Origin of the sequence: Mesorhizobium sp. M0058, assembly GCF_040323095.1 — a bacterium.
In the GTDB taxonomy this organism is placed as follows: Bacteria; Pseudomonadota; Alphaproteobacteria; order Rhizobiales; family Rhizobiaceae; genus Mesorhizobium.
Map to the genome: position 1 here is coordinate 54,581 of NZ_JAMYUQ010000008.1, position 112,467 is coordinate 167,047.

General features: G+C 63.2%; 109 protein-coding genes, 1 pseudogene and 1 riboswitch (1 of these 111 running past the window's edge). Of the genes and pseudogenes, 51 read left to right on the forward strand and 59 right to left on the reverse strand.

What is annotated here, in order from left to right; all coding sequences use genetic code 11:
* Positions 1-110 precede the first annotated feature (110 nt).
* The 3 genes from NKJ75_RS15150 to NKJ75_RS15160 are packed head-to-tail and all read left to right on the forward strand — an operon-like array spanning position 111 to position 3,969.
* Positions 111-602 carry a (2Fe-2S)-binding protein gene (locus tag NKJ75_RS15150; protein ID WP_023730815.1) on the forward strand — a complete coding sequence of 164 codons (492 nt, stop codon included), beginning with the start codon at positions 111-113 and terminating at the stop codon, positions 600-602.
* On the forward strand, positions 599-1,591 hold the full coding sequence (locus NKJ75_RS15155; RefSeq protein ID WP_352499886.1) for an FAD binding domain-containing protein: 993 nt from the start codon (positions 599-601) through the stop codon (positions 1,589-1,591). Before NKJ75_RS15150 ends, NKJ75_RS15155 begins: the two co-directional genes overlap by 4 nt.
* On the forward strand, positions 1,588-3,969 hold the full coding sequence (locus tag NKJ75_RS15160; RefSeq protein WP_352499887.1) for a xanthine dehydrogenase family protein molybdopterin-binding subunit: 2,382 nt from the start codon (positions 1,588-1,590) through the stop codon (positions 3,967-3,969). Before NKJ75_RS15155 ends, NKJ75_RS15160 begins: the two co-directional genes overlap by 4 nt.
* A 165-nt stretch (positions 3,970-4,134) precedes the next feature.
* Here the strand turns inward: NKJ75_RS15160 and NKJ75_RS15165 are convergent, their stop codons facing one another.
* The 4 genes from NKJ75_RS15165 to NKJ75_RS15180 form a co-directional block, all read right to left on the reverse strand.
* On the reverse strand, positions 4,135-5,235 hold the full coding sequence (locus NKJ75_RS15165; protein ID WP_352499888.1) for an ABC transporter ATP-binding protein: 1,101 nt from the start codon (positions 5,233-5,235) through the stop codon (positions 4,135-4,137).
* A 14-nt stretch (positions 5,236-5,249) separates the two neighbouring features.
* Complete coding sequence (locus NKJ75_RS15170; RefSeq protein ID WP_352499889.1) at positions 5,250-7,454, reverse strand: ABC transporter permease; 2,205 nt, start codon at positions 7,452-7,454, stop codon at positions 5,250-5,252.
* Positions 7,455-7,545: 91 nt separating this feature from the next.
* Positions 7,546-8,571 carry an ABC transporter substrate-binding protein gene (locus tag NKJ75_RS15175; protein ID WP_023806516.1) on the reverse strand — a complete coding sequence of 342 codons (1,026 nt, stop codon included), beginning with the start codon at positions 8,569-8,571 and terminating at the stop codon, positions 7,546-7,548.
* A 61-nt stretch (positions 8,572-8,632) separates the two neighbouring features.
* Positions 8,633-9,466 (reverse strand): inositol monophosphatase family protein, encoded by an 834-nt coding sequence (locus NKJ75_RS15180; RefSeq protein WP_023806515.1) that lies wholly within the window; start codon positions 9,464-9,466, stop codon positions 8,633-8,635.
* A 218-nt stretch (positions 9,467-9,684) separates the two neighbouring features.
* On the opposite strand from NKJ75_RS15180, the gene NKJ75_RS15185 reads away from it, so the two are divergent.
* The 3 genes from NKJ75_RS15185 to NKJ75_RS15195 all read left to right on the forward strand — a co-directional run bounded on the left by NKJ75_RS15185 (position 9,685) and on the right by NKJ75_RS15195 (position 13,352).
* Entirely contained in the window at positions 9,685-10,704 is a 1,020-nt protein-coding gene (locus tag NKJ75_RS15185; RefSeq protein ID WP_031195645.1) for a LacI family DNA-binding transcriptional regulator, read from the forward strand.
* A gap of 37 nt (positions 10,705-10,741) precedes the next feature.
* Positions 10,742-10,927 carry a hypothetical protein gene (locus tag NKJ75_RS15190; RefSeq protein WP_023684018.1) on the forward strand — a complete coding sequence of 62 codons (186 nt, stop codon included), beginning with the start codon at positions 10,742-10,744 and terminating at the stop codon, positions 10,925-10,927.
* An 85-nt stretch (positions 10,928-11,012) separates the two neighbouring features.
* A complete protein-coding gene (locus tag NKJ75_RS15195; protein WP_352499890.1) occupies positions 11,013-13,352 on the forward strand; it encodes a response regulator in 2,340 nt (779 codons plus the stop codon).
* Here NKJ75_RS15195 and NKJ75_RS15200 read toward each other — a convergent pair whose 3' ends face one another.
* From NKJ75_RS15200 to NKJ75_RS15225, 6 genes are all read right to left on the reverse strand, one after another.
* Positions 13,353-14,105 carry a Stf0 family sulfotransferase gene (locus NKJ75_RS15200; RefSeq protein ID WP_023834973.1) on the reverse strand — a complete coding sequence of 251 codons (753 nt, stop codon included), beginning with the start codon at positions 14,103-14,105 and terminating at the stop codon, positions 13,353-13,355.
* Between the two features lie 80 nt (positions 14,106-14,185).
* Complete coding sequence (locus NKJ75_RS15205; protein WP_502903875.1) at positions 14,186-15,322, reverse strand: sterol desaturase family protein; 1,137 nt, start codon at positions 15,320-15,322, stop codon at positions 14,186-14,188.
* A 165-nt stretch (positions 15,323-15,487) separates the two neighbouring features.
* On the reverse strand, positions 15,488-16,039 hold the full coding sequence (locus tag NKJ75_RS15210; protein ID WP_023690061.1) for a chloramphenicol phosphotransferase CPT family protein: 552 nt from the start codon (positions 16,037-16,039) through the stop codon (positions 15,488-15,490).
* 8 nt (positions 16,040-16,047) lie between these two features.
* Complete coding sequence (locus tag NKJ75_RS15215) at positions 16,048-16,905, reverse strand: lytic transglycosylase domain-containing protein (protein ID WP_023742771.1); 858 nt, start codon at positions 16,903-16,905, stop codon at positions 16,048-16,050.
* Between the two features lie 4 nt (positions 16,906-16,909).
* The gene (gene ispG, locus NKJ75_RS15220; RefSeq protein WP_023684023.1) at positions 16,910-18,163 is read right to left on the reverse strand and encodes a flavodoxin-dependent (E)-4-hydroxy-3-methylbut-2-enyl-diphosphate synthase; all 1,254 of its coding nucleotides are present in this window, start codon (positions 18,161-18,163) and stop codon (positions 16,910-16,912) included.
* Between the two features lie 288 nt (positions 18,164-18,451).
* On the reverse strand, positions 18,452-18,631 hold the full coding sequence (locus NKJ75_RS15225; RefSeq protein ID WP_023684024.1) for a YdcH family protein: 180 nt from the start codon (positions 18,629-18,631) through the stop codon (positions 18,452-18,454).
* A gap of 239 nt (positions 18,632-18,870) precedes the next feature.
* Here NKJ75_RS15225 and NKJ75_RS15230 point away from each other — a divergent pair, with 239 nt between their 5' ends.
* Entirely contained in the window at positions 18,871-19,074 is a 204-nt protein-coding gene (locus tag NKJ75_RS15230) for a YdcH family protein (RefSeq protein ID WP_023673103.1), read from the forward strand.
* Between the two features lie 24 nt (positions 19,075-19,098).
* Here the strand turns inward: NKJ75_RS15230 and NKJ75_RS15235 are convergent, their stop codons facing one another.
* Positions 19,099-19,914, reverse strand: a complete 816-nt coding sequence (locus NKJ75_RS15235; RefSeq protein ID WP_023684025.1) for an IclR family transcriptional regulator — start codon at positions 19,912-19,914, stop codon at positions 19,099-19,101.
* A gap of 156 nt (positions 19,915-20,070) precedes the next feature.
* Here NKJ75_RS15235 and NKJ75_RS15240 point away from each other — a divergent pair, with 156 nt between their 5' ends.
* The 8 genes from NKJ75_RS15240 (at position 20,071) to NKJ75_RS15275 (ending at position 26,538) form a co-directional block, all read left to right on the forward strand.
* Complete coding sequence (locus NKJ75_RS15240) at positions 20,071-20,901, forward strand: transporter substrate-binding protein (protein WP_023673105.1); 831 nt, start codon at positions 20,071-20,073, stop codon at positions 20,899-20,901.
* Positions 20,902-20,970: 69 nt separating this feature from the next.
* The gene (locus NKJ75_RS15245) at positions 20,971-21,636 is read left to right on the forward strand and encodes an amino acid ABC transporter permease (RefSeq protein ID WP_023693641.1); all 666 of its coding nucleotides are present in this window, start codon (positions 20,971-20,973) and stop codon (positions 21,634-21,636) included.
* Position 21,637: 1 nt separating this feature from the next.
* Positions 21,638-22,288 (forward strand): amino acid ABC transporter permease, encoded by a 651-nt coding sequence (locus NKJ75_RS15250; RefSeq protein WP_023684027.1) that lies wholly within the window; start codon positions 21,638-21,640, stop codon positions 22,286-22,288.
* A gap of 4 nt (positions 22,289-22,292) precedes the next feature.
* On the forward strand, positions 22,293-23,087 hold the full coding sequence (locus tag NKJ75_RS15255) for an amino acid ABC transporter ATP-binding protein (protein ID WP_352499892.1): 795 nt from the start codon (positions 22,293-22,295) through the stop codon (positions 23,085-23,087).
* Between the two features lie 117 nt (positions 23,088-23,204).
* Complete coding sequence (locus tag NKJ75_RS15260; protein ID WP_023673109.1) at positions 23,205-23,666, forward strand: RidA family protein; 462 nt, start codon at positions 23,205-23,207, stop codon at positions 23,664-23,666.
* 21 nt (positions 23,667-23,687) lie between these two features.
* Complete coding sequence (locus NKJ75_RS15265; protein WP_352499893.1) at positions 23,688-24,893, forward strand: aminotransferase class V-fold PLP-dependent enzyme; 1,206 nt, start codon at positions 23,688-23,690, stop codon at positions 24,891-24,893.
* Positions 24,894-24,967: 74 nt separating this feature from the next.
* Positions 24,968-25,465, forward strand: a complete 498-nt coding sequence (gene purE / locus NKJ75_RS15270) for a 5-(carboxyamino)imidazole ribonucleotide mutase (RefSeq protein WP_352499894.1) — start codon at positions 24,968-24,970, stop codon at positions 25,463-25,465.
* Complete coding sequence (locus NKJ75_RS15275) at positions 25,462-26,538, forward strand: 5-(carboxyamino)imidazole ribonucleotide synthase (RefSeq protein ID WP_352499895.1); 1,077 nt, start codon at positions 25,462-25,464, stop codon at positions 26,536-26,538. The genes purE and NKJ75_RS15275 overlap by 4 nt, the downstream gene beginning before the upstream one ends.
* Before the next feature lie 38 nt (positions 26,539-26,576).
* On the opposite strand, the gene NKJ75_RS15280 is transcribed toward NKJ75_RS15275, so the two are convergent.
* Positions 26,577-27,005 carry a lysozyme inhibitor LprI family protein gene (locus NKJ75_RS15280; protein ID WP_023834967.1) on the reverse strand — a complete coding sequence of 143 codons (429 nt, stop codon included), beginning with the start codon at positions 27,003-27,005 and terminating at the stop codon, positions 26,577-26,579.
* Positions 27,006-27,247: 242 nt separating this feature from the next.
* Here NKJ75_RS15280 and ykgO point away from each other — a divergent pair, with 242 nt between their 5' ends.
* The 4 genes from ykgO to NKJ75_RS15300 all read left to right on the forward strand — a co-directional run bounded on the left by ykgO (position 27,248) and on the right by NKJ75_RS15300 (position 29,782).
* Positions 27,248-27,373 carry a type B 50S ribosomal protein L36 gene (ykgO, locus tag NKJ75_RS15285; protein WP_006327841.1) on the forward strand — a complete coding sequence of 42 codons (126 nt, stop codon included), beginning with the start codon at positions 27,248-27,250 and terminating at the stop codon, positions 27,371-27,373.
* 113 nt (positions 27,374-27,486) lie between these two features.
* Entirely contained in the window at positions 27,487-28,068 is a 582-nt protein-coding gene (locus NKJ75_RS15290; RefSeq protein ID WP_352499896.1) for a tetratricopeptide repeat protein, read from the forward strand.
* Positions 28,069-28,247: 179 nt separating this feature from the next.
* Positions 28,248-29,312 (forward strand): alpha/beta fold hydrolase, encoded by a 1,065-nt coding sequence (locus NKJ75_RS15295; RefSeq protein WP_023834966.1) that lies wholly within the window; start codon positions 28,248-28,250, stop codon positions 29,310-29,312.
* Between the two features lie 5 nt (positions 29,313-29,317).
* Entirely contained in the window at positions 29,318-29,782 is a 465-nt protein-coding gene (locus tag NKJ75_RS15300) for a hypothetical protein (RefSeq protein WP_023834965.1), read from the forward strand.
* Positions 29,783-29,790: 8 nt separating this feature from the next.
* Here the strand turns inward: NKJ75_RS15300 and pyk are convergent, their stop codons facing one another.
* Positions 29,791-31,236 (reverse strand): pyruvate kinase, encoded by a 1,446-nt coding sequence (gene pyk, locus NKJ75_RS15305; protein WP_023673117.1) that lies wholly within the window; start codon positions 31,234-31,236, stop codon positions 29,791-29,793.
* The gene (locus NKJ75_RS15310) at positions 31,233-31,721 is read right to left on the reverse strand and encodes a DUF1036 domain-containing protein (RefSeq protein WP_023673118.1); all 489 of its coding nucleotides are present in this window, start codon (positions 31,719-31,721) and stop codon (positions 31,233-31,235) included. Before NKJ75_RS15310 ends, pyk begins: the two co-directional genes overlap by 4 nt.
* A 246-nt stretch (positions 31,722-31,967) precedes the next feature.
* On the opposite strand from NKJ75_RS15310, the gene NKJ75_RS15315 reads away from it, so the two are divergent.
* From NKJ75_RS15315 to NKJ75_RS15325, 3 genes are all read left to right on the forward strand, one after another.
* A complete protein-coding gene (locus tag NKJ75_RS15315) occupies positions 31,968-32,765 on the forward strand; it encodes an N-formylglutamate amidohydrolase (protein WP_023806504.1) in 798 nt (265 codons plus the stop codon).
* Between the two features lie 12 nt (positions 32,766-32,777).
* A complete protein-coding gene (locus NKJ75_RS15320) occupies positions 32,778-33,086 on the forward strand; it encodes a DUF1244 domain-containing protein (protein ID WP_352499897.1) in 309 nt (102 codons plus the stop codon).
* Positions 33,087-33,243: 157 nt separating this feature from the next.
* Positions 33,244-34,419: an MFS transporter gene (locus NKJ75_RS15325; protein ID WP_352499898.1), complete on the forward strand. Its 1,176-nt coding sequence runs from the start codon at positions 33,244-33,246 to the stop codon at positions 34,417-34,419.
* On the opposite strand, the gene NKJ75_RS15330 is transcribed toward NKJ75_RS15325, so the two are convergent.
* Positions 34,383-35,291 (reverse strand): LysR family transcriptional regulator, encoded by a 909-nt coding sequence (locus tag NKJ75_RS15330; RefSeq protein ID WP_352499899.1) that lies wholly within the window; start codon positions 35,289-35,291, stop codon positions 34,383-34,385. The two genes, NKJ75_RS15325 and NKJ75_RS15330, sit on opposite strands and share 37 nt — an antisense overlap.
* Positions 35,292-35,385: 94 nt before the next feature.
* On the opposite strand from NKJ75_RS15330, the gene NKJ75_RS15335 reads away from it, so the two are divergent.
* The 5 genes from NKJ75_RS15335 (at position 35,386) to NKJ75_RS15355 (ending at position 40,418) form a co-directional block, all read left to right on the forward strand.
* Positions 35,386-36,342 (forward strand): SDR family oxidoreductase, encoded by a 957-nt coding sequence (locus NKJ75_RS15335; protein WP_352499900.1) that lies wholly within the window; start codon positions 35,386-35,388, stop codon positions 36,340-36,342.
* A gap of 178 nt (positions 36,343-36,520) precedes the next feature.
* Complete coding sequence (locus tag NKJ75_RS15340) at positions 36,521-37,381, forward strand: FAD binding domain-containing protein (protein ID WP_352499901.1); 861 nt, start codon at positions 36,521-36,523, stop codon at positions 37,379-37,381.
* Entirely contained in the window at positions 37,381-37,863 is a 483-nt protein-coding gene (locus NKJ75_RS15345) for a (2Fe-2S)-binding protein (RefSeq protein WP_023684040.1), read from the forward strand. Before NKJ75_RS15340 ends, NKJ75_RS15345 begins: the two co-directional genes overlap by 1 nt.
* On the forward strand, positions 37,860-40,124 hold the full coding sequence (locus NKJ75_RS15350; protein WP_352499902.1) for a xanthine dehydrogenase family protein molybdopterin-binding subunit: 2,265 nt from the start codon (positions 37,860-37,862) through the stop codon (positions 40,122-40,124). The genes NKJ75_RS15345 and NKJ75_RS15350 overlap by 4 nt, the downstream gene beginning before the upstream one ends.
* Before the next feature lie 48 nt (positions 40,125-40,172).
* A complete protein-coding gene (locus tag NKJ75_RS15355; protein WP_023684042.1) occupies positions 40,173-40,418 on the forward strand; it encodes a MoaD/ThiS family protein in 246 nt (81 codons plus the stop codon).
* Positions 40,419-40,484: 66 nt separating this feature from the next.
* On the opposite strand, the gene NKJ75_RS15360 is transcribed toward NKJ75_RS15355, so the two are convergent.
* Positions 40,485-41,498, reverse strand: a complete 1,014-nt coding sequence (locus tag NKJ75_RS15360; protein WP_352499903.1) for an RES family NAD+ phosphorylase — start codon at positions 41,496-41,498, stop codon at positions 40,485-40,487.
* 293 nt (positions 41,499-41,791) lie between these two features.
* Between NKJ75_RS15360 and NKJ75_RS15365 the strand changes: the two genes are divergently transcribed.
* Together NKJ75_RS15365 and NKJ75_RS15370 are read left to right on the forward strand one after the other, a co-directional pair.
* Positions 41,792-42,817, forward strand: coding sequence for an ion channel (locus NKJ75_RS15365; protein WP_352499904.1), 1,026 nt, complete (start codon positions 41,792-41,794; stop codon positions 42,815-42,817).
* A gap of 10 nt (positions 42,818-42,827) precedes the next feature.
* On the forward strand, positions 42,828-43,688 hold the full coding sequence (locus NKJ75_RS15370) for a hypothetical protein (protein ID WP_352499905.1): 861 nt from the start codon (positions 42,828-42,830) through the stop codon (positions 43,686-43,688).
* Positions 43,689-43,861: 173 nt separating this feature from the next.
* Here the strand turns inward: NKJ75_RS15370 and NKJ75_RS15375 are convergent, their stop codons facing one another.
* The 6 genes from NKJ75_RS15375 to NKJ75_RS15400 form a co-directional block, all read right to left on the reverse strand.
* Positions 43,862-44,278, reverse strand: coding sequence for a DOPA 4,5-dioxygenase family protein (locus NKJ75_RS15375; protein ID WP_352499906.1), 417 nt, complete (start codon positions 44,276-44,278; stop codon positions 43,862-43,864).
* 348 nt (positions 44,279-44,626) lie between these two features.
* Positions 44,627-44,785 carry a DUF3309 family protein gene (locus tag NKJ75_RS15380; RefSeq protein WP_023685825.1) on the reverse strand — a complete coding sequence of 53 codons (159 nt, stop codon included), beginning with the start codon at positions 44,783-44,785 and terminating at the stop codon, positions 44,627-44,629.
* A 96-nt stretch (positions 44,786-44,881) separates the two neighbouring features.
* The gene (locus NKJ75_RS15385) at positions 44,882-48,046 is read right to left on the reverse strand and encodes an efflux RND transporter permease subunit (protein WP_352499907.1); all 3,165 of its coding nucleotides are present in this window, start codon (positions 48,044-48,046) and stop codon (positions 44,882-44,884) included.
* Between the two features lie 65 nt (positions 48,047-48,111).
* A complete protein-coding gene (locus NKJ75_RS15390; RefSeq protein WP_023708563.1) occupies positions 48,112-49,290 on the reverse strand; it encodes an efflux RND transporter periplasmic adaptor subunit in 1,179 nt (392 codons plus the stop codon).
* Positions 49,291-49,809: 519 nt separating this feature from the next.
* On the reverse strand, positions 49,810-50,937 hold the full coding sequence (locus tag NKJ75_RS15395; protein WP_352499908.1) for a patatin-like phospholipase family protein: 1,128 nt from the start codon (positions 50,935-50,937) through the stop codon (positions 49,810-49,812).
* 201 nt (positions 50,938-51,138) lie between these two features.
* The gene (locus NKJ75_RS15400; RefSeq protein ID WP_352499909.1) at positions 51,139-52,227 is read right to left on the reverse strand and encodes a citrate synthase/methylcitrate synthase; all 1,089 of its coding nucleotides are present in this window, start codon (positions 52,225-52,227) and stop codon (positions 51,139-51,141) included.
* Positions 52,228-52,320: 93 nt separating this feature from the next.
* On the opposite strand from NKJ75_RS15400, the gene NKJ75_RS15405 reads away from it, so the two are divergent.
* Positions 52,321-53,460 (forward strand): citrate/2-methylcitrate synthase, encoded by a 1,140-nt coding sequence (locus NKJ75_RS15405; RefSeq protein ID WP_352499910.1) that lies wholly within the window; start codon positions 52,321-52,323, stop codon positions 53,458-53,460.
* On the opposite strand, the gene ftrA is transcribed toward NKJ75_RS15405, so the two are convergent.
* Positions 53,457-54,449, reverse strand: coding sequence for a transcriptional regulator FtrA (gene ftrA / locus NKJ75_RS15410; protein ID WP_031262537.1), 993 nt, complete (start codon positions 54,447-54,449; stop codon positions 53,457-53,459). The two genes, NKJ75_RS15405 and ftrA, sit on opposite strands and share 4 nt — an antisense overlap.
* 89 nt (positions 54,450-54,538) lie before the next feature.
* Here ftrA and NKJ75_RS15415 point away from each other — a divergent pair, with 89 nt between their 5' ends.
* Together NKJ75_RS15415 and NKJ75_RS15420 are read left to right on the forward strand one after the other, a co-directional pair.
* On the forward strand, positions 54,539-54,958 hold the full coding sequence (locus NKJ75_RS15415) for a rhodanese-like domain-containing protein (protein WP_023702797.1): 420 nt from the start codon (positions 54,539-54,541) through the stop codon (positions 54,956-54,958).
* A gap of 50 nt (positions 54,959-55,008) precedes the next feature.
* Positions 55,009-55,464, forward strand: a complete 456-nt coding sequence (locus NKJ75_RS15420) for a GNAT family N-acetyltransferase (RefSeq protein ID WP_031194243.1) — start codon at positions 55,009-55,011, stop codon at positions 55,462-55,464.
* A 45-nt stretch (positions 55,465-55,509) separates the two neighbouring features.
* On the opposite strand, the gene phaR is transcribed toward NKJ75_RS15420, so the two are convergent.
* Positions 55,510-56,124 (reverse strand): polyhydroxyalkanoate synthesis repressor PhaR, encoded by a 615-nt coding sequence (gene phaR, locus NKJ75_RS15425; protein WP_023685813.1) that lies wholly within the window; start codon positions 56,122-56,124, stop codon positions 55,510-55,512.
* A gap of 302 nt (positions 56,125-56,426) precedes the next feature.
* On the opposite strand from phaR, the gene NKJ75_RS15430 reads away from it, so the two are divergent.
* The 6 genes from NKJ75_RS15430 to NKJ75_RS15455 all read left to right on the forward strand — a co-directional run bounded on the left by NKJ75_RS15430 (position 56,427) and on the right by NKJ75_RS15455 (position 64,731).
* Positions 56,427-57,611, forward strand: a complete 1,185-nt coding sequence (locus NKJ75_RS15430; RefSeq protein ID WP_023673832.1) for an acetyl-CoA C-acetyltransferase — start codon at positions 56,427-56,429, stop codon at positions 57,609-57,611.
* Positions 57,612-57,740: 129 nt separating this feature from the next.
* Positions 57,741-58,466, forward strand: a complete 726-nt coding sequence (gene phbB / locus NKJ75_RS15435; protein ID WP_023707257.1) for an acetoacetyl-CoA reductase — start codon at positions 57,741-57,743, stop codon at positions 58,464-58,466.
* 695 nt (positions 58,467-59,161) lie between these two features.
* Positions 59,162-62,668, forward strand: a complete 3,507-nt coding sequence (locus NKJ75_RS15440; protein ID WP_023737026.1) for a helicase-related protein — start codon at positions 59,162-59,164, stop codon at positions 62,666-62,668.
* A gap of 75 nt (positions 62,669-62,743) precedes the next feature.
* Entirely contained in the window at positions 62,744-63,130 is a 387-nt protein-coding gene (locus NKJ75_RS15445) for an RNA-binding S4 domain-containing protein (protein ID WP_023699303.1), read from the forward strand.
* Positions 63,131-63,383: 253 nt separating this feature from the next.
* Positions 63,384-63,722, forward strand: coding sequence for a ferredoxin FdxA (gene fdxA / locus NKJ75_RS15450; RefSeq protein ID WP_013529180.1), 339 nt, complete (start codon positions 63,384-63,386; stop codon positions 63,720-63,722).
* A 427-nt stretch (positions 63,723-64,149) separates the two neighbouring features.
* A complete protein-coding gene (locus NKJ75_RS15455) occupies positions 64,150-64,731 on the forward strand; it encodes a CarD family transcriptional regulator (protein WP_023673664.1) in 582 nt (193 codons plus the stop codon).
* Positions 64,732-64,914: 183 nt separating this feature from the next.
* Here the strand turns inward: NKJ75_RS15455 and NKJ75_RS15460 are convergent, their stop codons facing one another.
* The 3 genes from NKJ75_RS15460 to NKJ75_RS15470 form a co-directional block, all read right to left on the reverse strand.
* Entirely contained in the window at positions 64,915-65,682 is a 768-nt protein-coding gene (locus tag NKJ75_RS15460; RefSeq protein ID WP_023743355.1) for an amino acid ABC transporter ATP-binding protein, read from the reverse strand.
* Entirely contained in the window at positions 65,679-66,359 is a 681-nt protein-coding gene (locus NKJ75_RS15465; RefSeq protein ID WP_023693608.1) for an amino acid ABC transporter permease, read from the reverse strand. The genes NKJ75_RS15460 and NKJ75_RS15465 overlap by 4 nt, the downstream gene beginning before the upstream one ends.
* Before the next feature lie 137 nt (positions 66,360-66,496).
* On the reverse strand, positions 66,497-67,270 hold the full coding sequence (locus NKJ75_RS15470; RefSeq protein ID WP_023707253.1) for an amino acid ABC transporter substrate-binding protein: 774 nt from the start codon (positions 67,268-67,270) through the stop codon (positions 66,497-66,499).
* A gap of 397 nt (positions 67,271-67,667) precedes the next feature.
* Here NKJ75_RS15470 and NKJ75_RS15475 point away from each other — a divergent pair, with 397 nt between their 5' ends.
* Positions 67,668-68,525 carry an RNA polymerase factor sigma-32 gene (locus NKJ75_RS15475; protein WP_023693606.1) on the forward strand — a complete coding sequence of 286 codons (858 nt, stop codon included), beginning with the start codon at positions 67,668-67,670 and terminating at the stop codon, positions 68,523-68,525.
* Between the two features lie 96 nt (positions 68,526-68,621).
* Here the strand turns inward: NKJ75_RS15475 and NKJ75_RS15480 are convergent, their stop codons facing one another.
* The 4 genes from NKJ75_RS15480 to thiB all read right to left on the reverse strand — a co-directional run bounded on the left by NKJ75_RS15480 (position 68,622) and on the right by thiB (position 73,947).
* Complete coding sequence (locus tag NKJ75_RS15480) at positions 68,622-70,028, reverse strand: M48 family metalloprotease (protein WP_245260366.1); 1,407 nt, start codon at positions 70,026-70,028, stop codon at positions 68,622-68,624.
* Positions 70,029-70,359: 331 nt separating this feature from the next.
* Positions 70,360-71,124: a thiamine ABC transporter ATP-binding protein gene (gene thiQ, locus NKJ75_RS15485; protein ID WP_023835385.1), complete on the reverse strand. Its 765-nt coding sequence runs from the start codon at positions 71,122-71,124 to the stop codon at positions 70,360-70,362.
* Entirely contained in the window at positions 71,121-72,719 is a 1,599-nt protein-coding gene (gene thiP, locus NKJ75_RS15490; protein ID WP_023737346.1) for a thiamine/thiamine pyrophosphate ABC transporter permease, read from the reverse strand. Before thiP ends, thiQ begins: the two co-directional genes overlap by 4 nt.
* Before the next feature lie 220 nt (positions 72,720-72,939).
* Positions 72,940-73,947: a thiamine ABC transporter substrate binding subunit gene (thiB, locus tag NKJ75_RS15495; protein ID WP_023737345.1), complete on the reverse strand. Its 1,008-nt coding sequence runs from the start codon at positions 73,945-73,947 to the stop codon at positions 72,940-72,942.
* 43 nt (positions 73,948-73,990) lie between these two features.
* Positions 73,991-74,105, reverse strand: a riboswitch (TPP riboswitch).
* Positions 74,106-74,267: 162 nt separating this feature from the next.
* Here thiB and NKJ75_RS15500 point away from each other — a divergent pair.
* Genes NKJ75_RS15500 through NKJ75_RS15515 form a run of 4 tightly spaced genes read left to right on the forward strand, consistent with a single transcriptional unit; the run spans position 74,268 to position 77,346 of the window.
* Positions 74,268-74,927, forward strand: a complete 660-nt coding sequence (locus NKJ75_RS15500; RefSeq protein WP_023690494.1) for a thiamine diphosphokinase — start codon at positions 74,268-74,270, stop codon at positions 74,925-74,927.
* A 1-nt stretch (position 74,928) separates the two neighbouring features.
* Entirely contained in the window at positions 74,929-76,749 is a 1,821-nt protein-coding gene (locus NKJ75_RS15505; RefSeq protein WP_023690493.1) for an ABC-F family ATP-binding cassette domain-containing protein, read from the forward strand.
* 55 nt (positions 76,750-76,804) lie between these two features.
* Positions 76,805-77,047 carry a type II toxin-antitoxin system CcdA family antitoxin gene (locus tag NKJ75_RS15510; protein ID WP_023693600.1) on the forward strand — a complete coding sequence of 81 codons (243 nt, stop codon included), beginning with the start codon at positions 76,805-76,807 and terminating at the stop codon, positions 77,045-77,047.
* Positions 77,047-77,346, forward strand: a complete 300-nt coding sequence (locus tag NKJ75_RS15515) for a CcdB family protein (protein ID WP_023673676.1) — start codon at positions 77,047-77,049, stop codon at positions 77,344-77,346. Before NKJ75_RS15510 ends, NKJ75_RS15515 begins: the two co-directional genes overlap by 1 nt.
* Positions 77,347-77,372: 26 nt before the next feature.
* Here the strand turns inward: NKJ75_RS15515 and NKJ75_RS15520 are convergent, their stop codons facing one another.
* Positions 77,373-79,013: a hypothetical protein gene (locus NKJ75_RS15520; RefSeq protein ID WP_286440138.1), complete on the reverse strand. Its 1,641-nt coding sequence runs from the start codon at positions 79,011-79,013 to the stop codon at positions 77,373-77,375.
* A gap of 75 nt (positions 79,014-79,088) precedes the next feature.
* On the reverse strand, positions 79,089-80,387 hold the full coding sequence (locus tag NKJ75_RS15525) for an adenylosuccinate synthase (protein ID WP_023684197.1): 1,299 nt from the start codon (positions 80,385-80,387) through the stop codon (positions 79,089-79,091).
* A gap of 208 nt (positions 80,388-80,595) precedes the next feature.
* Here NKJ75_RS15525 and NKJ75_RS15530 point away from each other — a divergent pair, with 208 nt between their 5' ends.
* Both NKJ75_RS15530 and NKJ75_RS15535 read left to right on the forward strand, forming a co-directional pair.
* Positions 80,596-81,501 carry a DMT family transporter gene (locus NKJ75_RS15530; protein ID WP_352499911.1) on the forward strand — a complete coding sequence of 302 codons (906 nt, stop codon included), beginning with the start codon at positions 80,596-80,598 and terminating at the stop codon, positions 81,499-81,501.
* Between the two features lie 105 nt (positions 81,502-81,606).
* Positions 81,607-82,071, forward strand: coding sequence for a DUF2231 domain-containing protein (locus NKJ75_RS15535; protein ID WP_023747277.1), 465 nt, complete (start codon positions 81,607-81,609; stop codon positions 82,069-82,071).
* Positions 82,072-82,135: 64 nt separating this feature from the next.
* On the opposite strand, the gene serA is transcribed toward NKJ75_RS15535, so the two are convergent.
* The 5 genes from serA to glmM all read right to left on the reverse strand — a co-directional run bounded on the left by serA (position 82,136) and on the right by glmM (position 88,592).
* Positions 82,136-83,737 carry a phosphoglycerate dehydrogenase gene (gene serA / locus NKJ75_RS15540; protein ID WP_352499912.1) on the reverse strand — a complete coding sequence of 534 codons (1,602 nt, stop codon included), beginning with the start codon at positions 83,735-83,737 and terminating at the stop codon, positions 82,136-82,138.
* Between the two features lie 58 nt (positions 83,738-83,795).
* Positions 83,796-84,971 (reverse strand): phosphoserine transaminase, encoded by a 1,176-nt coding sequence (locus NKJ75_RS15545; protein WP_023737853.1) that lies wholly within the window; start codon positions 84,969-84,971, stop codon positions 83,796-83,798.
* A 201-nt stretch (positions 84,972-85,172) separates the two neighbouring features.
* Entirely contained in the window at positions 85,173-85,943 is a 771-nt protein-coding gene (locus NKJ75_RS15550; RefSeq protein ID WP_352499913.1) for an outer membrane protein, read from the reverse strand.
* A 229-nt stretch (positions 85,944-86,172) separates the two neighbouring features.
* Positions 86,173-86,988: an outer membrane protein gene (locus NKJ75_RS15555; RefSeq protein ID WP_023684191.1), complete on the reverse strand. Its 816-nt coding sequence runs from the start codon at positions 86,986-86,988 to the stop codon at positions 86,173-86,175.
* 251 nt (positions 86,989-87,239) lie between these two features.
* The gene (gene glmM, locus NKJ75_RS15560) at positions 87,240-88,592 is read right to left on the reverse strand and encodes a phosphoglucosamine mutase (RefSeq protein ID WP_023704880.1); all 1,353 of its coding nucleotides are present in this window, start codon (positions 88,590-88,592) and stop codon (positions 87,240-87,242) included.
* A gap of 343 nt (positions 88,593-88,935) precedes the next feature.
* Here glmM and NKJ75_RS15565 point away from each other — a divergent pair, with 343 nt between their 5' ends.
* Complete coding sequence (locus NKJ75_RS15565; RefSeq protein WP_352499914.1) at positions 88,936-89,937, forward strand: hypothetical protein; 1,002 nt, start codon at positions 88,936-88,938, stop codon at positions 89,935-89,937.
* 241 nt (positions 89,938-90,178) lie between these two features.
* Positions 90,179-90,631: a hypothetical protein gene (locus NKJ75_RS15570; protein ID WP_023834647.1), complete on the forward strand. Its 453-nt coding sequence runs from the start codon at positions 90,179-90,181 to the stop codon at positions 90,629-90,631.
* A 73-nt stretch (positions 90,632-90,704) separates the two neighbouring features.
* Here the strand turns inward: NKJ75_RS15570 and NKJ75_RS15575 are convergent, their stop codons facing one another.
* Complete coding sequence (locus NKJ75_RS15575; RefSeq protein WP_023834646.1) at positions 90,705-91,580, reverse strand: NAD(P)-dependent oxidoreductase; 876 nt, start codon at positions 91,578-91,580, stop codon at positions 90,705-90,707.
* Between the two features lie 27 nt (positions 91,581-91,607).
* Positions 91,608-92,372: an SDR family oxidoreductase gene (locus NKJ75_RS15580; protein ID WP_023834645.1), complete on the reverse strand. Its 765-nt coding sequence runs from the start codon at positions 92,370-92,372 to the stop codon at positions 91,608-91,610.
* A gap of 215 nt (positions 92,373-92,587) precedes the next feature.
* Between NKJ75_RS15580 and NKJ75_RS15585 the strand changes: the two genes are divergently transcribed.
* Positions 92,588-92,926, forward strand: coding sequence for a winged helix-turn-helix transcriptional regulator (locus tag NKJ75_RS15585; RefSeq protein ID WP_023673597.1), 339 nt, complete (start codon positions 92,588-92,590; stop codon positions 92,924-92,926).
* Positions 92,927-92,992: 66 nt separating this feature from the next.
* On the opposite strand, the gene ftsH is transcribed toward NKJ75_RS15585, so the two are convergent.
* The 9 genes from ftsH to ybgC form a co-directional block, all read right to left on the reverse strand.
* Positions 92,993-94,918 carry an ATP-dependent zinc metalloprotease FtsH gene (gene ftsH, locus NKJ75_RS15590; RefSeq protein ID WP_023673598.1) on the reverse strand — a complete coding sequence of 642 codons (1,926 nt, stop codon included), beginning with the start codon at positions 94,916-94,918 and terminating at the stop codon, positions 92,993-92,995.
* 103 nt (positions 94,919-95,021) lie between these two features.
* Positions 95,022-96,428: a tRNA lysidine(34) synthetase TilS gene (gene tilS / locus NKJ75_RS15595; protein WP_023834644.1), complete on the reverse strand. Its 1,407-nt coding sequence runs from the start codon at positions 96,426-96,428 to the stop codon at positions 95,022-95,024.
* A 51-nt stretch (positions 96,429-96,479) separates the two neighbouring features.
* Positions 96,480-97,562, reverse strand: a complete 1,083-nt coding sequence (gene ybgF / locus NKJ75_RS15600) for a tol-pal system protein YbgF (RefSeq protein WP_023694601.1) — start codon at positions 97,560-97,562, stop codon at positions 96,480-96,482.
* A gap of 213 nt (positions 97,563-97,775) precedes the next feature.
* Positions 97,776-98,282, reverse strand: a complete 507-nt coding sequence (gene pal, locus NKJ75_RS15605; protein ID WP_023684182.1) for a peptidoglycan-associated lipoprotein Pal — start codon at positions 98,280-98,282, stop codon at positions 97,776-97,778.
* 259 nt (positions 98,283-98,541) lie between these two features.
* Complete coding sequence (gene tolB, locus NKJ75_RS15610; protein ID WP_023673841.1) at positions 98,542-99,846, reverse strand: Tol-Pal system beta propeller repeat protein TolB; 1,305 nt, start codon at positions 99,844-99,846, stop codon at positions 98,542-98,544.
* Between the two features lie 38 nt (positions 99,847-99,884).
* Entirely contained in the window at positions 99,885-101,042 is a 1,158-nt protein-coding gene (tolA, locus tag NKJ75_RS15615) for a cell envelope integrity protein TolA (RefSeq protein WP_023700291.1), read from the reverse strand.
* Positions 101,043-101,049: 7 nt separating this feature from the next.
* Positions 101,050-101,502, reverse strand: a complete 453-nt coding sequence (tolR, locus tag NKJ75_RS15620; protein WP_023673843.1) for a protein TolR — start codon at positions 101,500-101,502, stop codon at positions 101,050-101,052.
* Between the two features lie 9 nt (positions 101,503-101,511).
* On the reverse strand, positions 101,512-102,222 hold the full coding sequence (gene tolQ, locus NKJ75_RS15625) for a protein TolQ (RefSeq protein WP_023673844.1): 711 nt from the start codon (positions 102,220-102,222) through the stop codon (positions 101,512-101,514).
* Positions 102,223-102,534: 312 nt separating this feature from the next.
* Entirely contained in the window at positions 102,535-103,005 is a 471-nt protein-coding gene (ybgC, locus tag NKJ75_RS15630) for a tol-pal system-associated acyl-CoA thioesterase (RefSeq protein ID WP_352462227.1), read from the reverse strand.
* Positions 103,006-103,070: 65 nt separating this feature from the next.
* Between ybgC and NKJ75_RS15635 the strand changes: the two genes are divergently transcribed.
* Positions 103,071-104,327 (forward strand): glycoside hydrolase family 5 protein, encoded by a 1,257-nt coding sequence (locus tag NKJ75_RS15635; RefSeq protein WP_023834643.1) that lies wholly within the window; start codon positions 103,071-103,073, stop codon positions 104,325-104,327.
* A gap of 117 nt (positions 104,328-104,444) precedes the next feature.
* On the opposite strand, the gene NKJ75_RS15640 is transcribed toward NKJ75_RS15635, so the two are convergent.
* The 8 genes from NKJ75_RS15640 to NKJ75_RS15675 form a co-directional block, all read right to left on the reverse strand.
* Positions 104,445-105,368, reverse strand: a complete 924-nt coding sequence (locus NKJ75_RS15640; protein WP_023834642.1) for a metallophosphoesterase — start codon at positions 105,366-105,368, stop codon at positions 104,445-104,447.
* Positions 105,369-105,501: 133 nt separating this feature from the next.
* Complete coding sequence (gene ruvB / locus NKJ75_RS15645) at positions 105,502-106,539, reverse strand: Holliday junction branch migration DNA helicase RuvB (protein ID WP_023700287.1); 1,038 nt, start codon at positions 106,537-106,539, stop codon at positions 105,502-105,504.
* A gap of 43 nt (positions 106,540-106,582) precedes the next feature.
* On the reverse strand, positions 106,583-107,203 hold the full coding sequence (ruvA, locus tag NKJ75_RS15650) for a Holliday junction branch migration protein RuvA (RefSeq protein WP_023684176.1): 621 nt from the start codon (positions 107,201-107,203) through the stop codon (positions 106,583-106,585).
* A 27-nt stretch (positions 107,204-107,230) separates the two neighbouring features.
* Positions 107,231-107,650 (reverse strand): type II toxin-antitoxin system VapC family toxin, encoded by a 420-nt coding sequence (locus NKJ75_RS15655; protein ID WP_023834640.1) that lies wholly within the window; start codon positions 107,648-107,650, stop codon positions 107,231-107,233.
* On the reverse strand, positions 107,628-107,897 hold the full coding sequence (locus NKJ75_RS15660; protein WP_023737866.1) for an AbrB/MazE/SpoVT family DNA-binding domain-containing protein: 270 nt from the start codon (positions 107,895-107,897) through the stop codon (positions 107,628-107,630). The genes NKJ75_RS15655 and NKJ75_RS15660 overlap by 23 nt, the downstream gene beginning before the upstream one ends.
* 56 nt (positions 107,898-107,953) lie before the next feature.
* Complete coding sequence (ruvC, locus tag NKJ75_RS15665) at positions 107,954-108,463, reverse strand: crossover junction endodeoxyribonuclease RuvC (RefSeq protein ID WP_352499915.1); 510 nt, start codon at positions 108,461-108,463, stop codon at positions 107,954-107,956.
* A 67-nt stretch (positions 108,464-108,530) separates the two neighbouring features.
* Positions 108,531-109,061, reverse strand: coding sequence for a protease adaptor protein RcdA (gene rcdA, locus NKJ75_RS15670; RefSeq protein ID WP_023688956.1), 531 nt, complete (start codon positions 109,059-109,061; stop codon positions 108,531-108,533).
* A 386-nt stretch (positions 109,062-109,447) separates the two neighbouring features.
* A complete protein-coding gene (locus NKJ75_RS15675) occupies positions 109,448-109,828 on the reverse strand; it encodes a hypothetical protein (protein ID WP_023668767.1) in 381 nt (126 codons plus the stop codon).
* 311 nt (positions 109,829-110,139) lie between these two features.
* On the opposite strand from NKJ75_RS15675, the gene NKJ75_RS15680 reads away from it, so the two are divergent.
* The gene (locus tag NKJ75_RS15680) at positions 110,140-110,691 is read left to right on the forward strand and encodes a DUF2269 family protein (RefSeq protein ID WP_023694595.1); all 552 of its coding nucleotides are present in this window, start codon (positions 110,140-110,142) and stop codon (positions 110,689-110,691) included.
* A 7-nt stretch (positions 110,692-110,698) separates the two neighbouring features.
* Here NKJ75_RS15680 and NKJ75_RS15685 read toward each other — a convergent pair whose 3' ends face one another.
* On the reverse strand, positions 110,699-111,469 hold the full coding sequence (locus NKJ75_RS15685; protein WP_352499916.1) for a sulfite exporter TauE/SafE family protein: 771 nt from the start codon (positions 111,467-111,469) through the stop codon (positions 110,699-110,701).
* 265 nt (positions 111,470-111,734) lie between these two features.
* Here NKJ75_RS15685 and NKJ75_RS15690 point away from each other — a divergent pair.
* Positions 111,735-112,174, forward strand: a pseudogene (locus NKJ75_RS15690) (GNAT family N-acetyltransferase).
* On the opposite strand, the gene NKJ75_RS15695 reads toward NKJ75_RS15690, so the two are convergent.
* Positions 112,131-112,467, reverse strand: the 3' portion of a protein-coding gene (locus tag NKJ75_RS15695; RefSeq protein WP_352499917.1) for an Lrp/AsnC family transcriptional regulator. The gene runs 101 nt beyond the window's last position; 337 of the gene's 438 nt are visible here — the last part of the coding sequence; its start codon lies beyond the right edge, outside the window; the stop codon is at positions 112,131-112,133. The pseudogene NKJ75_RS15690 and the gene NKJ75_RS15695 overlap by 44 nt on opposite strands.

Sequence of the window (112,467 nt, forward strand, 5' to 3'; positions counted from 1 at the left end):
CCAATGACAGGCCTTCGAATAGACGTCCCTTTCCGACCGATGCCGTAGGCTTCGTCGGTCCGATCGATTTCGCGAGAAGTCCCAATCCCGCCCGCCACCGAGGAGACGACATGCCAGAGCCCCGACAGCTAGCCTTGGACATCAACAGCCGGCGCCACCAGTTCAATCTTGATGTACGCGTGACTCTGCTGGACGCACTACGCGAGCATGCCAACCTGCCCGGCACGAAAAAAGGCTGTGATCATGGGCAGTGCGGCGCCTGTACCGTCCACGTCGACGGCGAGCGGGTATTGAGCTGCCTGACACTGGCGGCCCAGGTCGAAGGCCGTCAGGTCACGACGATCGAGGGCCTCCAGGCTGCCGACGGCGTGATGCACGCAGTCCAGACCGCGTTCATCGAGCACGATGCATTCCAGTGCGGCTATTGCACCCCCGGTCAGATCATGTCGGCCGTTGCATGCATTCGTGAGGGCCACGCCGATACGGACGAGGACATCCGCGAATACATGAGCGGCAACATCTGCCGGTGCGGCGCTTACCCCCATATCGTCGCCGCGGTGCGCGATGCCGCCAGCCGCCTGAAGAAGGAGGCAGCACTATGAGACCTTTCGAGTATCTCCGCGCCAAAGATGCCGCGAGGGCGCTTGCCGAGGCTACCAAGCCAGAGACAAGATTTCTCGCCGGTGGGACCACGCTTCTTGACCTCATGAAGCTGAATGTCGAGCGTCCTGCGCGGGTGGTCGACATCACGCGCCTTCCCGGCCTGGACACGATCGAGGTATCGGCGGATGCCATTCGCATCGGTGCGCTCGCCAAGATGAGCAAGGTCGCCGACCACGCCGATATCAAGCAGGCTGCGCCGGTGCTTTCCGAAAGCCTGTGGCGCGCTGCCTCGGCACAGCTGCGCAACATGGCGTCCATCGGTGGAAACTTGATGCAGCGAACCCGTTGCACCTACTTCCGGGACGCGGGCGCTTATTCGAACTGCAACAAGCGCAATCCTGGTTCCGGATGCGCTGCCCTTGAGGGCGTCAACCGCAACCACGCGGTGCTCGGCACGAGCGACGCGTGCATAGCAATCTACCCCGGAGATTTTGCGGTTTCCCTGGTGGCATTCGACGCCACGGTCATCATCCGGGGAGCTTCCGAACGCAAAATTCCCGTCGACGAATTCTTCCTTCTCCCTGGCGATACCCCGCACCTTGAGCATGAGCTGTCGGCCGGCGAGATGGTCGTCGGGATCGAGATCCCGCGTTCGGCAGCCCTGGAACGCTCGCACTATCTCAAGGTCCGGGATCGCGCGTCGTACGAGTTCGCCGCGGCCAGCGCCGCTGTCGGGATCGAATTGGAAGCCGATGGCAAGACAATTCGCGAAGTACGCATTGCGGTCGGCGGCCTCGCCACCAAGCCCTGGCGCCTGCGCGCCGTCGAAAATTTGCTCAAGGGAAAGACGCTCGACGAGGCGACGCTTCGTAGCGCCTCGTCAGCCGCCGGCGACGGCGCGAAGTCGAGCGGACACAACGCATTCAAGATTGAACTGGCACCGAAGGTCGTGGCCCGCGCCCTGATGACGGTAGGAGGTATCGCATGACACATGGTAACGCGTTCGAACTCAACCGCCGCACCGTCTTGAAGCTCGGCGCCGGCGTAGCCGCTGTCGCTGGCGCCGCTGTCGATCTCTCGTCAAAAGCCGCTGCGGCTGAGACCGTCCCCGCCAAGGCGCCAGCTCTCGGTGCCAGGCTTTCCCGCGCCGAAGGCCCGTTGAAAGTCACCGGGCAGGCTCGCTATGCGATCGAGCAGAAGCTGAAGAACCTGGCCTATGGCGTAACTGTCCAATCGACGCGGCCGGCAGGGCGTATCGTCAGTATCGATACGTCCGCCGCCAAGGCTCTACCGGGTGTCCTGGATGTCTACACCGCGCAGAATTCCCTGAAGCTCAACAAGCCGACCGTCTACAGCAAGGGCGGCGGAGCGACCGAGGAATTTACCCCAATTCAAGACGATGTGGTCCGTTTCAACGGCATGCATATCGCGCTCGTGGTCGCAGAAACCTTTGAACAGGCAACGGAAGCGGCAAGCCTTCTCAAGGTCGAATACGAGGACGGCGACCCTATTCTCGACATCAACGATCCCAAGGCAAAAGCGCAGCCCATCGATGAGATGGGTGCCGCGTGGGGCGATGCGGCGACAGCGTTGGCCAATGCCGAGGTCAAGGTAGACGTCACTTACACGACGTCACGCGAATACAATGTGCCGATGGAGCCGCATGCGTGCATCGCTTCCTGGGACAACGGGAAAATCACCGTCTGGGAGCCCAGCCAGTGGGTTGGCGGGGCACGGAGCGTCGTGTCGGAATGGCTCGGCATCGACATCGAGAATGTGCGGGTGATCTCGCCCTATGTCGGCGGTGGGTTCGGGTCCAAGATCGGGGCACATCCGCATGTGGGGCTGGCTTGCGCGGCCTCGCGGAAACTGGGCAGGCCGATCAAGGTTTCTCTCACGCGGCCGCAGACCTTTACCGGCCTTGGCGGCCGACCGGCGACACGGCAGACACTCTCAATCGGAGCCTCGAAGGACGGAAAGATAAGCTCGATCGTCCATGAGAGCTGGAACGAGACGGCGATTGACGAAGTCCATATCGAGGCTTGCAACAATGTGACGAAGATCATGTATGCGACGCCGAACTTTTCTTCACGTCTCAACGTCGTCCCGGTCAATACGGTCCAGCCCGGCTGGAAACGGGGCCCCGGCGAAAACCCCAGTGCCTATGCTGTGGAAAGCGCGATCGACGAGCTGGCGTACGCGCTCAGCATGGATCCGGTCACGCTGCGCCTTGCCAACTGGGCGGAGACGGATCCCAGCAATGGGATGAAGTGGAGCACTCGACAGTTACGCGAAGCCTATGCCGTGGGCGCGGAAGCCTTCGGCTGGTGGAACCGGAACCCGGCCCCTCGCTCGATGCGCGAAGGCCGCGAGTTGATCGGTTATGGAATGGCCGCCGGGTCATACCCCATGATCCGTACCGCGAGCGAAGCCAAGATCGTACTCCATGCCAGTGGACAGATCGAAGTCCTCAGCGCGGGCACCGACATGGGAACGGGGACCTATACCATTCTCGCCCAGACAGCGGCTGACGCATTGGGCGTTCCTGTTGAGACAGTCGCGGTGCGGCTGGGCGATACCCTCCTCCCCAGATCGGCGCTCGCAGGCGGTTCCCAGCAGGCCAACAACCTGACGGGAGCGGTGGACAAGGCGGCCAGGAATGCACGGGACGCCTTGCTGGCGCTTGCCGCATCCGATCCGAAGTCGCCGCTGGCAGCCTCGAAGGCGACTGACCTCACGTTCGAAAACGGCTCGGTGCAACCGACCCGACGGCCGAACGGCGGTATCGGCATCGCGGAACTCTTGAAGGCAGTGGGCAAAGACAAACTGGAAATCGAGGGTAACACCTTTGCTCCCGGCGCCACCGAGGAGATGAAGAACGGAGCTGACCGCAGTTTTGCACAGTTGAAGGGCGCTGTGGAAGGAGGCGTCTCGGCCCATAGCTGGTGTGCGCATTTCGTGGAAGTTCGGATCGATGAGGATTTTGGCACGATCCGCGTCAAGCGCATGGTCTCGGCATTCGATAGCGGCAGGATCTTCAATCCGAAGCTTGCGGAAAGCCAGTGGATCGGCGGTATGGTCATGGGTCTCGGGCAGGCTCTCCTGGAAGAAGGTTACGTCGACCAGCGAGACGGGCGCACCATCAACGCGAATTTTGCCGACTATGCCGTCCCGGTTAACGCCGATGTGCCCGACATCCAGGTGATTTCGGTTGGAATTCCGGACATGCAGGCAACCGCTCTTGGCGGCAAAGGCGTCGGCGAGATCGGTGTCGTAGGGGTCGCACCTGCGATCGGTAATGCCGTCTTCCACGCGACCGGCAAACGCATTCGAAGCCTTCCGATCACGCTGGAAAAGCTCGTTTGAGTTCGGTCGATGCGCCCTGGTGACCCTCAGGCTCGCAAATAGGCGAGCATGCAAAAACAACGATTCTAAACCCAAGGCAAAACTGGGTCGCTAATCCCTGGTCGCCGCCTGTTGTAACGTCACCAAGCAACGCCGGGAAAGTGTGCAACGGTTTTCCCGGCGCGTTCAATTGTCTTTGATCAGCACGATCTTCGCCGGATCGAAATCGATCCCGACCATCGTCCCTTCCGCCACGGCGGGTGTGACATCAGGCGATGTCGCGAACAGTTCGACCGCCGGATCGCTGATCGCGATCCGGTATTCCATGTGGTCGCCGAGATACGAGCTCTTGACCACCTGGCCCTTCATGGTGCCCGCTGGCTGGCCGGGCAAGATTCGCACGGCATTCGGGCGCACAGCGAGCATCGCCGGTCCCGGAGCGTTACCGCGACCCGGCATGTCGAGCAGCAAGGGTCCGACCTTGACCCTTGCACTGGTCGCATTGCTGGAAAGCACCTCGACGTCGAGCAGATTGGCGTCGCCCATAAAGTCGGCGATGAAACGGTTGGTCGGCTCGTTGTAGAGGTCGCGCGGCGTGCCGTCCTGGGCGACGCGAGCGGCGTTCATGACGATGATGCGGTCGGAGACGGCGAGCGCCTCTTCCTGGTCATGCGTGACATAGACCATGGTCAGCGCCAGATCTTGCTGCAGGCCGCGGATTTCGTCGCGCACCCGCCGGCGCAGCTTGGCGTCGAGATTGGACAGCGGCTCGTCGAACAGCAGCACCTTCGGCTCCAGTACGATGGCGCGCGCCACCGCGACGCGCTGCTGCTGGCCGCCGGACAATTCGCTCGGCTGGCGCTTCTCGTAGCCGGACAGGCCGACAAGCGACAGCTTTTCGGCGGCGCGCTCGGCTGCCTGCGCCTTGCCAAGCCCCATCGCCCGCAGGCCGTAGCTAACATTCTCCATCACGTTCATATGCGGAAACAGCGCATAGGACTGGAACACCATGGAGACATCGCGCTCGGCGGCGGACAGCAAGGTGACGTCCTTGTCGTCGATCAGGATGCGCCCGGTGCTGGTCTGTTCCAGCCCGGCGATCAGCCTGAGCGTCGTGGTCTTGCCGCAACCCGAGGGCCCGAGCAGCGTCACCAGGCTGGCCGGCGCGATGTCGAAGCTGACGTTGTCGACGGCGATCACCGCGCCATATTTCTTGGTGACGCCCTCGAACCGCACCGCTGGCCTGTCCGTCGCAACCGGGGCAGCAGTCTTCGCCGTCTGATCCACGCCGCTTCTCCCCATCAGATTGCTGCCACAACGGCTTCCGGACCAGGCCGGCGCCGGCCGAGCCGGCGTTCGCCGACCAGCAGCTGGATGCCGATCAGGATGACCATCATGACGACGATCATCACCGCCGAATAGACAATCGCGATGCCGTATTCGCCGACATCTGCGCGCCCGACAATGTACACCGTGGCAAGGTTGAACCGGCCGCTCGCCAGGAAGATGACGGCGCTGACCGCCGTCACCGCGCGCACGAAACTGTAGATCATCGCGGTCACGATCGCCGGCTTCAGGATCGGCAGGATCACCCGCCGCAAGGTAGCAAAAGACCGCGCCCCAAGCGTCAGCGATGCCTCGTCCAGGCTCTTGTCGATCTGGCCCAGATTGGCGAGCCCGGCACGGATCGCCACTGGCATGTTACGGAAGATGAAGGAGATGACGATGATCAACCCGGTACCGGTCAACTGCACCGGCGGCACGTTGAAGGCAAGGATATAGCTGACGCCGATCACCGTGCCGGGAATGGCGAAACTCATCATGGCCAGGAACTCGAACATGGTACGCCCGGCGAAACGCTGCCGGTCGAGCAGATAGGCCGTCAGGATGCCGAGCGCCGCGGTGAACGGCATCGCCACCAGCGCAAGGCCGATGGTCATCAGCAGCGACGGCCAGGCCGAGCCGCTGAAAAACCAGCCATTGACGCCTTTCTCGATCGAAAAGGCGGTGAGGAAATATTGGAGCGTCGGCGTGTTGTCGCGCCCGATCGATTGCACGAAACCGCCGCCCAGGATGATGCCGTAGACCACGATGGTCAGAACCAGCCACGGAACGACGGCGGCGTAGCAGCCGATCCGCAAGGCCTTGGGCAGCGTCGCCGGTACGCCGCCATCGCCCTTGCCTGCGACGGTGACGTAGCTGCGGCTGCCGATCCAGCGGCGCTGGATGACGAAGGCTGCCAGCGTGAACATCAACAGCACGATCGCCAGCACCGCCGCGCGACCCTGGTCGTGCGCCGCGCCAACCACCGCGAAGAATATATCGGTCGACAGCACGTTGAAATTGCCTCCCAGCACCAGCGGATTGGCGAAATCGGCCATGCTCTCGATGAACGAGATCAGGAAGGCGCTGGCCAGGCCCGGCCGGATCAACGGCCAGGTGACGGTGCGAAACGTCCGCCAGCGGCTGGCGCGCAAGGTCTGCGACGCCTCCTCCATGCTCGGGCTGACCCCTTGCAGCACGCCGACCAAAACCAGGAAGGCGATCGGCGTGAAGGCCAGCACCTGCGCGATGGTGATGCCGGCCATGCCATAGATCCAGCGGCTGCGCGGAATGCCGAGATGCACCGACATGAGGTTGGTGACGATGCCGGCGCGGCCGAACAGCAGGATCAGCGCCAGGCCGATGACGAAGGGCGGCGTGATGATCGGCAGGATGGACAGGCCGCGCAGCAACCATTTGGCCGGCAGCTTGGTGCGTAGCGCGATCAGCGCCAGCGCTAGGCCGAGCGCCGTGCAGAAAAAGCCGACGAGGACTGCGATCGCCACCGTGTTCCACGCCACGCCGCAGGAGCCCTCGCCATAGAGGCAGCGCAGGCTCCATATGTTGGCGCTAAAGATCTTATCGAAGAACAGCGCCGGCACGACATTGCCGTCATTGTCCTTGATGGCCGAGGTGAGGATCGACAGCAGCGGATAGGCGACGAACAGGATCAGCGAAGCAATCACGATTGAGAGCGAGCCGACGACGAAACGGTCGCCCTTGCACCATCCCCGCGCAGCGAGCGCCTCGGCGATGAACATCAGCATCGCCACGGCATAGAGCGCCGCACCCCAGCCGAGCCCCGGCTGTATCGGTCCCGGCGTGCCGGCGACCTGGGTAAGCAAGCCAAATCCCCAGCCCGAATGGATGATGGAAAAGCCTTCGATGGCCAGCCACAGCAGGCCCGCCGCGCCTGCAACCGCCAGGCTCTTGGGGTTGTTGCGCGCCACCAGCCAGCTCGCCAGCAGAAGCGGCAGGATAAGCGGCAACAGCCAGGGCCGGCCACCGAGCGCCAGCATGATGGCCGGCGTCGCATCCGCCGGCTGTGCCAGCCAGTCGAACGAAAGGAAGCCGCCTTCGACCTTGTACCAAGGCAAGAGCACGAAGCTCGCCCACGCGGCCATTACCCAGGGGAGCGCGCTGCGTCCAGGAGCGGAACTGACCATGGAACCGGCCGCGGCCATTCAATGTCTTTCTGTTGCCAAAGGACGGTGCGCCAGCTGCCGCGAAGGGCAGCCGGCGATCAGATGCTAGAGTGAGCGCGAAAGAACGCGCTCAGCCGCCATTGCGGACCTCGTCGGTGAACTTCTTCAACAGCCGCTTGCGTTCGGCCGACGAGCCGTATTTGGCGAAGTCGTAGTCGATCAGCTTGATCTTCGAGAGGTCCGGCGCCTCGGGCGGCACCGGCGTGGCGGTGTTCGACGGGATCTGGAAGCTGCCGTTCGGCGCCGCGAGCTTCTGCGCGTCCGGGCTCAGCGCCCAGTCGTAGAATTTCTGCGCCTCTTCGGCATGCTTGGCGCCCGTCACGATGCTCATCGAACCGATCTCGAAGCCGGTGCCTTCGCAAGGCGACACCACCTTCACGGCAGGGTTCTGTTTCGCGGCATTGATCACGTCGTGCTGGAAGGAGATGCCGATCAGCGTCTCGCCCTTGCCGACGGCGAGCGCCGGCGCAGCCCCTGCCTTGGTGTATTCGGCGATGTTCTTGTTGAGCTGCTTGAGATAGTCGAATGCCTTGTCCTCGCCCATCAGCTGGACGATGGTGGCAAGCATGGTCCAGGCCGTGCCCGATGAATTCGGGTCGGCCATCTCGATCTCGCCCTGGAATTCCGGCTTGACCAGATCGGCCCAGCACGCCGGCGCGGTCAGCCCGCGCTGCTTCAGATCTTCCTCATTGTAGCCGTAGCCGAGCGCACCGAGATAAATGCCGACCGTGCGGTTCTTCGACCTGTCGGCCTGCTTCAGCGCCCAGTCGCGCAGGTTTGCCAGTTGCGGCGACTTGTATTCCTGGGTGAGGCCCTCTTCCGCCGCCTGCAGATGCGGGTCGCCGGTGCCGCCCCACCAGATATCGGCTTGCGGATTGTCCTTCTCGGCCCGGAGGCGGGCGTAGATTTCGCCGGCGCTCATGCGGGTCATGTCGACGCTGACGCCCGTCTCCTTCTGGTAGGTGGTCGCCATCGCCCGGCACCAGGCCTCGTCGACGGCGCAATACATTGTGAGGCTCCGGGCGGCCGCCTGGGCGGCACTCGCCAATCCGAACAAGGCCAGCGCCGCGCCAAGGCCAAGCCAGGCGGCGCGCAAGCCTTGCTTACTGTCAAATGTCTTCATCGATATTCCTCCCTGTCTTCTCACTGGAAACGATCTACCCGTCGTCGAGCGGCACTCCGATCACCTGGGACAATGTCGCCGCAACGCCGGGTGCTGCCGCTAGCACGGGATTGCCCTTCGCCATGCCGTCGCCGTCGAGGAACCGGTTCACACGGCCGCCGGCCTCCTCCACCAGCAGCAATCCGGCCAGGCAGTCCCACGAATTGATGTGCAGCTCGGCATAGGCATCCGAGCGGCCGTCGGCCACATAGGCCAGCCCAAGCGCTCCGGAGCCGGAGCGCCGCACATTGGCGCCGAGTGCCCAGACAAGGCTCACCTTGTCCAGATAGTCGCGATTGGGAATCCTGGGCGACCAGCCGAACTCGACAAAGGCGCGGTCGAACGCTTGCGTCGGCGACACATGGATCGGCGCGCCATTGCGCGTCGCGCCCTGCCCGCGACGGGCAAAGTACGTTTCGCCGATGGCCGGATTGGCAATGCCGCCGATCTCGCTGCGGCCGTCCTCGACGAAAGCTATCGAAATGCAGAAATGCGGAATACCGCGCATGAAATTGGCGGTGCCGTCGATCGGGTCGACGACCCACATGCGGGCAGAGCCGATGCCACCGCCTTCCTCGCCCAAAAACCCGTCCTGCGGAAAAGCGTCTGCCAGCGTCGCGCGGATGTGCTCCTCGACCTTGCCGTCGGTTTCAGTGAGAAAATCCTGCGGGCCTTTCATCGCCACCGGCTGGACGGCGCCCTGCCGGGCATAGCCTTCCATCGCCAGTTGCCCGGCCGTGACAAGCAGTTTCCGGCAGACCTCGGCACGCCTGTCCATCTCGGCCTCGGACAGCCGGTCCGCCTTCGAATGCGCCGCCGCCCTGCTCATGCAGCCGGTCCGGACAGTCGCGCCCTCAATGCCGTCTTCGGCGAAATGGACAGGGTATTCCTCCGATGCCACTCTTGAGCCCGCTTGTATTGCACGGCTGTGCAAAGCTGTTGCATTCCGCCATGCCTGTCAAGTGCGGTGGGTGGCAATGGCAGGAGAGTTGCATTACATTGCACGGGCGTGCAAAGAATCACGAAAACAGCAGCGAGAGCGTTCGCTTGACGGTTCCGAGAATCCGCACCGGATTTTCCAGCGCCCAGCAGGTTGCCGACCTCGCCGGGGTTTCACGCTCGGCCGTGTCACGTACCTTCACGCCCGGCGCTTCCGTTTCCGGGGAAACCCGCGAGCGAGTGATGCTGGCGGCCGAGCAACTCGGCTATCACGTCAACCATCTGGCTCGCGGCCTGATGCGGGCCTCGACCGGCATTGTCTGCCTCATCGTTGCCGATGGCGACACGCCCTATCATGCCCGCCTGCAGAAGGCGCTGACCCAACATCTGCGGGACGCCGGCAAAATGGCCATGGTGTTCAACACCTCCGGCCCCAGCCACCATGTCGACCAGGCGTTGCGCAACACGCTGAACTATCGCGCCGATGCGAGCATCGTTCTGTCCGGCTCGCCGCCGCAGTTGCTGATCCGCACCTGTCTTGAGAACGGCCAGCGGCTGGTGCTGATCAATCGCGATGACCGCTTCGACGGCCCGCACAATATCGGTGTCGACAACGCTGCAGCCGCAGAGGCAGCGCTGCATGCCTTCATCCGGGCCGGCTGTACCCGCCCCGCTTTGGTGACCTCGGCTGCCGGCACGCCCAGCCTGCTCTCCCGCGAAACCGCCTTCCTTACCGCCGCGCAGAAGGAAGGGCTGGAGGTGACCGTGTGGCGCGAGGGCCGCACCGGCTATGCCACCGGAGCCGATGGCGCCAGGCGGCTCTTTTCCGGCCGGCAGCGGCCGGATGCGGCGTTCTGCGTGACCGACCTGATTGCGTGCGGCTTTCTCGATGCGGCCCGCCACGAGTTTGGCATCAACGTACCCCGCGATCTCTGCGTCATCGGTTTTGACGACATCGAGCAGGCCGACTGGGCCTCTTACCGGCTGACGACGTTCTCGCCGCCGATCGAGGAGATCGCCAGGCGCGCCGTGCGGCTCGCGACCGGCGCGCGGGAGGAGGCTGGCAGCCGCCTGATCTGCCATGCGCCCATGGTCTGGCGCAGCACGGTGAGGCCGGGCCAGGGCTGATTGGAAACATGTGTCGGTCAAGACGGGAAACGTACTGATGTCCAAGAAAAAGGCCAGGAAGACCCGCCAGGCGGCAAGACCGGTGGAAATAGCTGTAGGCCCCGAAATCCGGAGCATGATGCGCAAGTTTGGCCTGACCGAGGAAGAAGCACTGCGCATGATGCGCGAATGCGATGCCACCCTCTATGGCGCCAACTCCGGGCACGTGCAGCCAGGATCTTGACGGCCCGCCAGGCGCGAACGGAATTTTAATGTAAATCAAGCGTAATCCCGACCGTTAAAATGATGCGTATGTGTTGGGGTTGCGCATGCCGGAATATTCTTTCTTCATCCGCTCGATCCGGATCCGCTACATCTCGGGATTGCTCATCTTTGCGCTGGCTTCCACCGCGGTGATGTTTGCGCTCAATCGCGTCAATTCCTTCCGCCACGACATCGACGCGCTGAGCAGCAATCTCGTCGTCTTCACCCGCGACCTGCGCAACGCCTCCAGCTTTGCCGAAACCGCCAGCACGACCTGGCGCACCGAAACCCGTGACGGCCTTGCCGCCGCCGCGCGCGGCCATTCGCAACGCCTGACCAGCGAGATCGAAACACTGTCCGCGGAGTTGGCCGCGATCAAGCCGAGCCTATCGGCCAAAACGCTGGACGAACTCTCGTCGGCCGCCGTCAACGGCGACCTGTTCTGGTCGTCGCGCGACATCGTGCGCAACTTCAACCTGATGTCGGCGGCGCAACAGACCGACGAATGGAGTTCGCGCGAAATCCTCAACCAGAACGACCTGTTCGTCCAGCCGATGCTGGTGCGTGTGCGTACCGCCATGGATGGCGAACGCCATCTGGCCGACGCCTCCAGCGACAGGCTGCTGTTGTGGGCAAGCGGCCTTCTGTTCGCGGTTCTTGCCATCGTTGCCCTCTGGATCTTCCGGCCGATGGAAAAGGCGATCCGCCGCGCCTTCACCGAATCCGCCGCATCCTTGTTCAAGGCCGAAGCGGCCGACCGCGCCAAATCGGAATTCCTGGCCAATATGAGCCATGAGATCCGCACGCCGATGAATGGCGTGCTGGGCATGGCCGAACTGCTCGCCAAGACCGAGCTTAACGCGCGCCAGAAGACCTTCACCGAAGTCATCGTCAAGTCCGGCAATGCGCTGCTCACCATCATCAACGACATCCTCGATTTCTCCAAGATCAATGCCGGTCAGCTGACGCTCGATCCTGCACCCTTCCGGCTTGCCGAAGCGGTCGAGGACGTGGCCACACTGGTGTCGGCGCGCGTCGCCGAAAAGAACCTCGAGCTGATCGTGCGTGTCGACCCGCGCCTGCCTGCCCATGTCGTCGGCGATGCCGGACGGTTTCGTCAGATCGTCACCAATCTGCTCGGCAATGCGGTGAAGTTCACCGAGAAGGGCCATGTGCTGATCGATGTCGGCGGCGAGGTGGTCGACGGCATCGTCCAGCTCAAGGTCCGCGTCGAGGACACAGGCATCGGCATTCCTGCCGAGAAGCTCGAGAACGTGTTCGAGAAATTCGCGCAGGTCGACGGCTCGTCGACGCGCCGCCATGAAGGCACCGGCCTCGGCCTTGCCATCGCCGCCCGCCTCATCGACCTGATGGGCGGCAAGATCGGCGTCGAAAGCGAGATCGGCCGCGGCTCGGTGTTCTGGTTCGCCGTGCCGCTGCCGGCGCATCAGCAGGACACGCGCAACGAGGTCGTGCCGGTCGATGTCACCGGCGCCCGCGTGCTGGTCATCGACGACAACCCGGTCAACCGCGAGATCTTGCTGGAGCAGCTCAGAAGCTGGAGCTTCGACTGCGCGGCCGCCGAAAGCGGCGCCGTCGGCCTCGCCTTTCTAGACCGGGCCAGCCAACTCGGTGCTGCGGTCGACTGCATCATTCTCGACTACCAGATGCCCGGCATGAACGGCGCCGATGTCGCCAAGGCGATTTCCGCCGACAGCCGTCTCTCCGCCATCCCGGTGGTGCTGCTGACCTCGGTCGATCAGGTCGATTTCGGCAAGATGGTCATCGATTTCGGCATCGCCGCGCATCTCACCAAGCCGGCGCGCTCGGCCATCCTGCTCGGCACCGTCATCTCGGCCATCCAGAAAGCGCGGGCCCAGATCGGCAAGGCCCAGTTCGTTCGCGAGCCGGTTGTCACGCAGGCCGCACCCACACCGCCTGCCTTCACCGTCATTCGCGGCCCGGTGATGCCCGTGGCCGCGACACTGGAATTGACTGTCACGGCAAACGGCCCGATCGATATTCTTATCGCCGAGGACAATGACGTGAACCAGCTGGTGTTCGGCCAGATCCTCAATGGGCTTGGCCTCAGCTACCGCATCGCCAGCAATGGCCGCACGGCCGTCGAGATGTACCGGGCGCTGCGGCCGAAGCTGATCCTCATGGACGTCTCCATGCCGGAGATGAACGGCTACGAGGCGACCCGCGCCATCCGGGCGGCGGAGGCAGCGAGTGGCAATCACACACCAATCATCGGCGTCACCGCGCACGCACTGAAGGGCGACCGCGACAAATGTATCGAGTCCGGAATGGACGACTATTTGCCCAAGCCGGTGTCGCCCGACCGTCTCGGCAGCAAGATCGGCACCTGGCTCAGCGAGACGGTGGCGGTAAAGAGGGCTTGATCAAATCGCCGCGTCCAGACGATAGCGGCTCATCCAGTCGAGGCTAATCTCGTCCGAGAGCTTGGCGACGCCAGGCTTTATGTCGGCGGCATTCGGCGCCGGAACACCCAGGGCCTTGCAGATGGATGCCAATGCCGCTGGCGGATCGGCTGACAGGCGCTTATAGCCGATTCGCAGCGGGACGATCCCCTGCTCCGCGAACCAGACGTTCCAGGCCGCGTCATAGGCTTCGAGTTCGGCAAGCTCGCGCTGGATCCGCTTGAAATCGTAGCGGGGTTCCTGCGGCGGTGCGACCCGTTCGATCTCGGTTCCGTCGGGCGCGATGTGCCAAAGCCCGGTCTGCTCGGCCTTGATCAGCGACACCGCCTGCGCCAGCTTGTTTTCGCGCGAAAGATGGATGTAGAGGACCCGCCCGAAGGCCTTTTCAAAGCGTGCTTTGTCCGATGGCAGGTCTGGGTAGATCCGGTCGAGGATGGCCGAGAGTTCACCCAGGTTCTCCCGCATCAGGCGCAAGCCGAAGACGGCTGTTCCGCCCTTTCCCGCGCTGATTGCCGCCTTGAGGTAGGCGACATCGAAGTCATGCGCGCTCATCGTATCGGGATGCGGCAATTTCCACTCTTCTGCCCATTCCGCCTTGTCCTGCCGCCGGTAGAACGAGTGCGGATCGCCGGCTGTTTTCGTCGAGGCCAGAAGGCCGCACAGCAAGGTGCTTCCGGTTCTCGGCGTGCCGCAGATTATGTAGCCGTCACGCATCTCGGGGCTCTGTCGCTTGTCATGGATTGGGCTAACCTCGCCAGGCGCGGTGACACGCGCGCTTCGCGAAGGACTCCAGTCTAGCCGCGCCGGAAGGGGTAGAGGAATTGCTGCCAGTATCCGTTCGGAACGGGATGTCCGTGAATGCCGTAGCCGTTCGGCCAGCGCCCTTCGGGCATATGGTGGGTACCGAACAGCCGGTCGAGCAGCGGGAAATGGATGGCGAAGTTTACGTCGATCGCTTCTTTCTCGAGGCCGTGATGCCAGTGGTGGTAACGCGGCGACACCAGCACCTTTTCGACTGGACCGAAACTGGTTCCGATGTTGGAATGGATGAACGACGAATAGACGTAGACGATCAATATATACGTCTGGATAGCCGATTCATCGAACCCCAGCACGAACATCGGGGTGGCCGTCAGGCTGCGCAGCATGATGATTTCCAGGAAATGCATGCGCGCACCGGCAATCCAGTCCATCGACTTGGCGGAATGGTGCACGGCATGGAACTTCCACAGCCAGGGAATGCGATGAAAGGCCCGATGCACCCAATACTGGGCAAAGTCGGTCAGGAACATTACCGCCAGCAGTTGCACCAGCCACGGCAAGTCGTGGACCCAGGCGCGCACCGAACCAAGGGCACCCTGCGCATTGACGAAGTTGGACGGCGCCAAGGTCAGGTAGGTCAAAATCTGCACCAGCAGCGATGAGACCAGATAGTAGAACAGGTCCTCGCGCCATTCGTCGCGGAACACGGTCTGATCCTTGTTGCGCGCGAAAAGACGTTCGAGCGGAACGAACAGCACACCCATGAACAGGGCGTTCAGGATGAAGAAATCAAGCCCGAAGAACACCCCTTCGATGTGCAGTTGATGGCGCACCGGAAGCATGCCGACCAGCGACGCCAGCAGCACAGTGAACATCGCTGCCGCGCCGAGCGTCTTTTGCCTGCGCAGCGTCATGCTGAGGATCGCCAGGATATAGCCGGAGATGAGGACGAAATAGAGCACCGGCTTGAAGAACAGCATCTGGTGGATGGGGGCCAGATCCGGCATCGATGTAAGCGACGGGTAGCGCAGCACGATGACCATCAGCAGGGCGGTGACCCCGGCAAGCAAGCCAATCGAGCCGGACAGCCAGCCAGAACCGAACGGCCGTTTGGCGCGCGGCGTTTCAAGTTCACGTACAACGCGTCTAAGGAAATTTGTCACCGGCATGATTTCCCCCGTTAACGGCCCCAAAGGTCTCGCCGGAAATTTCGACCCGTCTTACTACAGCAAGGCTCATAAATATTTAATCGACACGACTTTGCAGGCCAGAGACGGCTATCGGCGTTTTGGGCAATTGGTAAAAGCTGCGATCGTGTCAAAGACACCCGGCCACTATAGTCGGAATCTTTCCTGGATGCGACGGGCGCATTCAAGCGGCGTCAGCCGGCTGGTGTCGACTTCGAGGTCGTAGTCCATGCCCTTGTGGACGCGTCCATATTGCCAGCGCGCCAGGCCAGGCAGCCTGTCGGCGCGCGCGGCCTCGCGCGCTTCCAGCACCTCCAGCGGCGCCATGACGCCGACCAGATGCAGGTCAAAGCTCGACAGCAACTTGCGGTGCTCCGCTATCTCGTCATTGAAGATCACGTCGTCGACAATGAGATTGTTGCCTTGCCCGGCCATGGCGGCGATGGCATGGCGCATGCCGCGCATGGCTCGCGCGCCGACCGGCCCGCTCCTGATCACCACCGACGGCTTGCCGTCTTCCAGCACGGTCTCAAAGGAAAACCCGTCGGCATGATCCTGCAGCGCCGGCGGCAGCATGTCGATGAAAGCATCCATCTGGACATGCAGGAAGGGCTCGGTGGCGATTGTTTGCAGCGCCCTGGCGATCGAGCTTTTGCCGGCGCTGCCGACGCCATTAAGCAGGACGATTTTGGCCGTCATGTCGCCCCCTATCGGTTGCGCACGACGATACAGGCGCCGCCGACGCTTTGCAGTTTCTGGCAGATGACGTTGGCGGCGGCACGGTCGTCGACACCGATCCTGACGGCGTAGATGCCGCGTCGGCCGATCGGCGTGCGCACCCGGCTGACCACCGGGTCACGACCGGAAAGCAGCGCCGGAAACCGGCTCCTGACCCGCAGCCACTGATTGATCGCAGCTCCCCTGCGGAAATTGCCGGCCACCTGGACGCCCCATGGCTTCACATTGATCGACGCCATCGCCACGGTTCTCGACATGATCACCGGCAGCTTGCGGCAGGCGACGGCAAAGCTGGTTTTCGCGTCGAGCGGCTCGACCGTCCCGGCGTAAGCGCTGTCGGAAAACTTGTCGACGGGTTCGCCCATGACGTCGAAGACATAGCTCTCTGTCTCCATCGGCAGGAAGCCGCCCGAACCCAGCCAGCGCGACACCCGGTTCTCGCCGGCATTGTAGGCGGCCGCCGCCAGGCCGAGATTGCCGTAGGCGAGCTTCATCTCGCCGAGATATTTCGCCGAAGCCGGGATCGCCTGGTCGATGTCGAAAGGATCGGCCAGCCCGCGCATCTTGGCGGTGCCCGGCATGAACTGGGCGATGCCTTCGGCACCGACCGGGCTAACCGCATTGGGATCGAAGCGGCTTTCTTTCCAGATCAGCCGGGCGAAGTAATCCTTCGGCAGGCCGTTCCGCTCGGCATGCGTCTCGATCAGGTCACAGACACGGCCGATCAATCGTTTCGCCGCCGAGCGCGATTGCGGCGGATCGGCGAGCGCCTGTCCGGCACCCAGCCCGCAGAGCAGGATCACACCGGCTTTGAGCAGCCCCCGCATGGGCTCATTCGGCCGCGGCTTTGCCGTGCTGTCCAAACCGCTGCTCGATATAGTCGGCAACCATTTTTTCGAAATCGGCGGCGATCGACGGACCGCGCAGCGTCGCTGACTTCTTGCCGTCGACGAAGACCGGCGCGGTCGGCGTCTCGCCGGTGCCGGGCAGCGAGATGCCGATATCGGCGTGCTTGGATTCGCCGGGGCCGTTGACGATGCAGCCCATCACCGCGACCTTGAGGTTCTCGACGCCGGGATATTTCTCCCGCCAGACCGGCATGTTCTTGCGCAAATCGGCCTGGATGTTCTGGGCGAGTTCCTGGAACACGGTGGATGTCGTGCGGCCGCAGCCGGGGCAAGCGGCGACGATCGGCACGAACTGACGGAAGCCCATGGTCTGCAGCAGTTCCTGCGAGACCTGCACCTCGCGGGTGCGATCGCCATTCGGCTCCGGCGTCAGCGAGATGCGGATGGTGTCGCCAATGCCTTGCTGCAAGAGGATGCCCATGGCAGCCGACGAGGCGACGATGCCCTTGGAGCCCATGCCGGCTTCGGTGAGGCCAAGATGCAGCGCATGGTTGGAACGCGTGGCAAGCTCGGTATAGACGGCGATCAAATCCTGCACGCCGCTGACCTTGGCCGACAGGATGATCTTTTCGCGGGCGAGGCCGATCTCTTCGGCCATTTCGGCCGACAGGATCGCCGACTGCACGATCGCCTCGCGGGTTACTTCCTGCGCCGTCAGCGGGAAGCCTTGGCGCTGGTTCTCGTCCATCAGCCGGGTGAGCAGTTCCTGATCGAGCGACCCCCAATTGACGCCGATGCGCACCGGCTTGTCATGCCTGATCGCCATTTCGACGATCGCCGCGAACTGGCGGTCTCTCTTGTCCTTGAAGCCGACATTGCCGGGATTGATGCGGTATTTGGCCAGCGCCTCGGCGCAGTCCGGATGGTCGGCCAGCAGCTTGTGGCCGATATAGTGGAAGTCGCCGACCAGCGGCACATTGATGCCGAGCCGCTCGAGCCGTTCGCGGATGCGCGGCACGGCGGCAGCGCTCTCGTCACGATCGACGGTGATGCGCACGATCTCGGAGCCGGCGCGATGCAAAGCCGCAACCTGCGCGACGGTCTGGTCGATATCGGCCGTGTCGGTGTTGGTCATCGACTGCACGACGACCGGCGCGCCGCCGCCGACGACCACGCCGCCGACATCGACGCCGACCGATGTCCGGCGCGCAAAGGGGGAGGAAAAATACCCGGTCATGCCGGCAGCCTCTTGATCACCCGAGCGACATACGTCCACGTCGACGCACGCTCAAACAGCTATCAGCGCATAGCGCTGAGGTTCGGGCATGAGGTGGAGGAGCAAAGATGGCTTGTCAATGGCGACAGACAAGCAGAGCCGCCAAATCGCAGCAGCGCGGCGACCCCACAGACGGGTTTCGCCGGCCAACAGTATCGGAATCAAGTAGCAAAAACAGGCCTCCGGCGGCATGTCGCCACCGGAGCGATAGTCACGCGCCAAGGCGGCGCGTCTAATCCTGGAAGGGCGTCAGTGTCTCGTCGGTTTCGCCTTCAGTTTTTCAATCTCGTCCTTGAGTGCCAGCTTGCGTCGCTTCAGATTCACGATTTCGAGGTCGTCGACCGATGGATGGTTCATCGCATCGTCGATCTCGCGTTCGATATCACCGTGTTTCCGCTGCAACTCATCAAGATGGGATGCAAGAGACATGATTGGTTCTCCCTTTCATGGTTTCCTCGATTGCAGCCGTCAAAGGCACGTCCACCGCAGGTCGCATCTGTGACGGCACCATGACAGTCTGCCACCATCCGGCTGCGATGTCGAATGCTGCGTGGTAGCATTCCACGACAATGTGATATGTGATATTGGCTGCGCGCCGGCGGCAATTGATGCCGCCCCCGCCCAATCATGCCCATTGCCGGGCGCCGCAGACATGCAGACGGTAGAGAATGTCCGACCAGGAAAAGGCCGATGTCCGCCTCGAATTTTCCCGCCTGAAGCAGGAGCATGCCGATTTCGACGCGGCCATCAATGCGATGATCGCCATGGGCTGCGACCCCTTGCAGATCCAGCGCATGAAGAAGAAGAAGCTTTTCCTCAAGGACCGGCTGATGGCGCTGGAAGACAAGATCATTCCGGACATCATCGCTTAGCCGACGGCCTCGGGGCCCAACTGCTCACCCCGCTATCGACAGCCGCGCCGCGCGATGGCGCAGCAACGTCAGCAATTCGTCGGTCTTCTCCGCTGAAGTGTCGATCGGCACCACCAGGCACATCGTCGCCTCGACCTTGCCGGCGGCCGCGAAGACAGGGGCGGCCAGGCATTTGGTGTAGGCGTCGACCAGCCCCGAAGTGATGCAATAGCCGGTCGTTCTGGCCGTCGCGATATCGGCAATGAAGTCGTCGAACTGCAGCCTGCGGCCGTCGGGCAGCAAAAGGTCGTCTTCCGAGACCATGTCCTGGATGGCGGCCCTTTCCAATCCGGCCAGAAGCAGCCGCCCCGATGCCGTCCATGGCAGCGGGATCTGCAGGCCAGTGGCCGAGCTGATGCGGAACGGCCTGGTGCCGGGGCTGGAATGGACGATGGTATAGCGCCCGCTTTGCAGCATGCACAATTCGGAGGTCTCGCCGGTCTCGCGCGACAGATTGTCGACCTCCTGCCGGCCCCGCCTAAGCAGGTCGTTGCCCCTGACATAGTCCATCCCATAGAGGTAGAGCTTCTTGCCGAAATAGACCCGGTTGCCGTCGCCCTCCATCTCCAGGAGACCCGCATCGACCAGCGAACGCACCAGCGTATAGGTGGTGGAGCGCGGCGCATTCACCCCCTTGGCTAGATCGCCAATGCCGATGGCGCGCTGGGTAACATGCAGGAAGTCCAGGATCTCCAGCACCCGGTTGAGGCCCTTCTCGCGCGAGCCGGAGGTCTTGTCGGGCGTCGGGCTCTCGGCTGGACCAAGCTCCGCCCGATCCGTGAGTCCATTGCTGTCTTGCATAACTGATTCCTGATGTTAGTATCTGTCTTGTACAGGATACATGTGTCTATTGTAAGAGACAATTCAGGTCGGCGACACGTGTGTCTGTAAGGGGAACTCAAACAACAGGAGGTCGCAGTGAACGACGCATCCAAGCGAGATTTTCTGAAACTGGGCATGGCCGGGCTTGCAACGGCGGGCGTGATGACCGCTGTCAGCGCCGAAAAGGCGGCGGCACAAGCCGCATCCGACAGCGTTCTGCGCACCGCGCTTGACCGCGGCAAGCTGATCGTCGGCACCGGCAGCACCAACGCGCCATGGCATTTCGAAAACGATGCCGGCGAGCTGGTCGGCATGGACATCACCATGGGCCGCATCCTGGCCAAGGGTCTGTTCGACGATCCGAGCAAGGTCGAGTTCGTCATGCAGGATCCGGCGCAGCGCATCCCCAATGTCACCACCAACAAGGTCGACATCACCATCCAGTTCATGACCATGACCGCGCAGCGCTCGCAGCTGATCCATTTCTCCAGGCCATACTATGTCGAGGGCGTCGCCCTGCTGACGCTGCCGACTGCGGAAAACAAGACCTTCGACAAGCTGCTCGCCGGCGGCTCGGCGACGCGCATCTCGATCCTGCAGAATGTCGATGCCGAAAGCTCGGTCCATTACGCCCTGCCGGAGGCGCAGGTGCTGCAGATCGACACCCAGGCCAATGTGCTGCAGGCACTGGAATCGAAACGCGCCGATGCCGCCGCTGTCGATCTTTCAACCGTGCGCTGGCTGGCCTCGCGCAACCCCGACAAATATTTCGATGCCGGCAAGAGCTGGTACTCGATGCTCTACGGCGCGGCGGTCAGGCAGGGCGACCTGGACTGGCTGACCTTCGTCAACCAGACCTTCACCATCGCCATGTTCGGCCATGAGACCGCACTCTACGACGCCGCCTTCAAGGACTATTTCGGCCAAGAGCCGCCGGCCCGCCATCCCGGTTTCCCGGTTGTCTGACAAGCGCTGGCGGAAGGGTTAGCCCTTCCGCCTTCTAGTTCGCATCCCCTTGGTTATTGCGGGAGACGCATGGGCTATACGCTCAACTTCAACCTGATCTGGCGCCATTTCGACAAGCTGTGGGGCGGCCTTCTGCTCAGCCTCGAGCTTGCCGTGATTTCGATTGCCATCGGCGTCGTCATCGGCCTGGTGCTGGCGGTCTGGTATGTCTCGGCCGGACGCGTGGTGCGCGCCATCATTGCGGCTTACGTCGAATTCATCCGCAACGTGCCGCTGATCCTGCTCGTCTATCTTGTCTTCTACGGCCTGCCGACGGTGATCGACGTCGCCTACGACGCGCCGACCTCGTTCGTGCTGACGCTGTCGGTCTATAGCGGCGCCTATCTGGTCGAGGTGTTCCGCTCCGGCCTCGAAGCCGTGCCGCGCGGCCAGCTCGATGCCGGCAAGGCGATCGGGCTCACGCCCTGGCAGCGGCTGGTTCATGTGCGCCTGCCGACCATGCTGCGCATCACGCTGCCGGCGCTGTCCAACACCTTCATCTCGCTGTTCAAGGACACGTCGATCGCCTCGGTGATCTCGGTGCCCGAGCTCACCTTCGGCGCCCAGTGGATCAACTTCAACACCTTCCGCATCGTCGAGGTCTATCTGGTGACGACGGCGATGTATCTCGTGACCGGCTACACCCTGCTGTTCGGACTGCGGCTGGTCGAACGCCGGTTCAGGGCTGCGCGCTGACATGCTGAGCCAGATCCTCTACGCCGTACCGTTCCTCGCCCAGGGCTTCGCCATCACCTTGTGGGTGTCGCTGCTGGTCGTGGTGCTGTCGCTGATTGCCGGCGTCGCGCTCGGCGTCGGCCTGGTCTACGGCCCGGCGCCGCTGCGCTGGGCCGTGCGCATCTTCTCCGACACCATCCGCGGCATCCCGATCCTGGTGCTGATGTTCTTCGTCTATTACGGCCTGCCGGCCATCGGCCTGCATCTGCAATCCTTCTCGGCGGCGGTGCTGGCGCTGACCTTGTTCAAGACGGCGCAGGTCATTGAGTATCTCCGGGGCGCCGTCGGCTCCATTCCCAAGGGCCAGTCAGAAGCGGCGATGGCCATTGGGCTGACTTTTCGCCAGCGGCTCACCTACGTCATCTTTCCGCAGGCCTTCCGCCGCTTCCTGCCGCCCTGGATCAACGGCGTCACCGACGCGGTCAAGGGCAGCGCCCTGGTCTCGCTGCTCGGCATCACCGACCTGATGCAGGCGATCAACCAAGTCATCGGCCGCACCTATGAGGCGATGCCGCTCTACATCCTCGGCGCCTTGATCTATTTCGCCGTCAACTATGCGCTTTCCTACGCCAGCCGGCGGCTGGAACGGCGCTTTGCCTTCATCCGGGACTAGCACGATGGCCACAAGCTCGAACGACAATGCTGCCCTTCTCGACATTGCCGGGGTCTCGAAAGCCTTTGGTTCGGTCGAGGTGCTTCGCTCGGTCAGCCTCAAGGTGGACAGGGGTGAGGTGGTCACCGTCATCGGCCCTTCCGGCAGCGGCAAAACCACCCTGCTGCGCTGCGTCAACTTTCTCGAAAGCTACGACTCAGGCTCGATCCGAATCGACGGCAAGGAGGTCGGTTTTCGTGAGGCCGGCGCGCGCCAGCGCCGCAGCGAGCGCGACCTTGCCAATATGCGCGCCGAAACCGGCATGGTGTTCCAGAGCTTCAACCTGTTTCCGCACCTCACCGCCGCCGGCAACATCATGCTCGGCCTCACCAAGGTGCGCGGCAAGAGCAAGGCCGAGGCGCGCCAGATCGCGGAGCATTGGCTGAGCCGCGTCGGCCTCGCCCACAAGGCCGACAGCCTGCCTGGGGAACTCTCCGGGGGCCAGCAGCAGCGCGTCGGCATAGCGCGGGCAGTCGCCATGGAGCCGAAGATCCTGCTGCTCGACGAGATCACCTCCGCGCTCGATCCCGAATTGGTCGGCGAGGTGCTGGCGGTTGTGCGCAGCCTGGCCGAAGACGGCATGACCATGGTGATGGTGACGCACGAGATGGCCTTTGCCCGCGACGCTTCGAGCCGCATTGTCTTCATGGCCGATGGCGGTGTCAGCGCTGTTGGCCCGCCGAAGGAGATCCTTGCCGAAGAGACCACCAATGAGCGCCTGCGCTCTTTCCTGGCGCGCTTCCGCGCCTCCCATTTCTGACATGGGCGGCCCAAAGCAATTCCAGGAAAAGTGTAAGCGGTTTTCCCGGGAAAAGCGCGAAGCGCTTTCCCTTGGGAATTGCGTAAAACAACAGGCCGGCCCAAGGAGAATTCTTCCATGACGCCTTACATCCGGCTCGCCGAGCTCGGCCTGACGCTGCCCGAGCCGCCGACACCGATCGCCAATTTCGTCACCCATGCCGAGAGCGGCCGGCTGATCTTTCTTTCGGGTCAAGGGCCGCTGCGCGCCGACGGCACGCTGTGCACCGGCAAGGTCGGCGAGGACGTCACCGTCGAGCAGGCCTATGAACATGCCCGCCTCACCGGCCTCAACCTGCTCGCCGTCATGCACGCCGCCGCCGGCGATCTCGGCCGCATCGTGCGCGTCGTCAAATTGCTCGGCTTCGTCAATGCGACGCCGACCTTCAGCGACCACCCGAAAGTGGTCAATGGCTGCTCGGACCTGTTCGCCAGCGTCTTCGACAAGATCGGGGGCCATGCCCGCTCGGCGATCGGGGTCGGCTCGCTGCCTGGAAACATAACCGTCGAAATCGAAGCGGTCGTCGAGATCGCCGCCTGACAGTCAAGGGATATGCTCCAAATGAAAACCTATTCCGACACCGGCTCCAACACCACGATCCGTGAACGGCTGGGACTGAGGCCGATCATCAACGTCTCCGGCACGATGACGACCCTCGGCGCCTCGATCATCGTTCCCGAGGCGATCAGCGCCATGGCCGAGATCGCCTCGCAATGGGTGGAGATGGACGATCTGCAGCGCGCCGCAAGCGTGATCACCGCCCGCCTCACCGGCGGCGAGGCCGGCTTCATAACCGCCTGCTGCGCCTCAGGCATCACAATGGCGATCGCCGGGGCAATGACCGGCACCAATTTGCTCGCGATCGAGCGGCTGCCCGACGACACCGAAGGGCTGAAGTCCGAAGTCGTCATTCAGCTTGGCCATATCGTCAATTACGGCGCGCCGATCGACCAGTCGATCCGCGTCGCCGGCGCCAAGGTCATTCCAGCCGGTACCGTCAGCGTCACCCAGGATTATCATGTGCGCGAGGCGATTAACGAGCGCACGGCGGCGGCGCTCTACGTCGTGGCGCACCACACCGTGCAATACGGCATGCTTTCCCTCGAGGAATTCTGCGATATCTGCCACGCCAGGGGCGTGCCGGTGATCGTCGACGCGGCTTCCGAATATGATCTGCGCAGCTTCCTGGCGCGCGGCGCCGACATCGTCGTCTACAGCGGCCACAAATTCCTTTCGGGGCCGACCAGCGGCATCGTCGCCGGCCGCAAGGATCTCGTCCGCGCCGCCTATCTGCAAAACCGCGGCGTCGCCCGCGCCATGAAGGTCGGCAAGGAAAGCATCGCCGGCACCATGGCGGCGCTCGAAGCCTGGGAAAAGCGCGACCATGCCGGCATCCGCCGACGCGAGGAAGCGGCGCTCCATCTGTGGAGGGATTCGCTGCAGGGAATAGCCGGCATCGTCGCAAACATCATTCCCGACCCGACCGCCAATCCGCTCGACCGGCTGCAGATCTTCGTCTCCCCCGAAAGCCGCTTCAGTGCCGCCGGCCTCGCCTCGGCATTGGCGGCCGGATCGCCGCCCATCATCGTGCGCAACCACGAAGTCGAGCGTGGCCATTTCTTCCTCGACCCCTGCAATCTGCACCCAGGCGAGGCCGAGATCGTCGCCGAACGCCTCCGCGCCGTGCTCACCGCGGCCGACAGGCCGGCGGATGCGATGAGACAGCCGCGAAAGGATTCATCCGGCGCCCTGCGCTGGCCGGACTAGGCTGCGGCGGCCGCCATCCTTGCGGGCCAGCCCGAATTCCGCTAAGGCGCGCCTTTACCGCCGGGAGCATGCGCTTGACCGACCACCGCGCCGACGTCGCCATCATCATGGGCAGCCAGTCCGACTGGGCGACGATGCGCCACGCCGCCGAAACGCTGGACGCGCTGGGCATCCCGCACAAGCGGCTGATCGTCTCCGCCCACCGCACCCCGGACCGCCTCTATGATTTCGCCAAGGGCGCCAAGGCGGCCGGCTACAAGGTGATCATCGCCGGCGCCGGCGGCGCCGCCCACCTGCCCGGCATGACGGCGGCGATGACGCCGCTGCCGGTGTTCGGCGTGCCGGTCGAATCGAAGGCGCTGTCCGGCCAGGATTCGCTGCTCTCCATCGTCCAGATGCCGGCCGGCATTCCGGTCGGCACGCTTGCCATCGGCAAGGCGGGTGCGGCCAACGCCGCCCTTCTGGCGGCCGCCGTGCTGGCGCTGAACGACGAAGAACTTGCCGCCCGCCTGGATGCCTGGCGCGCCGCCCAAACCGCCAGGGTCGCCACCGAACCGACGGACGCGCCGTGAGCCTGCCCGCGGGATCGAGCATCGGCATCATCGGCGGCGGCCAGCTCGGCCGCATGCTGGCTGTTGCCGCAGCGCGCCTCGGCTACCGCACAATTATCCTCGAACCGCAGGCCGATTGCCCGGCGGCTCAGGTCGCCAACCGGCAGATCACCGCCGCCTATGACGATGCGGACGCCCTTGCCGAACTGGCGGCAGTCAGCGCCGTCGTCACCTACGAATTCGAGAATGTGCCGGTAGCGGCTGCCGGCGCGCTCGCCGCCAAGGTCCCGGTCTATCCGCCGCCCAGGGCGTTGGAAATCGCCCAGGACCGGGTGGCGGAGAAGCTATTCCTGAACGGCATCGGCATCAGGACAGCGGATTTCCGCTCCATCGACAATGACGACGAGCTGACGGCGGCGCTGAGAGAGTTCGGCGGCAGCGGCATCTTGAAAACCCGCCGCATGGGCTATGACGGCAAGGGCCAGCGCGTCTTCCGCAACATGGAGACGGGCGGCTTTGCCGGCACATGCGAGACCATGGGCAATGTGCCGCTGATCCTCGAATCCTTCGTCGCTTTCGAGCGCGAAATCTCGGTCATCGCCGCGCGCGGGTTGGACGGCGCGGTCGCCGCCTACGATCCGGCTGAGAACGTCCACCGCGACGGCATCCTGCATACCTCGACCCTGCCGGCCCAGATCAGGCTGGAGACGGCGGCGACGGCACAGGGGGCGGCAGCGAAAATCCTGTCGGCCCTCGACTATGTCGGCGTCATCGGCGTCGAGTTCTTCGTTCTTGCCGATGGCACGCTGCTGGCCAACGAAATGGCGCCGCGCGTGCACAATTCCGGCCACTGGACGGAAGCCGCCTGCATCGTTTCGCAATTCGAGCAGCATATCCGCGCCATTGCCGGCCTGCCGCTGGGCAACCCTGGCCGGCATTCAAACTGCGTCATGGAAAACCTGATCGGCGACGATGTGCTGCGCGTACCCGCTTTGCTCGCCGAGCCCGATCTGATGCTGCATCTCTACGGCAAGGCGGAAGCGCGCCCAGGCCGCAAGATGGGCCATTTCACCCGCATCAGCCGCCGTAGCTAAGCCATTCCGGCACTTTGCGCGAGGGCGTGGATCGAGCCCTATTGCAGCTCGTCGTTCAGATCCCCGTCCTCGTCGGGGCTGGCGCAACTCGCATCGCCTTCCCTACAATTGGCGCCCGCGGTGAGCTGTTTGATGCGCTGGTCCGTCAGTTCGGTCAGGCATTGTGAAACCTCCATCGGATGGATGGAGCCGCCCTCGCTGTCTCTCGTCGTATAGGCGCATTCGGCGTCGCGGAAGGCGATCCAGGCGCGTTGCGCGACCTGCAGCAGCTTCCTGCCCTTGTCGTCGTTGCGACCGACGAGATCCTTGTAGGCCTGGTTGAGCTTGGCATCGGCGGCCCGATAGTCCTCGCCGGCGCAGATGTTCATCATCTGCTGGCTGTCGTCGTTGCGGTCGCATTCCTGCGCCTGCGCGATGGAGGCGGCTGCCAGAACGGCAAGGCTCGCGGACACAAACAACAGGCGCATAGAGGTCTCCAAATCGGCTTGCGGGTGCCGCACCATTCCAGCCCGCCTTCGGCCGCGCAATGGCGTGGAGCCGAGATGGCGGATATTTGATGGCCAAAGCCATTCTCGGCCTCTATCCAGCACGCTTGCGGTTGACACGGGCAAGGCTCCTCGTTTATGAGCCACCGCAAGTTCAAAGGCGCGCTTTTCAGGCGCGCCTTAATAATTCGGCCCGGACAGGGCCCAGACCGACGGGCAAGACCATGAAGATCAAGAATTCGCTCAAGGCGCTGAAGGCGCGTCACCGCGACAACCAGCTGGTTCGCCGCAAGGGCCGCGTCTACATCATCAACAAGACCGCTCCACGCTACAAGGCGCGCCAGGGCTGAGTGTTCGGCCGGAGGCTCGTTGCCTCCGTCCATATGATGGTAATTGCCTGGTTCCAGGCACTTTCACGCTAATTTCAGTTTGACGATCCGCCGTCCGGGGTTAGATTCCGGCGATGCGGATTCTTTTTGCATTTTTGGCCACCCTGTTTCTTTTCGGCGTCGCTCCGGCGTCGGCGGACGATCCGCCGGCAAAGCCGCCGGTTGCCCTGACCAGGGAAGCCAGGCTCGACCAACTGTTTGCCGAGCTGAAGCGCGAGCGCAACGAAAAGGCGGCCGAGCGCATCGCCGGGCGCATCTGGGGCGAATGGTTCCAGTCCGGCAGCGCCTCGATCGACCTGATGATGCAATGGTCGCAAAAGGCGATGGACGACGAGAAGTTCGACGTCGCCCTCGACTTCCTCGACCAGGTCGTCATCCTTCAGCCAAAATATGCCGAAGGCTGGAACCGGCGCGCCACCGTCCATTACATGATGAAGAATTTCGGGAAATCGATGTCCGACATCGACCAGACGCTGCAGCTGGAACCACGCCATTTCGGCGCGCTTTCCGGCCTGGCCCAGATCATGGCCGCCACCGGCCACAAGCAATCGGCGCTCGAAGCCTGGCAGAAGGTGCTTACCATCTATCCGATGATGCGCAGCGCCCAGGACCAGGTCGCGGCAATTTCGGAAGAGCTTGCCGGCGAAGGAATTTGATTAGGCAGTAGGAATTAGGGATTAGTCAGTAGTCAGTAGTCAGTAGTCAGTAGAGAAGATTGGTCGAGACGCCACCTCCCTACTCCCTACTCCCTACTCCCTACTCCCTACTCCCTACTCCCCACTCCCTACTCCCTACTCCCTAGAACTTATCCCCCTCCACCCCCGTATCTCCGCGCATGAACCTCATTTACGCCGCCTGTGCTTTGCTCCTCGCGCTCGTCTTTGCCCTGGCCGGCGTCACCCGCGCCGGCGCGTGGCTGATCGAGTGGCGAAACCCGCCGGCCGGCGAATTTGCCGACATCGGCGGCACCCGCATCCACTATGTCCACGTGCCGGCGCCTCAAAATGCCGAGCTGCCGGCCATCGTCTTCATCCACGGCGCCAGCGCCAATCTCAGGGATCAGATGCTGCCGATCAGGCCTTTGCTCGAAGGCCGCGCCGAGATGGTCTTCCTCGACCGGCCGGGCTTCGGCTGGTCGGCACGCGGCCCCGGCAATGAGAGCCCGTCGGCGCAGGCCGACACCATCGCCAGGCTGATGGACCGTCTCGGCATCCACAATGCGATCATGGTCGGCCATTCGTTTGGCGGCGTGATCACCGCCGCCTTTGGCCGCGAACACCCGGAGAAGACGCTCGGGCTGGTCTTTCTGTCGCCGGTCAGCCACCCCTGGCCGGGCGGCGCGACCGCCTGGTACTACAACCTGACCGCCACCCCCATCATCGGCTGGCTGTTCTCGGAGACATTGACCTATCCGGCAGGCACGCTGCAGATGGACAGCGCCACGGCCTGCGTGTTTTCTCCCAACAAGGTGCCGGAAGGCTATGTCGGCAATGCCTCGATTCCGCTGGTGCTGCGTCCCGGCGCTTTCCGCGCCAACGCCATCGATGTCGCCGGCCTCTACGACTATACGCTGAAGGCCGCGCCGCATTACCGCGACATCACAGCGCCGACCATTGTCATCTCGGGCGACCGCGACAAGGTGGTCTATGCCTCGATCCATTCCGTCGGCCTGGTCAGGGACATCCCCGGCGCCGAGCTGATCTGGGTCCACAATCTCGGCCACAAGCCGGACTGGATCGCCCCCGATCTCGTCATCGGCGCCATCGAAAAGGTCGCCGGCAAGGTCGTCGACCTGCAGGCAATGGCAAAAACCGTGGAAGCACGCATCGCCGGCGATGCGTACAATGAGGGGCGATGCCCCGACATCACCGTGCCCGACGCGGAACTGGCCCCGACCTGATCGCAATGTATGTCCTGAAACACGGCATCAAGGGAAACCCGGAGAAGCGATGGGCGTTGCCGGACCGCATCTTCTTCGGCTATGGCGCGTGCGCCATTCTTGCCGGCGCCTTTCTCGAGCGTGCTCCTCTGGACGGCTTTTACGGCGAACGGATCATTCCTGGCGAGGGCTTTTCCGGGAACCATATTTACGCGACGAACGGCGTGATCGCGTTCGACTACCACGGCTATTCCGCCCGCGAGCGGCTTTTGGAACACCACAAGAGGGGCTGGGCGTCGCGCAATCCCGGGTGGCACTGCACGATCGCCACGGTCGATTTCGATCTGCTCGACACAGTCGACCTCAACCGGCGAAAGAGGCTGGGGCCGGACCAGTATCTGCACGACCCCGTTCCCCGGGCACGCCGCTTCCTTCAGCGCATCGATCACGCCGAAGGTGCGGCAAGAGCGCTGCGAACTGTGATGAGTTGAAGCCTCTGTCAACCTATGTTGCGGGTGGCCTGCACGTCCGACCCGACATAGGCGATGCGCAGCATGTTGGTCGAACCCGGCGTCCTCAGCGGCACGCCCGCCGTGATGATGACACGGTCGCCCGGCTGGCCGAACCCCTCTTCGAAAGCGATGCGGCAGGCGCGGTCGACCATGTCGTCGAGGTCGCTGGCGTCGGGCGAGACGACGCAATGCGTGCCCCACAAAAGCGACAGCCGCCGCGCCGTGTTGAGGATCGGCGACAGCGCGATGATCGGCACTTGCGGCCGCTCGCGCGCGGCGCGCAGGCCGGTGGTGCCCGACGCCGTATAGGTGATGATCGCCGACAGTTTCAGCGTCTCGGCAATCTCGCGGGCCGCGAGCGAAATGGCGTCGGCGCCGGTTGCTTCCGGTTCCGAGCGCTGCGCGTTGATGATGCCGGCATAGGTCGGGTCGGTTTCGACCTTGGTGGCGATGCGGTTCATCATCGCCACCGCCTCGACCGGATAGGCGCCGGCAGCGGATTCGGCTGAAAGCATGATGGCGTCGGCGCCCTCGAACACGGCGATCGACACGTCGGACACCTCGGCGCGGGTCGGCACCGGCGCGGTGATCATCGATTCCAGCATTTGCGTGGCGACCACCACCGGCTTGCCGGCGCGGCGCGCGGCGCGCGTGATCTGCTTCTGGATGCCGGGCACCGCTTCCAGCGGCATTTCCACACCGAGATCGCCGCGGGCGACCATCAGCGCGTCGGAGAGTTCGATGATTTCGGCCAGCCGGGCTACCGCCTGCGGCTTTTCGATCTTGGCCATGATAAGCGCCCGGCCGCGCGCGATCTTGCGGGCTTCCGCCAAATCCTCCGGCCGCTGCACGAACGACAGCGCCACCCAGTCGACGCTTTCCGCCAGCACCGCATCGAGGTCCTTGCGGTCCTTTTCGGTCAGCGCACCGACCGGCAGGTCGGTGTCGGGCAGGCTGACGCCCTTCTTGTCGGAAATGGTGGTGCCGGCGACGACGGTGCAGGTGATCGATTTGCCGTCGCTCTTCACCGCCCTGAGCTCCAGCTTGCCGTCGTCGATCAACAGACGGTGGCCGGCCTCGACCGAACTCAGGATTTCGGGATGCGGCAGGTAGACGCGGGTCGACGTGCCGGGCTCGGGATTGTTGTCGAGGGTGAAGGTCTGGCCCGGGGTCAGCACCTCCTTGCCGTTGGCGAACTTGCCGACGCGCAGCTTCGGTCCCTGCAAATCGGCCAGGATGCCGATCGGACGGCCGACCTTTTCCTCGACCGCGCGGATGCGGCCGACCAGCGTGCGCATCAGCTCGTGATCGGTGTGGCTCATATTGATGCGGAAGACATCGGCGCCGGCTTCGAACAGCTTCTGCAGCATCTCCTCGGACGAGGAGGCAGGACCGATGGTGGCGAGGATCTTGACCTTGCGGCTACGTCTCATTGACTGTTTGTTCCCGGGGCGGCTGGAGCGCCTCCCGTTGTGGACTCATCGGTCAGCTGGACCATCCAGCTTGCCTGCTCGCCCGTGTCATATTCCTGGAATCCGGCGCGCTGGAAGCCCCGGGCGACGCAATCGGTAACGCCGGCAATCTTGAATTCTTTTTCGGCCACGCACATGTTGATCGGGCCATCCCAGCGCCCGCCGCGCTCGGCGTCTTCTGCATAAAGATAGTAAAACCTCGATGACAGCGGACCTTCGATCAGCGTCTTGCAGCTCGATCCTTCGATGTGCCACCACCCCTCGGTGATCCAGCCTGCCTTGGCGCGGTAGCCGATGCCGACGCCGACCAGGTTCTGCGTGGCGTTGCAGACGCGGAAATCGGCGCGGGCGGGCGAAGCCGCGACCAGCGCGGTGAGCCCTAGCGTCAGGGTCAGGAGCGGCACGGCAAAGGCGGTGCGCGCACGCGGCCTGCCGGCGGAACCCATCCCGAAACCCCTCAATAACGTCATCTGCATCTCTCAACGCCCCTTTTCGGAAAAGTCCGGGCGCATGTCAACGCGCCGTTCTGTCCAATTCCAATCGATTTAGAAAGGCCCCCGACACGCGATCTGCCGCGCGTGACCGGATTTTCGCAGAAACCGTGGCCAAACAACGGCATTGCGCAACCGTCCTCTTCGTGGGAATGACGATACCACCCTCCCCGGAAGCCAGCGAACAGACCTTTCCAGCCAATGACCCGATCCACAGTTTTCGCGCCTTTCGATATCGTCGAAGGCGACCGCAAGCGAGGCATCGTGCTTGTCGCCGACCATGCCCGCCGCGACCTGCCGGAGGAGTATGGCAGTCTCGGCTTGCCGGCGGCGGAACTCGATCGCCATATCGCCTACGACATCGGTGTCGAGACGGTGACGCGCGAACTGGCCGCAGCGCTCGACGTGCCGGCGGTGATCGCCAATTTTTCGCGGCTGCTGATCGATCCCAATCGCGGCGAGGACGACCCGACGCTGATCCGCCAGCTCTATGACGGCACTGTCGTGCCGGGAAACTACCCTATGGCGCCGCAAGAACGCGAAAGGCGGCTCGACGGCTTCTACCGGCCTTATCAGGACGCGGTCGGCGCCATGATCGCGTCGGTGGCGCACGCCTCAGGCAAAGCGCCGTTCATCTTCTCCGTACACTCCTTCACCCCTGTCATGCAGGGCTTCATCCGCCCTTGGCATGTCGGCATATTGTGGGACCTCGACGACCGCGTGGCGCGGCCGCTGATCGACATGCTGGCGCAGGATAAAAACCTCGTCGTTGGCGACAATGAACCCTATGACGGCGCGTTGCGCGGCGACACCATGTTCAAGCACGCCATCGTCAACGGCTTTGCCCATGCGCTGATCGAGATCCGCCAGGACCTGATATCAGACCGCAAGGGGGCGCTGGCCTGGACGGAACGGCTGGCGCCGATCGTTGACGCCATCGACCGCCGTCCCGATATACATCAGGTGAAGATGTTCGGCTCGCGCACCGGGCCGCTGTGAGGATCCAAGGCAATGACCGAACTCAGCGATGACCAGAAACGCGATTTCGAGGCCGCGGCCTTCCGCCGGCTGGTCGATCATCTGCGCGAGCGCAGCGATGTGCAAAACATCGACCTGATGAACCTCGCCGGCTTCTGCCGCAACTGCCTGTCGAACTGGTACCGCGAAGCGGCCGAGGCTGAGGGCGTCGATCTCGGCAAGGACCAGTCGCGCGAAATCGTCTACGGCATGCCCTATGCGCGATGGCAGGCGCTGAACCAGACCGAGGCTTCGGACGCCAAGAAGGCGGAATTCGAGGCGAGGCGGCCGAGGGATCATTGACGATTGGCTAGGCCCTACGCGACTTCGTCATCCTAGGGTGGAGCAGTCGCGAAGCGACGTCGCGGAAACCGTAGGATGACGAAGAGAAAGGCGCTTGACGAGAAATTGAATCGATCTAATTTGCCGCGCAAAGCCATTCCTTGACCGGATTCGGGCCATGAACGCGCAAGACACCATGCAGAGCGCCCTTCAGGGGCGATGGGCCGTAGCCGCGATCTTCCTCGCCAACGGCTTCCTGACCGGCAGCTGGGCGCCGCAGATTCCGGTGTTCCTGACCCGGCTCGACATCTCGAAATTCACCCTCGGTCTGCTGATCCTTCTGTTCGGCGTCGGCGCGGTCGCGGCCATGAGCTGGTGCGGCCATCTGATCTCCAGGCATGGCTCGCGCGCCGTGTTGCGCTGGTTCGGCCTGTGCGGCAGCCTCGGCCTGCTGATCGTGGCGCTGGCGCCCAACGTGCCGCTGGCGGCGATCGCCATGATCATCTTCGGCGGCTCGATCGGCGGCATGGATGTCGCCATGAACGCCAATGCCGTGGTGGTCGAGCGCCGGCTCTCCCGCGCCATCATGTCGTCGTCGCACGGCTTCTGGAGCCTCGGCGGTTTCGCCGGCGGCGGTCTGGGCGGTTACGCCATCCAGACTTACGGCCACCTCGCCCATGCGGCTGTCGTCACGGTCATAGCCTTTGCCGTCATAGCCGTGGCGGTCGGCTACCTCATCGCCGAGGACAAGCCGCAGGCGGCCGAGCATCACAGATTTACGCTGCCGGCCAATCCGCTGGTCTATCTGGTCGGGCTGATGGCGCTGCTGACGATGATTTCCGAGGGCGCCGTGCTCGACTGGGCAGCGCTTTATCTCAGGCAGGAGCTCGGCGCCGACCTCGCCATCGCCGGCCTTGCCTACGCCGCCTTCTCCGGCGTCATGGCTGTCATGCGCTTTTTCGGCGACGGCGTGCGCAACCGCTTCGGCGCGGTGGCGACGCTGCGCGGCTCGGCGGTGGTCGCCGCCGCCGGCATGCTGGTCGCCGGCCTGTCGCCTTCGCCCTGGATCGCCATCGCGGCTTTTGCCCTGTGCGGCTTCGGCATCGCCAATATGGTGCCGATCATCTTCTCGGCCGGCGGCAACCAGGAAGGCATGTCGTCGGGCACCGGCATGAGCGTCGTCACCACCATGGGCTATTCCGGCATATTGGTAGCGCCGTCGGCGATCGGCTTCGTCGCCGAGCATTCCAGCTTCGGCCCGATTTTCGTCGCCATGTCGGCGCTGCTGGTCGTCGTGCTGTTGATGGCCGGGCTCGCTCACCGCGCCGAATTCGCGGCCGCCCCCGCCGAATAGCGCTTCAGCTCCTCATAGAGGAAATCCGCGACGCGGCGGATGCGCACGCTGGTGCGCACGTCGCGATGCATGGCCAGCCACACCGGCAGGCTGGGCAGTGGCAGGCCGGGCAGCAGTTTCTCCAGCGACGGGTCGCTGTCCGCCAGCGGCTCCTGGCCAAGACCGACGCCGTTTCCCGCCCGCAGCGCTTCCCACAGAACGATCTGGTTGTCGGCCCTGAAGCGGAAGCTGCTTCGGGTGACGGGGATGCCGGCCTGGGTAAAGCCGCGGATCATCTCGTCGCTGCGGTCGAAGCCGATCAGCGGATGGTCGAGAAGGTCGGCGGGCTTGAGCGGGCGGCCGTGCCTGTCGAGATAGGATTTCGCCGCGCAGCAGCAGAGTTTGATATCGCAGACCTTGCGCGCCGTCAGCTCGTTCTGCGCCGGCTTGACCATGCGGATGGCGATATCGGCATCCCTTCGCAGCAGGTTCTCGACCTGGTTCGAGGCGACGATCTCGACCTCGATGCCGGGCTCCTCGATGCCGAGCCGCGCCGTCATCCTCGGCAGCACATAGGCAGCCACCACCTCGCTGGCGGCAATGCGCACCGTGCCTTCGATCGCCTCGACCGAGCCCAATGCCAATAGCGAAAACGCGCTCGCCTGCTCGCTCACCGCTCTGCCGCGTTCGAACAGCGTGGCGCCTGCTTCCGTCAGCGCATAGCCGCGCCGCCCGCGCCGGAACAAGGTGACGCCCAACGCCTGTTCGAGCTCACCGATGTGACGCCCGAGCGTCGGTTGGCTGGCCGACAGTTTGCGCGCCGCGGCCGACAGGCTGCCGGTCTCCGCCACGGAGACGAAACTCTTGATCAGGTTCCAGTCGATGTCTTCCATTCATTTATGAATAACAAATCTGCATCCATAGTCAATTTTCATTCGCGTATGAACGCATCATATTCGCCGTGCAAACCCAGACACGGAGAAGAAAATGACCAAGATCGCAATTCTGGGCGCCAATGGCCGGCTCGGCCGCGTGGTTGGCAAGGCCTTCATCGACGCCGGTTTCGATGTCCGCGCCGTCACCCGCAGCGGCAAGGTCCCGGCCGAACTCAAGGGCGCCACCGCCGTCGCCGGCGATGCGCTCGACCGCGAGGCGCTGATCCGCGCCACGCAAGGGGTCGACATCATCTTCAACGGCCTCAACCCGATCTACACCGACTGGGGCAAGTGTCTGCCGATGGCGGAGAACGTCATGGCCGCCTGCCATGCCAATGGCGCGCTGCATTTTTTCCCCGGCACTGTCTACAATTACGGCTCGCCGATGCCTGAGGTGGTCACCGAAGACACGCCATTCTGTCCGACCACCGAGAAGGGCCGCATCCGCTGCGCCATGGAAGCGCTGTTTCGCCGCGAGGCCGATGCCAGCCGCGTCCGCACCATCATCCTGCGCGCCGGCGATTTCTTCGGCGGCACCGGCAGCGGATCATGGTTCGACCTCGTCGTCGCCGCCAAGATGAGCAAGGGCGTCTACACCGCGCCTGGCCCTGCCAACCTCGTGCACGAATGGGCCTATTTGCCGGACTTCGCCATCGGCTTCGTCGGCCTGGCGCGTAATCAGGGCAAGCTCGGCTTCTTTGAGGCGCTCAACTTCCCCGGCCACGCCGTCACCGACATGGACATCAAGGCCGCGGCCGAGAAGGCGCTGGGCCGTCCGCTGAAACTGACCTTCATGCCCTGGTGGGTGCTGCGCGCCGGCAGCCCGTTCGTGGCGATGTGGCGCGAGATCGTCTCGATGTCCTATCTGCGCTTCGAACCGCACCGGCTCGTGTCCGACCGGCTGGAAGGCATCATCGGCGAAGTCCCGCACACCCCGCTGGACGAGGCCGTGGCCGAGGCATTGAAGGACATCGGCATCAGCCTCGACAATGCAAAAGACGCCGCTTAAATGCATGTCGCCCAGAAGTGTGCGCGGTTCTGGGACAACGACATGCATCAAAACAAAGACTTTAGACAAAAATCTCTCTCGCGGTGCTGGCCCAATCGCTGGAAATCAGCAACCGGATGGTCATTATGAGGAGACTGTTTATAACGGTCGGCGAGATCACCATCACCAAGGGGAGACGATGCGTTACATACGTCCGCTTTCAATCGAAGACGCCGTTGGCCTGCTGGCCGACGCTTCCGGCACATCAGCCATTCTCGCTGGAGGCAGTGACCTCCTCGTTCGGATGAAGGGCGGGTTTGTCGATCCCGACCTGATCGTCGACATCAAGGCGATCGAGGGCTTGAGCGAGATCAGGGAGACGGCCGACGGCTTCAGCATCGGCGCCACCGTCCCCTGCGCCGTCCTGGGCGAGAGCTCGGTTCTGAAGAAGGCCTGGCCCGGTGTCGTCGAAGCGTCGAAGCTGATCGGCTCGAAACAGGTCCAGGGCCGCTGCACCATCGTTGGCAATCTGTGCAACGCATCGCCGGCCGCCGACAGCGTCCCGGCATTGGTGGCCGCCGCCGCAAAGGCCGTGGTTGCCGGTCCCTCGGGCAAGCGCACCATTCCGGTCGAGGCTGTGCCGATCGGGCCTGGCAAGACCTCGCTCACCAAGGGTGAGATCGTCGAGGCGATCCTGCTCGACAAGCGCGCGCCGCGTTCGGGCGACGCCTATCTCAGGTTCATTCCGCGCACCGAGATGGACATCGCCGTGGTCAGCGCCGGCGTGAAGCTGTCGCTCGACGAGCATGGCGTCATCACGGCCGCCCGCGTCGCGCTGGGCGCCGTGGCGGTGACGGTGCTTCTGGTGGAAGAGGCAGCCGAGGCGCTTATCGGCAGGAAGCTGGATGAGGCGGCACTCGAGCGGCTCGCCAAGGTCTGCGCTGGGGCCTGCCGCCCCATCGACGACAAGCGCGGCACCATCGAGTTCAGACGAAAAGTTGCGGGCGTGCTGGCCGGACGGGCCGCGACGACCGCCTACGCACGCGCAGGAGGCAAATGATGGCCGGTGTAGCAGTTTCAACGACAATCAACGGCGATCACGTCGAATACCTTTGCCAGCCCGACGAGACGTTGCTCGACGTCCTGCGCGACCGGCTCGGGCTGACCGGCGCCAAGGAAGGCTGCGGCACGGGCGACTGCGGCGCCTGCTCGATCATTCTCGACAACCGGCTGGTCTGCTCCTGCCTTGTGCTTGGCGCTGAAGCCGAAGGCCGGCATATCGAGACCGTCGAAGGCATGGCGCATGGCGATCAGTTGCATCCGCTGCAGCAGAAATTCCTCGAGCATGCAGCCTTGCAATGCGGCATCTGCACGCCGGGCTTCCTGATCGCGGCGAAGGACCTTTTGGCCAAGAACCCCGATCCGACCGAGGAAGAAATCCGCTTCGGCCTCGCCGGCAACCTCTGCCGCTGCACCGGCTACGACAAGATCGTGCGCGCGGTCCAGGATGCGGCCAACGTGATGAAGGGAGCGCACGCATGAACTTCGATCCACGCTTTTCGGGCCGCAAATTCTCCTCCGTCGGCACGCGGCCTATCCGTCCCGACGGCGTCGACAAGGTGACGGGCCGCGCGCGCTACGGCGCCGACTTCAACATGGCGGGACAGCTGGTCGGGCGTGTCCTGCGCAGCCCGCATGCGCATGCCAGGATCCTCAAGATCGACACTTCGAAAGCGGAAAAGCTCGCCGGCGTGAAAGCGGTGATCACCGCCGCCGACCTGCCCGATCTCACCGATGGCGATGCCGCCATGTACGACGTCCTCGACAATTGCATGGCGCGCGGCAAGGCGCTCTATGACGGCCACGCCGTGGCCGCGGTCGCCGCCGTCGATGCCCGCACGGCCAGGCAGGCGCTGAAGCTTATCGAGGTCGAGTACGAGCTGTTGCCGCATGTCACCGATGTCGACGAGGCGATGAAGCACACCGCGCCGTTGATCAACGACACGATCTTCACCGAGGGTCTCGAGGTAAAGCCGGTAAAGCCGTCCAACGTCACCAAGCGCAGCCAGTTTGGCCATGGCGATGTCCATCAGGGCTTTGGCCACGCCGATGTCATTGTCGAGCGCTCCTTCAAGACCGAGCAGACGCACCAAGGCTATATCGAGCCGCATGCCTGCGTGGCGAGCGTCTCGTCCGACGGCACCGCCGACCTCTGGGTCTGCACGCAGGGCCATTTCGTCTACCGCCAGCATTGCGCGCAACTGCTCGGGCTGGAAGCCTCGAAGCTGCGCGTCACCTCGTCGGAAATCGGCGGCGGCTTCGGCGGCAAGACCCATGTCTGGGCCGAGCCGGTGGCGCTGGCGCTGTCGCGCAAGGCCGGCCGCCCGGTGAAGCTGGTGATGACCCGCGACGAGGTGTTCCGCGCCTCGGGTCCGACCAGCGCCACCTCGATCGACGTCAAGATCGGCGCCCGCAAGGACGGCACCATCACCGCCGCCGAAGCGACGCTGCGCTACACCAGCGGCCCCTATGCCGGCACCTGGGCCGAGATCGGCGCCATGACGGCATTCGCCTGCTACAAGCTCGACAACGTCAAGACGGTCGGCTTCGAAGTGCTGGTCAACCGGCCGAAGACCGCGGCCTATCGCGCGCCCTCCGCACCGATGGCGGCTTTCGCGGTGGAAAGTGCCGTCGACGAGCTGGCCAAGGAACTCGGCATGGATCCGGTCGAGTTCCGCATCAAGAACGCCGCGCAGGAAGGCACCAGGTCCTCCTATGGCCCGGTCTACGGCCCGATCGGCATCGGCCCGACGCTGGAGGCGGCCAAGCACCATCCGCACATGAAGGCCCCGCTGGGCAAGAACCAGGGCCGCGGCATGGCTTGCGGCTTCTGGTTCAATTTCGGTGGCCAGACCTGCGTGGACCTGAACATCGGCATGGACGGCTCGGTGTCGCTGGCTGTCGGCACGGTGGACGTAGGCGGTTCGCGCGCTTCGCTGTCGCTGGTGGCGGCGGAGGAGCTCGGCATCGACTATGCCCAGCTCAAGGCGGTGGTCGCCGACACGTCCTCGCTTGGCTACAACGACATGACCGACGGCAGCCGGGGCACCTTCTCGTCCTCGATGGCGACCATCTCGGCCGCCCGCAACGCGATCAAGATCCTGCGTGAGCGCGCCGCCCAGACGTGGGACATCCCCGTCGACGACGTGGTCTGGGAAAACGGCCACGCCATCGCCAAGGGCGAAAAATACGGCAATCTTGCAGCCCTGTCGCTGAAGGAGATCGCCGCCGCTTCCGGCAAGACCGGCGGGCCGATCGCCGGCCACAGCGAGCTCGTCGCCGACGGCGCCGGCGTCTCCTTCGCCACCCACATCTGCGACATCGAGGTCGACCCCGATACCGGCTCGACCAGGGTGATCCGCTACACGGTGATCCAGGATGCCGGCAAGGCGGTGCACCCGACCTATGTCGAGGGCCAGTACCAGGGCGGTGCGGCGCAAGGCATCGGCTGGGCGCTCAACGAGGAGTATATCTACGGCAAGGACGGGCGTCTCCAGAACGCCGGCTTCCTCGACTACCGCATCCCGGTCTGCTCGGACCTGCCGATGATCGACACGCAGATCCTCGAGATACCCAACCCCAACCACCCCTATGGCGTGCGCGGCGTCGGCGAAACCTCGATCGTCCCGCCGCTGGCGGCCATCGCCAATGCCGTCTCGAACGCAGCCGGCGTGCGCATGACCCACATCCCGATGTCGCCACCAAGGGTCCTCGCCGCGATCGAGGCGGAACGGGGAGGCTGAGAGGCGATTGACGGTTCCCGGCAGGCTCGAATGAAGGTCCTTCACTAGATGGTCGAAGTCACGCTCTGGGGCGCGCTGGGCCAGCTCGCCGGCGGCCAGAGCAAGGTCGAGGTCGAGGCCAAGGACATAAGGGAGCTGTTCAGGAAACTGGCTGAACAGTATCCCGGCATTGAGCCCTGGATCGAGAAGGGCATTGCCGTCGCGATCGACGGGACGATCTATCGCGATACCTGGTCGAAGGAATTGCCGCCGGGGGCGGAGATTTTTCTGCTGCCGCGGCTGGCTGGAGGGTGAGGGCTGGCCGACCCAATATGATATACTCTACGCCAATTATGCAGCACAGCGCCGACGACATTTCGATTAACTGCGCTTACTAAACGGAAGATCACTTTTGTCCGGAACGATCAAATACGCCGCCTGCGACACTGCGTAGGTGACACTATCTACTCGCCTTACTTCGGAATGCCCTTCGTCAAATTCGAACTTTGTGGGATAGAATACGCAGATGTTGCTGCCATCAGAGACAGAGCTACGATATCTTACACCGTCGAAACCGCGACGTAGAAGTATTTCGGCTAGAAGCTGAGTCGAAAGGTATGGCGTTCTTTCATCAGGGGTGACTGGCTGGCTCATCAAACGGTCAAATGCCTGGATGGTCGCGTAATGGCTTAAACGTGCATCGCTACTCGAAAAGAGCTCGATCTCCGGATTGAAATCCGCCAACCGAAGCGTCTGTTTGCTCGTGAAGCCGCCTATCGAAACATGATGACTGGGATGGGGGCGAATCTCGGCTACAGCGGTGGCAGCGTTCGATGCGAGATAAAGAACTGATACGCCTGACCGATTCATGCGCCCGATTCCGGCTTTGAGCGGCGGAGGCGCGCCAATGTCAGCTCCAAGCCAAGGTTGTCTCACAATGCTTGACTGAAAGCCGGCTACGTCATAGCGCAGGAAAACTTCTTTCTGACCCAATCGCGCGCGGTACCAAAGTTCGCCTGCAGGGAGCACGATTTCGATGTCAGCTAGGAATGGGTCGATCAACGCCTCCAGAGCTGGCTCGACCTGAAAAAAGTTCTCTGTGAGAAGGCGGTGCTGGATCTCCACAAAAGGACTCGGGTTTGTTCGCGAGATCGCGAAGTTCATCCCTCGAGCGCCATCATTGTGGCCGGCGTAGATCGCGACGCCTTTGTCCCAATCCGGATATGGTGGCCACTGAAGCCACTCATCGAAGTCGTCCAAGTAAGCATTAGAGGTAGGGGGCTTTAAGATCGGATTGTCTTCGTGCTCAAAAAGCGAAAGGACACTTTCTCCACCCCAGTGGCGGTTGTATTCCTGCTCGTCATAAAAAAATCGGATGAGTGCTCGAAGGAGCATAACCAGAGCTTCACGTGTCTCTGGATTTCGGACTTGGACATCATCACGGGCGCAAAATGCGCAACGTCCATTTATGCAGTCCGCGGCTACTATCCGTTTGATGCTTGGATGACGTGCGCAATCGGCACAGAGGCTCGTTTGCACAGCATCGTCGTCGTCAGCGAAATCTTGCTCTTCCTTAGGCATTCTAGTCCTTTGCCCGATGCGACACATGCCACGTGTCGCATCACAACGCTTCTCGATCGGTCAGTTGTTTGGTGTTCACCAAAGATGCAAACACTAGGCGATGCCCGATGCCCCAAGCCAAGATGGCGGCACTAGCGCATCTTCGCCACGCAACTCCGCAATTCGAAGGACACTCACAAGACGGAATTTTGCGCCTCACCTTTGACCGCAAGCTGTCGAAGATGCAATCTCCTCCTAGTTGGGGGTCAAGCATGGTCGATGCATTCTTTCAGTTGAAGGGGAAGACTGCCGTTTTCAAGGATAGTGAGGCTCTCTTCGCGCGTCTAGCCGACCCGAACTTGAGCACGGTTGCTAATTCTTGGTATGAGCCTGATCTCTTGCAGTCCCCGATTGCACCGCGCATCTGGCGCATTCGAGACAAGCATTTCTCCAATTTTAGCTTATCGAAAACTGATGTCAAAGACATCGAATTCAAGAACTGCGCTTTCAAGGACTGTCTTTTTATTGGCAGCACATTCACTAACTGTCGCTTCACAGATTGCACCTTTACAAACTGCAACGTCCATCGTTTTGAGCTGCGCGATGTTTTCGTCCACCCCAAGACCTTTGCGAAATGCATTCCGAGTAAGAAGTACGCGAATATAGGCGTTCATCTGTTCCAAGAGCTCCTACGAAACAGCCGGATGCAGGCTCAGCCTGACTATGCCGACGAAGCTCAGTACATGTTCCGACGATGGCAGCGGCTTTTGAACGAGGATGAGCTCGCGAAAGTGCCTAACGGTCGAAAGCCGTGGAAGGTCGCGGCCATCGCCGGAGCTTGGACCTTCGAATTTTTCCTTGGTTCTGGAGTACGACTTCGCAATCTCGCCGGGACCACCATAGGATTACTGCTAGCTCTGACGACAATTCACTGGATGTTCAGGCGAGAATTGGGCCTAGCGGGAACGGAATCGAATATCCAGAATCTGTGCGACGCCTTTTACTTTACGGCGGTCACCTTTACCACGCTAGGGTACGGCGATATTACACCAACCACGGAAATCGGCCGAGTGGTTATAGGCTTGGAGGCGCTGCTTGGGTTTGTCTTACTCGCGACGCTGGCATCTACCGTGTTCCGCAAGTTCTCATCATAGAAACCGAAACATGATCTCGATCTGCGTATACGGCTCCCAGGCACGAAATCGAACGGATCAGTTCAGTGACCGCGACGTTCTGATGGTGGCAAGGTGTTCTCAGACCGTTGAGGATTATCGCCGGCATTGGGAAGCGTCTGGCTGGAACGTCTCTTTCTTCACTTGCGAGCATTTTGAGCGGCTAGTTGATTTCAAGTCACTCTTTATCCAACATCTGAAGCTGGAAGGACTCATCATTCGAGATGATGAAGCGTTCTTGCAGCGTAGGCTGACCAATTTCCAACCTGCGCAAACCTACATAGAGGAGTTGAAAGACGCCCTATTGCCGGCGACATGGGAAAATGGCGAAGAGGCAAATTATTGGGCCGACCTGTGCCTAGGCGACATTCTTTTCGTCGCGATGCGAAACGCTGCCATCCTGCACTCCGCGACAAGCGGAAAGCATATCTATGACTATAAGCAGCTTATTGACCACGTCACGGCGGCTTTCAGATTGACAAGATTGCAGCGCGCCGCTCTGCTTGGTCTTCGCACAATGAAGGCCGCATACCGCTCACGGCGACACGGGGTCGAGCTTGGTACGATCCTTCCCCAAGCTATTGGCGCAATGCAAAACATTCGCAACGTTGTTCTCCCTCTGCGGGACGTTTCGACCACCGGATTTGTCCCGAATAACTACCATGCCCTTCGAAAAGCGGAGCTAGACCTCGTTCGTTTTCACGATCCCCGTTATCTGGACAAGCTTGATCCGTCTGAAGAGGCGTACGGATTATGGCAGTTGGTGTGCAACCCCGCAGACTACCCAAAGATGCGTGCCGCTCCTCGAGCGGTAATACGTCCTTGGCTAAGCTACAAGGACGCACAGCGCTAGCCATGCCTCGATATTTGGCAGAAGGCCAAGCGCGTACTGAACTGAGCTCTAACTCATTTGTGCTGAAAGCAGTCGCCATGCCTTCAGCGGGTCAGTCATGCCCGCTTTGAGCTAAACTCCAGGCGAATGCGATTTCCGAGGCCGAGCTTCACATTGCCGAATGTGGCCTCGTCCTAAGCCCCCAGCGTCGGCTCGGTATTCACCTCCAGCGCCTCTTCCGCTTCATCCTCTTCACCCAGCACCTCGCCATGAACCCCCAGCGGGCGCCCGATCCAGAGGGGATCAACCAGATGGTCGCGCTTGGGGTTGGTGGTGTTGGGGTGGATGAGGATGCTCAGGCCGCCATGGTTCAGCATCAGCCATGGGACGAGGGTGGCGAAAATCTCGGTGGCGAAGGAGACCTGGTACATGGCCCGCTCATGCGGGCCGACCGGCTCGTCGCGCCAGTTGCCCAGGCGCACGCGGAAGCGTTCGCCGATGCGCAGACGCAGCCATTCGGCCTGCTGCCGCTCGGCCTGCCCGTCATAGTAGACGTGGGCGTGATAGCTGGCGATTTCGGCGAGGGGTCTTGGCGGGCTGGCGGTGTTCACCTTGATGGCTCCCTCGGTGATTGTGGTGAGCGCAGCGTATACGCAAGGGAGCGGGGTGGCCAAGGGGGGCACAGCGTGTGCTCGTCATCTCGATTTCGGGCCAATCGCATAGGGAGTTCCCCCACTCCGTCTCGGCTTCGCCGAGCCACCTCTACCCCCACATTCGTGGGGGAGAGGAAATGCTAATCGCCGAGGCTGCGGCCTTTGAAGACTTGGCATTTCCTCTCCCCCATGGACATGGGGGAGAGGTGGCCGCCCAGCGGCCGGAGTGGGGGCGGGCGCCGCCGTGTGCTTATTGCCAGCGCTTCATCGGGAGAGGAAAGCTAATCTCCGACATCTCAACTCCAATCAAACCCTGCCCATCAGCACCAGGATCAGCAGCACCACAAGCACAGCGCCGGCGATCCCTGATGGCCCATAGCCCCAGGAGCGCGAATGCGGCCAGGCCGGTACGGCGCCGATCAGGATCAGGATCAAGACAATGATGAGAATGGTGCTGACGGTCATTAAGAGTCCCTCGCCTTGCTGGTCGGATACGAGGGGACAATGCAAAAGGCCGCCCGGTTGTTCCGGGCGGCCTTTTGTCCGACTGGTCGAATGCAGCTATTCCGCGGCTTTCGGGAAGGCGATTGCCGGCTCTTCGAGCGGACCCGGCCCCGTGGACGCATCCCGTTTCTTTTCGCGCCCGAACAGCCGGCGGAAGAAGGCATAGAAGCGGCTGTTCTTGCTGCGCGTGAAGATCATCAGCATCGACGGCGTCACCACCAGGGTCAGCAGGGTGGCGAAGGACAGGCCGAAGACGATGGCCGAGGACAGCGAGATCCACCATTGCGTCGACGGCGCGTTGATCGTCGTCTCGTGATGGAAGATTTCAAGGCCAAGGCCAAAGGCGATCGGCAGCACGCCGAGGATGGCCGACACCGCCGTCAGCACCACCGGACGGGCACGCTCGCGGCAGGTCTGCAGCACCGCCTCCATCTTGTCCCAGCCCTCTTCGCGCAGCCGGTCGTAGGTGTCGATGAGAACGATGTTGTTGTTCACCACCACACCGGCCAGCGCGATGACGCCGATACCCGACATGACGATGCCGAAGGCTTCGCCTGTCAGCAGCAGCCCCAGGAACACGCCGATCGTCGCCATGACCACACAGGACAGCACCAGCAGCACGCTGGTGAACTTGTTGAACTGCATCAAGAGCACCAGGAAGATCAGGAAGATCGCGGCGCCAAAAGCCTTGCCGAGGAAGGCGCTGGCTTCGGCGCTGTCCTCGTTCGAGCCGGCGAGCTTCCAGCGTATGCCGTTGTCGAGCTTCATGTCGGTGACCGCCTTGGTCACTTCCGCCTGCACCGCCGCAACCTGGTTACCGGCGGCGACGTTGGCCTGGACGACCACGGTGCGGGCGCCGTCGATGCGGTTGAGGATGCCGACCGTCGGCTCCGGCTTGCGCACGACGAAGTTCGAAATCGGCACCGAGCCTTGCGCGGTCTGCACCCGGAGCTCGTCGAGCGTCGACAGCGTGCGCCGGTCTTCGGGCAGGCGCAGGCGGATATCGACAGCATCGTCGGCGCCGGCGGGCCGGTACTCGGACAGCTTCAAGCCATTGGTCACCAATTGCACCACGGTGCCGACCGCGGTCGGGCTGATGCCGTACTGCGCCGCCTTGGCGCGGTCGACCTCGAGCGCCCAGTCGACGCCGGGCGGCGGCAGGCCGTCGGAAACGTCGATGACGCCGGGCACCTTGGCGATGCGCGCCGCGACCGCACGGGCCTGGTCGTCAAGCCCTTTTGGATCGATGGCCGAAAGCCGGAGCTGGACCGCCTTGCCTGTGGGAGGACCGGCCTCCGGCACGCGCACTTCGACATCGACGCCGGGAATGCCGGCCATGACGGTGCGCAGCTCATCCAGGATATTGTTCGCCGATTTGCGCTCGCGCCAGTCGATGAACTCATACTGGATGACGCCGACGACGTCCTCCGGCACGTCCTGTCCGCCGCCCTGCGTCTTGCCGACGCGGGTATAGACCGATTTGACGCCAGGCCAGCCAAGCAGCCGGTTTTCGGCGATCCTGGTTGCCGTATCCATTTCGGCCAGCGAGAGATTGCCGCGGGCATGCACATAGAGCAGGCCGTAATCGGGCTCGACGCTGGGGAAGAACTCGACGCCGGCGCCATATTTCGAATAGGCGAAGCCGACGCCGGTCAGCAAGACGGCGGTGAGCACCAGCACAGTAATGGGGAAGCGCACCGCCTGCTTGACCAGCGCCATGTACCAGCCGTCGCGATTGTGTTCCTCGTGATGCTCCGGCGCCTTGGCGAAAAGCGCGCCCAGCGTCGGCGCGAACACCAGCGCATAAAGCATCGAGGCCGACAGCGTGACGATCAGCGTGATCGGCATGTATTTCATGAAGTCGCCGATGATGCCGGGCCAGAACAGCAGCGGCGAAAATGCCGCGATGCGCGTCATCGTCGCGGCGATGACGGGGCCGGCCATGCGCTTGGCGGCCAGCGTGAAGGCTTCCGCCTTCGGCATGCCTTCGCCCATGCGCCGTTCGGCGAATTCGGTTACGATGATGGCGTCGTCGACCAGCATGCCGACCGCCAGGATAAGGCTGAACAGCACGATCATGTTGATCGTGTAGCCCATCATGGCAAGCAGCAGGATGCCGATCAGGAACGATGACGGAATGGCAAGCCCGATCAGCAGCGAGGCGCGGCCCGACAGCGCATAAAGGATGACGATGAACACCAGGATGACGGCGATCATCACGTGGTTCTGCAGGTCGCCCAGCAGCTGGTTGACGAAGACAGACTTGTCCTGCGTGTAGGTGATGTTCATGCCTTCCGGCATCGTCTTGACGTAGGCCTCGGACACTTCCCGCACCTTGGCCAGCGTGTCGATCAGGTTGGCGCCGATGCGCTTCTTGACTTCGATGGCGATGGCCGGCTTACCGTTGAGGCGGGTGATGGTCTCGGCGTCGGCGAAGGTCGAACGCACCGTGGCGATGTCCTTCGCCTGCACGACGGCATTGGGGCCGGCGACCACCGGCAAGGACGCGACATCCTCTGGTGTTTCGATCAGCGACGGCACCTTGACCGCGTATTTGCCTTCCGAACCCTCGATATTGCCGGCGGCGACCAGGCTGTTGGAAGCGCCGACCGCGCCGATCAGTTGGTCGAGCTGCAGGCCGTAGGAGGACAGCTTCATCGGGTCGATGACGACTTCGACAAGATCGTCGCGCGCGCCTTGTATGGTGCCCTCAAGAACGCCCGGTACTTCCTCGATGCGGTCGCGCAGTTCGCGCGCCGCCGCCGTAAGCACACGCTCGGGCACATCGCCGGACAGCGTGACGACCAGGACGGGAAACTCGGAAATGTTGACCTCGGTAACAACCGGTTCTTCTGCCGCTTGGGGAAGGTCAGCCTTCGCGTCCTGAACCTTCGAGCGTGTATCAGTCACCGCGGTGTCGACTTTTATAGACGGCAGAAACTCAAGGAAGACAAAGGCACCGCCCTGATAGGCGGATGATTTCATCTCCTTTAACCCCTTGAGACTCTTAAGCTTTGCCTCCAGAGGCCTAAGCAGAAGTCTTTCAGCGTCTTCGGGCGCGATGCCTTGATAGGCAACATTTATATAAACATAAGGGGTAGGAACGTCGGGTTCCGCTTCCTTCGGTGTCGACTGATAGGCGACCCAGCCCGCCAGCAGCAGGAAGACCAGCACCGCAATGGTCAGCCGGGCATTGTTGATCGCGAGTTTGACGATATCCATGGCCTGTTCTCAAGATTTCAGGAGCCGCATGGCGGCCGGTTGTCCCCGCCCGGGGCCACCCGGCGCTACTGCGTTGTCGCTTCGCCCAACAGTTTCTGGATGGTCGCCTGGTCGGCCTCGACCGGCTTGACGACGTCCCCTTCCTTGACGAGCTCCTGGCCGGCGACGATGACGCGGGCATCGGCGGGAATGCCGCCAAGCACGAGGCCCTTCGGCGAGTCGTCAACGAGGTCGATCGGGAAGAACACCACCTTGTTGTCCTTGTCGACGGCACGGATGCCGAGATCGCCCTTGTCGCCCAGCGTCACCACGGAGCGCGGCAACATGACGGCATCGGTCGGCTGCGCGCTGAGCGAAATCTCGGCCGTCATGCCCGCCGGCACGGAGCCATCGGCATTGGGCACGGCGATCTCGACGCGGAAGGTTCGGGTGGCCGACGAGGCGTCGCGGCTGATGTAGCGCACCGTGCCTTCGACGGTCTGGCCGCTGACCAGCCGGACAGTGGCCTTGTCGCCGAGCTTGAGATAGCCGAGGTCGCGTTCGCTGACTTCGCCGCGCGCAATCACCGGATCGAGCTTGAGGATGGTTGCCACCTCGCCGCCCTGCATGACGGAACTGCCGAGCTCCACCGGCACCCGGTCGATGACGCCGTCGAAGGGCGCCTTGACCAGATTGCGGTCGAGCTCGGCCTGCGCCGTTTCCAGCTGCGACTGCGCAGCCGTCAGATTCGAACGCGCCGTGTCGAGCTGTAGCTTGGGCAGATTGCCGGTCTTCATGAGCCGCAGCGATGCGTCGAGTTCAGCCTGGCGCTGCACGACGAGCTGCTTGGCATTGTCGACCATCGAGATCTTTTCTTCCGCCGCAAGCATCAGCACCAGATCGCCGGTCTTGACGTGATCGCCCTGCTTGACCGGCAGCTTTTCGATGACGCCGGCGACACGCGTCGCCAGCACGGCGCGCTTGTCGGCCTCGGTCAGCCCGGAAATGCGGATGGCGCGGGCATAGGTCTTGCGCGGCGGCGTCACCACCGCGACGGTGCGCAGCGGCGCCTTCGGTTCGGCCTCGGCCGCCTTGGCTGCATCCGGTGCCTTGGCCTGATCGCCCGGCTTGGCCTGATCGCCTGCCTTGCCAGCACCTTCGACAGCGGCGCTGCCGACGGACGAGAACGCGCCTGTTCCCATCCAGGCGGCGAAGCCGATGAGCACGACAATAGCGGCAAGCTTGTGAAACCTGATCTTCGGCATCATTGTTTTTCCACTGCGGGGTTCGGCCAAGTCGTTATCCAACAGGAGTCCGTCGTCTAACAGCTACCGTGTCTTCCAACTCGGGCGCGTCGCCGATATGGGTGCGCGCCAGGCCGTGTTCAATTTGCCGTGAACGGCGAAGCCGGGCTTCTACATCAAAGTAGCATCGCAATACAGTCGAAAAGTTGCAGGAACATTGTGCCAGGCGATGTAGTGTGGCCAACGGGAAACGGTTTTGTCAGCGCCCCGTCAGGCGGCGGAACCACAGTCTCGGAACCATACGGATGTTGGAGGCGCTTTGTTTTCAAGGCGTTTTGAGCACTTACATTCCCCTGTACCCGCACTAGTTTTGACGCTCAAATGTGGGCGCGCGCTGCGTCGTCGCGACTTGGATGGCAGTAGGCGTCAGTATGATTTTGTATACCGTCACACGCAACGATTGTTCCGGGACGGAAAGTCATCGGCGCTACTCCGATTTTCCGAACACTTCGCTGATCGTCTTGATCGATCCGGGCGGACTCAGGCCCGCCGGCGTTCCGCCTCCGGCTTCTTGCGGGCGGCTAGAAATTCCTTCACCCGCCGTCCCGGTGCCGGCCCGCGCACCGGTTTGAAGCCGTCATCGAGTTCGCCGGAAAGATCGAGCGTCGGCCGCTTGCCGACGGCGTCGTAATTCTCCTCCAGCCAGTCGCTCGCCGCTATGCGGCCAAGGTCGCGCAAATAGGTCAAAAAAGCCCATTCGGCGTTGACCTTGGATGACGCCGACAGATCCTTGAACGCTTCGGCATCGATGCGGTGCATGCGGATGTCGCGGTATTCGCCAGGCGGCAGCCGGCCGGCGGCGATCAGCTCCTTGACGAAGGCGATCGAGCGGAATTCGTTCAGCAGCCCGGCATTGAAGGTGATCTCGTCGATGCGGTTCTGGATTTCGTTGGCGCTTTTCGGCGTGCCCTCGCGCACCACCGGATTGATCTGCACCAGCAGCACATCCTCCGTCGCCGCCGTCTTGAAGAACGGAAACAGCGCCGGATTGCCGCCATAGCCGCCATCCCAATAGGGCACGCCCTTGATCTCGACGGCGCGGAACAATTGCGGCAGGCAGGCCGAGGCCATCACCGTGTCGAGGTCGATCTCGCCGTCGGAAAAGACGCGCAGCTGGCCGGTCTCGACATTGGTCGCCGAAATGAACAGCTCCATCGACTTGCAGGCGTGAACATTTTTGAAATCGATCTCCTGCTCGACCACGTCGCGCAGCGGGTTCAAGCCCAGCGGATTGGCGACATAGGGCGAAAACACTCGGGACATGGTGTCGAAGAAGAAATAGCCGGGCGTGTTCTCGATCGACCAGTTGCCCCAGGCGACGTCCCACGGCATGCGCTGCACCGGGCTGAAGCGGCCCTTGGCCGCCACCGCGCGCCAGAAGTCGTCGAGCTTTTGCCGTGCACCCTCGACGCCGCCGCGCACAAAACCATCGGCCAGCGCCACCGCATTCATCGCGCCGGCGCTGGTGCCGGACACGGCTGAAATGTCGAGCCTGCCATCCTCCAGCAGCCGGTCGAGTACACCCCAGGAGAAAGCCCCGTGCGAGCCGCCGCCCTGCAGCGCGATGTTGATCTTCTTCGTTTCCTCCGCCTTGCCGTTTTTGGTCATGGCGTTCCTGTTCGGTTTGGTCGCTGCTGCCTCATTCCGCCCGGAAATCGGGCGGGTTCGACGGCAGCGGACTTATATTGCAGTGCAGCATATAAGGGATGACCAAGGCAAGAACACGAACACGGTCGCGTGATCACATGAAATTTCGGTCATGAAGAAAGCCCCGCTTTGAAGGGGCTGCTCCACCGAAACAGGCGGGCCTCAGGCCACGAGGTCCGGCACCGGCCCGACATAGCGCGACTGTGGACGGATCAGCCGCCCCGTCGTCTGCTGTTCGCGCGCATGCGCGATCCAGCCGGCGACACGTCCGGCGGCAAAGACATTGCTGAACGCCTGTGGCGGAAAGCCAGCCGCCTCAAGCACAAGCGCTGTGTAAAACTCGACATTGGTCTGCAGCGAGCGCTGCGGCTTGGCGATCCGCAGCACTTCGAGCGCCGTGTGCTCGACCTGTTCGGCGAAGGCCAGGCGGCGGCCGGCTTCACCCTCGCTGCCGAGCTGCCGCACGACGGCTTTCAGTACATCGGCGCGCGGATCGCGCACGCGGTAGATACGATGGCCGAAACCCATGATGCGCTCGCCATGCGCGACCTTCTCGCGCAGCCAACCGGCCGCGTCGCCATGCGCCTGGATTGCATCGAGCATCTCGATCACCGGGCCGGGCGCGCCGCCGTGCAGCGGCCCCTTGAGCGCGCCGAGCCCGGCCAGCACCGACGATGTCAGCCCTGCCAGCGTCGATGCGACGACGCGGGTGGCAAAGGTCGAGGCGTTGAGGCCGTGATCGCACACGGTCACCAGATAGGTGTCGAGTGCCCTTGCCAGCGCCGGCGACGGGACGGATCCCTCGAGCATCCTCAGCATGTCGGCGGCATGATCGGCCTTGGCGTCAGGTGCGGTCGGCTGCTCGCCGCGCGCCAGCCGCAGCAGAGCCGGCGTCAGCACGGCGGGCGCCGCGATCAGCCGCAAGGCGTCCGTCAGCGTCTCGCCATCCGGCAGCAGCGCCATGCCGGCGCGCATGGCGCTATAGATCTCAAGCGGTGCGAGCAGCGGCAGCGAGGGCGCAAGCCGCTCGAACAGCTCGACGCGAGCCTTGCCCAGCCTCGCTGCCAGTTCGGCATCGCCGGGAAGGCCGTCGAAGAAGCCGTCGAGCAACAGGCGAACCACTTGCGCATAGCGCCAGCGTCCCGCCAATTCCGGCAGCGAATGACCGCGGATCGTCAGGCGGCCGCCAAGGCCATCGACATCGGAGAGCACGGTCTCCGCCGCCACCACATCATCGAGCCCGTTCGCCATATCTCATCTCCTTGCAGCTTTTCTGCATGGGAGATAAGGGTTAGGCTGCGCCTCGATCAATCTTGATCAATATAATCAATGTATGGGCTGAAAATGTCCGAATGGCTGTCGCGGGAAGAGGCGCTGGAAAGGCTCAAGGTCCGGCCGCAGACGCTCTACGCCTATGTCAGCCGTGGCCGCATCGGCATGCGGCCGGATGAGAGCGACCCGCGCCGCAGCCAGTACCGCGCCGACGACATCGCCGCACTGGCGACCCGCCGGGCGCGCGGCCGCAGTCCGTCGGCCATCGCCGAAAGTGCGATTGCCTGGGGCGAACCCTCGATTATCACCGCGATTTCGACTGTGCTGCACGGTCGACTGATCTATCGAGGGCAAGACGCCGTTGCGCTCTCCAAAGCGGCGACGCTGGAGGAAACCGCTGCTGTGCTCTGGGCCTCGCCTGAACCGGTGGCTTTCAAAGCTCCGTCATCTGAAGCGCCTCATCCAGTCGGCCGCGCCTCGGCCTTTGCGCAGCTTGCCATGCTTGCAGGCCACGGGCGGCCTTCGCTAGGACGCAGCGCCGCCTCGCTGTGCACCGAGGCCGCGCGCACAGTCGGAGCGCTGGCGCAGTCGCTGGGCGCCGAAACCGGCACAGCGCCCGTCCATAAGCGCCTGGCGCAGGGCTGGTCGGTGGATGATGCCGGCGCGGAAGCGATCCGCTGCGCCCTCGTCCTGCTCGCCGATCATGAACTCAACGCATCGACCTTCGCCGCCCGCGTCGCAGCGTCCACAGGCGCCTCGCCTGCCGCATGCCTGCTGGCCGGCCTGGCAACGCTGTCCGGTCCGCGCCACGGTGGCGCCGGCGAAGCGGTGATGCAACTGGCTGAAGATGCAGCAGCCCACGGCGCGGATGCGGCGATCCGGCGCTGGCTCGGCCATGATCGGCCCTTGCCGGCGTTCGGCCATCCGCTCTATCCCGACGGCGATCCCCGTGCCACCGCACTTCTGGAAGTCATCCCTGTCGACGAGACGCTGCAACAGCTGCAAAAAGGCGCCATGGCGGCGGCCGGTGCCCAGCCCAACATCGACTTCGCCCTGGCCGCACTAACGCGCGGCCTTGGCTTGCCGCGCGATGCACCGTTCAGTTTGTTCGCGCTTGGACGCAGCGTCGGCTGGGCCGCGCATATGGTCGAACAGATTGCGAGCGGCAGCATCATCAGGCCGCGTGGCCGCTATGAGGGACGCGTGACTTAAGCCGACCTGGCCGTGTTCCCGAAACGCGCACGGTACGCGACGGGCGTCGTGGCGAATTGCCGGCGGAAGTGATGCCGCAACGTGCCTGCCGCGCCAAAGCCGGCGGTCTCGGCAATCCGTTCGATCGGCATGGCGGTGTCTTCCAGCAGCGTGCGCGCCCGCGAAAGCCGTTCCGACAGCAGCCAGCGCGCCGGCGTGACGCCGGTTGCGGCCGCAAAGCGGCGCAGAAACGTCCGCTCGCTCATCCCGGCAAGCTCGGCCAAGATGGCGACGGGATAGTCGGCAGAAATATCGGCGCGCATCCTGTCGATCAACGGTCCAAGCCGGCTGCGCTCATGTGGCTCGGGTACGGAACTCTCGACATACTGCGCCTGGCCGCCGTCGCGATGCGGCGGTACCACCAGACGGCGCGCCACCATGTTTGCAGCCTTGGTGCCGAAGTCGCGCCGAACCAGATGCAGGCAAAGATCGATGCCCGCGGCACTGCCTGCCGATGTCAGCACATTGCCCTCATCAATGTACAAAACGTCCGGGATCACGGTGATGTCGGGGTACATCTCCGTCAGCTTCTCGCTGTAGCGCCAATGCGTGGTCGCCCTTTTGCCCGCAAGCAGGCCGGCGGCGGCAAGCACGAACACGCCCGAACAGATCGAAAGAATGCGAGAGCCGCGCTCGTGTGCCTTTCGAAGCGCCTCGATCAGCGCCGGCGGCACCGGAGCCTCCGTTCCGCGCCATCCCGGTACGATCACCGTGCCGGCCTGGCCGATCAGATCGATCCCGCCGTCGGCAACAATACGCACGCCGCCCAGCGCGCGCATTTCACCGCCATCGATCCCGGCAACGGCAAAACGGTACCAATCCTCACCCATTTCCGGCCGGGGCAAGGCGAAGATCTCAACCGCCACGCCAAACTCGAACGTGCACAGGCCGTCATAGGCAACGGCAACGACAAGAGGGTTGGCAGGGCGCGGATTGGCAGAGGATGGCATGATCTTGACGATATATGGCAAAGCTGCCAGCTGCAATCGCCCTGCTTCCTGTCTTATCTCTCCGTCGCATCAGCAATGGAGATACGAGGATGAGCCACGTGACAGACATTCCGGCGGCATCGCCGGATATCGCCCGCGACCATTTTCTGCGCCGGCTTTCCGTCGAGACCGACTGTTCCGACGTCGCCGCCGCACTGCGTGCCGGAGAGCCGGACTTTGTTCTCCTGCATGTGGTCGGTTCGCCGGAAGCCTATGGACGCCGCCATGTGCCGGGCGCGCTGCATCTGCCCCACCGCGAAATATCGGCCGGGCGGATGGTGCAATGGCCCGAAAGGACGCTGTTCGTCGTCTATTGCGCGGGACCGCATTGCAATGGCGCGGATCAGGCGGCCTTCAAGCTGGCCAGCCTCGGTCGTCCCGTGAAGATCATGATCGGCGGCATAACCGGTTGGCAGGACGAGGACCTTCCTTTCGCTTCAGGCAAGGAGCCCGGTGTCTTGCACGCGTGAGGCCACGCGATATGGTCGGCCTTGAAGACTGAGCAAGCATGCAGAAGGCGATGGTTAGAATTCGTCCATTCGAGCGCCAGGATGTCGGTGCGGTGCTCGCCCTCATGCGGGCGCTAGCCGTCTTCGAGGGTTATGACGACAAGCTTCGCGTCACCGAAGCGAACCTCATCGAGCACGGGCTGGGGCCATCGCCCCGGTTCGGCGTGTTGGTGGCGGAGCGAGAGGGCGTGATCGTCGGCATCGCCGTCCACTACCTCATCCCCTGGACCTACGACCTGAAGCCGGTTGTCTGGCTGAAGGAACTCTACGTCACTGAAGCGACGCGCGGCATGGGGGTCGGCCATGCGCTTGTTGAACAGCTTCGCCAACACGCTTTGAGCATTGGCGCCTCCGCCATCAAATGGACGGTGCTGAAATCCAACTCGCCGGCCAAAGCCTTCTACCGCTCGCTCGACGGCCAGCCCGACGATATCTGGGAACCGTGGCAGCTGAAAATCGACCCGTGACAGCCGCCTCGACCAACTGAGGGCGGTCGACCATGCGGCGGTCGCTTACGACATGGTGTCAAGCTTGCGCTGCATGGCGGCGATCTGTTGCTTCAGTTCCTGAAGGTCGTCGCCGCTCTTTTCCGGGACATCCTTGCGGGCCGGCTCGGGTGCAGCCGCGGCCGCAGCATTTGTGGCGGCGGTCGGGAAGGGCGTGAACAGGCGCATCGCGTTCTGGAACATTTCCATGTTGCGGCGTGTCTGCTCTTCCAGCGCCTTGATCGGCGTGGCGATCTTCATCACATCCAGCGGCGACTTGCCGATCGCGCCCTTCATCTGCTCGCGGAACCGCTCCTGTTCCTTGGAGAAGGCCATCATCGACTGTTCGAGGAAGCTCGGCACGATCTGCTGCATCTGGTCGCCATAGAAAGCGATCAACTGGCGCAGGAACGGGATCGGCAGCATGTTCTGCCCATCCTTGTTCTCCAGTTCGAAGATGATCTGCGTCAGCACCGGATGGGTAATGTCGTCACCGGTCTTGGCGTCCTGGACGGTGAACTCCTCGCCCTTCTTGACCATCTCGGCCAGATCCTCGAGCGTCACATAGGTGCTGGTGCCGGTATTGTAGAGCCGGCGATTGGCATATTTCTTGATAATGATAGGGTCGTCTTTCGCGGCCATCAGCATCCTCCCGGGACACCGGCGCGCCTGAGTAAGCCGCCGGTAACGATTGCGCCATTTTTAAGGATATGCGCAAAAGCTCTATAATTCCAAGCGCTTTGTGCAGTGCGGCATCATTTATTGCTGCATGGCCGGCCAATTATGCTGCGCAGCAAAGGTTGGGCGATCGCGCCGGCCGCTCGCGCCCTGCTTGCGGCGCTTGGCCGGCATGCCCATTTCCGGTTTGACTTGGGGTGTGGAACGGGCAAGAAAAGTCCCAACAAGCCCCCAAGAACACGACACCTCGAAGTCTGGAGAGAAAAATGTCCGCTTCCAATTCAATCGTCGTTGCCAGCGCCGCACGCACGGCTGTCGGCTCCTTCAACGGCGCCTTCGCCGCCACCCCGGCGCATGAACTTGGCGCCGTCGTCATCAGGGAGCTTTTGGCGCGCGCCGGCGTCGAGCCGGGCGAAGTCGACGAGGTCATTCTCGGCCAGGTGCTGACCGCCGCGCAGGGCCAGAACCCCGCCCGCCAGGCGTCGATCAATGCCGGCCTGCCCAAGGAGACCACCGCCTGGGGGCTCAACCAGGTTTGCGGCTCTGGCCTGCGCGCCATCGCGCTCGGCATGCAGCAGATCGCCGCCGGCGACGCCACTGTGATCATCGCCGGCGGCCAGGAATCGATGTCGCTGTCGCCGCACGCCGAGCACCTGCGCGCCGGCGTCAAGATGGGCGACTACAAGATGATCGACACCATGATCAAGGACGGGTTGTGGGACGCCTTCAACGGCTACCACATGGGCAACACCGCCGAGAACGTCGCCCGCCAGTTCCAGATCACCCGCGACGACCAGGACCAGTTTGCGCTCGCCTCGCAAAACAAGGCCGAGGCCGCGCAGAAGGCCGGCAAGTTCAAGGACGAGATCGTCGCCTTCACGATCAAGGGCAGGAAGGGCGACACTGTCGTCGACCAGGACGAGTACATCCGCCACGGCGCCACCATCGACGCCATGTCCAAGCTGAAGCCGGCTTTCGACAAGGACGGCACCGTGACCGCCGCCAACGCGTCGGGCATCAATGACGGCGCCGCCGGCGCGCTGCTGATGAGCGAGGCTGAAGCCACAAGGCGCGGCATCACCCCGCTGGTGCGCATCGCATCCTGGGCGACGGCTGGCGTCGATCCGGCAATCATGGGCACCGGACCTATACCCGCGTCGAAGCGGGCGCTCGAGAAGGCCGGCTGGTCGGTCAAGGACCTCGACCTTGTCGAGGCCAATGAAGCCTTCGCCGCGCAGGCCTGCGCCGTCAACAAGGGCATGGGCTGGGATACGTCGATCGTCAACGTCAATGGCGGCGCCATCGCCATCGGCCATCCGATCGGCGCGTCGGGCGCCCGCGTCTTCAACACGCTGGTTTTCGAGATGCGCCGCCGCGGCGCCAAGAAAGGCCTTGCCACGCTGTGCATCGGCGGCGGCATGGGCGTCGCTCTGTGCGTGGAAGCGCTGTGAAAGAGAAGTGAGTAGTGAATAGGGAGTAGTGAATGGGGAAGAAGGAGCAGCGCGGCGGGATATCGATCCCTACTCGCTACTCCCTATTCCCTATTCCCTTCTTCCGACCAAAGGGAGGAAGAACTTTCAATGACCAAAGTAGCGCTCGTCACCGGTGGATCGCGCGGCATCGGCGCCGCCATATCGATCGGCCTGAAGAATGCCGGTTACACCGTTGCAGCCAACTATGCCGGCAATGACGAGGCAGCGGGGAAGTTCAGCGCACAAACCGGCATCAAGGCCTACAAATGGTCGGTCGCCGACTACGACGCCTGTGCCGCCGGAATCAAACAGGTCGAGGCCGATCTCGGCCCGGTCTCGGTGCTGGTCAACAATGCCGGCATTACCCGTGACGCCATGTTCCACAAGCTGACGCGCGAGCAGTGGAAGGAAGTCATCGACACCAATCTGTCTGGGGTCTTCAACATGACGCATCCGCTGTGGGGCGGCATGCGCGACCGCAAATTCGGCCGCGTCATCACCATCTCCTCCATCAACGGCCAGAAAGGCCAGGCCGGCCAGGTCAACTATTCCGCCGCAAAGGCCGGCGACATCGGCTTCTCGAAGGCGCTGGCGCAGGAGGGCGCGCGCGCGGGCATCACAGTCAATGTCATCTGCCCCGGCTACATCGCCACCGAGATGGTCAAGGCGATCGACGAGAAGGTGCTGAATGAACGCATCATTCCGCAGATCCCGGTCGGCCGCCTCGGCGAACCGGAAGAGATCGCGCGTTGCGTCGTCTTCCTCGCCTCTGAGGACGCCGGTTTCATCACCGGCTCGACCATCACCGCCAATGGCGGCCAGTACTTCGTCTGAACGACAGCAATTTCGCCCGGTAGGACGGGCCGCCTTATGGCCCGTTTTTCATCGCCGGCCGGCGATGTTCCCCGGGCTGCGCGCGAGACATTGACCCGTTCCGGCACGCAAAGATTAACGATTTTTAGGCGCCCTGTGCAAAACCCGGTTCGCAAGCTGTGAATTCTCGGTGGACAAGCTGTGGATAACACAAGATGTTGGGGTGAACAAACCAGGAAAATCCCGCCATCGCTGATTCGTCACCCATTCGTTCCGGCTTTGAGCGGAACGTTAACGACCAAGGCCGAATACCACCGGAAAATGGTTAAGGCCGATTAAGAAAATTCAGCAATTTCATAATGTTGGCCGAGGCGTATCGGATCACGACGATGCCCGGCCGGCAAAGGTTAACGCCAATGGTCGCCTTGCAGGAATCGGGCCAGTTTCCGCGATTCAGCATATGGTGAGACTCAGGCTCGCAAAATCCACATGTAGCCGTGAACAAAAGCTGAATCTGCCGGAGTCACTGATTCGTCTCCGATTCGTTCCAGACTCGTTCCAACTGTTAATTGAGACCTCAACGACGAACCGTGGGACTGCCGGCCGGAACATTCCGCTTTCGCTTCGCGCCTGAAATCCCTATGTGTCGCCTGTCATACGCGCCACGCGAGGCGCGCTCCCGACAACACGATGCAGAAAGCCTCATCTCCAGGCCGATGAACATCCAGCCGAAACACACCGAGCCGCTGATCCTGTCGGGCCGCGACGTGACTGCCGTGCTGGGTCCGACCAACACCGGCAAGACCCATCTCGCCATCGAGCGCATGGTGGCGCATGAGAGCGGCATTATCGGGCTGCCGCTCCGCCTTCTGGCGCGCGAGGTCTATGCCCGCGTCTGCGAAAAGGTCGGCGCCCACAAGGTGGCGCTCATCACCGGCGAGGAAAAAATCCAGCCGCCCGGCGCGAAATATTCGGTCTGCACCGTCGAAGCCATGCCGCGCGAGACCGACGTTGCCTTCGTCGCCATCGACGAGGTGCAGCTCGCCGGCGACCTCGAGCGCGGCCATATCTTCACCGACCGAATCCTGCACCTGCGCGGGCGCCAGGAAACGCTGCTGCTCGGCGCGGCCACCATGCATGGCATCCTGCAAAAGCTGCTGAGAGGCGTCTCGGTGGTGACGCGCCCTCGCCTGTCGCACCTGGCCTATGCCGGTTCGAAGAAATTGACCCGCCTGCCGCGGCGTACGGCGATCGTCGCTTTCTCCGCCGACGAGGTCTATGCCATCGCTGAGCTGATCCGCCGCCAGCAAGGAGGAGCGGCGGTCGTGCTCGGCGCGCTGTCGCCCCGCACCCGCAATGCCCAGGTGGCAATGTTCCAGGCAGGGGACGTCGACTATCTCGTCGCCACCGACGCCATCGGCATGGGGCTCAACCTTGATCTCGATCATGTCGCCTTCGCCCAGAACCGCAAATTCGACGGCTACCAGTACCGCAACCTGACGGCGGCCGAGCTCGGCCAGATCGCCGGCCGCGCCGGCCGGCATCTGCGCGACGGCACCTTCGGCGTCACCGGCCAGGTCGATCCGCTGGACGAGGAACTGGTCAAGCGCATCGAGGGGCACGAGTTCGATCCGGTGAAGGTGCTGCAATGGCGCACCGCGCATTTCGACTTCGCCAGCCTCGACGCGCTGAAGCGCTCGATCGAGGCCAACGCGCCGGTCGAAGGCCTGACGCGCGCGCTGCCGGCGGTCGATGCGCAGGCGCTCGAACATCTCTCCCGCGACGAGGACATCCGCGCGCTGGCTACCAATGCCAAGCGCGTCGCGCTGCTGTGGGAAGCCTGCGCGTTGCCGGACTACCGCAAGATCGCGCCGGCCCAGCACTCCGACCTGATCGCTTCTATCTACACCGACCTCGCCAAACACGGCCATGTCGACGAGAACTACATGGCCGAGCAGGTGCGCCGCGCCGATACGACCGAGGGGGACATCGACACGCTGTCGCACCGCATTGCGCAGATCCGCACCTGGACATTCGTGTCCAACCGGCCGGGCTGGCTGGCCGATCAGGCACACTGGCGGGAAAAGACGCGCGAAATCGAAGACAGATTGTCGGATGCGCTGCATGAGCGGTTGACGAAACGGTTTGTAGACCGCAGGACTTCCGTCCTCATGCGGCGCCTTAGAGAAAATACAATGCCTGAAGCCGAAATCAGTCCTACCGGAACCGTCCTTGTCGAAGGCCATCATGTCGGCGAGTTGCAAGGGTTCCGCTTCACCGCCGACCAGAGCGCCGGCGGCGAAGACGCCAAGGCCGTGCGTACGGCAGCGCAAAAAGCGCTGGCCGCCGAGTTCGAGGCGCGTGCCGAACGCTTCGGCGCCTGCGCCAATGGCGACCTTGCGCTCGGCTCCGACGGCACGCTGCGCTGGATCGGCGCGCCGATCGGCACGCTGGTTGCCGGCGAGGACGCGCTGAAGCCGCGCCTGGTGCTTTTGGCCGACGAGCAGTTGACCGGCCCCGCCCGAGACAAGGTCGCCGCGCGCGCCGAGCGTTTCGTCAATTTCCAGATCGAATCCTTGCTGAAGCCGCTGGTCGACTTGAAGAATGCCGAGCAGATCGCCGGCATCGGCCGTGGCATCGCCTTCCAGCTCGTCGAGCATTTCGGCCTCATCAACCGCCGCGACATCGCCGAGGAAATGAAGTCGCTCGACCAGGAGGGTCGCGCCGCCTTGCGCCGGCTCGGTGTGCGCTTCGGCGCCTACCACGTCTTCGTGCCGGCGCTGATCAAGCCGGCGCCCGCCGGACTGATTACGCTGTTGTGGGCGCTGAAGAACGACGGCAAGGACAAGCCCGGCTTTGGCGACGTGGTGCACGCGCTGGCCTCCGGCCGCACATCGGTGGTCATCGACCCGGCCTTCGACAAGAGCTTCTACAGGCTCGCCGGCTACCGCAATCTCGGGCGCCGCGCCGTGCGCATCGACATTCTGGAACGGCTGGCCGACCTGATCCGGCCTGCGACCAACTGGAAGCCCGGTCTGGGACAGCGCCCCGACGGCGCTTATGACGGCCAGTCCTTCATGGTGACGCCGCCGATGATGTCCATCCTCGGCGCCACCGCCGACGACATGGAAGAGATCCTGAAAGGTCTCGGCTATCGCGCCGAGCCGAAGCCGCCCGCAGAGGTGAAGGCGCGGCTGGAAGCGCAGGACAATGCCGCGCGCGAAGCCGCGGCGGCAAAGCTGGCGGAAGCGGCAGCGAAGGCCGAGCAGGCCCAGACGGCGGAAGCCGCTGCAGGCGAAGCTGTCGCTGAAGCGCCGACCGACAGTTCGGAGCCGGATGCGGCTTCCGCCACTGAGGTTGCGGCTGAGGAGCCCGTTGCCGAAGTCGCATCGGAGGCTGTTGCAGACGCTCAGCCGGAAGCGCCTGCCGAGGGTTCGGAGCCAGCTGCGGCCGTTGAAGCTACCGCCGAGGTCCCAGCCATCGACGAAACAACTGCAGAGCCTGCAGCGCAAGAACACGCTCCGGCCGTTGCAGAGGCTGACGACACTGTCACCGAAAGCGCCGACGCTTTTACCTCCCCCTCGATGGGGGAGGTCGCGGCGCGAAGCGACGCGGGTGGGGGTGACAGCGCTGACGAAACCGATAGTGCAGACCGCGTAGCCGATGCAGGCGCAACCGCCGACGCCGGCGCTGCCCCCACCCCGGCGCTGCGCGCCGACCCTCCCCACGAGGGGGAGGGTGGAAGCGCTGAGCCTGTCCCCGAGGCCGAAGCGCCAAAGCCCATCTTGCTGTGGCGGCAGGGTCGTTTCGAGCAGCGCCCGCGCCATCGTCAAGGCCGGGACAATCGCCCGCGTAACGGCCAGGCTGCCCGCGCCGATGCGCCGGCCGACGCTGCCGGCGGACAGCCGGCAACGGGCGAGCGGCCGGCCTATCAGGGCCGGCGCGACCAGCGCGACGGTGCCGCCAAGCCACGTTTCGACCGTTCGAAGTTCAAGCCCAAGCCGCAGGCCGAGGGCGAACAGCGCCGCGACGGCAAGCCGCAAGGCGAGCGTCCGCGCGAGGGCCGGCCTGACTGGAAAGGCGGCAGGCCGGAAGGCAAAGGCGGACCGCAAGGCGCCAAGCCGGCCTTCCAGGCCAAGCCACGCGAAGAACGGCCGGTGCGCTTCGATCCGGACTCGCCCTTCGCCAAGCTCGCCGCCTTGCGCGACCAGCTGAAGAAGTAAGCTCTGAGCATGATCCCGAAAAGTGGAACCGGTTTTCGGACAAGATCATGCTCCAACAAGAAATAACTCGCTGCGATGGTTGCTGAAGGTCGTCAGCGCATCGACAAGTGGCTGTTCTTTTCGCGCGCGATAAAATCGCGCTCGCTGGCGGCCAAGCTGGTTGTCGCGGGACGCGTCCGCATCAACAGCGACAAAGCAGCGCAGGCCTCCGATCTGGTCAAGCCTGGCGACGTTTTGACCATTACGCACGAGCGCCGTATTTTCATTTGGAAGGTGCTTGGCACCGGCGTGCGGCGCGGTCCGGCCGAGGAAGCGCGCACGCTCTACGAGGACATGTCCCCGCCGCCGGTCCCAAAAGGCGAGGCTGTTGCCGATGCCATTCCGGCGCTGCGCGACGCCGGCAGCGGCCGGCCGACCAAGAAAGAGCGCAGGCAAACCGACCGGCTGTTCGGCGAAGACTGAAGCCTTGGCCGTCTGCGCCATGCCGGCGGTCTGGAATTTCATTCCGGACACGCGGGCCCCGCCTGCAATGGCTGCCCTTGCAAGCGGCAGGCAAAGGCGTTACCTCACCAAAAAAGCCGCCGCATCGGCGCGAAAATCGGAAATCGATTTTTCGGAAGGCACGATGCGCAGATTCAAAGTGTTAGAGCGTACTTTGTGCGTCCAAGTGGACGCACGTCGCTCTAGCAAGAACGGGACGTCCCGGAGCCGACCAATGACCTATGTCGTGACCGACAACTGCATCAAATGCAAGTACATGGACTGCATCGAGGTCTGTCCGGTCGACTGCTTTTACGAGGGCGAGAACATGCTTGTCATACATCCCGACGAGTGCATCGACTGCGGCGTCTGCGAACCGGAATGCCCGGCCGATGCAATCAAGCCCGACACCGAGCCGGGCCTCGACAAATGGCTGCAGGTCAACACCGAATACGCCGAGAAATGGCCCAACATCACCGCCAAGAAGGAGCCTCCGGCAGATGCCAAGAGCTTCGACGGCGAGGCCGGCAAGTTCGAGAAATATTTCTCCGCCGAGCCCGGCGAAGGCGATTGAGCGCATGACCCTGGAATCGGAATCGATTTCGGAAAGGGTGATGCGCAAAGAAAAAAAGTGCGGCCTATTGGATCGTCATAACGCTGCGTAACGCGCATCATACATTAACTGCCTTGACAGGCGGCGATGTCGCTCGACCTTCGCGTTTGCAGCAAAACCTTGATTCTTCCGACTTTTTGTGCTACACCAGTTGAAACATGCCGGTGACACAACGTCGATTTATGGCGCAAGCGCCCCAAATCACTGAAAGGTGAAATCCCCAATCGGACCAGAGCGATCTGGGCCAGGCAGTCGCTATGTATGCGGTTTGCCGGTCCCGGCTTTTTCCGATGGGTTCATCTTGTTGTGCGGCTAACGATCGGTGTCCCCGGTCGCATGCGTTCGGACCGGCAGGCCGCCGGTGCCACAACAAGGAGTTCAGGGCGTAATGGCAACGATCACCCCGCAGAAGAAGTCCACCTCGGCACGCCACGGTTTCAAGACCGGCGAGTACATCGTCTATCCGGCACACGGCGTCGGCCAGATCGTCTCGATCGACGAGCAGGAAGTTGCGGGCCACAAGCTGGAACTGTTCGTCATCGACTTCCAGAAGGACAAGATGCGCCTGAAGGTTCCGGTCGCCAAGGCGACCTCCATCGGCATGCGCAAGCTGTCGGAAGAGGATTATGTCGAGCGCGCGCTGAAGGTCGTGCAGGGCCGCGCCCGCGTCAAGCGCACCATGTGGTCGCGCCGTGCGCAGGAGTATGATGCCAAGATCAATTCGGGCGACCTGATCTCGATCTCGGAAGTCGTGCGCGACCTCTACCGTGCCGACAACCAGCCGGAACAGTCCTATTCCGAGCGTCAGCTCTATGAGGCGGCACTCGACCGCATGGCGCGCGAGATCGCGGCAGTCAACCGCATGTCGGAAACCGAAGCCGTGCGCCTGATCGAGGTCAACCTCAACAAGGGCCCGAAGCGCGGCGCCAAGGCCGACAATGAGGAAGCCGAGCAGGAAGAAGCTGCCTGATCGCTTTCACCGTCGAATTCATGAAAAACCCGGCCTTGTGACGGGTTTTTGTTTTTACCCTCCCCTTGTAAGGACGTGCGAGACCCGCGGCTCGCCCAGGCAGGTCGCTGCGAAGCAGCGAGGATGGGGACGACCCGCCCCGGACCTTCCGTCCGACCTCCCCACAAGGGGGAGGTAGAAGGCTCAGCCGCCGGCTTCCTTCTCCGCCTCCTGCTTCAGCGTCGCGATAAAACGCTTGGTCCGTTCCCGCTCCGGATTGCTGAACACCACGGTGGACGGCCCCTTCTCGACGACGACACCAGCATCGAGGAACACCACCTCCTGCGCGATCTTGGAGGCAAGGCGAAGGTCGTGCGTGGCCATCACCATGGTGGTGCCTTCGCTGGCGAGCTTTCCGAGCACGTCGACCACTTCCTGCGCCAGTTCCGGATCGAGCGCCGAGGTCGGCTCGTCGCAGAGCAGAACCTTGGGCGACGGCGCCAGGGCGCGGGCGATGGCCACACGCTGCTGCTGGCCGCCCGACAGCGTTGCCGGCCAATCGTCCGCCTTGTGCGCCATGCCGACCTTCTCGAGCAGCGCCAGTGCCCGCTCGCGCGCCTTTGCCGTCGGCCATTTCAGCACCGTCACCAGGCCTTCCATGACGTTCTCGATCGCGGTGCGATGCGGGAACAGCTGGAAATTCTGGAACACCATGCCGGTCTGCAGCCGCAGGCGCTGGATGTCGCGGCTGGGGATCTTGACGCCGGGACGGAATTCCAGCGTCTCGTCGCCGATGCGCACCATGCCCGAGGTCGGGATCTCCAACAGGTTGATGCAGCGCAGCAGTGTGCTCTTGCCGCCGCCGGAGGGGCCGACAAGCGCAGTGACGCTGCCTTCGGCAATGGTGACAGTCACGCCCTTCAGCACCAGATTGTCGCCGAAGCGCTTTTCGATATCGGTGAGGCCGATCATGAGCGCGCCTCCAGGAAGCCGCCATAGCGGTTGAGCCGCTCCTCCAGCCGCGTCTGCAAGGCCGAAAGCACCGAGCTCATCGCCAGATAAAGGATCGCCGCCTCGACATAGAGGATCAGCGGTTCATAGGTGGTGGCGACGATGCGCTGCGCCGCCTGGAACATCTCCGGCACGGTGATGGCGGCGGCCAGCGACGTATCCTTGACCAGCGAGATGAAGGTGTTGGACAGCGGCGGCACGGCGACGCGGCCGGCTTGCGGCAGGATGGTGCGCCGCATCGCCTGGCTCCAGGTCATGCCGATCGAATAGGCCGCTTCCCACTGGCCCTTCGGCACCGAGCCGATCACGGCGCGGATAATTTCCGAACTGTAGGCGCCTATGTTGAGGGTGAAGCCAATCAGCGCCGCCGGAAAAGCATCCAGCAATATGCCGACCGAAGGCAGGCCGTAAAAGATCAGGAACAGCTGCACCAGAAGCGGCGTGCCGCGAAAGATCCAGACATAGAAGCGGACCACGGCAACCAGAGGCTTGGGGCCGAACAGCCGCACCAGGGCGACAACCAGGCCGACGAACAGGCCGAGTGCGAACGATAGCAATGTCAGCGGTACGGTGAAGATCAACGCCGCCCACAGCAGTGTCGGCAACGAGTCCAGCATCAGGTGTAGCCAGTGCGGCACGAACGGCTCCTCCTTCACAGACCGCCGCGGTGACGGCAGTGCGATTGTGTGCTTCTCATATCATGCGAAAAACGGCGAGCCGTCAAAGACGGCCCGCCGCTATTTGTCATTGCCGGCAAACCGCCGGGAGATGGTCTTTACTGCGAGACATCCTGGCCGAAATAAGTATCGGCGATCCTCTTGTAGGTGCCGTCGGCCTTGATGTCGGCCAGCGCCTTGTTGATCGCCGCGACCAGCTCCGGATCACCCTTGCGCACGATGACGCCGGAATAGTCGGCGTTCTCTTCCTGCGCGGCGATCTTCACATTGGCGTCCGGCTTGTGCTTCTTGAAGTCGAGGAAAGACAGGCTGTCATTGATGGTGGCGTCGGCGCGGCCGGTGAGCAGCAGCTGGATCGACTGGTCGAAGCCGTCGGTGCCGACGAGTTCGGCGCCGTTGGTCTCGGCGAGCTTGCCGAAATTCGATGTCAACGACTGTGCCGACTTCTTGCCCTTGAGGTCGGCGAAGGTCTTGATGTCGGTGTTGTCGCCGCGCACGATCAGCACGGCCTTGGAGGCGATGTAAGGATCGGAGAAATCGTACTTGGCCTTGCGCGCGTCGGTGATGCCGACCTCGTTGATCACGGCGTCGTAGCGGTTGGCGTCGAGGCCGGCGATCAGCCCGTCCCATTTGCCTTCGAGGAACTCGACCTTGACGCCGAGCTTGTCGCCGATCGCCTTGGCGATCTCGACGTCGAAGCCGACCAGCGCGCCGGAAGCATCATGATAGGTGAAGGGCGCATAGGTGCCTTCGGTGCCGACTTTGAGGGTGCCGGCCTGCTTGATCTGGTCAAGATTGGCGCCGGCATGGCCTGATGTAACAGCCAGAACCTGAAGCGTTCCGGCGACGATGAGCGAATTGAGCCATTTCATTTCTGTGTGATCCCGTCCTTGGCCGGTGTCCGGCGCTTGTGAGAGCCGGAAACTGACAGATACAGCGCAGCAAAATAAGGAACCAGATTTCAAAAAAACGGCGATCCAGAAATCAGATTCTCACAGCAGCTCGGATCGGTGCCAATAGTCCCGATCTGCGGTGTCGATGCGCCCTGTCGGACCGCACAAAACAACCGCCCTCGGCGGCGGAACCAATCCCCGGTATGGCACGTTCATGGCTTGTTGTAGGGCGCCGCGTTTCCATTTCAAGAACCCTTGGCTGCGCTAGGCCCGAAGCAATTCCAGGAAAGTGGGAAAGCGGTTTCCTTCGGAATTGCGTCAAACAGAGATAACGGCCGCCAGGTCGTCCGAAAATGTCCGGGAGCAGGAGCGCGGCATGATCGAAGACACGGCAGGACGGACCATGGTCCGCACGGCAATGAAAGCCCCTTACCTCGAGCGCGATGAGGAACATGTTCTCGCCTTGCGCTGGAAGGAAGACCAGGATCAGCAGGCGCTGCATCAGATTACCGTCGCCCATATGCGGCTGGTCATCTCCATGGCTTCGAAATTCCGACATTACGGCCTGCCGCTCGGCGATCTGGTCCAGGAGGGCCATGTCGGGCTGCTGGAAGCAGCCGCGCGTTTCGAGCCGGAGCGCGAGGTGCGCTTCTCGACCTATGCGACATGGTGGATCCGCGCTTCGATGCAGGACTACATCCTGCGCAACTGGTCGATCGTTCGCGGCGGCACCTCTTCGGCGCAAAAGGCGCTGTTCTTCAACCTGCGGCGCCTGCGCGCCCGTCTTGCCAATGGCGCCGAGCCGATCTCCAACGCCACGCTTTACCGCGAAGTCTCGGTAGCCCTCGGCGTCTCCGAGGCCGATGTCGAGAAGATGGATTCCAGGCTTTCAGCACCTGACTCTTCGCTCAACGCACCGCTCGCCGATGAGGCCGGTACCACCGAGCGGATGGACTTCCTGATTTCGGACGATCCATTGCCTGACGAGGTCGCCGGCGACACCATCGACGTCGAACGGCGCCTGATGTGGCTGAAGACGGCGCTCCGCGCGCTCAATGCCCGCGAACTCAGGATCATCGAGGAGCGTCGGCTGACAGACGAAGGTGCGACGCTTGAGGCGCTCGGCGAGACGCTCGGCATTTCCAAGGAGCGTGTCCGCCAGATCGAAGCCCGCGCCATGGAAAAGCTCAAGCTCGCGCTGGTCAAGCAGAACCCCGAATTCATGGCAGCGTGAGATTGCCAGGAACAGGGGTACCGCCCCGAGTTATCTCAGAAAAGTTATCTCAGAAAAAAGCACTACGAAGGCTGGGGTTTCTGACGAAGACCGGCGCTATCTGTCCGTGACGATCTTGACCTTGTCGCCGGCCGAAACCGAGGCGCCCGGCGACATCGCGTTGAGCACGCGGAACAGATCGAGCTTGCGGTCGACGCCGACCATCTGCGCCGAAAGTGTGCCCATCGTCTGCCCGGCCTGTACCGTGACGACGCGGATATGCAGCGGCTTCAGTGCCGCTTTCTCGGCGGGGCTGAGCACGCGGAACGAACCGCTGACCGAGCGTGCCACCGGATCGAGTGTCGTGCTGGCCGAGGGGGCCGCTGTCAAAAGCCGGTAGACTTGGCCGCCGGCGCGGATCACCGCAATGTCGAACTGCCAGCCATCGGCGCCGGCGTGCGCTGTCGCCGCCTCGTTGCCGTCGATCGTCTCCTGGCGCACACTGGTCTCGTCGAGACCGGCCACCCAGCCGCTTCTGATGTAGTCGGTCAGCGCACGATCCTTGTCGATCGACACACCGTCGAAGCGGATCGCCATGTCGCCGGGACCGGTCGCCGTCACCGCCGCCGCCGAATTGTCGATGATGAAGCCGTCGGGCACCGTGAACGAAACGCCGAGGCCCGGATGCAGGAAGGTCTGGCCGCGCACATAGCCCTCTTCCGGCGTGTCGCCATAGAGCAGGCCGTCTATCCCGGCCAGGAAGGAATCGCGGTCGCGGGTGCCGATGCCCGGCGCGCCGAACTGGCGGGCGTGGCGCTGCGCCAGATCAATTCGCTGCGGCGTGTTGGGGTGCGTAGCCAGGAAGTCGAGGCTGGCGTCGGTGGCGCCGCTGATCGAGCGGAAATCGGTATAGGCCGACATCGACTGCAGGAAACGCCCGGCGGCATAGGGATCGTAACCCGCCTCGCCGATCGATTTGATGCCGATCGCGTCTGCCTCCAGCTCCTGGTTGCGCGAGAACTGCGCCAGCCTCAGCTTGCCGCGGATCAATGCCTGCTTGGCGGTCGGACTGTCGCCCAGCACATCGGAGACCACCTTGGTCGCCAGGCCTTCCTCGGCCTCGAGCTGCTGTCGCTGCAGACCGTGATTGGCGGTGACGTGGCCCATCTCATGCGCGATGACGGCGGCGAGTTCGGCCGAATCATTGGCCAGCGCCAGCAGGCCGCGGGTGACGTAGAGATAGCCGCCCGGCAGCGCGAAAGCGTTGACGTTTGGCGAATTGAGGATGGTGATGCGATAGGTCTGGGTCGGATTGGCCGACACCACGGTCAGGCTGCCGACAACCTTGGCCACCATGCGCTCGAGCTTGGGATCGGAATATTCGCCGCCATAGGTGGCAAGGATGCGCGGATGCTGTGCCTTCGCCAGTTCGGCAAGCTTGCTGTTGGCGGCGACATTGTCGACCGTGATCGGCTTGTCGGAAGGCTGGAAGCCAGATTCCTGCACTTCGGGAGGCGTGAACATCTGGCAGCTGGCCAGCGCCACGGCAAGGCCGGCCAGCGCGAGGAAGCGCACCAGCGGTCTGCGTTTCAAAGTGTCAGTGCCGGTCGGCAGCACGGCGTTCCTTCAGCTCTCGGCGCATGATTTGGACCGGGGTCCGCGCCAGCGAAAAATCGGTTTTCGTTGGCAATCCTGCACACATCAAAAAACCTACAGCGTTTACGCATCCGGCCGGATGCGGCGCTGTAGGGGGCAAATCACGGCTCGTGCCGGACCAGTACTAAGCGGACCTAGCCACATCAGCTGGACCATGGCAAGCAAGCGCCACATCACCTGTAGCCGGTTTGGTCGTAAATTATGTCCGCTTCCGGGCAATATCGCGTGATCCGCCCGAACTTGCGCCGATATAGCGCCGAAACGCTTCAGGGCCAGTGCCGTCGAAAAAATCGGCGGCAGGTCCCGTCGCGGCAACCCTGCCATTGTCCAGAAAAACCATCTGCTCGCCGATACGGCGAGCGTCTTCCGGCTGATGCGTGACGAACAGCACCGTCATCGCCCGCTCGGCATGAACGCCGGCCACCAGGTCGAGCATGTCGTCGCGCAGTGCTGGCCCGAGCGAAGCGAACGGCTCGTCGAGCAGCAGCACTGGCCGGTCGCGCACCAGAACGCGGGCGAGCGCTACGCGCTGCCTTTCGCCGCCGGAGAGTTCGCGCGGCAGGCGCATCTCCTTGCCGGCCAGGCCGACGCGGTCAAGCGCCTCGGCGATTGCGGCGCGATCGGCGTCGGTCAGGTTGAGCGATGGCGAGCGGCCGAGCCCGACATTCTTCTCCACCGAGAGATGAGCAAACAGATTGTTTTCCTGGAATACCATCGACACCGGCCGCGCCGAAGGCGGCTCGGCGCCGACATCGGCGCCGCCGATCAGCACACGACCGGACTCCGGCGTCTCGAAACCAGCCACCAGATTGAGCAAGGTCGATTTGCCCGAACCACTTGCCCCCATGATGGCGGTGATCTTAGATGTATGGAATTCGACATCGAACAGGAATGACGTTTCGCCATAGCTGAACGAGACCTTGTCCAGCCGGACAGTCGTGCCTTTCTCCACAGCGGACGTCACGATCTCTCTCCCCGTCCCAGCCAGTCTGCCGCGACCACCAATGCAAGGCAGACCGCCCCGAGCAGCAAAGCCAGCCCGGCAGCATCGGCCGTGCGATAGCTGCCCATGCGCGCCAGCAGGAGATAGGGCAAGGTCTGTACCGAATCGCTGCCGAACAGCGCGATGACGCCGAGATCGCCGAGCGACAGTGCCATGGCGAAGGCAAAGCCGGTGGCCAGCGGCCGCCGGAGCGATGGCCAGTCGACCAGAAGCAGCCGGTTCCAGCCCGCAATGCCGAGCTGCGCGCACAGCTTTTCGTGGCGCTCGCTCGCCGCATCATAGGCCGGGCGCATCGCGCGGATGGCAAAGGGCATCGCCATCACCGCATTGACGATGACGACCATGACCGGCGCGATGGCAAAGACATCGCTGACCGTGCGCAGCAGGAGAAACCAGCCGGCGCCGATGACAATGGGCGGCACGACGAGGACGAAGCCGGCGCCGGTGTCGGTGGCATGTTCGAGCAATGAACGGGCACTGGACCGGCGGCGCAGCGACAGTGCCCGCCGAGCCATGATCAGCGACAGCGACAGCGCCACCGAAAGTAGCGCCGCCGAGAGGGCGAGACCGGCGCTGGTCAGGGTCGCCTGACGCACGGCACTCTCGCCCGCCAGCCGGCCGAGATCGGCGCCGAGGCCGGACGCGACGGTGGCCGCCATTGGTCCGGCGACGAACAGCAAGGCGAGCACGATCAGGACGGCGTTGAACGCTGTTTCTGCTTTGCCGGCCAAGTGATAGCGGCGCGGCGCGACAGGCAAATTGGCGTCGCCGGTCACATTGGCGCCGAGCCGCGTCAGCGCCAGCATGACGGCGAAAGTCAGCGCGATCTGTAGCACCGTCAGCGTCACCGCTCGCGCCGGATCGAAGTCGAAACGCAGCGCCTGATAGATGGCGACTTCCAGCGTCGTCGCCGCCGGCCCGCCGCCGAGGATCAGGACGATGGTGAAGGAGGTGATGCAAAGCATGAAGACAAGCCCGGCGACGCCCGGCAGCGCGGCGCGCAGCACCGGCCACTCGATCAGCCGGAAGGCTGGCCTCGCCCCCATGCCGAGCTGGCTCGCCAGCCGCCATTGATCGGCCGGCACCGTTCCCAGCGCTTCGAGGAACAGCCGGGTGGCCAGCGGCAGGTTGAAGAAGACGTGGGCGACGAGGATGCCCGACAGCCCATAGATGTCGGGCCAGCTCTGGCCACCGATCGCGGCGAAATAACCGGCGCGGCCATAGAGCGCCAGTATTCCCAGCGCTCCGACAATTGCCGGCAAGGCAAGGGGCACAGTGAATAGCTGCAGGATGAAGCCGCGTCCGAAGAAGCGCGGATGCCGCGACAGCGCCCGGGCGACGAAGAGCGCCGGTACGGCGGAAAGCAGAGTCGAGAGCGCAGCCTGCCAGAGCGTGAAGCGGACAACGCGCAGGAGATAGAGGTCAAAGGCGGACGCGGCGCCGGAAAGGTCGTGCGCGCCTTCGCGGATAAGGCCGGCGAAGGCGCCACCGATCAGCAGCGCGATTGCCGCAAGCGCGACAATGCCGGCCGTGATGCGGGGGTCAGAGCGTTGCACTCTTTACCGGGCGTCGCGTTCCTTCGCGCCCCCCTCTGTCCTGCCGGACATCTCCCCCACGAGGGGGGAGATTGGCGGTTTTAGCGCTCCGCTCATTCCTGCAGCTTCGGAGATTGGCGAAAGTCAACGTAAAGGCCAATCTCCCCCCTCGTGGGGGAGATGTCCGGCAGGACAGAGGGGGGCGCCGTAGAGCACTCATCTTTTGACTATACAGCCAAATCTACTTGCTCATCACCGCCAGCCATTCATCCACCCAGGCCTTGCGATTTGCCGCGACCTCTTCCGGGCTGAACAGCAAGGTCTTCGCCGGCTTGACCAGCCTATCAAAAGCCGGATTGAGCGGCTTGTCGGTTTTCCCGGCCGGGAACATCCAGTTGGTCTCCGGAATGACATCCTGGAATTTCGGCCCGGTCATGAAGGCCAGGAACTTCGCCGCCAGCGGATTCTTCGCGCCCGTGGTGGTGATGCCGGCGACCTCGATCTGCAGATACTCGCCTTCCTCGAACGAGGCCGCCTGGTAGCGCCCGGTGTTCTCCGCCACCATGTGGTAGGCCGGCGACGTCGTATAGGAAAGCACCATCGGCGCCTCGCCCTTGGTGAACAGGCCGTAGGCCTCGCTCCAGCCCGGCGTCACCGTCAGCACTTTGCCCTTGAGTTTCGCCCAGGCTTCCGGCGCCTTGTCGCCATAGACCGACTTAACCCACAGCAGCAGGCCAAGGCCCGGCGTCGACGTCCTCGGATCCTGGATGACGATCTTGTCGGCGGCATCGCCCTCGACCAATTCCTTCAGGCTCTTCGGTGGGTTCTTCAGCTTCTCGGTGTCGTAGACGACGGCGAAATAGCCATAATCGTAGGGCACGAAAGTGTCGTCGCTCCAGCCGCCCGGCACGTTGTTTTCAGCCACCGCGCCATGTGGGACAAACAGGCCGGAAGCCTTGGCTTCCGCGGTGAGGTTGGTGTCGAGGCCAAGCACGATATCGGCTTTGGTCGACGCACCTTCGAGCTTGACGCGATTGAGCAGCGCGACGCCGTCGGCCACCGAGACGAAGTCGACGCTGCAGCCACACTCGGCCTCGAATTCCTTCTTCACCTGGGGGCCTGGACCCCAGTCGGCAGTGAAACTCTCATAGGTATAGATCGTGAGTTTTTCCTGCGCGCACGCAGGGCTTGCCAGTAGCGAAACAGCAAGCCCAAGCGCTGGGACAAGACGGGACAAAAAAATGCGCATCGGCGCCTCCTTCATTCGTGTTGAAAGGAATTGAGGCGTCGGGCTGTCCGAAGCGTCTAATCCCTCCGCCGGTACAAACCGGATCAGGTTCAGCGGGTTGGCGAGACTGCCTCTCAGCCGGTCCGCGAAGATCGCGTCCGGCACCCCGTTAGAGCGTTTCGACACATAGGCCCGGCCAAGGTGCCACGCAAGTGGAAGTTTGCCCGAGCGTGATCCCGGAAAGTGGAATCCGTTTCCGGAAAAAGATCATGCTCCAACAAAGAGTGACGGTGCCGCTCGGCCTTCCGTTTCGTCGGCGGGGCTGGTAAGGGCCAGCGGATATGAGCACATTCACCATCCTGCTTGGCGGCGATCTCGTCCGCACGCCGCGGCTCGACCGCCAGGTCGCGGGCACGCGCGTCATCGCCGCCGACGCCGGCATCGATCATGCCCGCCTGCTCGGCGTGATGCCGGAGCTGTGGGTCGGCGATTTCGATTCCGTGCCGGCGGACCTGCCTGCCGATCTCGCCGCCGTGCCGCGGGAGGTGTTTCCTCCCGAAAAGGACAAGACCGATGGCGAACTGGCGATCGCGGCGGCATTGGAACGCGGCGCCACCAGCCTGGTGCTGGCCGGCGCTTTCGGCGGCAAGCGCGCCGACCACGCCTTCCTCCATCTGGCGCTCAGCCTGCGGCTGGCCGAGGCCGGCACAAAATTGCTGTTGACCAGCGGAGCGCAGGAAGGCGCCCCTCTGCTGCCTGGCAAGGCCGGCTTCGACTATGCCGACGGAACGCTGTTTTCGGTGCTCGGCTTTTCCGATCTTTCGGGCCTCACCGTGTCCGGCGCGAAGTGGCCGCTCGACCATGTCGAGGTCGTGTTCGGCTCGTCGCTGACCATCTCGAACGAGGTCAAGTCCAACACGACCGGGGGCGGCCTCGAAATCGCGCTCGGCCATGGCCGCGCGCTGCTGCTCGCCCACCCCTACCCCTTGCCTGAAAGCTGACATGGCCCCGCCCCTTCTCAACCTCGACGGCATAAGACTGACCTTTGGCGGCACGCCGCTGCTCGATGGCGCCGAACTGACGGCGTCCGCCGGTGACAAGATCGCGCTCGTCGGCCGCAACGGCTCCGGCAAGTCGACGCTCCTGAAGATTGCTGCTGGTCTGATCGAGCCGCAAGACGGCGAGGTCTTCCGCCAGCCTTCGGCAACGGTGCGCTATCTCCCGCAAATGCCCGACATGGACGGCTTTGCCAATGTGCGCGCCTATGTCGAGGCCGGGCTTGGGCCTGCCGACGATCCCTACCGCGCCACATATCTGATGGAGCATCTCGGCCTCGCCGGCACGGAGAACCCCAACGATCTCTCCGGCGGCGAGGCGCGCCGCGCAGCACTTGCCCGCGTCATGGCGCCCGAACCCGATATTCTGCTGCTTGATGAGCCGACGAACCATCTCGATTTGTCGGTCATCGAATGGCTGGAAGAAGAGCTTGTCCGGACGTCTTCGGCGCTGATCGTCATCTCGCACGACCGTCGCTTCCTCGAACGCGTCTCGCGCGCCACTGTCTGGCTCGACCGTGGCCAGACCCGCCGCCTCGACAAGGGCTTTGGCCATTTCGAGGAATGGCGCGACCTTGTGCTGGAAGAGGAAGAGCGCGAACAGCACAAGCTCGGCCGCCAGATCGTGCGCGAGGAGCATTGGCTGCGCTATGGCGTGACGGCTCGCCGCAAACGCAACATGCGCCGCCTGGGCGAACTGCAGACCATGCGCCAGCGTTTTCGCGGCCATCGCGGCGCCGAGGGCTCGGCGACCATGGTGGCCAGCGACGCCGCCGAATCCGGCAAGCTGGTGATCGAGGCCAAGAACATCGAGAAGAGTTTTGGCGACCTGACCGTGGTCAAGGGCTTCTCGACCCGCATCCAGCGCGGCGATCGCGTCGGCCTTGTCGGGCCGAACGGCGCCGGCAAGACGACGCTGTTGAAGATGCTCACCGGCGAGATGAAGCCCGATGCCGGCTCGGTGCGGCTCGGCACCAATCTGGAAATCGCCACGCTCGACCAGAAGCGCGAGGCGGTCGATCCGGCCGAGACCCTGGCGCAGTATCTCACGGACGGGCGCGGCGAAAACCTCGTCATCAATGGCGAGCAGCGCCATGTCGTGTCCTACATGAAGGATTTCCTGTTCAAGCCGGAACAGGCGCGCACCCCGGTGCGCGAGCTGTCCGGCGGCGAACGGGCGCGGCTGCTCCTGGCGCGTGTTCTGGCGCGGCCGGCCAACCTTCTGGTGCTCGACGAGCCGACCAACGATCTCGACATGGAGACGCTGGAACTGTTGCAGGAACTTGTCGCCGGCTTTGCCGGCACGGTCATCCTGGTCAGCCACGACCGCGACTTCCTCGACCGCACCGTCACCAGCATCATCGCCCCGGACGGAGGCGGCCGCTGGATCGAATATGCCGGTGGCTATTCCGACATGCTGGCGCAGCGCGGCGGCACCCGGCTCGACGACCGCAAGGCGCGCGCCAAGGCCGAAGCCAGCGATGCGCCGGCGCCGGGCAAGAGCGAGCCGGCAGCGCCAAAAGGGCCGTCGAAGAAACTGTCGTTCAAGCAGAAATTCGCCCTGGAATCGCTGCCCAAGAAGATCGAGGCGGTAATGGCCTCGATCTCGCGTTTGGAAAACAACATCGCCGATCCCGCCTATTACGAGCGCGACCCGGCCTCGTTCCAAAAGACCATCGCCGCCCTCGACAAGGAACGCGCCACGCTGGCCGCACTCGAGGAAGAGTGGCTGGAACTGGAAATGCTGCGTGAGGAGATGGAGGGGTAGCATTGCCTGCGGTCTTTTATGCGCGTATATTGTGCGCATGAAAGGAGGCATCTCCGTGCTTCAATCGACGCCAAAAACTCAGCGGACCTCTGTCAACACGTCCATTGACTCTCAGTTGATCAAGGACGCCAAAGCGTTGGGCATCAACATCTCCCGCGCTGCCGAAGCAGGGATCGCGAAAGCGATTGCGGCGGAGAAAACGCGTCGATGGCAAGAAGAAAACAGGGAAGCCATCGAAAGCTCCAACGAATATGTCCGAAAGAACGGACTGCCATTGGCTAAACACCGGCCGTTCTGATGGCGCGTTACGATTTCTATCGGAGTACCGAGAGCGACGGTTATCTTCTCGACGTGCAGTCAGATATGCTTGAAGGGCTGAGCACGAGGGTGGTCGTTCCTTTGATGCCGCCCGAGATTGCCCCGCTTCCTGGCCGCCGCCTGAACCCGACCTTCGCTATAAACGGCAAAGATCTTGTGATGGTCACACAGTTTGTGTCGGCCTTCAGCGCGTCCGAATTGCGGATGCCAGAGGGAAACCTTTCTAGACATCACGACGACATCGTCGCCGCCCTCGACATGCTGTTCCAGGGCTTCTGAGCGAAGGCAGCCGCTACTGCCGCCCGTCAACCTGCCGTCTTGGCCTGCCAGGCCTTCAGCGCCTCGTCGAACACCTTCTCGCCCGGAATGCCCTTTTCCATGGTCAGCAGCGCCCGGCGTCCGGTCTTGTAGACCACCGGCACGTCGATCCAGTCCTGGCCTCGAAGCAAGGTCATATTGGCGTCCTCGTCGGCCTTGGTGTCGTTGAGCGCCACCAGGAAGAAGCCGTCGGCGATCTTGGCCGGAATGCCGATCAGCGGGCTGCCGGCATCCTGTTCCGAACTCTTCATGGCGACGCGCAGGATGTTGTCGACGCCACCGCCGTCAAAGCCCTCGGGCGTCAGGAAGATCATCTCGATGATGTGGCTGGCCGGCAGCGTCTGGTCGGTATTGCGGCGGATGGTCATGCGCAGCTGGATGTCCTTGCCGGGAATGGTCGCCTCGGCGCGGATCGCCGGCTCGGGCGGCAGGTCGCCGCCGGGCGATTCCTGCACCAGCGACCAGACGATGCTGCCGGGTTCGGCCGAACCTTGCGCGGTCGAGGTGCGTTCCTCGTAGAAGATCGCCTTCTGGCCGACCGCAACGGTCGGCGCGGGAGCGGCGGCCGCCGGCGCAGCGGGCGGCGTGGCGGCGGCATCAGCCGGTGCTGCCCCATTGGCCGGCGGTGCGACGCCATCGGCGGGCGGCGTTGCCGGTGGCGTGGCGGAAGCGTCGGGCGCCGGCGTGGCGGGCGCGCCCGTGGCTGCGGCGTCGCCGGCCGGCGGGGTCGCAGGCGCTGGAGCCGCAGGTGGCGCTGGAGCCGGGGGGGGCGGTGTGGTCAGCGCGGCGACGGACTCGCCCTCGCCGATGCCGCTTTGACCGGCCGCGGGACCGGGGTCGGTTTCACCGCCTTCGGGCGACAGGCGCTGGGTGAACTTCGTTCCCTCGCCGGCAGCGGCCGGTGCCGGTGCATCGGCCGCGGGCTTGGCCGGCGCCGGCTTTACCAGCGGTTCGGTCGAGACCGTCTTGGTGTCGCCGCCGAGGCCCAGCATCGAGCCAAAGGCATCCTTGTTCAGCCAGATGCCATAGCCGCCGCCGGCGACCACTAGAAGCGCGACGACAGCCGCGATCAACCCGCCATAGCTGCGCCTGCGCTCGGCTGGGCGCAGGCGCTGGAACGTGTCCGCGACCGGCTGCTCGTCATTGGCGAACACATCGGCGCTGTCGTCGTCGGCGTCCAGCTCCACGGCTTGCTTGTCGATGGTTTCTGCACGCGCCGCAGGCGACGGCGGTGTCGGCGCGGGCCTCTGCCAGCTCGGCTCTGTCCTGGCGGTCGGCGCCGGCTGCACCGGTTTCGCCGGCTGCCAGGCCGGCGCAGGCGTGGCGGAAGGCTTTACATGACTGGACTGGTTCTTGTTGCGGTCGATGGAGGAGAAGATGTGCTCCAGCTCCGCCAGCGGATCGGATGCCGGCACCGCCCTGGCATAGTCGCGCTCGACGCTCGAGATGGCATCTTCCAGGGATCGCTTCTGCGTGCTTATGGCTTCCGTGGCCAGCGGCGGCGAATACTCCGCAAGCTTCTTCGCCAGCATGGTACGAACGCTTTCATAGATCCGCGTACGCTTTTCGGGCGTTTCGTCGCCGTGCTTGTCGAGCGCCTTTTTCAGAATAGCAACGAAATCTGCCATGCTTCAGTCGACCTGTATTTGTTTCCGCGCCGGCCCCCGCAAATCGGCCGCGATGCCCGGAAAGGCTTCAGAAAACTAGTCTTGAAACGGATCGGTCACAAGTATCGTGTCGTCCCGTTCCGGGCTGGTGGAAAGGAGCGCGACGGGTGCGCCGATCAGCTCCTCGATGTAACGGACGTATTTAACGGCCTGCGCCGGAAGGTCGTTCCAGCTGCGCGCGCCGGCGGTGGTGCCTTTCCAGCCTTCGAGCGTCTCGTAGACCGGCTCGACACGCGCCTGCGCGCCCTGGCTGGCCGGCAGATAGTCGATCGTTTCGCCGTCGAGACGGTAGCCGGTGCAAACCTTGATCTCATCCAGCCCGTCGAGCACGTCGAGCTTGGTCAGGGCGATGCCCTTGATACCGTTGACGGCGACGGCCTGGCGCACCAGCACGGCGTCGAACCAGCCGCAACGGCGTTTGCGCCCGGTGACGACGCCGAATTCGTGGCCACGCGTACCGAGAAATTCGCCGATCTCGTTCTTCTGCTCGGTCGGGAACGGGCCTTCGCCGACACGCGTCGTATAGGCCTTGGTGATGCCCAGGACATAGCCGATGGCGCCGGGGCCCACCCCCGAGCCGGCGGCTGCCTGGCCGGCAACGGTGTTGGACGAGGTGACGAACGGATATGTGCCGTGGTCGATGTCGAGCAGCGTGCCTTGCGCGCCCTCGAACAGGATGCGTTCGCCGGCGCGGCGCTTGTCGTCGAGGATTTTCCAGACGCGGTCCATATAGGGCAGGATCTCATCGGCGACCGAGGTCAGCTCGGTCATGATCGCCTCATGCGTGACTTCGCCATGGCCAAGCCCGCGACGCAGCGCATTGTGATGCGTCAGCAGCCTGTCGACCTTGAGGGGCAGCGTTTCCAAATCCGCCAGATCCATCACCCGAACCGCGCGCCGGCCCACCTTGTCCTCATAGGCGGGGCCGATGCCACGACGCGTCGTGCCAATTTTCGTCCCGGAATTGGAGGCGGCGTCCTCGCGGAATCCGTCCAGCTCCCGGTGCAGCGACAGGATAAGCGCGGTGTTTTCGGCTATTTTCAGGCGGTCCGGCGTGACCTCGACGCCTTGCGCCTTGAGTTTTGCCACTTCCGCGACAAAGGCGTGCGGGTCGAAGACGACGCCATTGCCGATGATCGACAGCTTGCCTTGCCGCACCACGCCCGACGGCAGCAGCGACAGTTTGTAGACCTTGCCGTCGACGACCAGCGTATGGCCGGCATTGTGGCCGCCCTGGAAGCGCACGACCACGTCGGCGCGCTCCGACAACCAGTCGACGATCTTGCCCTTGCCTTCGTCGCCCCATTGCGAGCCGACGACCACCACATTGGCCATGTTTCTTTTCCCTTGAGATGCCGCCCTGGCGGCCTGGATATGGTTCGAAACGACAGGCCTCTATAGCGTCAAGACCTCGCAAGCGCGACCTTTCTTTGCCGTCGAAAATGCCCTGAGGCACAACAATTTTCGGCTTTGACATCATTTACTTGCGTCGGCGGGGGCAATAGGCCGGCAAACACAACTTCCCAGGCGGCCGGAATCCCGCATGCATCGACGCGCCTACCTGTTCCTGCTGCTGACCACCTTGCTGTGGGGCGGCAATTCCGTCGCCGGCAAGCTGGCGGTCGGTCACGTCTCGCCGATGACGCTGGTCTTCCTGCGCTGGGTGCTGGCCGTCGCGATCCTGCTGCCGATCGGCTGGCGCACGATCAGGGAGGACTGGCCGGTGGTGCGCAAACACTGGTTCGTCCTGGCTGCACTTGGCGCCAGCGGCTTCACTCTATTCAACACCATTTTCTACACCGCGCTCAACTACACGACGGCGATCAATGTCTCGATCGAACAGGCGGCGATGCCGGTCTTGATCATCATTGCCAATTTCTTCTTCTTCCGCCTGCGCGTGAGCTGGGCGCAGATTGCGGGCGTGGTGCTGACCATCTTCGGCGTCATCTTGACTGCCTGCCACGGCGATCCGCGCCGGCTGCTCACATTGGAACTCAATTTCGGCGACGCCATCATGCTGGTCGCGGTCGTCCTCTACAGCGGTTATTCGGTCGGGCTGCGGCTGAAGCCGGTGATGCGCTGGCAGAGCCTGATGTTGTCCCTGGCGATCGCTGCCCTCATCACCTCGCTGCCGTTCTTCCTGTGGGAGGTCGCCGCCGGCAAGGTTATCGTCCCCGATATCAGCGGCTGGGTGGTCATCGTCTATACCGCGATCGGCGCTTCGGTCATTTCGCAGATCACTTACATCAGGGGCAACGAACTGATCGGCGCCAACCGTGCCGGGCTGTTCATCAATCTGGTGCCGATCTTCGGCACGCTGCTGTCAGTGCTGATCGTCGGCGAGACATTCCAGCTCTACCAGGCGCTGGCGCTTGCCCTGGTGCTGGGCGGCATTTCGCTCGCCGAATACAGCGGGCGCAAGATGTCGGCACCGAACCGCTGCGGATGACATTTGGCCGCTGCCGCGCTGCGCCGCCGTCGCGATAACTGCTGCCGCGCGCCGACCTGGAACATTTTACCTCTGGCGGAGTTTGCTTGCGTGGGAGGCAACAAGATGAGCCATAACCCTCGCAGCACAGCAAGCATTGCCGGTCACCCCATTCATCCAATGCTGATTCCGTTTCCGATCGCCTTCTTTGTCGGCACCTTCGTTTGCGATCTGATTTTCTGGCAAACAGCCGATCCCGGGTGGGTCAGCGGATCGCTTTGGCTTCTCGGCGCCGGCCTGATCATGGGCGCCTTGGCCGCTCTTACCGGCCTGACGGATGTCCTCGGCGATGTTCAGATCCGCAATCTCACGACGGCATGGCTCCATGCCGGCGGCAACGTGCTCGTCGTGCTGATCGAGCTTTATAACTGGTACTCGCGTTATGTCGGTGGAGCGGCGGCCGTGATTCCGACCGGCTTTATCTTGTCGCTGATCGTGGTTCTGGTCCTGCTGTTTACAGGCTGGAAGGGCTGGGAATTGGTCTATCGGCATCGCGTGGGCGTCTCCGACGGCTCAGACGAATTGACCTGAACCGGCCTCTGCGACGGCCGCCCCAACGATGGGGGGAGGACCGCCGCATCCGCCACGCCGTCAACTACATTGCGTTGATGTCGAACTGCAGCCGCTTGGCCGAGTCGATGGACTTGTGCGCCTTGACCTGTTCCAGCACTTTTTCCGGGAACGGCGCGTCGAGATAGAGCAGCGCAATCGCGTCGCCGCCCGGCCGGTTGCGGCCGAGCTGGAAGTTGGCGATGTTGACGCCGTTCTCGCCGCACACCGTGCCGAGCAGGCCGATAATGCCGGGCGCGTCGGCATTGGTTGTGTAGAGCATGTGCTGGCCGACCTCGGCGTCGAGATTGATGCCCTTGATCTGGATGAAGCGCGGCTTGCCGTCGGAGAAGCAGGTGCCGGCGATCGAGCGCGTCATGTGCTCGGTCTTCACCGTCAGCTTGATGTAGCCGTCGAACACGCCCGACTTGTCGCGCTTGACCTCGGCGACGATGATGCCGCGCTCCTTCACCATGATCGGCGCCGACACCATATTGACGTCGGCGACCTGCGGCCGGATCAGTCCGGCAAGCGTGGCACTGATCAAGGCACGCGTGTTCATCGTCGCGGTCGAGCCGTCGAACAGGATCTCGACCTCGTTGATCGGGTCCTCGGTGACCTGGCCGACAAAGGCGCCGAGCACTTCGGCGAGCTTGACGAACGGCTTTAGCCGCGGTGCTTCCTCGGCCGTGATCGAGGGCATGTTGATGGCATTCGAAACCGCACCCTTGATCAGATAGTCGGCCATCTGCTCGGCCACCTGGAGCGCGACATTTTCCTGCGCTTCCGCTGTCGAGGCGCCGAGATGCGGCGTTGCCACCACATTCTCCATGCCGAACAGCGCGTTGTTTTCCGCCGGTTCGACCTCGAACACATCGACGCCGGCGCCCGCCACCTTGCCGCTCTTCAGCGCCGCGACCAGGTCGGCTTCGACGATGAGCCCGCCACGCGCGCAATTGATGATGCGCACGCCGTTCTTCATTTTGGCGATCGCCGCCGCGTCGATGATGTTGCGCGTCTTGTCGGTCAGCGGCGTGTGCAGCGTGATGAAATCGGCGCGGGCGAAAAGCTCGTCCAGCTCGACCTTGTCGACGCCGAGTTCCTCGGCGCGCTTGTCCGACAGGAACGGATCGAAGGCGACGACATGCATCTTCAGGCCGACGCCGCGCGTGGCAACGATCGAGCCGATATTGCCGCAGCCGATGACGCCCAGCGTCTTGCCGGTGATCTCGACGCCCATGAAGCGGTTCTTTTCCCATTTGCCGGCATGGGTCGAGGCATTGGCCTCCGGGATCTGCCGGGCGAGTGCAAAGATCATCGCCACCGCATGTTCGGCCGTGGTGATCGAATTGCCGAAGGGCGTGTTCATCACGATGATGCCCTTGCGGCTCGCCGCGGGGATGTCGACATTGTCGACACCGATGCCGGCGCGGCCGACGACCTTGAGTCTTGTCGCTGCGTTGATCAGTTTTTCCGTGACCTTGGTCGCCGAGCGGATGGCAAGGCCATCATACTGGCCGATGACTTCGAGCAGCTTTTCCTTGTCCTTGCCGAGATCGGGCAAATAGTCGACCTCGATACCGCGGTCCTTGAATATCTGGACGGCGGTGGTGGAGAGTTTGTCAGAGACGAGAACGCGGGGCGCCATGGCGGCCTCCTTGAACTGGATTGTCGGGAAAGGGCGGCCCGCAGGCCACCACGAAATCTCAGGCTGCGGCCTTCAGCGAAGCCTTCTGCGTGGCGAAGGCCCAGTCGAGCCAAGGCAGCAGCGCTTCGAGATCGGAGGTCTCGACGGTGGCGCCGCACCAGATGCGCAGACCGGGAGGTGCGTCACGATAGGAGCCGATGTCGTACGCGACGCCTTCCTTGTCGAGCACAGAGACGATCGCCTTGGCGAAAGCCGCTTGCCCGTTGGCGTCGAGCGCCGCGACATCGGCGTCGGTGAAGGACAGACATACGGACGTGTTGGACCGTGTCGCCGCATCGACCGCGAGATGGCCGAGCCAGGACGACTTGTCGACAAAGCCATCGAGCACGGCGGCATTGGCATCGGCTCTGGCAATCAACGCATCGAGACCGCCGATCGACTTCGCCCAATGAAGCGCATCGAGATAGTCCTCGACGCACAGCATCGACGGCGTGTTGATGGTCTCGCCGTTGAAGATGCCTTCGATCAGCTTGCCGCCCGAGGTCAGGCGGAAGATTTTCGGCAGCGGCCACGCCGGCTTGTAGGTTTCCAGTCGCTCGACGGCGCGAGGCGACAGGATCAGCATGCCGTGTGCGCCCTCGCCGCCCAGCACTTTCTGCCAGGAGAAGGTGACGACGTCGAGCTTCTGGAAATCGAGCTTTTGCGCGAATGCCGCTGAGGTGGCATCGCAGATGGTCAGGCCCTTGCGATCCGCCGGTATGAAATCGCCATTCGGCACGCGCACGCCTGAGGTCGTGCCGTTCCAGGTGAAGACCACATCGCGGTCGAAATCGATCTTGGTGAGATCCGGCAGTTCGCCATAGCCTGCCTCGACCTTTCTGATATCGGCGAGCTTCAGCTGCTTGACGACATCGGTCACCCAGCCCGAGCCAAAGCTTTCCCATGCCACCATGTCGACACCGCGTTCACCGAGCAGCGACCACAGCGCCATCTCGACAGCACCCGTGTCCGACGCCGGCACGATGCCGATACGGTAATCGGCCGGAACCTGGAGAATCTCGCGCGTCAACTCGATGGCCTGTTCGAGCTTGGTCTTGCCGATCTTGGCGCGGTGCGAACGGCCGAGCGCAGCATTCTTCAGCGCCTCGACCGACCAGCCGGGGCGTTTTGCGCAGGGACCTGAGGAGAAATTGGGGTTTGCCGGACGGAGTCCGGGCTTCGTATGCGTCGTCATCGTGGTCTATCCTTCCAGATAGTGGCCCCTCGTTGGGGAGGGGTGGCCCACGGACGGCGATATGCGTTCAGCCCTCAGGCGTCAAGAGGAAAGTTTTTGTCGCTGGCGGGATACCGGCGATACGGGATCAGCATGTCGTGGGCTAAAACGCAAACAGCGGATCGAAGAGATCCGCCGTTGGGCTTCCGAACAGCAAGCTTCCTACCAGAGGTCGTAGCGCAGGCCGAGCTTGACCTGATGATTGCTGATGCCCTTGCGGATCGGATAGGAGGTCAGGCTCTCGGCCGTGACATATTCGGCATCCGGCGCGGAGAAGTACTGGTAGCCGAGATCTACAGAAACATTCTTGGTCACCTGATAGGCCAGGCCCGCATCCAGCGTGTAGGCGAGGGAATACTGGGTCTTGTTGTCGTTCCGGACGAAATCATCCGTAGGGTCGACATTGTCGGTGAGGTAACTCGCCGACAGCTTGTATTTGCTCCGGACCAGCCCAATGCCGGCGCCGAGGTAGGGCGTGATCCCGACATAAGTGCCGAGATCGACATAGCCATTGACCATGCCCGACAGGGAATAATTTTGCAGCGATGCCGACGCGATGGTCGCACCACCCGGCGGCGGCGTCGCCGAATCGTCAAAGCCGACGCCGATCTTGTTGCCGGGCAGATAGCCAAGATTGACGTCGCCGCGCAGATAGTCGTTGAAGTGGTAGCCGAAGCCGATGCTGGCAAAGGCCGGATCCTGCTTCTCGCTGAAGCTCGCGGGGGCGAAGGTGAAATCCTGATCCTCGTAGCTCTTCTGCGCCAGATAAGAGACGTCGCCGCGCAGATACCAGCCCGAGCCGACCTCGACCGGTTGATAGTCCGGCGCCTGATCGACATAGATCGGCGGATCGTAGTCCGCGGCCTGCGCCGGCGTCAGCGGCACAAGGACGAGTGCGGCGAGCGCCGGCGCTGTCAGCGATTTGAAATTCATGGGTCCCCGGCTCCTGAAATTGGCGCCCGTCATTTTGATCGCAAGCGCCGTTTCACCAAGCATTGTTAACCATAGTGGTTAAGTCAGGGTTAAGGATAACGCGGCGTACCGAATTGATTTCGATTGGGTTTCTTCGGCACACGCGGCCGGTTGAAAACGCGCAAACATCGGCAAACGAAAACCGCCCGGCAAGACCGGGCGGTTCGCGAATTCCTAGATTTCGAAGCGACTACTTGGTGTAGATCGGCTCCGGCTCTGGAACGTAGGGCTCCGGCGATGTGCAACCATTATTGCCGCCGAACTGATAGCGCAGACCGCCTCGTACCTCATGTGTGTTGATGCCATGGTCGAAGCCGGGCCCGGAACTGCTCACGTCGAAGTCGAACATGCGGCCCCCCTCAATGTGAGAGTAGCGATAGCCGGCATCCAGGATCACCCTGTCGGTAAGGCAATAGGACGCGCCGGCCATGAGCGCGTAGGCAAAGCGCCAATTCTTCGACCCGGGGTTGGTCTCGGTTGTGTTCGGGTCGTGGACGGTATCCCATTTGACGTGCGCGCCGCCGATGCCAGCGCCAACATAAGGCGTGATGCCGTGCCAGGTGCCGATATCGTAATAGGCGTTGGCCAAGAGCAGCAATGCGCTCATTTTCGACACTTCGACGGAGGTCGTAACGCCATCGTTGGTTGATCCGTTGAAGTCCGAAGCGAACCAATAGTCGGCTGTCAGGTCGGTACGGAAATGATCGTTGATCTTGTAGCCAATGCCGGCGCCGAGTGAGAAGCCGCCCTTAAGCTCGCCGGAATCGAAAACATTGCTGCCGGGAGGCGGCCCGTAGGTGATATAGTCGATGCCGCGCAAATCCGATTTATGATAGTCGATGTCGCCGCGGATGTACCAGCCGCCGAAATCGGCCGGCTGCTCGTAGGCGATCGGCGCCGGCGCCTCTTCGACCACCGGCGGCTCCGCCAGATCGGCGGCGAATACTGGCCCGGCCACACCTGCGAACAGCGCGGCAAGGAGGGCCTTTTTTGCTGTATTGAACATGTTTGTCACCCCTGAGAACCGTCGGGAAAGTCCAACTTGCCCGAATGTGATTGACCTCAGTTGTGGATAATGAAGTGGAAAAGTTAAAAGGCGTTTAACCCTGTCGATTAACCACGAATTCTCGACATTTTAGCAAACAGTCTCCGCCGGCATAACGCTGGGACCAACCCTGGCCGAAACAAAAAGCCCGCCTGCAGGCGGGCTTGAAGTCTTGAGCCGGCAGTTCGCCCCTGCCGTTGGAGGCAGCGCAATCAGGCGGCGCTGCGCGTTTCCGAAATGATGTCGACGATGTCGTTGACCACGGCCTCGACCAGCTGTGGGTCGTCGCCCTCGGCCATGACGCGGATCAGCGGCTCGGTGCCGGAGGGCCGTATGACCAGGCGGCCGGCCTTGCCAAGACGGTTGCGCGCATCTTCGATCGCCGCCTTGACCAAGGCTTCTTCAAGCGGCTTGCCGCCGGCGATGCGGACATTCTTCAACAGCTGCGGCACCGGCTCGAATTTCTTCGACAATTCGCTAACCGGCCGGTTCTGCCGCTTGATGCAGGCCAGCACCTGCAGCGCCGAGACCAGCCCGTCGCCAGTGGTCGAGAAATCGGACAGCACAATGTGGCCCGACTGCTCGCCGCCGACATTCAACCCATGCGCGCGCATATGCTCAACGACATAGCGGTCGCCGACCTTGGTGCGATGCAGCTGCAACTTCATGTCGCCAAGGAAGCGTTCGAGGCCGAGATTGGACATCACCGTCGAGACGACGCCGCCGCCGGCCAGTCGCCCGCTCTGGTGCCAGGACTCGGCGATCAGCGCCATGATCTGGTCACCGTCGACGATGGTGCCGTTCTCGTCGACGATGACGACACGGTCGGCATCACCGTCGAGTGCGATGCCGATATCGGCGCGCACTTCATGCACCTTCTTCTGCAGGCCGGCCGGATGGGTCGAGCCGCATTCCTTGTTGATGTTAAAACCGTTCGGATCGACATTGATGGCAATGACCTCGGCGCCCAGTTCCCAAAGTGCGGCAGGCGCCACCTTGTAGGCTGCGCCATTGGCGCAATCGACGACGATCCTGAGACCCGACAGCGACATCGAGCGCGGCAGCGTGCGCTTGGCGAATTCGATGTAGCGGTCATGCACGCCGTCGACGCGCTTGGCGCGGCCGAGCCCGTCGGAATCGGCGAGCGCCAGTTCGATATCCTTGTCGAGCATGCTCTCGATGCGCTCCTCGATCTCGTCGGAGAGCTTGTAGCCATCGGGACCGAACAGCTTGATGCCGTTGTCGTAATAAGGGTTGTGCGAGGCCGAGATCATGACGCCGATATCGGCGCGCAGCGAGCGCACCAGCATGGCGACCGCCGGTGTCGGGATCGGGCCGAGCAGGAACACATCCATGCCGGCCGCGCACAGGCCGGACACCATGGCGTTTTCGATCATGTAGCCGGACAGCCTGGTGTCCTTGCCGAGCACGACGCGGTGGCGATGGCTGCCGCGCTGGAACGACAGGCCGGCGGCCATGCCGACCCGCATCGCAATCTCAGCCGTCATTGGAAACTTGTTGGCGCGCCCGCGAATGCCGTCGGTGCCAAAATAACGTCCTGCCATGCTTGCCAGAATCCCCGTCGGTTTTCAGCCGGCTCGTAATGCCACAATTGGTCCGAGCCCGACTATCACATTGTGTGATTGTATATTACCAATTCTTAGAAAATCATTGTAGCAGGCTGTTCGGAGCGTTGGCAGCGTATCATGACACGGTGTTGCCGCAATATAGCATTCACACTGGGCCACACTGCGCAGATTGGGCCGGTAAGCCGGACTGTTGGAGGGGCAGATCGCAAGGGTCCATCACCTTATCGGGAGAACGCCGTTTAGCATCTGGCGCAGCCTAGCGTTGAGAGCTATTGATTGACACAGGTACAACCTATGGGCGCAGCAACGGGAGAACGCCATGCTCATCCACCGACTTGCAACTTTGACGGGTCTTGCCGTCGCAACCTTGTTCATGGCGGCGCCCGCCAACGCGCTGACCATGGCCCAGTGTAGTACCAAGTATAATGCCGCCAAGGACGCCGGCACGCTGAACGGGCAGACCTGGAATCAGTATCGGAAGGCCGAGTGCGGCACCGACGCGGCGGCCACCACCGAGACCGCAAAGCCGGCGGCCAAGAAGGCCGCTGCGGCCAAGACGGACACGACCAAGGCCGCCGCTGCTGATGACGGCGCCAAGGGTCTGACGGCCAAGGAATGCAGCGCTAAGTACCAGGCTGCCAAGGCCGCCGGTACGCTCAATGGCGCAAAGTGGAACGACTTCCGCAAGACCGAATGCGCCGCCGGCGCATCCGCCTCGGCAGAACCGGCCAAGGCCACGACCAAGGCCGCAGCCACAACCGACGATGGCGCCAAGGGCCTGACGGCCAAGGAATGCAGCACCAAATACCAGGCGGCAAAGGCCGCCGGCACGCTGAACGGCGTGAAGTGGAACGACTTCCGCAAGACCGAATGCGCCGCCGGGGCCTCGGCCGCGGCAGCACCCGCCAAGGCAACCACCAAGGCAGCTGCCGACAGCAGCGGCAAGGGCCTGAGCATGGCCGATTGCAGCGCCAAGTACCAGGCTGCCAAGTCTGCCAATACTCTGGGCGGCAAGAAGTGGAACGACTTCCGCAAGGCCGAATGCGGCGCAGGCGTAGATGACGACGACACCGTGCCCGCTCCGAGCGAGGCGACCTATACCAGCGAGCCCGAGAAGCCCTCGGTCACCGCTCCCAAGGGCGTGAAGTTCCCGGCCGCGATCTCGAAGAAATACGCCGGCGAGACGCCGGCCAAGGGCCGCATGCACACCTGCCTCGAGCTCTACTACGCCAATAAGGACGCCAACACGCTGAATGGCCTGCGCTGGATCCAGAAGGGCGGCGGCTTCTACAGCCTCTGCAATGCCAAGCTGAAGAGCTGATCGCGTAGCCATATTCTCCAGACAGAGGCCCGCGCATCGCAGCATGCGCGGGCCTTTTTATTGCGCTCGAACACACCCGGCGTTGATCGACGTCTACATATCGCGGAAGCTGTCGGCATCATCTATTCGCCCACACTGCCCACCCCAGACATATCGGTGGTTCGCAAAGATTCCAATTGAACATATGCAGAACAAATGGTATACAAAAGGACATCGAACTTTTGTCAACCAGGAGGGTCTTATGTCCAGATTGAAATTGGCGGCATTGGCTGTGACGGCATGGATTGCGTGGAGCGTCACCCCTGCAAGCGCACTGACAATGAAGGAATGCGGCGAGGCTTATCGCACAGCCAAGGAAGGCGGCACTCTGAACGGCATGGATTGGACCGCTTTCCGCACCGAGAAGTGTGCGACGTCAGCTGCGGAGAGTGCCAGTACGGATGCGGTCAAAACCCAGCCGCAGCCGAAGAAGGAAACCAGCGCGGCGGTCGCCCCCGTTGTAGCGCCGACGGGCGTGACATTCCCGACCACCCTCGCCGCCGAATTCAAGACCGAGAAGCCCTCGAAGGCGCGTATGAAGACCTGCCTGCAGGGCTACCACGGCAACAAGGACGCGGGTACGTTGAACGGCCTTCGCTGGATCCAGAAGGGCGGCGGCTATTACAGCCTCTGCAACGCCAAGCTGAAGAGCTGATCGACCAGCAGCGTTTGAAGATCGAAGGCCCCCAACCGCAAGGTTGGCGGGCCTTCTCTTGGGTCTTGCCCCGTCAAGCGCCTTGTTTCGAGAGTTGGAGCAGTGCGACCAGTCTTGTAAGATCGGCATTGGCCTGGCCAGCAGCCACCCCGCGCTTCATCAGGCTTTGCATCGGCAAGACGAGTTCGGTGCTGACATCAGCCGACCTGCTGGCATCGATGAGATTGACGTAGGCATCAGCCTGCATGCCCAGGTTGGAAACGACATTGCTGGTGTGATCGCCACTGTCGATCTGTTCCGCCCATTTCGGCAGCAGGCCTTGCATCGACTGAAGCCAGGAGGCCAGCAGCGGCATGAACTCGCCGGCAGGGATTCCTGCTGCGCCCGTCAATGCCAACGCTTGCAGAACGCCCGCGAACATGCCGTACATGCCGGTCAGAAGCGAAATATCATAGAGCGGCGCGAGGCCTGGATCCTCACCGAGATATTTGCTGGTGCCGAGCGCTCCGAGCTGCCCCGAACAGGCATCGAACGCCTGGCGCGAACCGCTGTAGAGAATCAAGGCGTGCGGCCCGCCCACCATCGGCGGCACCGCCATGATGCCGCCGTCGATATAGCTGGCGCCCTGGCTCACCGCCCAGCCCGACATCGCCCGCGCCTGCTCGGGGGTGCCGTTGGTGAGATTGACCAATGTGCGGCCCGACAGCGCGGCTCGGCTTGGGCCGAGCACCTCACCAACGGTGTCATAGACAAGCAGGCACGCCACGATCAGTGGACTCGATCTGACGGCTTCCTCGACACTCTTGGCCACAATGGCGCCCGTGGCTGCCAAAGCCTCAGCCCTTGCCGGAGAACGGTTCCACACCGTCACCGCATGTCCCTGGTTCAGAAAGGCTTCGGCAAGCGCCGTGCCCATGGCGCCGAGACCGATTACTGTTATATCGCTCATTCTGCTTCTCCTCGGTTTGTTGCGCGGTTACGCCGGTGTCGGGCTCAGGTCCTGGCCAAGGCCACCGTCCACGGTCAGCCGCGCGCCCGTGGTGAAGGTCGCGTCGAACGCCAGGAACAGCACTGCGCGCGCCACCTCCTCCATTGTGCCGTGGCGCTTCATCGGCGTGACCGCGTCGCCGATCGCCATGAAGGCGGCCCGCTCCTCGGCCGAGGCGTCGGCCACACCCATCGTCGGCGTATCGATGAAACCAGGGCTGACCACATTCACGCGGATCCGGCGCGGCAGAAGCTCGGCGGCCAGGACCTTGGCGAAGGCGCGCAGTGCCGCCTTCGATCCGGAATAGACGCTCATGCCGCCGGTGCCGGATTCGTCGGTGATCGACGAGGTGAAGACTATCGCGCCACCATCCCTGATGAGGGGCAGCAGGCGCTGCGCGGTGAAGAAAGCGCCTTTGGTGTTGATGTCGAAGGTGCGATCGTAACTGTCCTCGGTGACCCGCTCCACGGGTTCGAGATTGGCCACCCCGGCATTGACGTGAAGGAAGTCGATGTGGCCAAGCTTCTGCCCCACTTCGGCACCGAGCGTGACGATATCGGCCATGTCTGAGATATCGGACCGCACGACATGAGCTCGCGAAAGCAGCTTGGCTCGCGCGGCCTCGATGTTGCGCTGGTCGCGGCCGGTGACCAGGACCTCGGCGCCGCTTTCGATCAGGGCTTCGGCAACGGCGAGCCCCATGCCGTGCGTCCCGCCGATGACAACGGCCTTCTTGTTTGCGTATCGTGTCATGATCCATCCCTTTTTGACAAAATCCGGCCGCCGACGGCCTTTGCAGGTCGAAGCGAGGTACCGATATGATGTTGTGGTGTTCGCCGATGCCGGCGAGCTGGTTTGAAGCTATGGACCGGCTTGGTTTTTCTCAAGTACCGACAAAAATGTAAGCTACCCACCGATTGCTCAGAATTGGATGAAACATGGGAAAGAAACAGCCAGATAGTTGCGGATTGGGGCCGGCGCTGGAGGTCATCAGCGGCAAATGGAAGGCGCTACTGCTCTGGCAGATTCACAAGGCGCCGGCACGATTCGGTGAGCTGAAGCGGCTGGTGCCTGACATCAGCGAAAAGATGCTGATCCAACAGCTGCGCGAAATGGAGGCCGACGGCATCGTCCATCGCGAAATCTTTCCCGAGGTGCCGCCGAGGGTCGAATACTCGATTACCGAATTCGGCATCGAGCTGGACAATGCCCTGATCCCGCTGGCCAGATGGGGCAAGCAACATGCTGGCCGGACTGACGGTGTGCGCCCCGGCAAAGCAAATGCATCCGTCCCGCATGCTCTTTGAGAGACCCTGAATAGCAAAACGCCGCGGATTGAGCCGCGGCGTTTTCTTGCATCAAGTGATGTCAGCTCAGCTCGATGGCTGAGGCTCCATGCCGCCTTCGGGCTCGGGACCCTTCTTGCGGCGGCCGGACTTCGGCACAGCCGAGCCGCGGCTTGTGGGGGTATCATCCCCCAAATCTCGCGCGGGCTTCTGCCCGGCGATCAGCTGCTTGATCTCTTCGCCCGAAAGCGTCTCGTATTCGAGCAGGCCCTGCGCCAGAGCGATCCATTCCTTCTTCTTCTTGGTCAGAATGGATTTGGCCGTGACATAGGCCTCGTCGATCAGGCGGCGTACTTCGGCGTCGATGATCTGCGCAGTCTCTTCCGAGACGTTCTGCGTGCGCGCCACCGAATGGCCGAGGAAAACCTCTTCCTGGTTGTCGCCATAGGCGACGTGGCCGAGCTTGTCGGAGAAGCCCCAGCGCGTGACCATGGCGCGCGCCAGTTTGGTCGCCTGCTCGATGTCCGAGGAGGCGCCCGAGGTGATGTTCTCCTTGCCGAACTTGAACTCCTCGGCAACGCGGCCGCCCATCATGATGGCAAGCCGCGAGATCATGTATTTGTAGCTCATCGAATAGCGGTCGCCTTCCGGCAGCTGCATGACCATGCCGAGCGCGCGGCCGCGCGGGATGATGGTCGCCTTGTGCAGCGGATCGGCCGACGGCACGTTGAGCGCCAGGATGGCATGGCCGGCCTCGTGATAGGCCGTGAGCTCCTTTTCGGCCTGGGTCATGGCCGACGAGCGGCGCTCGGCGCCCATCATGATCTTGTCCTTGGCGTCCTCGAACTCGGCCATGGTGACAAGGCGCTTGTTGCGGCGCGCCGCCATCAGAGCGGATTCGTTGACCAGGTTCATCAGGTCGGCACCCGAGAAGCCCGGCGTGCCGCGCGCGATCACCTTGAGGTCGACATTCGGCGCCAGCGGCACGTTGCGCACATGCACCTTCAGGATCTTCTCGCGGCCGACGATGTCGGGGTTCGGCACCACCACCTGGCGGTCGAAACGGCCCGGACGCAACAGCGCCGGGTCGAGCACGTCGGGCCGGTTGGTAGCGGCGATCAGGATGATGCTCTCGTTGGACTCGAAGCCGTCCATCTCGACCAGCAGCTGGTTCAGCGTCTGTTCGCGCTCGTCATTGCCGCCGCCGAGGCCGGCGCCGCGATGGCGGCCGACGGCGTCGATTTCGTCGATGAAGATGATGCAGGGAGCATTCTTCTTGGCCTGGTCGAACATGTCGCGGACACGGCTTGCGCCGACGCCGACGAACATCTCGACGAAGTCGGAACCCGAAATGGTGAAGAACGGCACATTCGCTTCGCCGGCGACGGAGCGGGCGAGCAGCGTCTTGCCGGTGCCGGGAGGTCCGACCAGAAGCACGCCGCGCGGGATCTTGCCGCCGAGGCGCTGGAACTTCTGCGGATCGCGCAGGAACTCGACGATCTCTTCCAGATCTTCCTTGGCCTCGTCGACGCCGGCGACATCCTGGAAGGTGACGCGGCCATGCGCCTCAGTGAGAAGCTTGGCCTTCGACTTGCCGAAACCCATGGCGCGGCCGGAGCCGGACTGCATCTGGCGCATGAAGAATATCCACACGCCAAGGATCAGGATCATCGGCAGGTAGGAGATCAGATAGCTGAACAGCGAGTTGGAACCGTCCGACTCAGGCCGCGCATTGATGGTGACGTTCTTGTCCTGCAGCCGCGAGACCAGCTGCGGATCGCCAGGCGAATAGGTCTGGAAGCCATTGGCGTTGTCGGCGTAGGTGCCCGTGATGCGGGCGCCGGCGATGACCACCGTCTTGACCCGGCCGGCCGCGACCTCTTGCAGGAACTGCGAATAGGGAACGTCGGTCGAGGCCCCGCGAGTCTGCGGCGTCTGGAACAGATTGAAGAGAGCAATGAGCAGGACCGCTATGATCGCCCAGAGCGCGAGATTGCGATAATTCGGATTCATCAATTGTCCCGTTGGTGCCCGCTGGGACACGCGTCATGAGAGGAAACTTGCGCCTAACATAGGGAGAGCGCCCCCCCTTGCCAAGCATAACAGCACGTCTGGGTTAAGCTTTCGCGCCATGATCAACCGGCACTGTGGCGGCCAAAGGGCAAGCCGGGACAGGCGGTGCGCCGATCAACTCGGCCACGGCCTGCGCCAACACCAGATCGAAGCACGGCAGAAAACGGGCAAAGGGCGCAACGGCGGGGCTGACGGCGATTGCCGCCGCCGCCGCTACATCCCCTGCAAAACCAAGGCATTCGCCGCCGCGCCATAGCGCCGGTTCCGCAGCCAGGGCGGCGCGCACAAGGCTTGGCGGCGCGCCATCCCCGGCAATCGGCGTTTTGGCGGCGGCAGCAGCGCCAAGCGGCGCGATCAACCATGCACCCGAACTGTCGCCCAATGTGATCGCCCCGGCTTCGATGTCTGGCGTGATCCGCCGGCGACCGTCCCAGAGCAGAGTGCCAGCTATCGGCGCGGAACGCGGCAGGTCGCGCGATTCACGGCGCAGGAAGATGCCGTTTCGCCTGATATCGACGACCGCCCGCGACAATGTGGCGCAAAGCCGACCGGCCCGCATTTGCTCGAACAGCGCTTCGCCGCGCGCCTGGTCCGGCAACAAGGCGGTGCCGCCCGTCGCCGCCAGCAGGACACGCAGCGCATAGACCGCGGCTCGCGTGTCGTCAGCTTCGGCAAGACCGGGATCGAGACGGATGAGACCCCTCGCCGGCCGGCTGGCAAATTCACCGATCAGGGCGGCGGCGCGGCGACCGAGTTGTTCGCGCTCGCCGGCGGCCCGCCTGGCCAGGCCGATCGCTTCGGCAAAACGCTGCCCGCTCCGGTCTTCGCCGAGCACGGCGCGGATGCGCGGGCGTTCGAAATTCGTGTCGATGTTGGTCGGATCCTCCGCCCAGCCGACATGTTCGCGCTGCAGGAAAGCGCGCAACGCCGCGCGCCGTACGCCGAGCAGCGGCCGCGCGATCCAGATCCGCCAGTCATAGAGGGTGGCCGGCGCCATGCCGGCGAGACCTCGGCCTGCAAGCTCTCGCCCGTCATTCCGCGCGGCTCGCATCAGGACGGTCTCGGCCTGGTCGTCGGCGGTGTGGCCGGTCACGATCACACCAATGCCTTGCGCCTGCGCTGCCTCGGCCAGCAACCGGTAGCGCGCCTCGCGCGCCGCCGCGGGCAGGCCGGTCGACGGCTTGGCGCCGGACCAGTTGAGCGTCCGGTGCGCAATGCCGCGCTCCGCACAGAGCTTTGCCATGCTGCGCGCTTCGACTGCTGCTTCCGGACGCAGGCCGTGGTCGATCGTCACCGCCAGCAGCCGGGCTGTCGGGGCGCTACGGTCGAGGTGAGCCTTGAGGAGAAGAAGGAGGGCGGTCGAGTCGCTGCCGCCGGATACGGCCGCAAGCGCGCCGTTGGTAAAGTCGATCTGCGAAAAACTCGAAAGGTCAGGCTCGGTATCGAGCATCAGTGCATGTCGCGTAAAAGTGGTCCCGGTTCTGGGACAACACGGCAAAGACTAGCACGCCGCCAGCGCCCTCTCCTGCTTGACGCGTTCCTTGAGCGCGGCCGAAATATCGGGATAGCGCTTGCCGATCTCGCCGAAGGTGGCGCAGGCGACATCCTTCTGCTTGAGGCCGACCAGCGACACGCCAAGCTTCAGGAGCATGTCAGGCGCCTTCTTGGCCTTCGGATAGTCCTTGCTGGCGGAGAGGAAAACCTCGGCAGCGTCATGATACTTCTGCTGGCCAAGCAGCGATTCGCCAAGCCAGTAATGCGCGTCCGCCGCCTTGGCGTCCTTCGGGAACCGGGCGATGTGGTCGCGAAAACCCTGCTCGGCGGTGCTGTAGTCGCCCGACAGGATGAACTGGTAGGAGTTGCGGTAGATCTCTTCCGGGTTGTTGGTGGCAGGCAGCGCCGCCACCACCGTGCCGTCCGACTTGCCGGTCTTAGCCCCGGCAGCCGGCGCCTCGGCGGCGGGAGCCGCACCTTCCGCCGGCGCCGCTGCCTGCGTGTTGCCGCCGGCGTCGATTACATTGCCGTTCTTGTCGACGGTGATGGTGCCGAAGGTCTTGGGCGGCGTGCCGTTGATCACCTTGCCGGGATCGCCGGTCTGCGATTCGACGATGACCTCGCCGACGCTCTGGCCGCCATCCGGCTGCGCGCCGGCATCGGCCGGCGCCTGGTCTGCCGGGGCCTCGGCGACGCCGGTGCCCGCGCCACCGTCCTGCGGCGCGGCCTCCGATTTCTTCTGGGCCGGCGGCTGCCCGCTGGAGCCGCCTTCCAACTGCTGGAAGCGGAACTCGTTGTCTTCCTGCTGCTTGCGCATCTGCTCCTGCATCTGCAGGATCTGGAAGTTGAGTTCCTCGAGCTTGCCGTTCATCTGCCGGAGCTGATCTTCCAGCCCCGCGGCGGCGGTGCCGTCCTGCTGCTGCGCGATCTGTTGCTGCTCCGGCTTCTCCTTCTTGCCGAAAATGCCGAGCGTCGGCAGATGGAAGGAAAAGCCGCTATCCGCGGGTTGTCCGGTGCCGCTCGCAGAAGCCGCGAAGCCTGATACGAGCAGCAGCGCAAGCGTGCCGCTCAAGACCGATCTGAAATGCATGTGCCTCTCGCCGTGAAAATCGTGAGCCTGTTCGCGCCTTCCGATCAAAGTGGGACCGGCACAACGCCCTCGGCTCTTAGCAGGAGGCGAGACTTCGGCCAAATTTTGTTTCCGGGTTTGTTTCCGAGGCCGAAAGTGAAAAAGGCGGCCACAAGGCCGCCTTTCGCATGGAGGTGTTGCAATTATGCGACTAAGGCGCCGCCGTCTTGCCTATCAGGAGCCGGCGCCGGAGAGCGTGGTGACCGCGCGGCGATTCTGCGACCAGCAGGAGATGTCGTCGCAGACCGCGACCGGACGTTCCTTGCCGTAGGAAATCGTCTTCAATCGGCTCGCCGAAACGCCCCTGGCGACCAGGAAGTCGCGGGTGGCGGCGGCGCGGCGGGCGCCGAGAGCCAGATTGTATTCACGCGTGCCGCGTTCGTCGGCATGGCCTTCGACGACGATGGCGTACTGCTTGTACTGGTTGAGCCACTGCGCCTGGCGCGACAGCGTCGTCTGCGCATCGGCGCGGATCGCGGTCGAGTCCGTGTCGAAGAAGATGCGGTCGCCAATGTTGACGGTGAAGTCCTGCGCCGAGCCCGGCGTTGCCGCACCCGCGCCATTGAGACCGAGATCGGCAGCGTTGTTCGGGGTTTTCTTCGAGGCGCAACCGGTGATGGCGAGCATCGCGATCAGGGCGATCATCGCCGGGTTTCTGGTAAGTGCTGCGATACGGCCCATGCCGCCTCTCCTTCGTATTCGAGTGACTTCGTTGATCACCCAGTAACCACGTTTGGGTTAACCGGCATTCAAGAAACACGGTTAAAATTTGGTTTCAGCCGCCGTCCCCAGCCAAAATGACCTGATGCCACAATGGTCGCGGACCGTAGGCGGAAATGCGGCCAAAACGCGACTTTGGCGTGAAAAAAGCCCCAAAACGGGGCTTTTAAGGTAGTGTTGCCGAGTTGCAACGAAGCGAGCGGGCCAGGCCGAAACTTAGTTACTCCAGCAGCGGCGACCACGCCGGGTCGGAAGCAAAATTCGCGGTCGGGATCGACTGTTCGTTGCGGCCGGTGAGATCGACGGAAACCAGTTTTGGGCCGCCGGCGGAGTCGCGGAAGAACATCAGCACGCGGCCGTTGGGCGCCCAGGTCGGTCCCTCCTGCTGGAAGCCCGAGGAGAGGATGCGCTCGCCCGAACCGTCGGTCTTCATGACGCCGATCTGGAATTCGCCGCCGGTCTGCTTGGTGAAGGCGACGAGGTCGCCGCGCGGCGACCACACCGGCGTCGAATAGACGCCGTCGCCGAACGAGATGCGGGTCTGGCCCGAGCCGTCGGCGCCCATCACATAGATCTGCGCGCGGCCGCCACGGTCGGAAGTGAACACCACCTTGCTGCCGTCGGGCGAATAAGAGGGCGAGGTGTCGATGGCGGTCGAGTTGGTCAGCCGGGTGGTCGAGCGGCTGCGCAGATCCATGGCAAAGATGTTGGAATTGCCGTCGTCGCGCAGCAGGCTCATGATCACCTTCTGGCCGTCGGGCGAAAAGCGCGGCGCAAAGGTCATGCCGGGAAAATTGCCGACCAGTTCGCGCTGCCCGGTCTCGATCTGCAGCAGATAGACCCGCGGCTGACCGCTTTCGTACGACATGTAAGTGATTTCCTGCCGGTTGGGCGAGAAACGCGGCGTCAGCACGATCGAGCGGCCATCGGAGAGATAGCGCACATTGGCGCCGTCCTGGTCCATGATGGCGAGCCGCTTCTTGCGCGCATTCTTGGCGCCGGATTCGTCGATGAAGACGACGCGTGTGTCGAAATAGCCCTTCTCGCCGGTGAGCTTCTCATAGATCGCATCGGCGATGATGTGGGCGACACGGCGTTGATTTGCGTCGTTGGCGAAAAACTGCTCCCCGGCTATCTGCTGGTTGCCAAAAATATCCCATAGTCGGTACTGGGCGCGGATTCGGCCGTCCGCCTCCTTGCTCACGCTGCCGGTGACCAGCGCCTGCGCATTGATCACCTTCCAGTCGTCGAAACGGGGCTGCGCATCCGGATTGGCGATCTTCTCGATGAAGGCGTTCTTGTCTATCGGTGCGAAGAGACCGGAGCGCTTCAGGTCGGCGGTGACGATCTCGGAAATCTGCGCGCCGAGCCCTCCCTGGAAATCTGGGATGGCGATCGGCATCGGTTCGACATTGCCTTTGTTGACGTTGAGCTCGAGGGTTGCTCGAGCAGGCAAGGTGACGACGGCGTTCATGCCCATCGCCATCGCGGCGACCATCAGGAGCGGCTTGAGGATGGATTTCATGTCTTCTCGCTTCTCTTGCTGATTTCTGGGTGCTCAGGCTACAGGCCAAGCATCGCTCTGGGATCGAAGTTGACGCGAACGTCGGACCAAATGTCATGCTTTCCGGCGGGCACCTGCAGGCCGGCGACATCGCATTTCTGCACAGCGCGAACCGCGCTGCTGTCGAATTGGGGGTTGCCGCTGGACTTCTCGACGGTCGGACGGCCCTCCAGCTTGCCGGAGGCATCCAGGCTGAAACGGATCACCACGGTGAAATCCTCAGAACCCTCAAGCCCAACCGGGAGGGTCCAGCAGCCACCGAGTTGTTCTTCCAATGCCCCTTGCTCGGACTTCGACAGCTTCTGGCCTTGATCCTTGTCGCCGCCTAGCGATGCCTGTTGGGTCGAGCGCTTGGCGCCGCCGCCGGATGGCTTCTGCTTGTCGAGCAAAGCCTTGATGTCAGCCTCATTGAACTGCTTGTCATCCGACTTCGGCTTCGACGAGGCTTCCTTGACCGGCTTGTCGGTGTCCTTGCGGTCCGGAGCCTTCGCGCTTTCGGCCTGCGCCGGCTGCGGCTTCGGCCGTGCTTCGGGAGCAGGAGCGGAAGTCGGAAGCTGCGCTTCTTCCAGAGGCTGCTGATCCGATATGGCTTCGGCGACCGCATCGGGCTTCACGCGTGGCTTCGGCTCTATGGCGGCGGTCGTGTCCGGCTGCGGTGTTGGTGCAGGCTCCTTCACCGGGGTCGGCTTCGGTTCAACCTGCTTCACCGGCTCGGGCTTGACCTCTTCCTTCGGCTGCGGCTCCGGCGCCACCTCCGTCGCAGGTGTCGGCTTCGGCGCTTCCTTTGGCTTCGGCGTGTCCTCGGTCTTCGGCTTTTCGGTCGGCGTCGGCGCCGGAGCAGCCGTCGCTGTTTTCTCCACCGGCTTCGGCTTGGGATCGTCCGTCACCGGCTTGTCGGTATCAACGCTGTTCTCGCCGATTTTCTGTGCATCTGGCACGATGTCGGGACGCTTGGTCGGCATCGGCGCCGGCTTTTCGTGCATCACCGCCTTCTTGTCGCCCTGCAGCGTCTGCGCAATGGCTTCCATGGGAACGATGTCGACCGCTATCGACTCGACATCCGTGGACGGCAGCGCGGCCGGCGCCGACAGGGTGAACAGGCCGAAAGCCAGTGCCACCGTATGCAGTATCACCGATGTGGTGAGGCCGGTCTTCATCGTGCGTCTACTGATCCTGTTGCTGCAGTGAAATCAGGCCGATATTCTTGTAGCCGGCGGCCTGGATGAGGGCCATGACCTCCATCGCGGCGCCATAGTTGGTCGCCTTGTCGCCGCGGATGAAGATGCGCTCTTCGTAGCCGGTCTTGGAAATCGCCTGCAGTTTGGCGACCAGCTCTTCCCTTGGGATTTCGGTCTCCTGCAGGAAAATCTTGCCGGCCGCGTCGATCGAAACGGTGATCGGCTGGGTGTCGGCGTTCATAGCCTTGGCCTTCGTCTCCGGCAGGTCGACCGGCACTCCGACCGTCAACATAGGTGCGGCGACCATGAAGATAATCAAGAGCACCAGCATCACGTCGACCATCGGCGTGACGTTGATTTCCGACATCAATGCATGGTGGCGGCCGCGCCGCCTGTGTCCGCGCCCGCCGCGTCCTGCCATGCCAACCGACATACCCATCTTCTTACCTCAGCCCTTAGGCGCTACTTTTTCATCGATTTGGCGCGAGAGTATGGCGGAGAACTCGTCCGAGAACCCTTCCATCCGCACCGCGATCTTGTTCGCGTCGGATGACAGCTTGTTGTAGGCGATAACCGCCGGTATGGCGGCGAGAAGACCGATGGCCGTCGCCAGCAGCGCTTCGGCAATGCCGGGTGCAACAACCGCGAGACTGGTGTTTTTCGAACCGGCAATCGCCTGGAACGAGGTCATGATGCCGATGACGGTGCCGAACAGGCCGATGAAGGGTGCAGCCGAACCGGTGGTGGCGAGAAAGCCGAGACGGCCCTCCAGCTTCTCCATCTCGCGCGTCAACGCCAGGTCCATCGCCTTGTCGATGCGGGTCTGCAGGCCGAGCGGCGATTTGGCCCCCTTCTCGAAGCTCTTCTTCCATTCGCGCATGGCGGCGACGAAGATCGCGCCCATGCCCGTGGTCTTGCGGTCGGCAAGCGTGCGATAGAGTTCTTCCAGCGACTGCCCCGACCAGAACACCTGTTCGAAGCGATTGAGCGACAGACGCATGCGGGCATAGCTGACCAGCTTGTCGACGATGATCGCCCAGGTCCAGACCGAGGCGCAGAGCAGACCGATCATGACCAGCTTGACCACCCAGCTGGCCTGTGTGAACAGCGCCCAAATCGACAATTGCGCTGCCGGATCGGCGAGTGCGGTAGTTTCCATGCTTCAGTCCTTAAGATTTTCCGGGCATCGCTGGCGGCTGGCCCATGGGCGTCCCTTGTGGTCCGTTCGCGCTTGGCTTCCGGATTAACCCCAAAATGCACCGTTGGCGGCCTTTTCAGGGCAAATATTGGTGAAAGGAAGGCGCGCGGATTCTTCCAATCTTCACCGATCTCTTCATGAACCGTTATGGTTAAGGATGGGTTAGGAAATATGGCGCGGCGCATTGCCGCGCCAAGGCACGACGCGGGCCATCCATCCACAATCGAATGCGCTGCCGATTGGCCGCTCGTTGCCGGCCGGCAGGCCTGGATATCAGCTTGCTCCTGGTAGAAAGGCCGCGATCCATTCTTTCGGAAAGCGCTTCGGCCGGCCGTTCTCGCCGATGATCGCCGCCTCGACCTTTGCTTCGACCAGAACCTCTGTCCCGCGTTTCAATTGCTGCGCCATGACGATGCGGGCGCCGGAAATATCCTGCGTTGATGTGTCGATGGTCAGGATGTCGTCCATGCGGGCAGGCGAGCGGAAATCTATCTCCATCCGCCGCACCACCCAGACGATCCGTTCGCCGTGCTTGCCTTCGTGAAGTTCTGTGTGGTGGACGCCGGCCAGCCTGAGATAGTCCGAGCGGCCGCGCTCGAAGAATTCGAGATAGCGCGCGTGGTAGACGACGCCGGAGAAGTCGGTGTCGGCATAGTAGACTCGCGCCATCAGCCGATGGCCGAATTCCGTCAAGGCTCCGGAAAGCCCGGCAGCAAGCTGCGCCGATTCACCATGATCGTCCATCGCGCTTTCCTTTTTGCCCCCGGCGGGGCACCTGTCTTGCCAAAATCACCAGCGCAGCAAACCGGATGGCACTGTTGACGGCGATGATCAAGACCGTGATGGCAGCGCTGCTGGTGCTGGCGGCGTCTGCGCTGCCCGGTCAGGCCGCGAGCTTTTCGATGAAGCGCGGCCTCAACCTCGACCAGTGGACGACCTGGGTCGGGGAAGACAAATGGAACGACCGACAAGCCATCCTGCCCTATCCGGAATGGCGCAAGTTCCTCGACGAGGATGACCTCAAGGCACTGAAGGCCGCCGGCTTCGACTTTCTGCGCATGCCGGTCGATCCCTCGCCGTTTATGTCGGATCAGACACTGGCGCTGCGTGACGACCTTTATGCCAGCGTGCGGGACTCGGCGCGCATGATCAACCGGGCCGGTCTGAAAGTGATCGTCGACATGCACCTGATCCCGGCCGGCGGCGGCCGCGAGATCGGCATGGGCCAGGTGATGGACGATCCCGCAACCTTCGACGCCTATGTCGAGGTCGTCCGCAAAATGGCGCGCACGCTTGCCACTGAGGACCCGGCGCAGGTCGCTTTCGAGCCGATGAACGAGCCTATCGTCGACTGCGACAGCGAGGGCACCAGCCTGTGGCCGGAGCGTCAGCAAAAGCTGTTCGCGGCCGCGCGCGCCTCGGCCACCAGGCTGACGCTGATCCTGACCGGCGCCTGTTATTCCAATGCGGCTTCGCTGGTCAGGATCGACCCAAAGTCGATCCCCGACGACAACATCATCTGGACCTTCCACTCCTACGACCCGTTCCTGCTGACCCATCAGGGCGCGACCTGGGCCGGCGATTTCATCCCTTATGTCACCGGCCTGCCCTATCCGCTGACCGCGGTGCCGCGCGCCGAGCTCGATGCGACGCTGGATGCAATCCGCGCCAAGATAAAAGCCGAGGCGCCATGGACCAGACGGAACGGCCTGCTCGCCTATCTCGATGAACAAGTCGCCAGCATGGACACGGAGGAAAAGCTGCTCGGCGTCATGGATGCGCCGTTCGAAAAGGTCGAGGCCTGGGCGAAGGCCAACGCCATCAAGCCCGAAAACATCACGCTGGGCGAGTTCGGCATGATCCGGCAGGAGTATGGCAACCCCTATGTGATGCCGCCCAAATACCGCGCGGCCTATGTCAAGGACATGATCGCGCGCGCCGAGGCGCATGGCTTCTCATGGTCGGTGTGGAGTTTTGGCGGCGCCTTCGGCATCGTCGACGCTTTCAACGGCGAAAAGGCCGAACCCGCCGTGATGGATGCGATCCGCTCGCTCCATTCGCCCTAGGGCATGTCGATATTCAGGTCAGGCCGAGGGAAAATGAGGGGTTCCGAGAACCGGAACGGAGCGGACTTTGGTCCGTGACTACCGGAAGCGCAGGAACACCTCATTTGCAGGCCGGCATCACCTGAATACCGGCATGCCCAAACCGAGGTCGATCTGCAGGATCTCCGGCCGCATGCCAAAGCGCACCGGCGCGATGCTGAAGCCGAGCCCGCCTGACACGATCAAATTGCGGTCATTCTCGACGACATGGCCATAGGCAAAGCGGTTGCCGAAGCGGGACGGCACCACCGGTGAATAGCCGAACAGCCTGACCTGCCCGCCATGTGTGTGGCCCGACAGCGTCAGCGAAACCCGCCACGGCACTTTCGGGAAAATGTCAGGCTCATGCGCAAGCAGGATGATCGGTGCCTGGTCGGTGATCTTGGCCAGCGTGCCGTCGAGATCGTCGAGGCCTTTAAATTTGTCGCGGCCTGCGGCCTTGTTCGGTAACAGTGCCAGTTGGTCGGCGAGCCCGGCGATCCAGAAGCCGTATCCATTCTTTTCCAGACGCACAGTGTCGTTCTCCAGAACCGAGATGCCGGCTTCCTCCAATGCCTTGCGCGCCACAGTCGGCCCCGCTCCGGCCTGCTGCGCGAAAGGATCGTGCCACCAGTCGTGATTGCCGAGGATCGACAGGACACCAAGCGGCGCCTTCAGTCCTGACAAGGCCGGCGCCCATTCATGGGCCTCCACCCGGTTCGTCACCAGGGACATGCCTGAGATATAGTCGCCGAGCAGTACGATCAGATCGGGCTGCAGCACGTTCGCACCCTCGACGAGCGAAGCGATCCGCTCAGGCGTCATCCAGGGGCGGCAGGCGTGAATATCGGCAAGTGCTACGACGCGCAGCTTCAGACCTGCCGGCCAGTGCGGCGGCGTCAGCCGGTAGCGCTTCACATGGGTCAGCAGCATCGGTTCGATGCCGACCGCATAAGCACTGAGCGAAGCTAGCGAGAGGAACGAACCTCCGGCGAATTTCAGGAACCCGCGTCTGGTGATCACTTTTCTGGCTCCGACCTTGATCGGAGCAGTTCGCGCCGACATTGCGACGCCCGATACAATCGAGGAATGCGCCTTCACGCTGGCAGGTTTGAGGAGATGCTGCACAGAATCCGTTCCGAAGAACAAATGTCCGTTACTCTTCCTGGAACAGGTTGATCTGCTGCTGTGCCAGATCCTTTGGCGCGTCGAGGCCGAGATGGCGCCAGGCGTTGGCGGTCAGCACGCGGCCGCGTGGCGTCCGTTGGATGAAACCCTGCTGGATCAGATAGGGCTCGATAATGTCCTCGATGGCGTCGCGCGGCTCGGACAGGCCGGCGGCGATCGTCTCGATGCCGACCGGGCCACCACCGAAATTGCGCGCGATCATCGAGAGATAGCGGCGGTCGAGCGCGTCGAGGCCGAGCGCGTCGACCTCGAGCCGGGTGAGAGCTTCGTCGGCAATCTGCTTGTCGACGTGGCCGTCGCCGGCGACGGAGGCGAAATCGCGCACGCGGCGCAACAACCGGCCGGCGATGCGCGGCGTGCCGCGGGCTCGGCGCGCAATCTCCAACGCGCCATCGTCGCCGAGCGGCATTTGCAGGATGCGGGCGCCGCGGCGCACGATCTGCTCCAGTTCCTCGACCGAATAGAAATTAAGCCGCACCGGAATGCCGAAGCGATCGCGCAGCGGGTTGGTCAAAAGGCCGAGCCTGGTGGTGGCGGCAACGAGCGTGAAGCGGGCAAGATCGATCTTGACCGAGCGTGCCGCCGGACCTTCGCCGATGATCAGGTCGAGCTGGAAATCCTCCATCGCCGGATAGAGGATTTCCTCGACTGCCGGATTGAGCCGGTGGATCTCGTCGATGAACAGTACATCGCGGTCTTCCAGATTGGTGAGAAGTGCGGCGAGATCGCCGGCCTTGGCGATCACCGGACCGGAGGTCGAGCGGAAATTGACGCCGAGCTCGCGCGCCATGATCTGCGCCAGCGTTGTCTTGCCAAGCCCCGGCGGCCCGACGAACAGCACATGGTCAAGCGCCTCGCTGCGGCCCTTGGCGGCCTCGATGAAGACCTTGAGATTGGCCCGCACCGCGGCCTGGCCGACGAAATCGGCGAGCGTCTGCGGCCGCAAGGTCTGCTCAGCATCCTCGCCGCGCTTTTCCGGGGCAATGAGGCGGGGTGAAAGGCTCATGCGGCCTTCCTCGCACAGGGCAAAGGACCGGACAAGCAATCACTCACCGCGCCAGTTCCTTCAGCCCGAAACGAATGAGCTTCGAGGCATCGGCGTCCTCGCCGGCCGTCTTCAGCGCCGCCGCGACAGCATTGGCTGCGGTGTCGCGCGAATAGCCGAGATTGACCAGCGCCGAGACGGCGTCGGTGATCGGCGCCGGCGCCACGCCTTCCCCGAGTTCCTGCTTCAGGCCGATGGCGCCGGAGGCGGTTCCGGCATAGGCCGGCGCCTTGTTCTTCAATTCGGTGACGATGCGCTCGGCCACCTTCTTGCCGACGCCGGGCGCGCGGCTGACCATGGCGATGTCGCGCAGCGCGATCGCATTGGCGAGGTCGGCCGGCGCCAGCGTCGACAGGATGGCCAGCGCCACCTTGGCGCCGACGCCTTGCACATTGCTCATCAACAGCCGGAACCATTCGCGCTCAAGCACCGATTGGAAACCGTAGAGCCGGATCATGTCCTCGCGCACATAGGTCTCGATGAACAGCACCACCGCCTCGCCGGGCGAAGGCAGCGCGGCCAGCGTGCGCGCCGAGCAATAGGCGACATAACCGACGCCGTGCACATCGACGAGGCAGAAATCCTCGTCGATCTCGTCCAGCGTGCCTTTCAATTTGCCGATCATGCCAGATCTTTCATGGAAGAAGGGCTTTCATGGGTGTGTTTCCGGAGAGATGATGTCGAGCTCCGGGAAATAGCTGCGGTAGCGAGCAGCGTCGCGGGTCAAGAGGCGGTGCCCGGCAACGGTCGCATGGGCGCCAATGAAGAAATCGGGCAAGGTACGCTCCCGCAAGCCGCCCGCCCGGCGGTAGCGCGAATGCGTAACACCGGCAAGAAAAGCCGCGTCCCAAGGCAGAGGCTCGCGACCGATCTCGAGCGTTTCGATTGCCTTTCGAAGCGCCGTCTCCGTCGCGATCAGCGGTGCCAGTTCGGACCAGACAATCGTGTTGACCACCAATGCGCCGTCGCGGCGGCAGGAAACAATCGCCGACGCCGACCATTTTGTATTGGGTCCGGCCGGGCCCCAGACGTCGATGAGGACATTGGTGTCAATCAACGTCGAGATCTTCACGCGGCCCCCTCAACCATTCCATATATTCGTCGGCAGTCATGCCACCCAGATCCAGGGATCCCTCCATCCGGTCAAGCACCTCGCTGAACCTGCGGGCTGCCTCCTCTTCAGACAGATTTTCGGTGACGGCCACAAGACGGGCGCCATCGTCGGTGGCGACAAATTCCACCTCGGAACCAGGCCCGATGCCCAGATGGTCCCTTATCTGCTTGGGTATGGTGACCTGCCCTTTGGTGGTGACACGCATGGTAATACCTCTCAGGTATTACTTACTGCCTTACCGTGAACAAGTCAAGAACGCGCCTAACCGGCCAGCGCCATGCTGTAGGCGACGCTTTGCCGGTGATGCGCGTGACAGATGGCGATAGCCAACGCGTCGGCGGCATGTTCGGTGTCGAAAACGGCTTTCGGCAACAGCACCTTGACCATCATGTGAATCTGCTTCTTGTCGCCATGGCCAACGCCGATCACCGCCTTTTTGACGGCATTGGGGGCATATTCGGCGACGACAAGGCCGGCGCGCGCCGGCACCAGCATGGCTATGCCGCGCGCCTGGCCGAGCTTCAGTGTCGCCACCGCATCCTTGTTGACGAAGGTTTGCTCGACGGCCGCTTCCTGCGGCATGGCCGCATGCAGGATCTCGGCCAGCCCGTCATGCAATTGGCAGAGCCGTGTCGCCAGCGCCGCCTTGTCGTCGGAGCGTACAGTGCCGGAACTGATAAAGCGCAGCGAGTTGCCGAGGCTCTCGACGATGCCCCATCCGGTGCGCCTCAGCCCCGGATCGATACCGATAATGCGAATCGCTTCCCTCATGCGCGAAGTCTACCTCCGGCGCACAGCGATGTCAGGGAAATGTGAACAAACCGGAAACGGGAAGCGTTTAACCTCGAGCGAAAGCCGTATTCAGCAGCGTGATCTGGTCGGAAACCGGATTGGCGCGGCGGCCTGTTACCGGCGTCTCGGCAAACGCGCCGCCATAGATCTCTTCGTCCATGCGGCGCACCAGCGCCTGCAGGCGCAGCGAGCGGGTGACGAGGTCGAGGAAATCCTTCGGCAGTTCGCCCCAGCCGACCGCTTCGTCATGCGCCGAGGCGGTGTCGAGACGCACCTTGGATTTTTCCGACGCGACCTGGTCGCGGGTCATCTCGCCGGAATTTGCCGCCCGCTGCAAAAGCAGCCAGGAGGCGACCTGCATCAGCCTTGTGGTCAGCCGCATCGATTCGGCCGCATAGAGCGTCGCCGCCAATCTGGACAGCTTCTTGGCCTCGGCCCGGCCCTTGCCGTCGAGATATTCCGCTGCTTGCTCAACCAGGCCCATGCCTTCCTGGTAGAGCGGTTTGAAGGATTGGGAGAAAACCCGGCGTTCCGCCAGCTTGATGGTTTTCGCGCTGCCCTTCGAAGGCTCGTTCATCGATACGCCCCTGCACTGCCCCGTCGGCTGATTCGGCTTCATCGCCGTCACGCCGGCACCCTAGATGACTGAAGCTTGAAAATGCGCTTCGCCGCCGGCGAAGGCAAGCACATGTTTAACAAACGGTTAACGCCTGCGCAGGGGCGCCAAGCGGACCAAAAGCAGACAAAAAAAGAGCCGCGGATAAGGCGGCTCTCAGGAGTTTAACAGGGAGGCGTCAAACGAAGTGGCTCCAACCACTCGGTAAGAATCCAGATCACTGGATGGACATAGTAAACACCTGTAAAGCTTAATGAACCCTTAACGGCGCGGATATTTCTTGATCGACCGCTGCCCTTCTGTGCCGTATCAGCACAACGGCCCCCGAAGCCTGATCGTCAGCTTGTTCATGCCTTCTTCCACACAGCCGGCAAGGAAATGAAGGCGAACAGCAGCATTGCCGCATAAAACCCCATCGAGGAGGAAGCCAGCACCGGCTCGATCTCCGGATGGCCGGCAAGTTCAAAGTAAAGCCCGATCATCAGTGCGATGCCGCAGATTGCCGTCAGCCAGAAATGCACGACGGCAATCGTCTTTTGCCCGACCGCTGGAAACAGGTGGTAGAAGAAGGCAAACACCGCCGACATCAGCCAGCCCGCCACCATGGTGTGCGCGTGGGTCGGCATCTGCCCATGGTCATTGGAGATCGCCATATGCAGGCCGAGCGCCATGCCGCACAGGGAATAGATGACGGCCAGGGTGAAGAAATTTCGTGCTACGCCTTGCATGGGATACCCTCGATGGTTGTTGCAGACTTGGTCCGACCGCGCGCGGCCAAAATGGAGCGTCGGTCGCGAGCGGCTTAGTCCCCGCAGGTTTCAGGATCATGCCGCGAAACCAGCCAATGCCGACACGGCGTCTATCCGGCAAATGCCGGGTATTGTGCGGGCTGGCGGTAAAATCCGGCGACGGCGCCACCGCAACAAGCCGGCACCCACGCGGCATCTTCTGGATACATGTACGGAGATAATCCGCCCTCCTTCGGAAGCAGACGCGCGAAAGCAGCGTTTACCCCCGGAACGATGCACAAGGAGCGGCAATGGACTGGTATTCTCTCTTCAAATTCCTGCATGTCATGGCAGCGATCCTCTGGCTCGGCGGCGGTTTCGCCATGCTGCTGGTTTCGATACTCGCCGATCGCGACGGCGACGACGAGACGCTGATGGTCATGCTGAGAACGACGGACAAACTCGGCTTGCGTCTGTTCGTGCCGGCGTCTATCGCGACCCTGGCTTCTGGTCTGGTGCTGACTTCGCTATGGACCGGCTTCTCCGACCTTTGGGTCGTCATCGGCCTTTGCGGCTACGCCGCCGCGTTTCTGACCGGTATCCTCGTGCTGAAGCCTTCGTTCGAAAAGCTTGCCACAATGCTTGCCGCGGACGGCATGACCCCGGCTGCCATAGCGTTTGGGCGCCGCATGATACGGATCGTCAAGTTCGATTTCGTCATCATGATCGTCGTCGTCGCCGACATGGTGCTGAAGCCGACCGCGCACGACATCGCCACTCTCGGCGCCATGGCGGTCGTGGTCGTTGGTGGTGCATCGCTGACCTTTGCGAGCGCCCCGCGAACCAAACCGGCAGCCGCCTGAGCGGGATTTAGAGCAGGCCGGCGATCCCGTCCCAAAGCAGCTTGACCGCGACCACGGCCACGGTCGCGTAGGTGAAGGGATAAAAAATCTCCGGCCGCATGCGCCGCACCAGCCAGGCGCCGGCGATGGTGGCCAGCGGCGCCAGCGGCATCAGCACGGCCGACGCCGTCAGGTTGGCGGTGTCGAACTGGCCAAGCGCGAAGTAGGGGATCAGCTTCAGCGCGTTGGTGGCGGCAAAGAAGATCGCCGATGTCCCCGACAGCACCTTCGGATCGAGCCGGATCGGCAGCGCATAGACCTGGAAGGGGGGCCCGCCGACATGGGCGACGAAGCTGGTGAAGCCGGCGACGGTGCCCCAGAAGGCGGCGGCGATGCGGTTGGGCGCCGCCGCATGGTCGGAACCGTGGCGGAACTGGAGATAGAGCCAGCGCAGCACGAAGATCAGCGCGACAGCGCCGACGACCAGCCGCACCATCTCTTCGGTGACGAGCGCTGCCGTCAGCCAGCCGAGCCCAATGCCGATCACCGCGCCCGGCATCATGTCGACCAGCATCTTTCTGTCATACACACCCCACCACGTCCACACCGAAACGATGTCCATCAGGCACAGGATCGGCAGCAGGATGGCCGCCGCCTGCACCGGCGGCATGGCCAGCGCCATCAAAGGCACGCCAACGAAGCCTACAGCGCCGCCGAAGCCGCCTTTCGACAGCCCGACAAGTATCACCGCCGGAATGGCGGCGGCATAAAACCACGGATCGGCGAGCAGACCTGACATGAGCTGAAAATGGCTGGAGGGAAGACGGTTGCCCTGCAATAGCCCAGAAACCCTTGCGCCGCGACCGGGAAAATGCCGGGCCGGGTCGATCAACTGTGCGTAAAGCGACGGTTCCGGATTTGCGGCAAGATCGCCGCCGATGCATAAGGGCGCCGTCCCCGCTGCATCAGGTTTTGGCCCCAGGTTTTTGACCCCCAGGTTTTTGACAATTAGCGAACCCCAAATCCGCCGCGCCGAAGCGGCCGACCTGTCTGCCATCGTAGTCATGCTCGCCGACGATCCGCTTGGCCGCAGCCGCGAGGATGCGACCGAACCACTCGCCAAGGCCTATCGCGACGCCTTTGCCGCCATCGACGCCGACCCCAACCAGTTTCTTGCCGTGATGACGGATAGCGGCCGCGTCATCGGCACGTTGCAGATCAGCTATCTCGCCGGGCTGTCGCTGCAGGGCGCCTTGCGCGGCCAGATCGAGGCTGTGCGCGTCGTCGCAGACCGCCGCGGCGAACGGCTGGGACAGCGTCTGCTGGAATGGGCGATCGAACAGTGCCGTGAACGCGGCTGCAAGATTGTCCAGCTGACCACCAACAAGAGCCGCCAGGACGCGCATCGCTTCTTGACCGGCTCGGCTTCAAGGCCAGCCACATCGGCTACAAGCTGGAGCTTAATTCAGTGGCGGCGGACGGCGCCGGATCGGCTGCGCCTTGATGATGGCGGTGCTGGTCTCCGCCTTGTCGGCGATGCGGTCGAGAAGCTTGTCGAGCTCGCCGATGGAGCGCACGTAGAGCCGGGCCACGAAACAGTCGTCGCCGGTGACCTTGTCGCATTCGCCGAATTCCGCGATCTCCTCGATCAGCTTCTGGACGATATGCAGCTTGCCCGGCAGTGGCCGCACCCGCACGATCGCCTGCAACGGAAACCCCAGCGCTTCCGGGTCGATCTCGATGGTGAAGGCGCGGATGACGCCGCGTTCCTCGAGCCGCCGCAGCCGTTCCGAGACG

Coding starts and splice junctions, on each gene's coding strand:
- NKJ75_RS15150 (WP_023730815.1), top strand. CDS start 111: ATGCCAGAGCCCCGACAGCTAGCCTTGGACATCAACAGCCGGCGCCAC.
- NKJ75_RS15155 (WP_352499886.1), top strand. CDS start 599: ATGAGACCTTTCGAGTATCTCCGCGCCAAAGATGCCGCGAGGGCGCTT.
- NKJ75_RS15160 (WP_352499887.1), top strand. CDS start 1,588: ATGACACATGGTAACGCGTTCGAACTCAACCGCCGCACCGTCTTGAAG.
- NKJ75_RS15170 (WP_352499889.1), bottom strand. CDS start 7,454: ATGGCCGCGGCCGGTTCCATGGTCAGTTCCGCTCCTGGACGCAGCGCG.
- NKJ75_RS15180 (WP_023806515.1), bottom strand. CDS start 9,466: ATGAGCAGGGCGGCGGCGCATTCGAAGGCGGACCGGCTGTCCGAGGCC.
- NKJ75_RS15190 (WP_023684018.1), top strand. CDS start 10,742: ATGTCCAAGAAAAAGGCCAGGAAGACCCGCCAGGCGGCAAGACCGGTG.
- NKJ75_RS15195 (WP_352499890.1), top strand. CDS start 11,013: ATGCCGGAATATTCTTTCTTCATCCGCTCGATCCGGATCCGCTACATC.
- NKJ75_RS15200 (WP_023834973.1), bottom strand. CDS start 14,105: ATGCGTGACGGCTACATAATCTGCGGCACGCCGAGAACCGGAAGCACC.
- NKJ75_RS15205 (WP_502903875.1), bottom strand. CDS start 15,322: ATGCCGGTGACAAATTTCCTTAGACGCGTTGTACGTGAACTTGAAACG.
- NKJ75_RS15210 (WP_023690061.1), bottom strand. CDS start 16,039: ATGACGGCCAAAATCGTCCTGCTTAATGGCGTCGGCAGCGCCGGCAAA.
- NKJ75_RS15215 (WP_023742771.1), bottom strand. CDS start 16,905: ATGCGGGGGCTGCTCAAAGCCGGTGTGATCCTGCTCTGCGGGCTGGGT.
- ispG (WP_023684023.1), bottom strand. CDS start 18,163: ATGACCGGGTATTTTTCCTCCCCCTTTGCGCGCCGGACATCGGTCGGC.
- NKJ75_RS15225 (WP_023684024.1), bottom strand. CDS start 18,631: ATGTCTCTTGCATCCCATCTTGATGAGTTGCAGCGGAAACACGGTGAT.
- NKJ75_RS15230 (WP_023673103.1), top strand. CDS start 18,871: ATGTCCGACCAGGAAAAGGCCGATGTCCGCCTCGAATTTTCCCGCCTG.
- NKJ75_RS15235 (WP_023684025.1), bottom strand. CDS start 19,914: ATGCAAGACAGCAATGGACTCACGGATCGGGCGGAGCTTGGTCCAGCC.
- NKJ75_RS15240 (WP_023673105.1), top strand. CDS start 20,071: ATGGCCGGGCTTGCAACGGCGGGCGTGATGACCGCTGTCAGCGCCGAA.
- NKJ75_RS15245 (WP_023693641.1), top strand. CDS start 20,971: ATGGGCTATACGCTCAACTTCAACCTGATCTGGCGCCATTTCGACAAG.
- NKJ75_RS15250 (WP_023684027.1), top strand. CDS start 21,638: ATGCTGAGCCAGATCCTCTACGCCGTACCGTTCCTCGCCCAGGGCTTC.
- NKJ75_RS15255 (WP_352499892.1), top strand. CDS start 22,293: ATGGCCACAAGCTCGAACGACAATGCTGCCCTTCTCGACATTGCCGGG.
- NKJ75_RS15260 (WP_023673109.1), top strand. CDS start 23,205: ATGACGCCTTACATCCGGCTCGCCGAGCTCGGCCTGACGCTGCCCGAG.
- NKJ75_RS15265 (WP_352499893.1), top strand. CDS start 23,688: ATGAAAACCTATTCCGACACCGGCTCCAACACCACGATCCGTGAACGG.
- NKJ75_RS15280 (WP_023834967.1), bottom strand. CDS start 27,005: ATGCGCCTGTTGTTTGTGTCCGCGAGCCTTGCCGTTCTGGCAGCCGCC.
- ykgO (WP_006327841.1), top strand. CDS start 27,248: ATGAAGATCAAGAATTCGCTCAAGGCGCTGAAGGCGCGTCACCGCGAC.
- NKJ75_RS15290 (WP_352499896.1), top strand. CDS start 27,487: ATGCGGATTCTTTTTGCATTTTTGGCCACCCTGTTTCTTTTCGGCGTC.
- NKJ75_RS15295 (WP_023834966.1), top strand. CDS start 28,248: ATGAACCTCATTTACGCCGCCTGTGCTTTGCTCCTCGCGCTCGTCTTT.
- NKJ75_RS15300 (WP_023834965.1), top strand. CDS start 29,318: ATGTATGTCCTGAAACACGGCATCAAGGGAAACCCGGAGAAGCGATGG.
- pyk (WP_023673117.1), bottom strand. CDS start 31,236: ATGAGACGTAGCCGCAAGGTCAAGATCCTCGCCACCATCGGTCCTGCC.
- NKJ75_RS15310 (WP_023673118.1), bottom strand. CDS start 31,721: ATGGGTTCCGCCGGCAGGCCGCGTGCGCGCACCGCCTTTGCCGTGCCG.
- NKJ75_RS15315 (WP_023806504.1), top strand. CDS start 31,968: ATGACCCGATCCACAGTTTTCGCGCCTTTCGATATCGTCGAAGGCGAC.
- NKJ75_RS15320 (WP_352499897.1), top strand. CDS start 32,778: ATGACCGAACTCAGCGATGACCAGAAACGCGATTTCGAGGCCGCGGCC.
- NKJ75_RS15325 (WP_352499898.1), top strand. CDS start 33,244: ATGAACGCGCAAGACACCATGCAGAGCGCCCTTCAGGGGCGATGGGCC.
- NKJ75_RS15330 (WP_352499899.1), bottom strand. CDS start 35,291: ATGGAAGACATCGACTGGAACCTGATCAAGAGTTTCGTCTCCGTGGCG.
- NKJ75_RS15335 (WP_352499900.1), top strand. CDS start 35,386: ATGACCAAGATCGCAATTCTGGGCGCCAATGGCCGGCTCGGCCGCGTG.
- NKJ75_RS15340 (WP_352499901.1), top strand. CDS start 36,521: ATGCGTTACATACGTCCGCTTTCAATCGAAGACGCCGTTGGCCTGCTG.
- NKJ75_RS15345 (WP_023684040.1), top strand. CDS start 37,381: ATGGCCGGTGTAGCAGTTTCAACGACAATCAACGGCGATCACGTCGAA.
- NKJ75_RS15350 (WP_352499902.1), top strand. CDS start 37,860: ATGAACTTCGATCCACGCTTTTCGGGCCGCAAATTCTCCTCCGTCGGC.
- NKJ75_RS15355 (WP_023684042.1), top strand. CDS start 40,173: ATGGTCGAAGTCACGCTCTGGGGCGCGCTGGGCCAGCTCGCCGGCGGC.
- NKJ75_RS15360 (WP_352499903.1), bottom strand. CDS start 41,498: ATGCTCCTTCGAGCACTCATCCGATTTTTTTATGACGAGCAGGAATAC.
- NKJ75_RS15365 (WP_352499904.1), top strand. CDS start 41,792: ATGCCCCAAGCCAAGATGGCGGCACTAGCGCATCTTCGCCACGCAACT.
- NKJ75_RS15370 (WP_352499905.1), top strand. CDS start 42,828: ATGATCTCGATCTGCGTATACGGCTCCCAGGCACGAAATCGAACGGAT.
- NKJ75_RS15380 (WP_023685825.1), bottom strand. CDS start 44,785: ATGACCGTCAGCACCATTCTCATCATTGTCTTGATCCTGATCCTGATC.
- NKJ75_RS15385 (WP_352499907.1), bottom strand. CDS start 48,046: ATGGATATCGTCAAACTCGCGATCAACAATGCCCGGCTGACCATTGCG.
- NKJ75_RS15390 (WP_023708563.1), bottom strand. CDS start 49,290: ATGCCGAAGATCAGGTTTCACAAGCTTGCCGCTATTGTCGTGCTCATC.
- NKJ75_RS15395 (WP_352499908.1), bottom strand. CDS start 50,937: ATGACCAAAAACGGCAAGGCGGAGGAAACGAAGAAGATCAACATCGCG.
- NKJ75_RS15400 (WP_352499909.1), bottom strand. CDS start 52,227: ATGGCGAACGGGCTCGATGATGTGGTGGCGGCGGAGACCGTGCTCTCC.
- NKJ75_RS15405 (WP_352499910.1), top strand. CDS start 52,321: ATGTCCGAATGGCTGTCGCGGGAAGAGGCGCTGGAAAGGCTCAAGGTC.
- ftrA (WP_031262537.1), bottom strand. CDS start 54,449: ATGCCATCCTCTGCCAATCCGCGCCCTGCCAACCCTCTTGTCGTTGCC.
- NKJ75_RS15415 (WP_023702797.1), top strand. CDS start 54,539: ATGAGCCACGTGACAGACATTCCGGCGGCATCGCCGGATATCGCCCGC.
- NKJ75_RS15420 (WP_031194243.1), top strand. CDS start 55,009: ATGGTTAGAATTCGTCCATTCGAGCGCCAGGATGTCGGTGCGGTGCTC.
- phaR (WP_023685813.1), bottom strand. CDS start 56,124: ATGGCCGCGAAAGACGACCCTATCATTATCAAGAAATATGCCAATCGC.
- NKJ75_RS15430 (WP_023673832.1), top strand. CDS start 56,427: ATGTCCGCTTCCAATTCAATCGTCGTTGCCAGCGCCGCACGCACGGCT.
- phbB (WP_023707257.1), top strand. CDS start 57,741: ATGACCAAAGTAGCGCTCGTCACCGGTGGATCGCGCGGCATCGGCGCC.
- NKJ75_RS15440 (WP_023737026.1), top strand. CDS start 59,162: ATGAACATCCAGCCGAAACACACCGAGCCGCTGATCCTGTCGGGCCGC.
- NKJ75_RS15445 (WP_023699303.1), top strand. CDS start 62,744: ATGGTTGCTGAAGGTCGTCAGCGCATCGACAAGTGGCTGTTCTTTTCG.
- fdxA (WP_013529180.1), top strand. CDS start 63,384: ATGACCTATGTCGTGACCGACAACTGCATCAAATGCAAGTACATGGAC.
- NKJ75_RS15455 (WP_023673664.1), top strand. CDS start 64,150: ATGGCAACGATCACCCCGCAGAAGAAGTCCACCTCGGCACGCCACGGT.
- NKJ75_RS15460 (WP_023743355.1), bottom strand. CDS start 65,682: ATGATCGGCCTCACCGATATCGAAAAGCGCTTCGGCGACAATCTGGTG.
- NKJ75_RS15470 (WP_023707253.1), bottom strand. CDS start 67,270: ATGAAATGGCTCAATTCGCTCATCGTCGCCGGAACGCTTCAGGTTCTG.
- NKJ75_RS15475 (WP_023693606.1), top strand. CDS start 67,668: ATGATCGAAGACACGGCAGGACGGACCATGGTCCGCACGGCAATGAAA.
- NKJ75_RS15480 (WP_245260366.1), bottom strand. CDS start 70,028: ATGTTCACGCCTCCCGAAGTGCAGGAATCTGGCTTCCAGCCTTCCGAC.
- thiB (WP_023737345.1), bottom strand. CDS start 73,947: ATGCGCATTTTTTTGTCCCGTCTTGTCCCAGCGCTTGGGCTTGCTGTT.
- NKJ75_RS15500 (WP_023690494.1), top strand. CDS start 74,268: ATGAGCACATTCACCATCCTGCTTGGCGGCGATCTCGTCCGCACGCCG.
- NKJ75_RS15505 (WP_023690493.1), top strand. CDS start 74,929: ATGGCCCCGCCCCTTCTCAACCTCGACGGCATAAGACTGACCTTTGGC.
- NKJ75_RS15515 (WP_023673676.1), top strand. CDS start 77,047: ATGGCGCGTTACGATTTCTATCGGAGTACCGAGAGCGACGGTTATCTT.
- NKJ75_RS15520 (WP_286440138.1), bottom strand. CDS start 79,013: ATGGCAGATTTCGTTGCTATTCTGAAAAAGGCGCTCGACAAGCACGGC.
- NKJ75_RS15525 (WP_023684197.1), bottom strand. CDS start 80,387: ATGGCCAATGTGGTGGTCGTCGGCTCGCAATGGGGCGACGAAGGCAAG.
- NKJ75_RS15530 (WP_352499911.1), top strand. CDS start 80,596: ATGCATCGACGCGCCTACCTGTTCCTGCTGCTGACCACCTTGCTGTGG.
- NKJ75_RS15535 (WP_023747277.1), top strand. CDS start 81,607: ATGAGCCATAACCCTCGCAGCACAGCAAGCATTGCCGGTCACCCCATT.
- serA (WP_352499912.1), bottom strand. CDS start 83,737: ATGGCGCCCCGCGTTCTCGTCTCTGACAAACTCTCCACCACCGCCGTC.
- NKJ75_RS15545 (WP_023737853.1), bottom strand. CDS start 84,971: ATGACGACGCATACGAAGCCCGGACTCCGTCCGGCAAACCCCAATTTC.
- NKJ75_RS15550 (WP_352499913.1), bottom strand. CDS start 85,943: ATGAATTTCAAATCGCTGACAGCGCCGGCGCTCGCCGCACTCGTCCTT.
- NKJ75_RS15555 (WP_023684191.1), bottom strand. CDS start 86,988: ATGTTCAATACAGCAAAAAAGGCCCTCCTTGCCGCGCTGTTCGCAGGT.
- glmM (WP_023704880.1), bottom strand. CDS start 88,592: ATGGCAGGACGTTATTTTGGCACCGACGGCATTCGCGGGCGCGCCAAC.
- NKJ75_RS15565 (WP_352499914.1), top strand. CDS start 88,936: ATGCTCATCCACCGACTTGCAACTTTGACGGGTCTTGCCGTCGCAACC.
- NKJ75_RS15570 (WP_023834647.1), top strand. CDS start 90,179: ATGTCCAGATTGAAATTGGCGGCATTGGCTGTGACGGCATGGATTGCG.
- NKJ75_RS15575 (WP_023834646.1), bottom strand. CDS start 91,580: ATGAGCGATATAACAGTAATCGGTCTCGGCGCCATGGGCACGGCGCTT.
- NKJ75_RS15580 (WP_023834645.1), bottom strand. CDS start 92,372: ATGACACGATACGCAAACAAGAAGGCCGTTGTCATCGGCGGGACGCAC.
- ftsH (WP_023673598.1), bottom strand. CDS start 94,918: ATGAATCCGAATTATCGCAATCTCGCGCTCTGGGCGATCATAGCGGTC.
- tilS (WP_023834644.1), bottom strand. CDS start 96,428: ATGCTCGATACCGAGCCTGACCTTTCGAGTTTTTCGCAGATCGACTTT.
- ybgF (WP_023694601.1), bottom strand. CDS start 97,562: ATGCATTTCAGATCGGTCTTGAGCGGCACGCTTGCGCTGCTGCTCGTA.
- pal (WP_023684182.1), bottom strand. CDS start 98,282: ATGGGCCGTATCGCAGCACTTACCAGAAACCCGGCGATGATCGCCCTG.
- tolB (WP_023673841.1), bottom strand. CDS start 99,846: ATGAAATCCATCCTCAAGCCGCTCCTGATGGTCGCCGCGATGGCGATG.
- tolA (WP_023700291.1), bottom strand. CDS start 101,042: ATGAAGACCGGCCTCACCACATCGGTGATACTGCATACGGTGGCACTG.
- tolR (WP_023673843.1), bottom strand. CDS start 101,502: ATGGGTATGTCGGTTGGCATGGCAGGACGCGGCGGGCGCGGACACAGG.
- tolQ (WP_023673844.1), bottom strand. CDS start 102,222: ATGGAAACTACCGCACTCGCCGATCCGGCAGCGCAATTGTCGATTTGG.
- ybgC (WP_352462227.1), bottom strand. CDS start 103,005: ATGGACGATCATGGTGAATCGGCGCAGCTTGCTGCCGGGCTTTCCGGA.
- NKJ75_RS15635 (WP_023834643.1), top strand. CDS start 103,071: ATGGCACTGTTGACGGCGATGATCAAGACCGTGATGGCAGCGCTGCTG.
- ruvB (WP_023700287.1), bottom strand. CDS start 106,539: ATGAGCCTTTCACCCCGCCTCATTGCCCCGGAAAAGCGCGGCGAGGAT.
- ruvA (WP_023684176.1), bottom strand. CDS start 107,203: ATGATCGGCAAATTGAAAGGCACGCTGGACGAGATCGACGAGGATTTC.
- NKJ75_RS15660 (WP_023737866.1), bottom strand. CDS start 107,897: ATGCGTGTCACCACCAAAGGGCAGGTCACCATACCCAAGCAGATAAGG.
- ruvC (WP_352499915.1), bottom strand. CDS start 108,463: ATGAGGGAAGCGATTCGCATTATCGGTATCGATCCGGGGCTGAGGCGC.
- rcdA (WP_023688956.1), bottom strand. CDS start 109,061: ATGAACGAGCCTTCGAAGGGCAGCGCGAAAACCATCAAGCTGGCGGAA.
- NKJ75_RS15675 (WP_023668767.1), bottom strand. CDS start 109,828: ATGCAAGGCGTAGCACGAAATTTCTTCACCCTGGCCGTCATCTATTCC.
- NKJ75_RS15680 (WP_023694595.1), top strand. CDS start 110,140: ATGGACTGGTATTCTCTCTTCAAATTCCTGCATGTCATGGCAGCGATC.
- NKJ75_RS15685 (WP_352499916.1), bottom strand. CDS start 111,469: ATGTCAGGTCTGCTCGCCGATCCGTGGTTTTATGCCGCCGCCATTCCG.